Here is a 115,343-nt window from a genome sequence, read left to right on the forward strand (position 1 = left end):
GTTCGCTTGTCGTGATGGAGTACGGCGATCTCGTCGGGATGCTGACGTTCCGCGAGATCATCCTGCGCCTGCACGTCAACGGCGGTGCGATCGGCGACGTGCAGGTGCGCAAGGTGATGGACGAGCCGCTCACGTGCACGCCGGAAACGGACGTCAACGAAGTGCGCCGGATGATGCTCGAGCGCCACGCGCGCTACATGCCCGTGCTCGACAAGAAGGTGCTGATGGGCGTCATTTCGTTCTACGACGTCGCGAAGACGGTCGTCGAGGCGCAGAGCTTCGAGAACCGGATGCTGAAGGCGTACATCCGCGACTGGCCGGAATCGGAAGCCGAAGCGCACAAGCCGTGAACCACGCCGCGCCCGGCGCCTTGATGCGTGGGCGCAGCCATCCGTCACGCGGCGGCGCAGGTTTGTCCTGCGCCGCCGTTTTTTCAACGACAACACAACAACAAGGCCCGCGCAGCTTCGCCAAGACGATGCGCGCGTATTCCGCATGAGCGATCAAACGCAAGCCACTTCCGGGCGGCACGGCGAACGGGACGCCCACGCGTCGCAGTTCGACCTGCTGCGCGAGCGCCGTTTCGCGCCGTTCTTCACGACCCAGTTCCTCGGCGCGCTGAACGACAACGTCTTCAAGATCGGCTTCACGTCGCTCGTCACCTATCACACCGCGCGATTCGCCGGCGTCGATGCGAAGACGGCTGCGTTCCTGATTTCCGCGATCTTCATCCTGCCGTTCGTGCTGTTCTCGGCGACGTCCGGCCAGATCGCGGACAAATACGACAAGGCGACCCTCACGCGCTTCGTGAAGACCTTCGAGATCGCGCTGATGCTGGTCGGCGCGGCCGGCTTCGTCACGCACAGCGCGCCCCTGCTGTATCTGTGCACGTTCATGATGGGGATGCACTCGACGCTGTTCGGGCCCGTCAAGTATTCGTACCTGCCGCAGCATCTCGGCGAGCATGAGCTGGTCGGCGGCAACGGCCTCGTCGAAATGGGCACGTTCATCGCGATCCTGATCGGCACGATCATCGGTGGCGCGGCCGCGGGCATCGAAGGCAGCGGCGAGCGCGTGCTTGCCGTGAGCGTCGTCGTCATCGCGCTTGCGGGGCGGCTCGTCGCGCAGCGCGTGCCGTCCACGCCGGCGCCGCAGCCCGATCTCGTGATCAACTGGAATCCGGTCAGCGAAACCTGGCGCAACCTCGGGCTCGCGCGGCAGAACCGCACCGTGTTCCTGAGCCTGCTCGGCATCTCGTGGCTGTGGTTCGTCGGCGCGACGTTCCTCACGTCGTTCTTCAATTTCGCGAAGGACGTGCTGTCCGCGAGCCCCGACGTCGTCACGATCCTGCTCGGGACGTTCTCGGTCGGCATCGGCCTCGGCTCGCTGCTGTGCGAACGGCTGTCGCAGCGGCGCGTCGAGATCGGCCTCGTGCCGCTCGGCTCGATCGGCATCAGCGTGTTCGCGATCGAGCTGTATTTCGCGAGCCACGCGCTGCCGTCGCCCGGCCACCTGCTGTCGGTCGGTGAATTCCTGGCCAGCGCGCGCCACTGGCGCATCCTTGCGGACCTGTTCCTGCTCGCGATGTTCGGCGGTTTCTACAGCGTGCCGCTGTACGCGCTGATCCAGAGCCGCAGCGCGCCGACGCACCGCGCGCGGATCATCGCCGCGAACAATATCCTGAACGCGCTGTTCATGATCCTGTCGGCCGTGATGGCGATGGGGCTGACCAAGGCCGGCGTCGACATCCCGGGCCTGTTCCTCGTCACCGCGCTGCTGAACGTCGTCGTCGCGGCATATATCTACCTGCTCGTGCCCGAGTTCCTGCTGCGCTTCGTCGCGTGGGTGCTGGTGCACACCTTCTACCGGATTCGCCTCGTGCACGCGGAGCGGATCCCGGCGGAGGGAGGAGCCGTGCTCGTGTGCAACCACGTCAGCTACGTCGATGCGCTCGTGCTGGCCGCCGCGAGCCCGCGCCCGATCCGTTTCGTGATGGATCACCGGATCTTCAAGACGCGCTTCGCGAGCTGGGTGTTCCGGCATGCGAAGGCGATCCCGATCGCGCCGCGCCACGAGGATCCCGCGATGCTCGCGCGCGCGTACGACCTGTGCGAGGCCGCGCTGAAGGACGGCGAACTCGTGTGCATCTTCCCCGAGGGCAAGCTGACGAAGACGGGCGATATCAACACGTTCCACCACGGCATCACCGAGATCCTGGGCCGTACGCCGGCGCCCGTGATTCCGATGGCGCTGCGCGGGCTTTGGGGCAGCTATTTTTCACGGCATTCCGATGCGCGGATGCCGCGGCCCATCAAGCGCGGCGTGATGAGCCGGCTGACGCTGGCGGTCGGCGAGCCGGTCTCGGCGTCGGTCGCGACGCCCGAGTCGCTGCAGGCCGCGGTGACCGAGCTGCGCGGCGCGCGGAAGTAGGCGGGCGCCCGCCGGCATCGCGCGGGCAGGCATCCGGCCGCAACCCGGCCGGGACGGGCTCCCGGCCGCACCACCCGGGGCGCGCGTGCACGCACCGGGCGCCCGGTCGGCGTTTCATGCGGCCCGCGCGTCCGGGACGGCTGGCATAATAGCGGCTTACCTCTTTTTCTCGACCGGCAAACGATCGACCTGCCTGCGGCCCGGGCAGCGCATCGGTTTGCTCATTTCTCTTTGGGCGGTTCCATCATGTCCGGCAATACCCTCGGCACGCTTTTCACTGTCACGACCTTTGGCGAATCGCACGGTCCCGCGATCGGCTGCGTGATCGACGGCTGCCCGCCGGGGATGGGGCTGACCGAAGCGGACATCCAGATCGAGCTCGATCGCCGCAAGCCCGGCACGTCGCGGCACGTGACGCAACGGCAGGAGGCCGACGAGGTCGAGATCCTGTCGGGCGTGTTCGAAGGCCTGACGACCGGCACGCCGATCGCGCTGCTGATCCGCAACACCGACCAGCGCAGCAAGGACTACGGCAACATCGTCGAGACGTTCCGACCCGGCCACGCCGATTACACCTACTGGCAGAAATACGGCATCCGCGACTACCGCGGCGGCGGCCGCTCGTCCGCGCGCCTGACCGCGCCGATCGTCGGCGCGGGTGCGGTCGCGAAGAAGTGGCTGCGCGAGCGCTTCGGTGTCGAGGTGCGCGGCTACATGAGCGGCCTCGGCGAGATCGACGTGCCGTTCGTCGACTGGTCGCACGTGCACGAGAATCCGTTCTTCTCGCCGAACGCGGCGGTCGTTCCGGAGCTCGAAGCCTACATGGATGCGCTGCGCAAGGAGGGCGATTCGATCGGCGCGCGCATCGACGTCGTCGCGTCGGGCGTGCCGGTCGGATGGGGCGAGCCCGTGTTCGACCGCCTCGATGCGGACATCGCGAAGGCGATGATGAGCATCAACGCGGTGAAGGGTGTCGAGATCGGCGCGGGCTTCGACAGCGTCGCGCAGCGCGGCTCGGTGCATGGCGACGAGCTGACGCCGGGCGGTTTCGTCGGCAACCATGCGGGTGGCGTGCTGGGCGGGATTTCGACGGGGCAGGACATCACCGTGTCGATCGCGATCAAGCCGACGTCGAGCATCCGCACGCCGCGTCGTTCGATCACGAAGGCCGGCGAACAGGCGACGGTGGAAACGTTCGGCCGCCACGATCCCTGCGTCGGCATTCGTGCGACGCCGATCGCCGAGTCGATGCTCGCGCTGGTGCTGATCGACCATGCGCTGCGCCATCGCGCGCAGTGCGGCGACGTCGAGACGCCGACGCCGAAGATTGCCGGCAGCGCGACCTGACGCAAGCGGGCGGGGCGCAGCGCGTCTCGCTCGGCAAGTCGTGCGGAGCATGCAAAACGGGGCGCTGCTTGATGCAGCGCCCCGTTTCGTTTGCGGCGGCCAAAAAACGCGCCGCTCGTGGCGGCGCGTTCCGGCAGGTTACATATTCGGGTAATTCGGCCCGCCGCCGCCTTCCGGCGTAACCCACACGATGTTCTGCGTCGGGTCCTTGATGTCGCAGGTCTTGCAGTGCACGCAGTTCTGCGCGTTGATCACCAGCCGATCGCTGCCGTCGTCGTTCTTCACGAACTCGTACACCGCCGCCGGGCAGAACCGCGCCTCCGGCCCCGCGTACGTGCGCAGGTTCACGTTCACCGGCACGCTCGCATCCTTCAGCGTCAGGTGCGCCGGCTGGTTTTCCTCGTGGTTCGTGTTCGAGACGAACACCGACGACAGCCGGTCGAACGTCAGCTTGCCGTCCGGCTTCGGGTACGCGATCGGCTCGCACTGCGATGCCGGCTTCAGCATTTCGTGGTCCGCATGCTGGTGATGCAGCGTCCACGGCACGTTGCCGCCCATCACCTTCTGCTCGAGCCCGACCATCAGCGTGCCGAGGTACAGCCCCTTGGCCATCCACTGCTTGAAGTTGCGCGCGCGGTACAGCTCCGTGTACAGCCACGACTGCTTGAAGGCGTCCGGATACGCGTGGAGCTCGTCCGACTGGCGGCCGGCCTGCACCGCGTCGAACGCGGCGTCGGCGGCCAGCATGCCGGTCTTGATCGCCGCGTGGCTGCCCTTGATCCGCGACGCGTTCAGGAAGCCCGCGTCGTCGCCGATCAGCGCGCCGCCCGGGAACACCGTCTTCGGCAGCGACAGCAGCCCGCCCGCGGTGATCGCGCGCGCGCCGTACGACACGCGCTTGCCGCCTTCCAGGAACGCGCGGATCGACGGGTGCGTCTTGTAGCGCTGGAACTCCTCGAACGGCGACAGGTACGGGTTCGTGTAGCCCAGGCCCACCACGAAGCCGACCACGACCTGGTTGTTGTCCATGTGATACAGGAACGAGCCGCCGTACGTGTCGGACTTCAGCGGCCAGCCGGCCGTGTGGATCACGAGGCCCGGCTTGTGCTTGGCGGGATCGATTTCCCACAGTTCCTTGATGCCGATCCCGTACGCCTGCGGATCCGCGTTCGCGTCGAGCTTGAACTTCGAGATCAGCTGGCGGCCCAGATGACCGCGGCAGCCTTCGGCGAACAGCGTGTACTTCGCGTGCAACTCCATGCCGAGCTGGAAGTTCTCGGTCGGCTCGCCGTCCTTGCCCACGCCCATGTTGCCGGTCGCGACGCCCTTCACGGAACCATCGTCGTGGTACAGGATCTCGGCGGCCGGGAAGCCCGGGAAGATCTCGACGCCCAGCGCCTCGGCCTGCGTGCCGAGCCAGCGCGTGACGTTGCCCAGCGAAATCACGTAGTTGCCGTGGTTCTTGAAGTTCTCGGGCAGCGCCCAGTTCGGCGTCGTTACCGCGCTCTTCTCGGACAGGAACAGGAAGCGGTCTTCGCTCACCTCGACGGTGAGCGGCGCGCCCTGTTCCTTCCAGTCGGGGAACAGCTCGGTGATCGCGCGCGGGTCCATCACCGCACCCGACAGGATGTGCGCGCCGATCTCGGAACCCTTCTCGAGCACGCACACGCCGATCTCGGCGCCTTTCTCGGCGGCCAGCTGCTTGAGCCGGATCGCCGCCGACAGCCCGGCGGGGCCGCCGCCGACGATCACGACGTCGTATTCCATCGATTCGCGCGGGCCGTATTGCTCGATGAGGCTTGCGGGGGTCATTGGCGTTCCTCTAACCGTTAGAATGCTTTTATTCGGGAGCGTATTGTCTGCGAAACGAAACGCTTGCCGCAACAGCATGCGTCTAGATTAGCACGACCGTTCTATTTTTTGTGCTAGGGTAATGCTGCTCGGCCGTGCTGCCCGAGCTGGCGAAATGACATCGAAAGGGGATGTGCAAATGGGTCGATCGATCAATCTGGAAGGCAAGGTTGCGCTGGTCACGGGCGCGTCGAGCGGCCTCGGCCAGCGCTTTGCGCAGGTGCTGTCGCAGGCCGGCGCGAAGGTCGTGCTCGCAAGCCGCCGCGTCGAGCGCCTGAAGGAATTGCGTGCGGAGATCGAGGCGGCGGGCGGTGCCGCGCACGTCGTGTCGCTCGACGTCACCGACGTCCAGAGTATCAAGGCGGCGGTCGCGCATGCCGAGACGGAAGCCGGCACGATCGACATCCTCGTGAACAATTCGGGCGTTTCGACGATGCAGAAGCTCGTCGACGTGACGCCCGCCGATTTCGAGTTCGTATTCGATACCAATACGCGCGGCGCATTTTTCGTTGCGCAGGAAGTCGCGAAACGGATGATGATGCGCGCCAACGGCAACGGCAAGCCGCCGTACCGGATCATCAACATCGCGTCGGTGGCCGGGCTGCGCGCGTTCCCGCAGATCGGGCTGTACGCGATGAGCAAGTCCGCGGTCGTGCAGATGACGCGCGCGATGGCGCTCGAATGGGGGCGCCACGGGATCAACGTCAACGCGATCTGTCCGGGCTATATCGATACCGAAATCAATCATTACCTGTGGGAAACCGAGCAGGGCCAGAAGCTGCAGTCGATGCTGCCGCGCCGGCGCGTCGGCAAGCCGCAGGATCTCGACGGGCTGTTGTTGCTGCTCGCGGCCGACGAGTCGCAGTTCATCAATGGCTCGATTATCTCCGCCGACGACGGCTTCGGCGTCGCCTGAGCGGATGACATTCAGCAACAAAGAAGACTGCAATGAGCGATTATTCCCCCGTTTTTGAGATGTCGATGCCGATCCGCTGGGGCGACATGGACGCGTTCGGCCATGTGAACAACACGGTCTATTTCCGCTACATGGAGCAGGCGCGGATCTCGTGGTTCGAGGAGCTCGGCATTGCCGGCGGCAACGGCGAGGGGCAGGGGCCCGTCATCGTCACGGCGTCGATGGAGTTCCTCAAGCAACTGCACTATCCGGGCGACGTGATCGCGAAGATGTCGGCTGCGAAGCCCGGCCGAAGCAGCTTCGACACCGGTTTCGAGCTCACGCGCGCGGACGATCCGCAGCATGTCTATGCGCGCGGCAACGCGCGTTGCGTATGGGTCGACTACGCGCTGGGCAAGTCGGCACCGCTGCCGCCGTTACTGCGCGACACGATCGAGCGCGCGCTCGCGACGAAGGTCGGCTGAGCGTCGCTACGGCGAGGCCGGCGCCGGGTCGCCTGTGGCTCGCCATGCCCGTTGTTTCCCGAATCGGCCGCCACATGCGGCCGATCGTCATCCGGGAGCCGCCATTCACTGCCCGAGCAGGCGCTGCAGCAGCTCCGGCGTATTGTTCGTCCCGTATTTGCGCATCAGCCGCGCGCGGTAGATGTCGACCGTGCGCGAACTGATGTCGAGCACGCGCCCGATCTGCTTGCTGGTCTTGCCGGTCGCGAGCTGCGCGGCGATCTCGCGCTCTCGCGGGGTCAGCTGGACGGCGACCCGACGCGTCGCGCTCAAATCCTCGAAAGTCCAGACGCCGGCCGAGAGCGGCGCGGTGCGGTCGAGCGCGCGGCCCGTCACGTGGCACCAGAACAGCTCGCCGTCCGCCCGTTTCATGATTCTGTCATCCGAGTAAATGCCGTTCGCGGCCATCACGCGGGAGATGCGCTCGCCGATTCGCTGGAATTCATCCGTCGACGGGTAGAGCACTTCGTACGATTGCCCGATCAGGTCGGCCCGCACGCAACGGAAGATCGACGCGAGCGCGTCGTTGCAGTCCTCGATTACGCGATCGCGCGACATGACGAGGCCGAGCGGCGCGAGGTGGAAGGCAGTCTGGTAATCGAGAGCGGGCATGGCGCAGGCAAGCGGAGGCAAACGCTTATGTATTTTTGCGTATTGTGCCGCATCCGCGCCGCATCGTACCCTTTCGGGCATCTCGCGGTGGTTTGCCGCGACATAAAAACAGCGCGCCTCGACGCAGGCATCGCCGTGCATGCATAGAATGATGCGGCGGGCTTGCGAGCCACGTGGGCGCGTGAACCGGTTTCGCTGGTTTCCATAAAGGAAGGGACAACAGATGAACAAAGTCTATCCAAGCGCGGCTGCCGCGCTGGAAGGGATCGTCCGTGACGGACAGACCTTCGCGGTGGGCGGCTTCGGCCTGTGCGGGATTCCCGAGGCGCTGATCGCGGCGTTGCGCGATTCGGCCGTCAAGGGCATCACCTGCATCAGCAACAATGCGGGCGTCGACGGTTTCGGCCTCGGCCTGCTGCTGGAAACGCGCCAGATCAAGAAGATGATCTCGTCGTACGTCGGCGAGAACAAGGAGTTCGAGCGCCAGTACCTGGCAGGCGAACTCGAGCTCGAATTCACGCCGCAAGGCACGCTCGCCGAAAAGTTGCGTGCGGGCGGCGCGGGCATCCCCGCGTTCTTCACGAACACGGGCTACGGCACCGTGATCGCGGAAGGCAAGGAAACACGCCAGTTCGGCGATCGCCACTACGTGCTCGAGCCGTCGCTGACGGCCGACGTCGCGCTCGTGAAGGCCTGGAAGGCTGACAAGTCCGGCAACCTGATCTATCGCCGCACCGCGCGCAACTTCAACCCGATGTGCGCGATGGCCGGCAAGATCACCGTGGTGGAGGTCGAGGAGATCGTCGAGAACGGCACATTCGATCCGGACCAGGTCCATACGCCGGGGATTTTCGTGCAGCGCATCGTGCTGAACGCGACGCCTGAAAAACGCATCGAACAACGCGTCATCCGCGCGAAAGGAGACTGACATGGCCTGGAATCGTGACCAGATGGCCGCGCGCGCGGCGAAGGAACTGCAGGACGGCTTCTACGTGAACCTCGGCATCGGCTTGCCGACGCTCGTCGCGAACCACGTGCCGGAAGGCGTCGAGGTGTGGCTGCAGTCGGAGAACGGCCTGCTCGGCATCGGCCCGTCGCCGACCGAAGACGAAGTCGACGCCGATCTCATCAACGCCGGCAAGCAGACCGTCACGACGCTGCCGGGCTCGTCGATCTTCTCGTCGGCCGATTCGTTCGCGATGATCCGCGGCGGCCATATCAACCTCGCGATCCTCGGCGCGATGCAGGTCAGCAAGCAGGGCGACCTCGCGAACTGGATGATCCCCGGCAAGATGATCAAGGGGATGGGCGGTGCGATGGATCTCGTCGCCGGCGTGAAGCGCGTCGTCGTGCTGATGGAGCATGTCGCGAAGGGCGATCAGCACAAGATCCTCGAAGAGTGCAACTTGCCGTTGACGGGTGTCGGCGTGGTCGATCTGATCATCACCGATCTCGGCGTGATCGAAGTGACGCCGGCCGGCCTGAAGGTCCTCGAGCTCGCCGACGGCGTGAGCGCCGACGAGATCCAGGCGAAGACGGGCGCGCCGCTCGACGTCAGCGCGGTCGCATAAAGTTCGCCGCGCGCAAGCGCGGTTTCGACGCCCCGCATGCCGGACGACGGCATGCGGGGCGTTTGTCATCGTGCGCGGCCGGGCCGCCTATTCGGGGTGCCCGACGAGCCGACCCGCGCGACGGAAGCGGTTTACAATCGCTTGCATCGGGCGTCGCAAGGGTTGCCCCGCGCGGCGCCCCCCGTTCGACAGGATGCCAACGATGCCAACGACCCCAGCGAATCCCCAGGTTCCTCGCCAGCGGCGCGTGCAGTGCGCGAGCGCTGCCGGCCTTCACCACATCGCCTATACCGAGTGGGGCGATCCCGCCAACCCGCGCGTGCTCGTCTGCGTGCATGGCCTGACCCGTTCCGGGCGCGATTTCGACCGGCTCGCCGCCGCGCTGTCCGATACGTATCGCGTCGTTTGCCCCGATGTCGTCGGGCGCGGCCGGTCGGACCGGCTTGCCGATCCGCGGCTCTATGCGATTCCGCAATACGTGGCCGACATGGTGACGCTGATCGCACGGCTCGACGTCGAATCGGTCGATTGGTTCGGCACGTCGATGGGCGGGCTGATCGGCATGGCGCTCGCCGGGCTGCCCGGCTCGCCGCTGCGCCGGATGATCGTCAACGACGTCGGCCCGCGCATCGAGCCCGATTCGCTGACGCGCATCGGCGAATATCTCGGCGTGCAGCCGCGTTTTGCGACCGAGCAGGAGGCCATCGACTATCTGACGTCGCTGTCGCTGCCGTTCGGCGCGCTGACCGGCGACGAGTGGCGCGAGATCAACGGGCCGCTGCTGCGCCAGCTGCCCGAGGGCGACTGGACGATGCGCTACGATCCGCGCATCGCCGAACCGTTCAAGGCGACGACGCCCGAACTGGCCGCGCTCGGCGAGGCCGCGCTGTGGCGCGCGATCGAGACGACGGATGCGTCGCTGCTCGTCGTGCGCGGCGAGACGTCCGACCTGCTGTCGCGCGAGACGGTAGCCGAAATGATGCATCGCGGCCGGCATGTGACGCAGGCCGAGATTCCGGGTGCGGGCCACGCGCCGGCGTTCATCAGCGCCGACCAGATTGCGCTCGCGCGGCGGTTTTTCGTCGAAGGCGCCGCATAAACGCGTCATAATATGCGGTTCGGCGGCACGCGGGCCGTGTCGTCGTCCGATTCTTCACCACTCACGACCGGAACATTCCATGGCAGTCATTCGTCACCACGTCGGGGCCCGTCTCTCCGAAACCGCGATCCACAACGGTACCGTGTATCTGGCCGGCCAGATCGCCGAAGACACCACGCAGGACATCAAGGGCCAGACGCGCGAAGTGTTCGGCCACATCGATCGCCTGCTCGCCGAAGCGAACAGCGACAAGGCGCATCTGCTGTCGGTGCAGATCTACATCTCGGATCTGGCGAACTTCGACGGCATGAATGCGGAGTGGGACGCGTGGGTCGCGCAGGGCAACACGCCGCCGCGCGCCACCGTCGAGGTGAAGCTCGCGGATCCCGCGCTGCTCGTCGAGATCGTGGTCGTCGCCGCGCAGCGGAGCTGAGCGGAGCGTCACCCGACGATGACCGCATTTCGCCAGGCCGTGCGATGACCGAGTCCGTTTCCGCTTCCCCCGTCGCGTCGCCGTCGTTCGACGACGTGCTCGCATTCGTGCGCGAGCGGGCCGGCGACGCGCGCCTGTCGTCGGGCGAACTGCTCGCCGATCACTCGGCGGGTACGGCGTCGATCATGCGCACGCTGAACGTCGATCCGTCCGCGATGCAGGCCGCCGCGCTGTTCGTATTGACGCCGCACCTGAGCAACCCCGAGCGCGAGCTTGCCGAGCGTTTCGGCGACGAAGTGGCGCGGCTCGTGTCCGACGTGCGCAAGCTGTTGCGGCTCGGCACCGTCAGCCTGCGCGCCGCGCAGAACGCGGTGCTCGACGCCGGGCGCGACGCGGCGGAAGAGCGGCGCACGCAGATCGAGGCGCTGCGCAAGATGCTGCTCGCGTTCGCGCAGGACATCCGCGTGGTGCTGATCCGGCTCGCGTCGCGGTTGCAGTCGCTGCGCTACTACGCAGCCGCGAAGATCGACCCGCCGCCCGACGTCGCGCGCGAGACGCTCGAGATCTATGCGCCGCTCGCGAACCGTCTCGGTATCTGGCAACTGAAGTGGGAGCTCGAGGATCTCGCGTTCCGCTTCGAGGATCCCGTTACCTACAAGCGGATCGCGAAGCTGCTCGACGAGAAGCGCATCGAACGCGAGGCGTACGTCACGCAGGCGATCGAGCGGTTGCAGTCCGAGCTGGCGGACGCGAACATCCAGGCCGACGTGAGCGGCCGACCGAAGCATATCTACAGCATCTGGCGCAAGATGCGCGGCAAGGAGCTCGATTTCGCCGAGCTGTACGACGTGCGCGCGTTTCGCGTGATCGTGCCCGACATCAAGGATTGCTACGCGGTGCTCGGCATCGTGCATCACCTGTGGCAGCCGGTGCCGAAGGAGTTCGACGACTACATCTCGCGGCCGAAGCCGAACGGCTACAAGTCGCTGCATACGGTCGTGATCGGCGACGACGGCCGGGCGTTCGAGGTGCAGATACGCACGCAGGAGATGCACCGCTTCGCCGAGTACGGCGTTGCCGCCCACTGGCGCTACAAGGAGGCCGGCGCGCGCGGCTATGGCGGCCAGTTCTCGGCGAGCGACAAGTACGACGAGAAGATCGCGTGGCTGCGCCAGTTGCTTGCGTGGAAGGACGACGTCGAGGACGGCACCGAGGTATCGGGCAACCAGGCGTGGGCGCAATTGCGCGAGACGTCGCTCGACGACGACCACATCTACGTGCTGACGCCGCAGGCGCGCGTGATCGCGTTGCCGCAGGGCGCGACGCCGGTCGATTTCGCGTACCACCTGCACAGCGAGCTCGGCCATCGCTGCCGCGGCGCGCGTGTCGACGGTGTGATGGTGCCGCTGAACACGCCGCTCGCGAACGGCCAGACGGTCGAAATCGTCGCGGTGAAGGACGGCGGGCCGTCGCGCGACTGGCTGAACGTGCAGCTCGGTTACCTGAAGAGCCCGCGCGCGCGTCAGAAGGTGCGTGCGTGGTTCAACTCGATCGAGCAGGAAGAAAACATCTCGCATGGCCGGGCGCTCGTCGAAAAGACGCTGCAACGCGAGGGCAAGACGTCGGTCAACCTGGATAACCTCGCCGCGAAGCTCGGCTTCAAGTCGCCCGAGGAGTTGTTCTCGGTCGTCGGCAAGGAAGAGTTCAGCCTGCGCAACGTCGAGCACGCGCTGTCCGATGCGCCGCCGCCCGAGCTCGCGCCTGAGGCGCCTGCCGATTTCGAGAAGCGCAGCAGCGGCGCGAGCGTTGCGCACGGCGCGTCGACCGGCGTGCTGGTGGTGGGCGTCGATGCGCTGCTGACCCAGCTCGCGCGCTGCTGCCGTCCGGCGCCGCCCGATCCGATCAGCGGTTTCGTCACGCGCGGCAAGGGGATGTCGATCCACCGCAGCGACTGCCCGACGTTTCGCCGGATGGTCGAGCGCGCGCCGGAGCGCGTGCTGCAGACGACCTGGTCGGCCGATGTGCTGGGCGGGCGCGGTGCGTCCGTGTATCCGGTCGACCTGATGATCGAAGCCAGCGACCGGCAAGGGTTGCTGCGCGACATCTCCGAAGTGTTCGCGCGCGAAAAGATAAACGTGGTGGGCGTGAAGACGCAGAGCCGCCGCAATGCGGCATTCATGCAGTTCACGGTCGAGGTGTCGAACTCGGCGCAGGTGCAGCGCGCCTGCACGCTGCTCGGCGAGGTGCAGGGCGTCGTGCGGGCGGGGCGGAAGGCATGATGGGGTTGGAACGCCGTTATTTTGCTGCGACCGCATAAAAACGCTTGCCAAACGGATGGCCGCTCCATATAATTTCAGCTTCTCTAGGCTCGTAGCTCAGCTGGTTAGAGCACCACCTTGACATGGTGGGGGTCGTTGGTTCGAGTCCAATCGAGCCTACCAACGAATTGAGAATGCCTGGTCTCCGGGTATTCGATGCAGTAAATAACTCAACGCAAACAAGGCGAATACGGTTATGACACCGCGAACGTTGACCGAAACCTTTTCGGGCCGACGCTAGTCGAGGAACGTTTTCGCCCTTTCAGTTTGAGTGAAGTATCGAATGCGGCCCCTCGAAAGCGGGGCCGCATTTTTTTTGTCACGAAATTTTCACGCGTGACTTTTATATCGCGTGCTTGGTCTGCCGCCCACTGTCGGCATCACGGAGATTGCTATGGTTTCGATACGCTTGCCTGACGGCTCAGTTCGACAATACGAGCATCCGGTGACAGTTGCCGAGGTTGCAGCCTCGATCGGTCCCGGCCTTGCGAAGGCTGCGCTTGGTGGCAAGCTCGATGGCGAGCTCGTCGATACGTCCGCGGTGATCGACCGCGACGCGTCGCTCGCAATCGTCACGGACAAGGACGCCGACGGCCTCGACATCATCCGCCACTCGACGGCGCACTTGCTCGCGTACGCGGTGAAGGATCTGTATCCGGATGCGCAGGTGACGATCGGCCCCGTGATCGACAACGGCTTCTACTACGACTTCGCGTACCAGCGTCCGTTTACGCCGGAAGATCTCGAGAAGATCGAAAAGCGCATGCAGGAGCTCGCCAAGAAGGACGAGCCCGTGACGCGCCGCGTCGTGTCCCGCGACGAGGCGGCGGGCTACTTCCGCAGCCTCGGCGAGAAGTACAAGGCCGAGATCATCGAATCGATTCCGCAAAGCGACGACATCAAGCTGTATTCGCACGGCGGCTTTACCGATCTGTGCCGCGGCCCGCACGTGCCGTCGACGGGCAAGCTGAAGGTCTTCAAGCTGATGAAGGTCGCGGGCGCATACTGGCGCGGCGATTCGAAGAACGAGCAGCTGCAGCGCATCTACGGCACGGCCTGGACGAAGAAGGAAGACCAGGACCAGTACCTGCACATGCTCGAGGAAGCGGAAAAGCGCGACCACCGCAAGCTCGGCAAGCAGCTCGACCTGTTCCATATGCAGGAAGAGTCGCCGGGCATGGTGTTCTGGCATCCGAAGGGCTGGGCACTGTGGCAGCAGGTCGAGCAGTACATGCGCCGCCGCGTGAACGACGCCGGCTACCTCGAGATCAAGACGCCGATGATCATGGACCGCTCGCTGTGGGAAGCGTCGGGCCACTGGCAGAACTACCGCGAGAACATGTTCACGACGGAGTCGGAGAAGCGTGACTACGCGATCAAGCCGATGAACTGCCCGGGGCACGTCCAGGTGTTCAAGCACGGCCTGCGCTCGTACCGCGACCTGCCGCTGCGTTACGCGGAATTCGGTTCGTGCCATCGCAACGAGGCGTCGGGCGCGCTGCACGGCCTGATGCGCGTGCGCGGCTTCGTGCAGGACGATGCGCACATCTTCTGTACGGAAGACCAGATCATTGCCGAGTCGATCGCGTTCAACAGGCTCGCGATGAGCGTGTACCAGGATTTCGGCTTCGACCACATCGACATCAAGCTGTCGCTGCGTCCGGAGCAGCGCATGGGTTCCGACGAAACGTGGGACCGTGCCGAGCAAGGGTTGCGTGAAGCGCTGACGGCGTGCGGCCTCCAGTGGGAAGAGCTGCCGGGTGAGGGTGCGTTCTACGGCCCGAAGGTCGAGTACCACATCAAGGATGCGCTCGGCCGTTCGTGGCAGTGCGGTACGCTGCAGCTCGACATGATGCTGCCGGAGCGCCTTGGCGCCGAGTATGTCGCGGAAGACAACAGCCGCCGCCGGCCGGTGATGCTGCACCGTGCGATCGTCGGTTCGATGGAGCGATTCCTCGGCATTTTGATCGAGCACCACGCTGGTGCGATGCCGGCCTGGCTCGCGCCGATCCAGGCAGTTGTGCTCAATATTGCCGAAAGCCAGGCCGAATATGCGCAGTCTGTGGCCCAAACGTTGCAAAAACAAGGGGTTAGAGTGACGGCCGATTTGCGCAACGAGAAGATTAGCTATAAAATACGCGAGCACACGCTGGAAAAGGTGCCTTATCTCCTCGTCGTGGGCGATAAGGAGCGTGATGCGCAAACGGTAGCCGTGCGTGCCCGTGGCGGCGTCGATCTAGGCGTAATGCCGGTCGAAGCCTTCGTTGAGCGTCTGCAGGAAGACCTGCGCTCGTTCAAGTAGCCACCCTGGCAGCGCGGCTCGTTTTTTTAATTTTTAGAGGAAACGTAACATCGCTACTGATAAGTCGTCGCATCGCATCAACGGTGAAATCTCTGCGCCGGAAGTGCGTCTGGTCGGAATCGAGAACGAACCGCTCGGTATCGTAAAACTCGCTGATGCTTTCCGTAAATCGGAAGAGCTGGATGTTGACCTGGTGGAAATCGCGCCGCAAGCGGTGCCGCCGGTTTGCCGTCTGATGGATTACGGCAAGTTCAAGTACCAGGAATCCAAGAAGCAGCACGAAGCGAAGCTGAAGCAGAAGGTCATCCAGGTCAAGGAAGTCAAATTCCGTCCGGGTACCGATGATGGCGATTACAACGTCAAGCTTCGCAATCTGACGCGCTTCCTGGAAGAAGGCGACAAGACGAAGATCACGTTGCGTTTCCGCGGTCGCGAAATGGCTCACCAGGAAATCGGCATGCGGATGCTTGAGCGTCTGCGCACCGATCTCGAGGAAGTCGGCCAGGTCGAGCAGATGCCGAAGATGGAAGGGCGCCAGATGATCATGGTGCTCTCGCCGAAGAAAAAGAAGTAACGGGTCCGCGCGCTTCGCGCGCGGGTTCGGAAGTGGTTCGGCGCGTTGCCCGGTCAGGGCGGCGCGCCAACAATGACGGCGGCTGCGCAAGCGGTTCGCCGTACACAAGTGGACTGGGTTTCGAAGGGCGGGTTCAGGGCGCAAGCCAACCGCACACCCATCGCCATCTAATAAACTGGAGTTGTCGTCATGCCGAAGATGAAGACCAAGAAGAGTGCTGCAAAGCGCTTCGTGGTGCGTCCGGGCGGTACCGTCAAGCGCGGTCAGGCCTTCAAGCGCCACATCCTGACCAAGAAAACCACGAAGAACAAGCGTCACCTGCGCGGCGCAACGGCAGTTCATGATTCCGATCTGAACTCCGTCCGCGCAATGCTGCCGTTCGCGTAACCCCTCAACAGATACTCACAGGAGAGAAACATGCCTCGAGTCAAACGTGGGGTAACCGCACGGGCCCGCCACAAGAAGATCATCAACCTGGCCAAGGGTTATCGCGGCCGCCGCAATAACGTCTACCGCATCGCCAAGCAGGCGGTGATGCGTGCTGGTCAGTACGCGTACCGCGATCGCCGCAACAAGAAGCGTGTGTTCCGCGCACTGTGGATCACGCGTATCAACGCGGCAGTTCGCCAGCACGACATGACCTACAGCGTGTTCATCAACGGCCTGAAGAAGGCGTCGATCGAACTCGACCGTAAGGTCCTGGCCGACATGGCGGTGTTCGACAAGGCTGCTTTTGCTGCGATCGTCAAGCAGGTGAAAGCCGCCGTTGCAGCCTAATTGCGAAATTAGCACTGCGTGGTTAGTTGCAGCGAGGTTCCGGTAGTCTCGGCCGCTGCAGCGAAAACGGGGCTCTTCCGAGCCCCTTTTTTATCGGCCCTCGCCGGGCCGCCCCAAGAGGGCCGACCGCCCCCTCGGGGGGCAGCGACCGTGTCGATCCGGAGTTAGCGCCTTTGGCGCTTACTCCGGTCCCATGCAAAGCCAGAGAGCGTGGGGGCTGTTTTTTGTTTGGCCGGGCGATTTCGCTCGCCAAGACCGAATGACGTTGGAAATGATGGGATCTATGGATCTGGACCAGATTGTCGCCGACGCGCAGCAGTCCTTTGAACAGGCTGCCGACATCACCACGCTCGAAAACGAGAAGGCACGATTTCTCGGCAAGTCGGGTGCGCTGACCGAGTTGCTGAAGGGCCTCGGCAAGCTCGATCCCGAAGCACGCAAGACTGAAGGCGCACGCATCAACGTCGTGAAGCAGCAGGTTGAAGCCGCGCTGACCGCACGTCGCCAGGCACTGGCCGACGCGTTGTTGAATCAGCGCCTCGCCACCGAGGCGATCGACGTGACGTTGCCGGGCCGCGGCGCCGGTGCAGGCAGCCTGCACCCCGTGATGCGCACTTGGGAGCGCGTCGAACAGATTTTCGGCTCGATCGGCTTCGACGTGGCCGACGGCCCCGAAATCGAGACCGACTGGTACAACTTCACGTCGCTGAACAGCCCGGAGAACCATCCGGCGCGTTCGATGCAGGACACCTTCTACGTCGAAGGCAAGGACGCCGACGGCCGCCAGCTGCTGCTGCGCACGCACACGAGCCCGATGCAGGTGCGTTACGCGCGCATGAACCGTCCGCCGATCAAGGTGATCGCGCCGGGCCGCACGTATCGCGTGGACAGCGATGCGACCCACTCGCCGATGTTCAATCAGGTCGAGGGGCTGTGGATCGACGAAAACATCAGCTTCGCCGACCTCAAGGGCGTCTATACCGATTTCCTGAAGAAGTTCTTCGAGCGCGACGACATCCTCGTGCGCTTCCGTCCGTCGTATTTCCCGTTCACGGAACCGTCGGCCGAGATCGACATGATGTTCGAGCAAGGCAAGAACGCCGGCAAATGGCTCGAGATCTCCGGCTCGGGGCAGGTGCATCCGACCGTGATTCGCAACATGGGCCTCGATCCCGAGCGCTATATCGGCTTCGCGTTCGGCAGCGGCCTCGAGCGCCTGACGATGCTGCGCTACGGCGTCCAGGATCTCCGGCTGTTCTTCGAGAACGACCTGCGTTTCCTGCGCCAGTTCGCGTAACGCCGCTCGCCGCGCCGACCTGTGCCCGCGCACGCCCCGACGGACGATCCGACGGGGCCCGGGCGTCGATCTAACCTGTTTCGAACGTAGACATCCATGCAATTCCCTGAATCCTGGTTGAGAACCTTTGTCGACCCGCAGCTGACGACCGACGAACTGTCGCACGCGCTGACGATGGCGGGGCTCGAAGTCGAATCGCTGAGCAAGGCTGCGCCGCCGACGTCGAAGATCGTCGTCGGCCGCGTGCTCGAAGTCGTCAAGCATCCGGATGCGGACAAGCTCAATGTCTGCCAGGTCGACGCCGGCACCGGCGCGACGCTGAATATCGTCTGCGGCGCGCCGAACGTGGCGCCCGGCATCAAGGTGCCGGTCGCGCTGGTCGGTGCGGAACTGCCGCCGGCAGAAGAGGGCGGCAAGCCGTTCGCGATCAAGCTGTCGAAGCTGCGCGGCGTGGAGAGCCAGGGGATGCTGTGCTCGGCGCGCGAGTTGAAGCTGTCCGAGGATCACAGCGGCCTGCTGGTCCTGCCGGAAGACACGCCGGTTGGCCAGGACATCCGCGAAACGCTCAATCTCGACGACACGATCTTCGAAATCAAGCTGACACCGAACAAGGCCGACTGCCTGTCCGTATTCGGCATCGCGCGCGAGACGGCAGCGATCACCGGTGCACCGTTGACGCCGGTCGACATCCGCCCGGTGCGCGTCGAGCTCGACGAGACGCTGCCGGTGCGCATTGCCGCCCCCGATCTGTGCGGCCGCTTCTCGGGTCGCGTGATCCGCGGCGTGAACGCGCATGCGAAGACCCCGCAGTGGATGGTCGAGCGCCTCGAGCGTTCGGGCCAGCGCAGCGTGTCGGCGCTCGTCGACATCTCGAACTACGTGATGTTCGAGCTTGGCCGCCCGTCGCACGTGTTCGATCTCGACAAGATCCACGGCGGTATCGACGTGCGCTGGGGCAAGCGCGGCGAAACGCTGAAGCTGCTCAATGGCAACACGGTCGAACTCGACGAGACGGTCGGCGTGATTTCGGACGACCGCCAGGTCGAAAGCCTGGCCGGCATCATGGGCGGCGACAGCACGGCCGTCACGCTCGACACGACCAACATCTATCTGGAAGCCGCGTTCTGGTGGCCGGACAGCATCCGCGGCCGCGCGCGCCAATACAACTTCTCGACCGATGCAGCCCATCGTTTCGAGCGCGGCGTCGATTACGCGACGACCGTCGAGCACGTCGAGCGCATTACGCAACTGATTCTCGAGATCTGCGGCGGCAAGGCCGGCCCGGTCGACGATCAATCCGTGAACCTGCCGCAGCGCGCGCCGGTGAAGATGCGCGTGTCGCGCGCGAACCGCATCATCGGCGTGAAGATCGGCGCCGACGAGATCGCGAGCATCTTCACGCGCCTCGGCCTGCCGTTCGAGCGTGAAGACGACGCGTTCCTCGTCACGCCGCCGTCGCACCGCTTCGACATCGAGATCGAGGAAGACCTGATCGAGGAAGTGGCGCGCATCTACGGCTTCGAGAAGATCCCGGCGCGTCCGCCGGTCGCGACGAGCGAAATGCGTGCGACCAACGAGACACGGCGCTCGATCCACGACATTCGTCACGCGCTCGCCGCGCGCGACTATGCGGAAACCGTCAACTTCAGCTTCGTCGATGCGGAGTGGGAGCACGATTTCGCCGGCAACGACAACCCGATCCGGCTGCTGAACCCGATCGCCAGCCAGCTTTCGGTGATGCGCACGTCGCTGTTCGGCAGCCTGATCGCCGTGCTGCGCCACAACCTGAACCGCCGCGCCGATCGCGTGCGCGTGTTCGAGTCGGGCCGCGTGTTCCTCGCCGATCCATCGGTGAAGGCCGGCGAGCTGGCGGTCGAAGGTCATGCGCAGCCGAAGCGCGTCGGCGCGCTCGCCTACGGTCCGGCACTCGACGAGCAGTGGGGCGCGGCGACCCGCGCGGTCGATTTCTTCGACGTGAAGGGCGATCTCGAGGCGCTGCTCGCGCCCGCGGCCGCGCGCTTCGTGAAGGCAGAGCATCCGGCCCTCCATCCGGGCCGCAGCGCGCGCATCGAGGTCGATGGCCGTGCGGTCGGCTGGATCGGCGAGCTGCACCCGCGCCTGATGCAGAAGTACGAGCTGCCGCACGCGCCGGTGATGTTCGAGATCGATGCGGACGCGCTGATTGCGCGTGCGCTGCCCGCGCCGACCGACGTGTCGAAATTCCCGCCGGTACGTCGTGATATCGCCGTTGTCGTCGATCAGGCGGTCGAGGTTCAGGCACTTTTTGACGAAATGAAGAAGGCGCTTGCCGAAGAGGCCTGCCGATTCGTTCAGAAGGTTGTACTCTTCGACGAATTTCGTGCAAAATCAAATACTTCCGGTGGTCTTGCCGCGCACGAGAAGAGCCTTGCCTTCCGCGTGACGCTGCAGGACGCGGCTGGCACGCTACAGGACGAGGTCGTCGATCAGGCGATCCAGACGCTGGTCGAGCGGATGGCTCGTGCTGGTGCGCGTCTGCGCGGCTAAGGAGAGGGTCCGCCCGTTCGCGGGCGGCTTTTTCCCCATCGTAAGTTTTGATTCAACGCGCTGTATGGCAGATATGAACGACATGACCTCGAGTGAATTCGAAGCCCTCCTGACGGCGCAACGCAGCGCCATGAACCGCGACGCTTCCGCGCCGGCGTCCACCGAGACGCCCACGCTGACGAAGGCGGAACTGGCGGAGCTGCTGTTCGACAGCGTCGGGCTGAACAAGCGTGAAGCGAAGGACATGGTCGAGGCGTTTTTCGAAGTGATCCGCGACGCGCTCGAAAACGGCGAAAGCGTCAAGCTGTCGGGGTTCGGCAATTTTCAGCTGCGCGACAAGCCGCAACGTCCGGGTCGCAATCCGAAGACGGGCGAGGCGATTCCGATCGCGGCCCGCCGGGTGGTAACCTTCCACGCGAGCCAGAAGCTGAAGGCGCTGGTCGAAAACGGCACGGAGTAACGCCCCCGCGCGCCGACCTCCCTGCGCGGCTGCCACGCACCCCTTAACGACGGTTAACCGACGATGACCACTACGGTTGAGAAAGTCGTCTTGCCTCCGATTCCCGCGAAGCGCTACTTCACGATCGGCGAAGTCAGCGAACTGTGCGGGGTCAAGCCGCATGTGCTGCGTTATTGGGAACAGGAATTCACTCAGTTGCGGCCGGTGAAGCGGCGCGGCAATCGTCGGTATTACCAGCATCACGAAGTGCTGCTGATCCGGCGGATTCGCGAGTTGCTGTACGAGCAGGGGTTCACGATCAACGGCGCCCGCAACCGGCTCGATTCGCCGGGCGGCGAGCGGGCCGCGGCGGCACCCGTCGAGCAGGAGGTGCAGGGCGCCGACGCGCGCGTGCCGGGCAAGCCGGGCGCTACCGTCGACGTCATTGCGTTACGGCAGGCGTTGGTCGACGTGATCGACGGACTGAAGCACGACTGAGCGCGGAGCGCGAACGATGAAATGAAAAGCCCGGTTGGCACAGCGCCACCGGGCTTTTTCACGCGTGTCGTGCACGCGTATCAACGCAACGCGAGCGGATTCTTCTGCCCCATGTCGACGACCAGCGTACCGTCCGGCAGCATCCGCACCGAGCCCTGCGCGACCTGGCTGCGGTAGCCGTACAGGTCGAAACGCATCGGGCCGGCCTCGGCCGAATTCCGGATCAGCGCGCGCACGTTCAGTTCGAGCACGTTGAACATTTTCATGTCGCCGCTTTCCATCCACATGTAGCTCGGCGCATCGATCTGCGGCCGTTTCGGCGCGGGCGCGCCTGCCGCGCGCCGGAACGTGAGGCGCAGCCCGTCGCGCTCGACCGTTGCCTGCCCGAGCTTGCCGTTCAGCACGGGCGGCGGGAACACGGTGTACTGGTCGAGCACGAGCGTGTCGCCGCGCAGTTCCGCGCCGCGACGCTGCAGCGGCGTCAACGAAGCGAGTTCGATGCCGAGCGAGCGCAGCAGCTTTGCCTGCGGAATGCCCAGCACCGACACCTGGGACGGCTTGAACGCGAGGTGCCGGTCGTCGAGCACGGACAGCGAACCCTTCATGTCGGTCGGCAGCCAGACGCCCGGCACGTGATTCCACAGCTTGATGCCGCCCTGGACGCGCAGGTTCTGGCCGTCCGCGCTCAGTTGCAGGTCGTTCAGCGAGCGCGGCGAGTAGTCGAGCAGGTAGTTGTTGAAGAGCGCGGACATCGCCTTCCACGACTCGACGACCGTGCCGCCAAGAATGCGGATGTCGTACTGGTTCGGATTGTCGAGATCGACAGGCTCGCCGGGTCGCTTCGACACGAGTTCCACGTCGAGATCCTCGACATGAAAGCCGATATCGCCGGACAGGTTGAAGTCGACGTTGTGCAGATGGATCGTCGGGTTGCGGTTCGATACGTGCCGTTCGTTGAACGGCGTGGTCGACGAGCGTCGCATCGCGACCTTCTGCATGCCGGGTCGCGCGGTGTCCGCCGCGAGCGCGTAGGCTTCCCAGTGCTGGCGCACGTCGCGCAGCGCATTCTGCTGCGCGGCGAGGAAGCTGTCGTTCAGGCGCGCGGCCGCGTTGCCGAGCGGCGCACCGCTGGCCGGGCCCGTGTACGAAGGCATCCGGATTGCCATCGCACCGCTTTCGTCGAAATTGAAATAGCCGGCCGACACCTGGTCGCGATAGTGATACAGATCGAACACGAAATTCTGGTCGCGCTTCGCCGGATCTACCGGGCCGATCAGGATGTCCGCGTTCATTGGCATCGAGCGCATGAACTTCACGTCGCCGCCGCGAATGAACATCGCCTGCTGCGGTGCGTTCGCAGGCATCGCGAAGCCCGCATGCGTGCCGTCGTCGAGCGTCAGGTCGAGGCCAGCCGGCGTCACGCGCAGTGCGGTAATCGTGAGCTTCAGGCGCGGCGGCGGCATCAGCTTGTCGACCGACATCACGAGATCGTCGCCGGCGAGCCGCGCGATCGGCGTCTGGACCTTCAGCAGGTCGGCCATCTTCACGTTGGCTGCGCGCATCACGGGCTGCGCGTTGATGCCCGATACGCGCACGCCGGTCGGGTGGAACACGAGCTGGCTGCCGTCGCGGATCGCGAGCGTGCCGGTCAGCGAGAACGGTACCCAGCCGTCGCGCTGCATTTCGCCTTGCAGGTGAATCACGCCGTCGCCTGCCGACACGGCGAGCTTGCGCAGCGGCGCGTTACGGTAGCCGAAGATGTAGGTGTCGAAGAGGGCGGTCAGCTTCGCGTTGTCGAGCGTGACCGTGCCTCCATGCACGTCGATCTCGAAGCTCGTCGGATCGTCGAACACGATCGGCGCGCCGGCCTGCGTCGGCACGAGCGTGGCCGACAACTGATGGATGAAGAAGCCGAGGTTGTTGACGATGCGGAAATCGACGTCGCGCAGAAACGTCATCGCACCGTTCTGGCCCGAGTCGCGCAGCGTGAACGGGCGCGGCTGCGTGAGGTTGATCGATGCGAGCGAAGGCACGGTGCGCGCGATCTGCTGCTCGCGGGCGAGGCGTTCGGCTTTTGTGCGTTCGATCTTCGTCGACGCGGACGACGGGTTGCCGTCGCGCTGCGCGGCCGGTTCCGCACAGCCGGCGCAGAGCAGCGCGAGCGCAAGCGCGCCGCAGCCGAACACGCGGGATGTCGTATGCGAGACCGGGGCGGCCGCGCGTCGCAGGCTGGAAATCCAGTCGAAAATTGCCAAAGGCGAGCGATGGCCGCGCCGGACCGCATTCCGCATCGTCTGTCTCCATGTCTTGTCGTGATCGACGGCGGTGCGCGCCAACGCACGGCGCAAGCGTCGATGCCGTGCAGTGTGTCATAGCGTGCTAGAGCGGCGTTACCAAACAACGGGCGCTCGGGCGCGGCGAGCCGGCGGGCGGCGGGACAATGGATTCGGGGTAGCCGGGCGACCGGATCAAACGGTCGTTTGGTTTGTGCGGGCCGTCGTGCCGGCGTCCTTTGCGGCGACGGGGCAAACCTGCCGCCAGCCTTGGTTGGCGCGGGTTTCACCGGATTCACGATGCGGCGGCCGGTGCGATCGAAGCCGGCGTACGATCCGGCCCCGTCGTGGCCGCCGGCGGGGCCGATCAGGCCAGCATGCGCTGCCGGATTGCGTTCAGCGTTGCCTGGTCGAGTTGCAGGCCGTTGTCGATGTACGACGTCATCGAGCCGTACGACGCCGTGACCTGATCGAATGCCGCCTGCAGATAGTCGACGTGCGCTCCTTGCAGCGCAGTCATCATGTCTGCCGCATTTTGCCCGCCGGCTTTTTGAGCCTGGGCGACAGAGGCGGCGATTTCGGATGCGCTATAGACGTTGGTCAGCAAGTAGTCGGCGAGCATCGTTTGCTGAGAGATGCCGAGGATCGTGTGCAGAATGGCGGTCGCCCAGCCGGTGCGATCCTTGCCGGCCGTGCAGTGGAAAACCAGGTTTTCGCCAGTGTCGGCGAAGCCGGTGAATAGCGCGTGATAGCTTGCATGCGCTGTGTCCGACGTTACGAACGCCCGGTACATGCTCAGCATGAAGGCCGTCGCGGTTGCGCCGGTAGTCGGAATCGGGTCGATACTGGCGGCCCCGAGCACGTTGAGGTTTTGCCAGGTGGCGCCGGCCAGCGGCACGTCCGGTTGCGTCTTGATCTCGGCGGGCGTGCGCAGGTCGCAGACCTGCTTGATGCCGAGCGTGCCGACGGTGGCGACGTCGACGGCGGACAACGCGAGTGCGGATGACCGATAGATCAGGCCTTTCCTCATCGTCGCGCCGCTGGTCGTCACGTAGCCGGTTCCGGCCGGCCCGGCCGTGTCGCGAAAGTTCGACGCCGAACCCAGCCGCGGTGTCGTGACCGGTGCGACTGAAATCGAGTCGCCTCCGCATGCCGACAGAAGCGACGTGCTCCCCAGTGCCACACCTATCGTTCCGGCGCTCAGCCGGAGAAAATGTCGACGGGAAATTTCGTTTTTCTGATGCATTCAATGCCCTTTGTCGGAGACGGTTGCAAGAAGTCGCGACCGCGGTGGTGACCAAAGCCGCCTGCTGTCTCTCGCGCGACGCGGCAAAGCCGGGGCGGCCCGGATCGATCGGCATGCAGTCGGACGGTTCGCCGTGCGCGTCAATCTCGCGCCGGGTAACCGCACGGTATCGATTTGCGACGAAGCGGCCATCGTCCTTTTCGATTAGGGATGAATGCGGGTTGCCGGTGCGGGTCGTGCATCGTTGAGGGTGCGATCGGCGGCGGCGGCGAGGTAAGATCGGCATCAGTGGCTGTATCGATCGAAACACGGTAGCCATCACGGGGAAGCGTCATGGATCTGAAGGAAGTCGACGTATTGGGTGCGGGTGTGGGCGATCACTGGTACTACGCGTCGAAGGCGAGCGCGATCCGTCGGTTCCTGGGCGCGTCGGGCGCGAACCGGATACTCGACGTCGGTGCGGGCTCCGGCTTCTTCTCGAAGCATTTGCTCGAGCGCACGCAGGCGACGGAAGCATGGTGTGTCGATACGAGCTACGACGACGATACCGACGGCGAGGCGGCCGGCAAGCCCATCCATTTTCGGCGGTCGGTTGAACGATTCGACGCCGATCTCGTTTTGCTGATGGACGTGCTTGAGCATGTCGACGACGATGTCGGGCTGCTGGCGCAGTATGTGGCGGGAGCGCCTCCGGGCAGCCGGTTCCTGATCACGGTCCCCGCGTTCCAGTTCCTGTGGAGCGGCCATGACGATTTTCTCGAGCACAAGCGCAGATACACGCTCGGCGGTCTCGAGGAGGTGGTTCGTCGTGCGGGGCTCGATGTCGAGCACGGCGCCTATTACTTCGGCCTCACGTTTCCGCTCGCGGCGGCGTTGCGACTGGGCGAGCGGGCGCGTCGGCATCCGCCCGAGCCGGCGTCGCAATTGCGCCGGCACCATCCGCTCGTCAACGGCTTGCTCAAGATGATCTGTCGCGTCGAGTTGCCGATGTTCCGGTTCAACCGTGTCGCCGGCCTTACGGTCATCTGCGTTGCGCGCAAGCGGTGAACGCGATGCGCAGGCCGTGTGGTTGGAGCGCGGGTCGCGCCGGCATGTGCGCCGCCACCTGTATCGGTGCCGTCACGCCAAAAAATTTCACAAGAACATTCACAAAATGCATGCGACCCGTTCTAAACCGACAAACTGTCTGTTATAATTTTTTTCTTTCGGGGCGTAGCGCAGCCTGGTAGCGTACCTGCATGGGGTGCAGGTGGTCGGAGGTTCAAATCCTCTCGCCCCGACCAGGAAAATCAAGGACTTACGGTGAAAGCCGTAAGTCCTTTTCCATTTTGGGCGGATTTTGCCCCCACATTTGCCCCCACACGTTGAGTGGCTCTCGCAGGAACGGCACGGAACTTCCACCGAGCGTGGCGGCGTCCGATCGGTATTCCGGTTGTAGCGACTTCGCCCCGACCCCGCACAACTTGCACAGCACGGCTGACGTCGCCGCGCCGCTGGCGTAAAGCTGGTCACAAGTCACTCCTGCCTTTCTGTCTCAATTGAAAGACGACCGATCGGGTTGCCACGTTTATTGTGATCGCCGTCGGCTGTCGCATCTAAATGGACCCAGAAAATGAAATCGAAGCCCCGTTCCTCAAGGCGCTCGAACTGCTCCTCAGCTGCGGCAAGCTTCAGCAGGCATTGAGCTTGCCAATCCAACCCGACCACGAACCATTTCCACGCATTGTTCCATCCGCGCCACAGGATGGCGCCGGCGCTGCAATGGTCGTGTGCAAACTTCTGGATCCGTCGGTCGATCACTTTCGCATCGTCACGCGAAACGGATCCAGATAGGCGGATCGCGACTGTGTTCGCCGCATCGTCACGCGCGAGATAAACATCCGCAATGCCGCTCAAGTGCCGACGAACGCTTTCGAGATGCTCGAGCTCCATATCTGCATCCACTGGCATCGCGCCGCACAATACATATTCGCCCTTGTCTAGGGTGTCTTCGATCTCCATGATCGTCACTCCGCTGATGTTTCGCCGGACAGGTCAAGCGACTGACTGGATGCTCCGGCGTGGGACAGGCGGCCAGCGACCATGCGACGGCGTGCTGCCGTGCTTGGCGTTCAGGGCAAAAGTCAGGAGTCGCGATGCATCATCGGCGCGTAACGTGCCGGTCTGCGGGTCCAGATGATTGAATCTCGGGACAGATCGATATGGCGTTCAAGGCCGAGCGGCAAGAATGAAACGTCGCCAGCCCAGTTCCTTGTGAAAATTGCAGCGGCGCTCGCTCGTTTCTGCGCAAAGTCTGCAAGTACCTTCTCGACCGCAAGCCATTCGTTGGGCAACAGGGCGCCAGTGATGCAGACGACTAGACAGTGCGCCACGGCGTCGGTGGCAAAATAAACGTCAACATCGACGTGTTCAGTCAACCTGTTGGCTAGGTTTTCGGCGTGTGCATGGCGAAAGTGGGCATGCACCGGTAGCGCACCACGGAGTATGTAGTTGGCCATGGTTTCCTCCGGACCGATTTGCCGCTCGCGTGAGTAGGCACAGTGGTGCCCCGCTCGACAGCGTGCGGTAACATCGAGAAGTCAAATGGTATGACCAGATTAGTACCCGTTTGTACCATTGTCAACGAACAAAACATGACAAATGGACGATTTTCCGACACGCCTTAAGCAGGAGCGCAAGCGCATGCGTTTGACCCAGCCCGAATTTGCAGAACTGGGTGGGGTTCATAAGCAGGCGCAGTTTCATTACGAGAGAGGGACGCGCCGACCGAATTCCGACTACCTCGTCGGACTGGCATCTGCCGGCGTGGACGTGTACTACCTGCTTACCGGGCAGGTAGCGACGCTTGCATCGACTGTTGAGGAACAGCAGGTATTGATTCGATACAGGGCCCTTGACGCAGATCAGCGCAGTGCGATGCTGGCGCTTATGGACACCATGGGTAGCCCCAACGCCCCGCGCGAAACAGAACGGTGATTGGTAGGGCGGCGAAGAAGTAGGCACGTTCGCGGACCCTACGATTTGACGATCGCGACCGATAGAAGAAGTCGAGACGTCGCGTAAGACCAAAGCCGCTTCGGCTAGAGGAAGTCCCCTCAACGGCCCCGACGGGAACGACCACCCGCGTTCCTCGATGCAGTCAGTCTCCCCGGCCGCGCAGTCCTACGATTGTGTCGGCCTCGCTGAGGTATAGACGCCGTCGGTGGTGGCATTTCCCGCGATGGCCCGGAACCGATGTACTTCCTCGTGTATGCCGCTCACCATTGACGCATGTTGTCCGGAGAGTGATGCCCGTCTTTGTCGAGTCGAGGCGGCGCCGGGCAGCAAGCCAACTTCAACAGGTCGCGAAGTGGTTTCCGAATGCTCCAACTCTTAATGTGGGAAGTCGGAGATGTGCAGGGCGCCCAAAACCGGCGCAAGCCTATCCTGCAGTTCCTTGTCTTCGTGTCTTTATTCTTGCTGTTCGTCAATTGCGGAGCGTAGCGAGCGGTAGTCGTGCAGAAAGATGGAACCATAGCCGCAAAAAGACGAGTTCATACGCGCAGAAAAAACGAATCTCTCGCACAACAAGGCGAACTGAAGGCAGCGGAAAAACAGTGAGCGACGCGAGTAGCGTCATGACAATCCGTCGACCACATGACGTAGGAAAAATCACCGCAGAGAAAGACGTCAGCGATCGAGGTTAGTCTCACGTGGCGCAAGAAAAGCATCTGGTCGAGTACGTCAGCTTGTCGGTGCGAGCGCAAACAGAACAAGTCGGCATCCAAGCGGAAGTGCAGAAGAGGGTGCCGGTCGCGTACATCGCCGAGGACCGGTGACGCATCGCGATCACGATCGTGAGCGTCTGTCGTCAAAGGCAATTCGTTAGCAATGCTGAATCCGTGTTGCATGTGCGCGACGACGTAAAAATAATTTCCGATGCCGCGCCATTCCGACCTGTTCTCGTGCATGCCGATGCCCACGATTAGGCTTGTTTTTGGGCATTGACGGTCCTCATTCCCATCAGCAAGATGGCATGAAGGCAGTGCGTTGAGGCGGATCATGCCGGTCGTGAAGCGCTTTACTCAGGCTCAATGGGACGCCGCAGCGCGCCGTCTCGACGCGCTGCCGGACAAGCCCGCACACAAGCATCACGTCACGGTGCGCGATGCGGTGCAGTCGATGCAGCCGCAGATCAGTGGCGCGCAACAAAAGGGCTACACGCTCGACGAGATCGTTCATCAACTGGCGGAAGAGGGTGTCGACATCAGCGCCAGTACCTTGCGTTACGCGATGCAACGCACTGCGAAAGACCGCAGGGGTGAACCTGTAGCAAAGACCAGCCCGACGACTCGGGCGACTGCATTACCTCGCACCAGGAAGTCCAAGAAAACGAGACCGTCGCGCGCGGATCACACAGAAAATCGAGGTGGGCAGGATGGGGGAAGAGTGGCGACCAAACCGGGGACCATGGTGATTCAGGACGCGTTCTCGTTCGAGATCGCGCCGGACACCGAGAACCTGTAGAGGACGCATATGGCGACGACTTACCCGATCTATCTGGTCGGTGGCAGCAAGGGCGGCGTGGGCAAGAGCTTGGTCTCGCTCGCGCTGGCCGACCACTTGCAGCGTCGTGATTGCCCCGTCGCGTTGGTGGAAACCGATACGTCCAATCCCGATGTGATGAAAGCGGTGCAGGACGAGATGCCGTGCATTGCCTACAGCCTGGACGAGGCCGAGGGCTGGATCGGCCTGGTCAATTTTTGCGACGAGCGTCGGGATGCTGCCGTCGTTGTGAATACGGCGGCGCGCAGCCAAATGGGCGTCGCCCGCTTTGGCGCGACACTGGCCAGTACGCTCGGCGAACTGCGGCGTGAGCTCGTCGTGCTGTGGGTGATCAACCGGCAGCGCGACAGTCTGGAACTGTTGCGTGCGTTCAGTCCGACATTTCCCGACGCGATGATCCATGTGGTGAGAAACGGCTATTTCGGTGCACCGGACAAGTTCACGCTGTATCAGGCGTCGCAGCTTCGCAAAACGATCGAAGCCCGAGGACACACACTCGACTTCCCGGATCTGGCGGATCGCGTCGCCGACGAACTGCGTAGCCAGCGGATGTCGATCCGCGTGGCGTCGGAAACCATGCACATCGGCGAACGGGCGGAGCTGCTGCGCTGGCGATCGCTGTGCGACGCGATGTTCTCGACGATGGTCGGCCTCGCTGGGACCGATGATGAGCCGTAGGCGGCCAGTCGATCCGCTCGTCGGCCTGTTTCAAGAGGTGTCCGGCGAGGTGCCGGATGAGACGAGTTTGGCCCGTATGCGCCGGGTATCAAGTGTGTTGAACCTGCAAGACAACGACGCGCTCTGGTCGATCATCGCGGTACTGGAATACTACGCGCGCCTGTATGAGGCGATGCCGGAGCGTATCCGGTGGGCGAGCGAGGGCAGTCTGGAAGCGGCGCGGCGAGAGGTCGGTGGCGCCACCGACGCGCTGTTGCAGCAACATCGCGACGCGCTCGAGCGGTGCAAGGCGACGATCACGTTGGCGGAAAACCTGATACAGGAACATGAGGCGCGGTACCGGGAAGCGTTGGCCACGCTTAATGGGACAGCACTGACGGCCCTCAGCGCACGATTGGCCAGTGAGGTCACGCGCTCGGCGGGCAATCGGCTGATCGGCGCGGCGGCGATTTCGGGGCGTGAGCAACGCGCGCGGCTGGATGAGGCGATTGACTCGTTCGAACAATCGATCGACACGGCAGCGGCGCGGGTGGACGCGATGGCAGCGGCGACGGAGCGACGTCTTGCACGCTCGATGCGGCGTCTATGGCTGGCGGGCGTAGCCATCCTCTGCCTGATGCTGCTGGTGGCAGGCGGTTGGGTGGACGGGTGGCTGGGGCGCCACCCGTCGGACACGAACTGTCAGGCGGTGCAGTCGGGTTACGCGACGTCCGGGTCAGTTCGCGCTGCCGTTACCGACTCAGTGGTCGGAAAGGGCCACGGCGGTCGTTCGGCTGTTTCGGTGGACGGCTCGATATCGTGAGCCGCGTGATTGATGCGCTTGTCGTCATTTTCCGCATCCTCATCGTCATCAACTTCCTCGGTGCCGTCGCTATCCTCGTCTCCGTCCTCGCGGAGCGCCCATGAAGGGGTTGCGGGAAGCTCGCGATCGGTGAGGATATTCGGGAGCCACGCCACTTTCGCGAGGCGCAGTTCTGCGGCGGCCGCAGCGTCACCTTTTTTCATCTTGGCGATGTCGGCAGCCACCTTGGGAGACCCCGCGTCGGACACGACTTCCATGATGCGTGCCTTGCTGACATGATCGAAGTACGCGGCGCGGGTCGGTGTCCAATATCGCGTCATGTCGAGGTTCAGCGCGTCGGCGAGCGCGTTGATTGCATGCGGCGTGTCTGACGTCGCGATACCGTCGAGCAGGGTACCCGTACAGAATGCGAGTAGGTCGAGCAGGGTCGTATGCGCATCCTGTCTGAGCAACCACGGTAGCAGCTCGGCCGGGTTCGCCGGCAACTCGCCGATCCAGCGCGTGCGCTGTGTCTCAATGGCGTTCCACGCCGGGCTGACAGGCAAGTCGTCTGCCGAGTTCAGCAGGCGGTCGTGATTGTTATCGCCCGACAGTGCCAGATAGCGCGGCGCGGAGACGTGGCCATAGTGCTCGGGCAGCGCCTGCGGAATCAGGTGGCGCAATAGCGCCGCGAGCGCGACGGCAGGCTGCGCGACCAATTCAGCTTGGACGGCGGCGGTGCGGTGCGCGGTCAGCCGCTGGCAGAGCGTTGCGCTATGGATAGGCTTGACCTTGGCCTGAGCGTCCGCCGTGTCCGGTGCATCCGCTTCAGGTGTGCCGATCACAGTCGCACCTGCTGCGTCGAGTGCCGCGCAGTTCTCGCGACGGACGAGGCCCCGCTCGATGACTAGTTGGCCCTGCGGGCCGACAATCACGAACGCACCTGCCTCGGCCATCTGTGATGCGTCCCACACGATGGCGCGGCTTTCGAGCGCACGGATCGCGCTTTCCACGTTTCCGATTTCAGCATCGAGGCGTTCGGCTTCGTCGTAGGCGCTCTCGTCGTTCTCCGGCAGCGCTTCGAGCTGGTCGATCAGTTCGTTGCGCTGCGCAGTGAGGGCGTTGATTTCATGCTGCTCGTCGTGGGTATACGGACGCTGACCGGGGCGCAGCCTGCCGTAACGGTTCAGCTCCAGCACGTCGCGATCCACGCGCGTTTCAGTCCAGCCCCAACCTTCGGCGCGCACCGTTTCGGCGGCAGCATCGAATTTCTGCGCGGCCAGACGCTGCAGCAGGTCGGCATCGGCAATATAGCCCGCGTGCTCGTCGTCGGAGAAGAGATCGCGACGCACGTAGTAGCCACCTGCTGCCTCGTAGGCGGCGAGGCCGGCGAAGCGCACGAGGCGGTTGCGGCTCGCATCGATCTCGGCGTGAGTGATCGCCTGCCGCAGATAGTGCGGCTGACGTTGCCACTCGTTGTCGACCGTGATGGATGCGGATAAGCCTCGCATCTCCTTGAGCCGCTCGAGCACTTGCTGCCCCCGTAGGACCGGCAGCGAAGTATCGACCTCGATGGCCAAGCGCTCGCGCGTGTAGTCGTCGACCAGGTGTCAGCGTCGGATAGATGCTCCCCACTTGGGGATACCCGACGAAGAATTCTCTCAAGGCGCAGTGTAACGAATTCGAGAAGAGTGGCGATCTGCGGAGGGAGTATGTTCGCGTAAAGCCGAAGTACTCAGAAGAACAGAAGAACGTAGCACTCGAGCATTACGTCAACCACGAGCGCTGCTTCGCCTTCACCCTCAGGACATTGAGCTATACCTGTCGCCAGATACTGTCGGAGTGGGTTCGCGATCGCTATCAGGAAACCAGGAAATGCGAGGTTGGCAAGGCCGGCCGACCAGCTGCTTCATTGGTGTCCAAGCAGCCTGCGGTGTACGAACTGTGCACACGGGAAGCAAGCCCACAGGCGGTGGCGCGAAAGCTGGACATCGACAGGGTGACGCTGTACAACTGGAAGTGTCAACCTCGGACGTAATTTCCCCAGAGAAGTGTCGAAATAAAATTTCCCCACCCTGTTTAGACGGTGATCAGCCGGCGATGTGATCGGGCTGGCTCCTTCGCGGGCGGCCCGGACGCCGGCGAACTGGTTCGGCTGGCACGGGATTCAGGGCGGGCGGACGGACGGTTACGCAGATGATCCGGCAGTAGATCGACGTGCTCACGCAGTCGGTTGGACGTGCCCTCGATGTGCACGACGATCGCATGGTGCAGCAGCCGTTCGAGCAGTGCCGCGGCGACTACCCTGTCGCTGAACACTTCAAGCCCCGACGCCGAGTTCGTGAATACCCATGTTAGATGCGGCTATCGAGACCGTGACCGAGGACGATGAGAAGCCGATCGTACATTCCGATCGGGGTGGCCACCACCGTTGGCCTGGCTACGCCTTCGGCGTGGGCGACGGCTATAGGAGGCGCATCGATCGTCGAGAGCTGATCGACGACGAACCGCAATCGACCGTGTGTCTTGCGTTCGGCGAGGGGGAATCCCAACTTGACCTCGCCGTTGGGCAGTACCTTGTTGTACAGATGCTTGCCGTTCCGATCGAGCGCAGCGGCGTTATGCCGTCCATGATCGACGTCGACGCCAATGAAGACATCGACGGCGTCGTGTTGTTGGAATTCTTGCGTCGCGGTTTATGCAGAGTGACCGCATCGCAATATGTAAGTGTGCGGCGCTCGAATCGGAAACTGTCAGAGCCGCGCTCGCGGTGTTTATTTGCTGGCGAAGCGCGTCCCATTAACACCCTGCCGTTAAAACATGTGCATCATCCCGAGATACCCGCCTTGCTGATTGTGTCCAACCAGCGGTAGCGAATCCGCTGTTTCAACAGGGAAGTTCGAGTTGGCGCCGTTGAACATTGTGCCGAATGTCGCATACAAGAACGTGCGTTTGGAGAGGTTGTATGTTGCGCCCACAACCCCGAGGTTCCCGCTGCCTCCTCCATGGTTGGCGTGACCGTGATACCACCCTGCCATGAGTGCTAGTGCGGGGTTGACCTGATACGATGCGCCAAACCATTCTTGCTCGTTCCTGGTTGACGCGGTGGGGTTGTCAGCGCGCGCAACCGTATCGCTGCCCGAAGATACCAGTGCCTGATATCCCGCGTAGAACTTTAGAGCGTCAAACTGATACGTTCCGCCGATCATGTACTCGCGCGACGAAACATAGGGATCTGAAAACTTGCCATTAGCGTCACGAATTTCCTCATAGAGACCATAAGCGTTAAATCCGCCCAAGGAGTACGTTGCGCTGCCACTCAGTTGGCGACCGCCACGGAAGTTCCCGGCCGTGTTCCCGAACCCATTTTGTAGCCGGAAAGAAAAGCCGGCCCACTTCGGCGAGTTATAGGTAATGGTGTTGGATCGGGAGCCCCACGCTCGGCCTTTCGCGAAATTTGCGATACCTGTTACCTGCTGTCCCAAAGGATCGAGGTAAAATGCAGTCTCGTCAGTCAGGCTCATGACCTGACCCGCCCAAACGCTTCCCCAGTCGTCTTTGCTAAGACCGACATATGCGAAGCGATTGAACAAGCTTTGGCCAACCTGCCCAGTGCCCGCGGTAAATGCGCTTTCCAGCCTGAATTGTGCATGTAGGCCGCCACCGAGATCTTCGGTGCCCATCAGCCCCCACCAACTAATGCCGAACTGGTTGCTGCCGAAACGATAGGCGTTTGATGACTGACCGTTAGACCCAGCGACGTTGTTGACAAAGTCAAACCCCGACGCAATTCGCCCATACATGGTGAGGGAGCTCTGAGCATGTGCGGCGCCGACGCCGGCCGCCAGAAACGCCGTAATGATAATTGCCTTTTTCATTGTGTCTCCAAAGAATGACTTCTATTATTTATTCTGAGTTAGCAGGGTATATTGCTGGCATTGGTAATTCGTGTTAAATGTGATCCTCCAGGTTCGCGTTATAGGAATTGGTGGCTTAACTGCCAATGTTTCGTCAGACTTTAGGATTGTGGAACCTTGGTAGCACCACGAACCGGACGAGATGTCCGCTACTATTACGTGGATGTTGTCACTAATAAATATGGAAAAAGTCGACGCTGAGTAGACTTAAAATCTACAATATTGACTTGCGCGCTGTTTGAGAAAGGAGGCGCCGGTTCTGTCTCGCTATGAATCCTCGTCGGAAGGCGTACAGGCTAAATTGTTCCGGTAGGCGGAAATAAGTTTTCGTTCTGTTGCATTTTTCTTTTTCGCGCCCCCTCTTATCTTGCTTTCTCAAGAACACGGAGCCCGTTCGTCAATCGTGGGCTTAGGAGACAGCAGCGTGAATTCCCACCAAATTAGTGATCGTTGCCTCGCTCTCGTGCGCGCTGCCGTCGGCGCCTGTCGAGGCGTCGGCTGTTCGGATCGTGTATCGAGATACTCGATGGCGTCCCCGTGACGAGCGGTTGGCGTAAGGCTCGTAGCGCTCGGAAAGCCGAAGTTGCTAGGGGTTACTGGCGCTTCGATGCGAATCGTCAATGCGTCACTCAGACTGGGACAGAGTGCCTACTACAGTGCGCATGACGGCCACCGATTCTTGCGCTCGCCTCGGACAGAGCGTGATTTGGAGCGAGCGTTACCGGTGGTGGAGGCAGCGGACCCATTAGGGGCAGATCTGCTTTCTTCTTGCTCGACGCGAAGGCCTCGGCAGGTGCCGGTGTTACTTCGCGGGTCCTCGTAATTCAAGAATGGCGAGGCAGTCACTACCTTAGTGTTACTAGTGTCTTCGAACGCTCATGGCGTTTTAAGACTCTCATCATCGAAATAAGGAGGTTTGCAAATGTCCACCCAGGTCAACTTCGTCGCCAGCTATTGGACGGTCTCCGGGACGGTCTATCCGCTGGCGACCACTGAAGTCAGCCCCTTCACCTTCGAGGAGCGTGTTGAAACGGCCGCACGGGCAGGATTCAAAGGAATGGGCTTTGTCCACCAAGATCTTGTTGCGGTGCGTGATCGACTCGGCTACGCAAGCATGAAGCGGATCCTTGATGCGAACGGTATTGAAGACATTGAAGTTGAAATTCTGACGGACTGGTTTGCCGACGGTGATCGCAAGGCGCAATCGGACCTTGAGCGAGCTGACCTTCTTGAGGCTGGTGAAGCGTTGGGTGCCCGTGCGTTGAAAGTCTCCGGGGACCACCAAGGAAAACAATGGCCGCACGAGGTTTTGGTGAAAACATTCAGCGATCTCTGCGCAGATGCGGGACACGCTGGGATGAGGGTTGGCATCGAAATCATGCCGTGGTCGAATTTCAACAGCGTGAATGGGACGATGGAAGTTGTTCGGGACGCCGGTGCCAAGAATGGTGGTTTGTTCGTCGACATTTGGCATATCGAACGAGGTCCGTCGACAATGGCGGATATCGCCCGTCTTACGGCTAACGACATTGTTTCCGTGGAAATCAATGACGCTGCGACAGAAATGGTAGGCGACGTATGGAATGACACGCTCCATCATCGCCTCTTGCCTGGCGAAGGTTCGTTCGCGGTCCGCGAATTCATTGATGCGGTTCGGTCGACCGGTTACGTTGGACCGTGGGGGGTGGAGATTCTCTCGACTTCGTGGCGTGAGAAGCCGTTGGCGGAGGCCGCGGAAGCCGCAATTGCTGCCGGCCGGAAGTTCCTGGCGTAATTTTCACGCGCAGCGGGCCACCTGCTCATCTGATCGGCCGCGTCACTCTCATTGCGGAAAATACACGTGAAAGAGTCGACGCGGCGTGCTCTGCAGCAATTTCTGCGCGTCGGGTCAGGATTCTTCCGCCCATCGGAAAGGTGATTTTGCACACAAGCATTTTTTTCGCGATGGTGGTGCGCTACTTTTGGTATTGACGCGAGACATCCTTAAATCGGACGTTGGTTTGAGGATTTAAAAATTCTTGGGCCTCGCGAAATAGAATTAATTAACAAATTAATGGAGACACGAGCATGAGCACAAAATTTTTGAAGTTTGTTGGTGTGATCTTCGCTTCCGGCGCTGCACTTGCCAACCCTCCCGCTTCCGCAGCCGAAACTCCCAAGGTCGGCTACTCCGCTGGATTTTTGACTGATCCGTTCCAATCGGTTCTCGTCCAAGGAATCCTCGAGCAGTCAAAAGGCACTGGTCTCGGCGTCCTTCCTGCAGCAAATGCAAACGGGGACGCCGCCAAACAGATCACCGATGTGCGCAATCTCGTGACGGCCGGAGCGAATCTTCTCATCGTCAACCCGACCGACAGTCGCGCCATTGTTCCTGCTCTCAACTTTGCGCAAGAAAAGAACGTTCCGGTGATCGCGGTGGATGCCGCGCCGGCCGGCGGGAAGGTCTACATGATCGTCCGCGCAGACAACATCAAGATGGGACAGCAAGCATGCGAGGCCATGGGGCAGGCGCTCAATGGTAAAGGCAAGGTGCTCTCGCTGATGGGCGATCAGGCAACGACGAACGGACGCGATAGAACGGTAGGCTTCGATGACTGTATGAAAAAGAACTACCCAAATGTGAAAGTTATCGAGCAGCCTACCAACTGGAAGCCCGAGAAAGCTGCGTCCATCGCGCAAACGGTTCTGACATCGAACCCGGATCTCAACGGCATCTATCTGCAAAGCGACTCCGTTATGCTTGAGGGTGTCCTGAGTGTCTTGAAGAGCGCGGGCAAGCTGGTTCCGAAGGGCGTCCCGAAGCATATTGCATTGGTGACTATCGACGGTACGCAAACCGCACTGAAAAATATTCGGCAGAAATATGTCGACGTCGCAATTTCCCAGCCGCTAAATCTTTATATCCGTCACGCAGTCTATTTTGCGCATCAAGCGCTCAATGCGCCCGATGGCGATCATGCTGAAATCAAGGCGAATGTGGTTGCCTTGGGCAGTAACAAAATGGACTTGATTCCAGCGACGGTCGTTGACGAAAAGAATGTCAACGATGCTTCCTTGTGGGGAAACTCGAAGAAATAGGTTAACGTAGTGGCACAGGAAGATCTATTTGAGAGAGATCCGCCAAGCAATAGGAGACACCGAAGTGAACGCAACTGCCGTTGCCGACAATCATCGTGAGGGCGCAGCCGATCGTCCTGCTCTCGCCGTATCCACGCACAGCCTTTGCAAGAGCTTTGGTTCTGTTCGTGTCCTTAAGGACGTCTCGCTGCAAGTCCCGACCGGTGACTCGCGCGCACTTGTAGGTCGAAATGGTGCGGGCAAATCAACGCTCGTCGCGATGTTGACCGGGTTGTTTGAGCCCACATCTGGAACCGTCGAGTTTGGCGGACGTCCGGCGCCGGCTCTTAACAACCGAAATGCGTGGCGTGAAACAATTGCATGTGTCTACCAGCGTTGGACGATAATTCCCACGCTCTCAGTAGGCGAGAATCTGCTGCTTAACCGGCAAAATCCCAATGGTGGCGCATGGATAAATTGGCGGCGATCGTTCGATTACGCTGCGGACGTGCTGCGTAGTTGGGGGCTCGACGTAAATCCCAACACGCCCGCCTGGCGTCTGAGTGTTGAGCAACGCCAGATCGTCGAGATTGGCCGCGCGCTGCTGCAGGGAAGTCGATTGCTTGTGCTGGACGAGCCGACCGCCGAACTTGAGCGGCGTGAGGTGTCCCGTTTGTTCGATCGAATCAAAGCCCTGCAGGAATCTGGCATCACATTTATGTATATCTCGCACCATCTCGAAGAGATCTACGAGATATGCCAGAGCGTGAGTGTCATGCGTGATGGCGAGCTCGTGGCGGACAGCCTGCTTGAGGATATGCCAAAAGCGAGTCTCGTGGAGGCTATGGTTGGAGCATCTGGGACCGCCCTGAGAAGATCTTCGTCACCGCCGCCGAGCGACGCCGTTCCGGTCACCGCAACAATCGAAGCGCTGTCGCTGAAAGACAAGCTTGATGGTGTGTCCTTCACCATTCGGCAGGGAGAGTGTCTGGGAGTTGCTGGTCTCGCCGGTTCGGGGAAAGATGAACTTGGAGAGGTGATTGCCGGACTGCGAACGCCCGATGCTGGAGTGATCCGTCTTGACGGGAAACAAGTTCCCATGGGGGACCCAGTGGGTGCCCGCAAGTGCGGAGTTGGCTTTGTCCCCCGAGATCGACACGAGGCGGGTCTACTACCTCAGCTGTCGATCGCGGAGAACATTACCGTTTCGATAAACGACACCTTTGGCTGGGGTGGGTTCATCAGTCCTCGCAGGCAAGCAGAGTCCGCTCGTCAGCTGATGGATTCGCTCGGTGTCGTTGCGTCGTCACAAAGTCAACCAATTGGTGAACTGAGTGGTGGGAACCAACAGAAAGGCATGGTTGGGCGCGCTCTTGCGCCGAAACCTAAATTGCTGGTGCTGGCATCTCCTACCCAGGGCGTCGATATTGCATCGAAGGAGGCACTTTTCTCGATTGTGGAGAGAGCTAGAGCACAAGGAACATCAGTTCTGGTCATTTCTGACGATCTTGACGAGCTGGCTGTTTGCAGCCGCGTCCACGTCTTATTTCGAGGGCGCCTGACCCATACGTTTGATGCCGGGTACGACGAGCACAAGCTCGTGGCGGCGATCGAGGGACTGTAGTTCGAAATTTTGAGGGTACCACCATGGCACACACTTCTTTACGTACTATTCCGACCGGTATGACGGGCAAAGTCAACATCATCGGCTCTCTTCGTGAATTGGTTCTGGTCCCCGTGATCATCATATCGATGATCGTCGGAACATTCCTGAATCCGGCGTTTTTGACAACCGACAATCTGCTAAATATCTTGCAGCAGTCGTCGGAGCTGTCCATCCTGGTTCTGGCGCAGACGCTCATTCTTATTGCCGGAAAATTCGATCTGTCTCTCGAGTCGATCGTCGGGTTCGCGCCTATGGTGGCGGGCTGGTTGATGGCCACCGACGCCTCGAACGGCGGGCTTGGTCTCGGCCTGAGCGGGGGGCTGGGAATCGCGATTGCCTTCGCAATCGGTGCTGCAATTGGTTTCTTCAACAGCATGTTGATCGTGAAGCTCCGCCTGAATGCTTTCATCGCTACGCTCGCAATGCTGATCTTGCTTCGTGGCGCAACAGTTGGCATTACTAACGGAAGGACGCTCTTCGATCTTCCCTCCAGCTTCACCTATCTCGGGTCTGCAAAATGGCTCTCGGTTCCTGCATCAATCTGGGTGGCTGGACTGCTCTTTGCCGCGTTCGCAGTTCTGCTTCGTTATCACCGGCTGGGCCGATCGATCTACGCGATCGGAGGAAATGCAGAAGCAGCGCGTGTCGCCGGTATTCGTGTTGAGCAGATTACCATTTTGATCTATGTCGTCGCAGGGATCCTGGCCGCACTCTCGGGAATCATGCTGACGGGGCGAATCTCGTCGATCGTTGCGAGCCAAGGCCAGAACATGATTTTCTATGTTTTTGCAGCGGCTGTTATCGGGGGTATCAGCCTCAACGGTGGCCAGGGAAGCCTCGTCGGTGCGCTGACCGGAGTTCTGTTGCTGGGCATCTTGCAGAACATCCTGACGCTCTCGCAAGTTGCCGCGTTCTGGATCGACGCTGCTTACGGCGCAATCATTCTCGTGGCACTCGTCATCGCCCGCCTTAGCGGCGAGAAGCCGAGATCTTGACTTCTTGAGTGGTTAATCAAAAATTTATCGGAGAGTAAAGTGACACTGATTGAGAAGCTTTCACTAAAGGGAAAAGTTGCGCTTGTCACGGGCGGTGCAGGTGGAATCGGACAGGCTATCGCGAAGGAACTGCTGGCGCTTGGCGCAACGGTCGTTCTTTCCGACCGAGTTGCAGCCGCGGCCGAAGCAACTCGGGATCTTGAAGCCGAGCCCTCGAAGTTGGATTTCGTTTCATTTGACGTTGCCGACAGCCAGGCAGTTGCGAAGGGGGTTGGCGAAATTGTCGCGAAGCATGGTCGCTTGGACATCCTGGTTGCGAATGCAGGCGTCTCCTACGATGAAACCACACTGGAGCATACAGACGAGAGTTGGCGTAGGGTGATGGGGGTGAACCTGGACGGCGTGTTTTTCTGCATACGTGAAGCAGGGCGTGCAATGGCGAAGGCAGGCGGGGGTTCCATTGTTGCAATCTCGTCTATCTGCGGAGTGACAGCGGTTCGGCCGGAGGTTCACATCGGCTACGATGTGTCAAAGGCCGGTGTTGCCCATATGTGCAGAAATCTGGCGGTCGAGTGGGCGAAGCGAAATATCCGAGTCAACGCAGTCAGTCCAGCCTATGCCGAGACGGCAATGCTGCAAGCGGTTGGGGAAGAGAATCCTGCGGTTATGAAGCAATGGCTCGAGGATATGCCAATCGGACGCCTTATGAAGCCGGGCGAGGTTGCATCGGCTGTTGCATTCCTCGCTTCGGACGCGGCTAGCGGGATTTCCGGGCACAATCTCTTGGTCGACGGCGCCTATTCCGTTTCCTGACCGCAGACTGAGGCTGCAGACGTTTTCGGTGCACTGCGCGTCAGCGCCGTGCGCCGAACGTTCCCTTATCGAGCGGCCTGCTTCTTGTAGATGTGTGCGATTCGATGGAAGACCTCCTTTGGTTCCCATGGAGGCATTTGCTTGGATTTGAGATGATCGTCAGGATAGGTCTTGACCAATGAGAAACTCATCATGTCGAGGTCTCGTGCTCCCTCGCCATGCCGATATGTCGGGAACGAGAAAACATAGATGAACACTCCGTCGACACCGGCATCGTTCAGCAATTCGAGTTGCTCCTCGACGTAATCGGCCTGTTCTCGCTCGCTTCGCGTCGGCACGATACCATCCGTGAAAATCCCCGTCCCGTCGGGGTTCGTTCCCTGCAGACGCATGAAGCCGCCGGCTCCTAGCTTGCCCGCTCCGTCATAGGCGCAGGAGCCTACCTCCATGACAACCAGCGGCTTGCTGAAGCGATAGCGATCCAGGGCTTCGGTGTATTGTTCCGCCGCTTCGCCGTTGCGGTAATGATCAATGCCGACGATATCGAGCGGACTCCAGTCCACCGCCTCCCACATGCCAGCTGAGTAAGTGACCGGGCCTTTGAAAGTCTTGCGCACTCCGTCGACGATCTGCCCGAGCGCCTCGTTGAACATTGCTGCCTTGGCTCGCAGTAGCAGGTCATCACCCGATTTGACTGCCGCTTCGAGCCCTATCATGCCATGCACGCGTTCGATTACGGTCGACCCTTCAAGGATACCGTCATTGAATAAGGACATTTCGCAGCCGGCGACAAAAACGATGTTGGTGCCTTCACTCCTCAACTGTTCTGCGGCGCGCGCGGCGTGCGCGAAATAGGCGGGCAACTCAGCGATCGGCACGTTCATCTTCCACGGGTTGAAGAACACAGCAAGACCGGCCGCATGCGCGATACGCGATGCTGTTACTAGACGTTCGATTTCCTCCCCTTCGATGCGAATCGCGTTGGCATGCAGTCTGGTGGCGATGGTATTGATGTCATAGGCGACGAGTTTCGGATCGAAATGCTCGACGGAGTAGGGGTTGTCGGCCGTGAACCTCAAGCCCACGTCGTAGACGACGCCGCGATATTTCATATTGTCGATTCCTTTCATTGATGAAAATATGGGTAGGACTGGAAGCGAGGCTGACGCACCAGTGGCTACAGTCATTTTGAGTAGTGTTCTACGCTTCACAGGATCCTACTCATCACCGCTATTGCAATGGATCACCCAACGTTGTCATGGTTCCGCTGACTCCGAGCCGGTTGCCGCGAAGCAGATGTATTGCCGGTCAACGCACGACGTCAGGCTTGACCGGCTCTCTGTCAGCCGCGATTGATTGTTTGCCGGACGCCACGTAGGCTGTGGCGAGCCATGACGAATCAGTGTGAGGGCCTTCCGGCGGGTACACCTTGGCCATTCTTCGATTTGCTTCGCAGCATCTCGAAAAAGTGCGCACCGGTGCGCAATCGGAACGGGGCGCACTGACACTCTTCATCGCCACTGTGCTGATGGGTAGTCGGTGAGCGGATTGTTTTGGACGAGGGGAGGTCTGCGCTGAGAACAAGACGGAGCGGCCGCAGTCTGAGATGGCAGGTTCGATCCGATTAGGAGGTCTCTGGCGCCTTGAGTGTCGACAAACATCACTTCCGCCGCGTGTTGCGCGGAGTCGAAAAGGCTGCGCGATCAATGCCGCATAGCTAGTCAGATCCAGGATCACGGAATTTCCACTGCAGCAATTGTTTGTCCGCTTTGCAGTGATCGGGCTAGCTATATGTCCGGGACCAACGGACGCGGCCGACGGTCCCGGCGCGCCTGCATTACTTGAACTGTTGAATCGTCGCGTTGTAGGCACGTGCTGCCATCTCTTCCAGCGGAAGCTTCCGCTCGACTTCGGACAGAATTTCGACGCCCCACGGACCGTCGAAGCCAGTCGCCTGGACAGCCTTAATGAACCCCTTGACATCGAGTACACCCTCGCCAGGAAGACGACGCTTGTGGCAGGTGTCCATCCAGAGAGGTTCGATCGCATAGCGATCTGCATCGTCAAGTTCGATGCCTTTGATGAATTGCGGCTTGATGGTTGCGATTTCCTTGAAATCGATGTTGCCGCGCGAGAGATGCCAAATGTCGAGCAGAAGACCAGCGTTCGCCTTGTTGGCGCCCTCGACGATCGCTTTGCCAGTCTCGATTGTGCGGATGTTGCTGAACGGCATGATTTCGAGCATTACCTGGGTGCCACGCTTCTCGGCGTCTTCGGCGAGCTTGGCGAACTCCTCCACCATCAGGGGGATGTTTGCGATGTCCTCGCCGATCCCAGGTCCGACTTTGACGATGCGCGCCCGCAATTCTTCAGCGGCCTTCAGGTAGTAGTAGCGCATGCTGTCGGACGCGCGACGACGTTCGCCGGTCTGATACCAATCGACGAGGAACTCGAACTCTACGTGCTTGATGTCGTTCGCTTCGAGGATACGTCGCATTTCTGCGAAGCCAATCTTGTCGACAGTCGCATAGATGTCCGAGTGAATGAGCCCAATGCCCGACCATCCTGCTTGGGCAGCGGCCTCAACGCGGTCCTTGAAGCTGAACGGGCTGATCTCAGTTGGACCAAACGGATACACGTCGCCCGATAGCGTGAAATAGGCTGCTACGAGCTCAACATTCGACTTTGACATTTCGATTCTCTCGATAGGGAACAGGTTGGTGACGACATAGTATGGTCGCCGTGTACCTGACTATCGCGTAGAAATCTGGGATGATAAACACATCTGCGTTCCACTGAATGTAGAAATTTTCTCTACGAAGAATAGGGGACATAGTGAGTCGAAGGCATCGAGCGAAATTGTGCACTTTGCCGTGGTGATCTGCGCTCTCTCAGCGCATATTTCCGCTACCCGGAAATAACTTTTCGTGGGCCCGCATTTTTCTTTGAGCTCGCAGCCCGTACTGTTGCCTCGAAAACATCAAAACCAACACGCTCAATATCGGGTGTGATCTAGAAGGAGACACAGTATGATCAATATCAATCGATATGTCGCCAGCGTAGCCATCGCAACGCTGGCGGCGAGCACAGCGGCGAGCGCGACCAGTCAGCCGCCGCGCGTTACGCTTCTGATGCCAACACAGAGCGTCGAATACTGGGCGCTCTACATCAAGGGCTTCAAGAAAGAGGCACAAGCTCAGGGCATTAACCTCGATGTGAAGGTTACGAACTACGACGCCAACGAACAGGCTACGCAGGTCGAGCAAGCTCTCGCACAAAAGCCGGACGTCATCGTGCTCGTCCCGGTCGACTCAAGTGCGATGGTCCCGTCGATTCGCAAAATCGACCAGGCGAAGATTCCGCTTGTGATTTCCAATTCGATGCCGGATCAGAAGTACTCCCGATACTGGAAGGTGTTCACCGGGCCGAACGACATCAGCAACGGCCAGGCCGCAGCCAAGGCCATGGTCCAGGGCTTCAAGGATAAGGGCTACGGTGCGACCGGCAAGGTGATCGTCATCAACGGGCCGATGGGTACTCCGCCGCAGCTCCAGCGCTATCAGGGGTTCGTTGATGAACTGAAAAAAGAGGCACCGGGAATTCAGGTCGTGGGCGCTCTTCCGGGCGACTGGGACGCCGTCAAGGCGGGCGCCGCCGCTTCGGCACTGTTCACGCAGTACAAGGACGTGAAGGGCGTCTACACCGAAAACGATGCACAGCTGCGAGGCACTGTTACCGCAGCCGAACGTCTTGGCCTCGATCCTTCCAAGCTTGTGCTCGTCGGCCACGGCTGCGACCAGTCCGGCGTCGACCTGATCAACGCCGGCAAGGCATACGCCGATGTCGAGCAGTCTCCTTTCGACGACGGCGCATATGCGGCCAAGGCAGCAAAGATGCTGGCTACCGGCGGTACCCCGCAGGCGCTCCAGTATCTGCCGAACCCGATCGCGACGAAGGCCGACGTGAAAGTCTGCTATTCCCAGAAGAAGTGATCGGCAGTTGAGGCAGTAGTCAATTCTGCCTCGCGCGCTCCAGTCATTTCGACGATCGCGGCACGACGTGCTGCGATCGATATTTGGAGGCTTGGATGAGACGAGAGATTGGTGTCGGCGTGATCGGAACAGGATTCATGGGAAGGGCACATGCGCTCGCCTACCGTGCTGTGCCCAACGCCTTCCCGGAGTCGTTATGGCCGCGCCTCGTCGCGGTGGCAGACGTCAATGAGGCGGGTGCGCGGCAAGCCCAGGAGCAGTTCGGGTTCGAGCGGGCAACCACGGACTGGAAATCACTGCTCATAGACGAGGCAATCAAAGTGATCTCCATCACGACGCCGTGCAGCCTTCATCGCGAGATGGCGCTTGCGGCGATATCAGCTGGCAAGCACGTGCACTGTGAAAAACCTATCGCCCCTTCCGCCACCGACGCACTGGCGATGGTCGAAGCTGCCGCGGCGGCAGGAGTGGTGACGCAGGTCGGATACAACTACATCAAGAATCCGATGCTTGCTCTTGCGCGCCGCATGATCGCCGATGGCGAGCTTGGCGACATTACCAGCTTTCGTGGTGTGCACGCCGAAGATTATATGGCAGACCCCGAAATTCCATACGGCTGGCGAGTGGACCCGGAAAATGGCGCAGGCGCGCTTGCTGAGATCGGCAACCATATCATCGGGCTGTCCCGCTTCCTTCTTGGGTCGATCGTGGAAGTGACAGCGCAACTCGAGACAGTAAACAAGGCACGCCCGGTCGCTGCCGGCGCGCGCGAGCGACGCGAGGTGAAGGTCGACGATATCGCACGCTTGATTGTCACTTTCGCGCGAGGCTGCGCGGGCACTCTCGAAGCGAACTGGGCAGCAACAGGGCGCAAGATGCAGCTCGAGTTCGAAGTCTATGGGACCAAAGGAGCGCTCATATTCTCCCAGGAGCGCTTCAACGAGCTTAATTTTTATCGCAGTGGCGACGACCCGCGTACTTCCGGATTTACTCGTATCGAGGCGGGGCCCGCACACCCACCGTATGCGAACTTCACAATTGCCGGGGGGCACCAGATTGGGTTCAACGATCTCAAGACCATCGAGATGGCGGGATTTCTCGATGCAATCGAGGGCGGGCAGAGGGCGTTTCCGGACTTCCAGGAAGCGTGGGAGATTCAGCGCGTCGTCGACTGCGCCATCAGGTCGTCTGTCGAGAGATGTTCGATCGCACTCTGAACGGGAGAGGGATGTTCCAAGTTGGGCGGCTACCGGTGCGAGATATTGCCGGAGCCGCATTTTTTTGACCTGAATCTTCTTCTCGAGTTTGTCGCCGATATTTCCGCCGAGAGGAAAGATCATTTTTCCTCCCGGCATTTTTCTTTTCGGAGCGATGAAATAATATTTTCGTCAACAATCGCGAAATCGCCGCAGCGGTCCACGACACGGAGGCAACGCGTTGTCAAAAGCTTGGGCGTAGCGCACACCACCGTCCCTTCTCACGGTGGCTTCACCCTGCGATGACCGATCAGATGTGGTAGTCGGCACTGGCTTGTAGAAGTGCGATCGGCGACCTCTGTCGACCGTGGTGTGCCGTCCGATTATTGATGCGATGCGGATCCGAGATTGATTGACGGTGACAGAGGGGCGGTGCAACAAGGTGGATGCAGGACTATAGGCGAATTGGCGACTCGACCGATTCACCATTGGAGGAAGACAATGCTACTAGATCCGATCAACGGTGTTCCTACCGTTGAAACACCGAGCCTGATGAGCGCCAGAAACCTCACCAAGCAATACGGCGGCGTCAAGGCACTGACAGGAGTGAGCCTGGAGCTCGTCCCCGGCGAAATCCACGCGCTTTGTGGTGAAAATGGCGCAGGGAAAAGCACGTTCATCAAAATTCTTGGGGGGCTGGTTGAGCCAGACAATGGTTCGATCATTGTTGCTGGCCAGCAGTTGAAGCTCGGTCATCGCACGGATCCCAAACTAATCTCGATTGTTCACCAGGAGTTGGCGATTGTCCCCACCCTCTCGGTGCTCGACAACATCCTTCTGGGCGGCTCGGACCAGCACACGATCTATTTGCGTAGCCGCTATCGCGATACGGTTCGTGGACATCTCGATTCTGTTGGACTCTCGCACGTAAAGCTGGAAACGCAAGCGTCGCGACTGAGTCTCGCTGAGTGTCAATTGGTCGAGATTGCGCGAGGCATGTCTCGGCAGGCAAAAATTCTTTTACTCGACGAACCGACCGCCACACTGTCGGACGCCGAAATCGTGCGCGTGTTTGATGTTGCGCGACGTCTGCGGGATCAAGGGGCGGCGATGATCTTTGTCAGTCATCGACTTGACGAGGTCTTTGCATTAACCGACCGAATTACTGTCTTTCGAAACGGTCAGCACGTTATCACGAGCAAAACCTCCGATATGACTACCAGCGAGGTGGTGAAGGCGATGATTGGTCGTGAACTCGTGCGTCGTCCCGTCAAGGAAACGAAAGAACATACGTCGCTTCCGTCGCGTCTGTCGGTGAGGAATCTCAACGTCGGAGACAAACTGCAAGATCTCAGCATCGACGTCGCACCGGGGGAGATCGTAGCGGTCGTCGGACAGCTCGGATCTGGTGCCGAAATGGTCGTAGAAGCGCTCGCTGGGCTCCGCGGCGACGTCTCGAAGTCTGTGAAGTTGGATGGGGAGCCGGCAAAGATCGACAGCGTGGGAAGCGCTCTTCGTTGCGGTATCGGTTACGTCGCCGAGGATCGCGCAGACAAGGGCGTGTTTCTTGACGCTCCGATCGGTATCAACATCACCGCATCGGTAATGTCGAAGTTCAGCCGCGCTGGCGTCATGCAGCGAGCGGCTGAGGCGGCGGAAGCGAGGCGTCTCGCCGGCATGTTTGCGATAGATGCGAAGCGGCTGCCGCACGAGGTCTCCACCCTAAGCGGCGGTAACCAGCAGAAGGTCTCGCTCGCCAAGGCGGCGGCGCTCGCGCCGAAGCTCCTGCTGCTGAACGAGCCAACGCGCGGTGTGGATATCGGGGCGCGCAGCGAAATCTATTCGACCCTGCGGAAGATGGCGGACGATGGTTTGGCCGTGGTTTTCTACTCGACCGACCTTGAGGAAATCCTCGAACTCGCGGATACGGTGGTGACGATCTTCCGAGGTCAGATGGTTCGTCGCAAGCCGCGACACGAGATCGATGGCGATACGGTCCTGCATGACATCGTCGCAGGTGAGGGCGAGGCGGCGGGTGACCACGCTTCGCTCAGAACTCAACGCGTGGAGGCTGGCCATGCATAAAACCGCTCTTGAACCCTCTATGCGGGCTTCCCCTACATTCTATAGGCGCTGGGCTTCGGCCCTGTTCGGCAGCACGAGTATTCATGCGGGCTCCATCCGAGTTGCAACGCTATTGCTGATCATCGTTGCAGCGGTCGTCGTTCCTCATTTCACCGATTTCGGCAACGTCCAGTCGCTGATGTACTCGGTTTCCGCGGTCGGAGTCGGTGCAGTCGGGATGGCGCTCGTCACACTGAGCGGAAATCTGTTCATGCTCTCGATGGGCGCGACGGCTGCGGTGTCGACGGTAATGTTCGCTGCACTGATCCACCTCGGACTCGGCGTAACCGTTCTCGCCGTCGTTCTTGCTGGTCTTGCGATGGGCATTGCGCAGGGCGCCATCATCGCGCTGGGCAGGGCGAATCCGATCATCACGACGATCGCGACCTCTTCCATCATTCTCGGCGCAGGCGTGCTCTATACCGGCGGCCTTACCATCATCGGAGATGGCGATGCAACCTGGCTCGGTCAAGGCAAGTTCTTTGGCTGGTTGCCGACCCAGATCATCGTACTCGCCGTTTTCGTGATCATCGGGAGTTTCATACTGCAGAAGACGCGTATCGGACGGGAGATCAGGTTCATTGGCATGCGTTCGGAGGTTGCTCGCATCGCGGGTCTGCGCCTGATGGCGGCCACCCTGTTCTGCTACGGATTTGCAGGCGCGGCGGCGGCGCTCGCCGGATCTCTCATCGCATCGTCGTCCGCGCAAGGAAATCTCACCTACGGGGTCGATCTCGACTTCAACGCAATCGCCGCAGTGCTGGTCGGCGGTATCTCGATCCGTGGCGGACGCGGACAGATATCGGACGCGGTTACCGGCGCCATCTTCCTCGCTGTGATCAGTAATATCCTGCTCGTGAGCGGCGTTAGTTACGAGTATCAATTGGTCGTCAAAGGCATGGTGGTGCTGGGGGCGGTCGTGTTCGGTGCGTTGCTCGCCCGTCTCGGGCCCAGCAAGAAATAAGCGGAGAGCGAAATGAATCAATCTCAACGTCTTCTGAATTTTGTGATTCGTTCGGTCCTGCTAATCGGCATGCCCGTGTACTTCGGCCTGACCGTCGATCACTTCTTCTCAGCGGCCAACCTGTACGCGATTTTCCAGGCTTTCGCCTTCCTCGGCATCGTAGCGCTGGGCTTGTCGGTGACGATGGTTGCTGGTGAATTCGACCTCAGTGTGGCGGCGCTTGCGACTGTCGCGGGCCTGATCACCGTGAAGTTTGGCGGCGACAGTGCGGTACTTGGCCTGGTCTATGCCGTCTGCTTCGGCATCGTGGTGGGTATCGCGAACGCGGCGCTTTTGCCCTGGCTTGGTGTGTCGTCGCTCGTCACAACGGTCGGCTCGATGATGTTCCTCACGGGCGTCGGTTACTGGTTAGCTGGCGGGCGTGTCCTGAGCTGGGCGAATCTCGATGCGAGCGACTTCCTGGATCAGAACATCTTTGGCATCTTCTCCCCGCGTAGCCTGATTACCATCTTCTGCTATGTGGTCGTATCGCTGCTTTTGCGATATACCACGCTCGGTCGGGACATCTATGCAGCGGGTGGACACCGGAAGGCTGCCGTCCAGAGCGGCGCGCGAGTCGGCGCTGCATTGACAGTAGGTTTTGCAATCTCCGGCAGTCTTTCAGCGCTCGGTGGAGGACTGCTATCGCTAAGCCTTGCGACTGCGTCCGCGACGATGGGAAGTAATGTCCTACTTCAAGCTGCGTCGGCGGCCATTGTGGGTGGTGTGGCACTTGAGGGCGGGATCGGTACGCCGCTCGGCGTCGCAGTCGGCGTTCTGATCCTGACGGTGCTCAATAATGGACTCGGTTTGCTCAATGCGACATCGACCGAGATCCTGCTCGTAAACGGTCTGCTTCTTTTGATGGTGGTGCTGCTGGATGGTCGTTTGGGCGGCGTACTGGCCAACCCCTTGGCTCGTATGGTCCAGACTCGTTTCGTGAGAGGCACTCGGGCCTGAAAAATGGTGGTGGCTGCGACTTGGCTTGCATAGCGCAGCGGCGTTGGAATAGACGACGGAGTATTCTTCCGGCGCCCGGAAATGTCATTTCACCGGAGCGCATTTTATTTCCCGCGGCGAAGCTTTAACTTTGTCGGACGACGCTTGCGAGATCGCACAACGGAGACATTTGAAATGCGCAATATCAACGAAGACACCATCACGCTTGCTGTGATCGAATCGTTTGCAAAGTGCGAGGACCCTCGTCTGCGAACGATCATGACGCATCTCGTGCAACACCTGCACGCCTTTGCTAGAGAGGTGAAGCTAACCGAGGCCGAGTGGTTCAAGGCCATTTCATTTCTCACTGAGGTCGGTCACATCACAGACGACAAGCGTCAGGAATTCATTCTGCTTTCGGATACGCTCGGCCTGTCCATGCTGGTGACGGCTCAGAATAACAGCAAGCCTGCAAATTGCACTGAGGCGACGGTATTCGGACCGTTTTTTCTGGAGGGGGCTCCCATCTACACCAACGGAGACGACATCTCCAATGGTGCGCATGGTGCACCGTGCTACGTAAAAGGCCAAGTAAGAGGCACCGACGGTGAAGGTTTGCCGAATGCATGGCTTGACGTGTGGCAGTCAGACGAAGACGGCTTCTACGACGTTCAGACCCATACTGGCGATGGGCCTACGGAACATCGTGCTCGGGGGCGGATTCGAACTGATGCCGAGGGGTACTTCCACTTTCGGTCGATTCTCGCTGAAGCTTACCCCATCCCCCACGATGGGCCGGTAGGTCGGATGCTTAATGCGACGGGGCGTCACCCATGGCGGCCGGCCCACCTGCATTTCATGCTTCAGGCGCCTGGCTACGAGACACTGATCACGCACGTGTTCCGGAATGGCGATCAGTATCTCGACTCTGACGTGGTCTTCGGCGTCCGTTCTTCGCTGATAGCAGACTGGGTTCGCCACGAGCCGGGAATCGCACCAGACGGCAAGGTATTCGACGTACCGTGGTACTCGCTCGACTTCGATTTCGTACTCAATCCTTCGGAGACTACTGCATGATCCGGCATATCGTTATGTGGCGCGTGCGCGGGGATACGGACGCCGAGCGTGCGGCGGCATCGGAGCTTGTGAAGGCAAGGTTCGAAGCGTTGCGTGGCCGAATTCCCGGGATGCACCATCTTGAGGTAGGGATCGACTTAAGCGGCGTTGACTATGCATGCGACGTGGTACTGGTGACCGAATTCGAGTCCCGTGAGGCGTTGGAGGCCTACGCTTCCCATCCTGAGCATTTACGTGTTCGCACGGAGCTCGGTGATTTGCGGACGGCACGGTTTCAGGTCGACTATGAAATTGACCGTAACGTGATGCGTACGATCAACGCGGAGCACGTACATGAAAAAGCTTGAATTTTTATATCAGGCGCGCCAGGGCCGTGTTGTATTTGGTGCGGGTAGCTTGCAGCACCTTGAGCGCGAAGTTCTCGAACTGGGGGCAGAGCGGGCGCTGATTCTTTGTACGCCGGAACAGAGCGGGACTGCGGAGGCGGTAGCTGAGCGTCTGGGCGCCCGTGCCGCAGCCATTTTCGACAAGGCCGTGATGCACGTCCCTATTGAACTCGCTCGCGAAGCACGTGAGTTGGCACGGGAACTGAACGCAGACTGCGCTATCGCTGTGGGCGGGGGCTCCACGGTTGGTCTCGGGAAGGCAATCGCGATGGATTCCGGTCTTCCCATTCTGGCAATCCCAACGACCTACGCCGGCAGCGAGATGACGGCTATCTATGGCATCACCGAGGGTGGCCTGAAGAAGACGGGAACCGATGTCAGGGTGCTTCCGAAAACGGTAATTTACGATCCGGATCTGTCGATCACATTGCCGGTTGGATTGTCGGTGACGAGTGGTATAAACGCGATTGCACACGCAGCAGAAGCACTGTATTCCCGCGATGCGAATCCGGTGATCAGCCTGATGGCCGAAGAGGGAATCTCGGCGTTGGCCCGGGCGCTGCCGGGCATTGTTGCTAATTCAACTGATATCAATGCACGCTCGCAGGCGCTTTATGGAGCGTGGTTGTGCGGGACGGTGCTTGGTAGCGTTGGTATGGCGTTGCATCATAAGCTCTGCCATACCCTTGGAGGGAGCTTTAATCTCCCGCACGCCCAGACCCATACTGTCGTGCTCCCACATGCGCTCGCGTACAACAGGCAAGCAGCACCAGAAGCGATGACACGCATCGCACGCGCGATCGGCGCCGACGATGCGGCGATTGGCATCTACGAGTTAGCAAAGGCGAATGGCGCTCCGGTCGCGTTGAAGGAAATTGGTATGAAAGCCGAGGACGTGGCGAAAGCTGCCGAAATTGCCAGTTCGAATCCGTACTGGAATCCGCGGCCTATCGAGCGTGAAGCGATCCACGCTCTGCTGCAGGATGCGTTTGACGGGGTGCGCCCGAGCTAGGGCGACACAAGTCGGCACTCGCGAATGACGGTGACAACCGTCCGCGCGTGAGTGCACCAGCCATTTGAAGCTCTGGAGGTGCGATATGCATTTCACTGTCTATTGTCTTGACCATGATGCTGTCGTCGAGCGCCGGCTCGAACACTACGACGCCCACAAAGCCTATCTTCAAACTTCCCCGGTGAAAACACTGATCTCGGGCCCGCTGACCAAAGCGGATGGAACCACGATGATCGGAAGTTTCTTCCTCTATGAAGCCGAAAGTATCGGTGACGTCGAGGCGTTCGTCGGGAATGATCCTTTCAATAAGGCGGGGATATGGAAGTCGATCGATATCAGACCATTCATAAAGCGCGTCGATAACCGATAACATAGAGCCGTCGGGTAGTCGGCGTTAGCCGGCGCAAGATGAACAGGAATATTTCTGTTTTTCAAATTAAGAGGATTGCTGATAAATATTAAGGAGACAAACATGGAAACAGGTCTTGATGGAAAGATCGTCCTCGTGACTGGCGCAGCAAAGGGAATTGGTCGCTCAACGGCAGTCGCGTTTGCGAAGGAAGGAGCACGGCTGTGCCTCGTGGATATCGATGGCGGGGCACTCGAAGAGGTTCAGTCGGAACTTCGAGCGATGGGGACTAACGTAAGTATCGCGCAGGCCGACCTCTCGAAGGCCACTGGTGTCTCAGAAGGGATCGATTCAGTGCTGCACCGGTATAACGGGCAGGTCGATGTTCTCGTGAACAACGTAGGCGCAGGCAAGGTGCGGACCTTCGAGGACCTCTCGGACGAGGATTGGGAATTTACCCTGAACCTAAACTTTATGAGCTACGTGCGCGCATGCCGCCACCTGCTTCCTGCACTTCGTGCACGAGAGAAGGCTGTCATCATCAACAATGCATCCGATTTGGCACGGCAGCCAGAGCCGGTTCCCATCGACTATTCGGCGTCGAAAGCGGCCGTGCTGGCTCTGACCAAAGGGCTGGCTCGCGCCGAGGCACCGCGGATTCGCGTCAACGCTGTCGCCCCAGGGCCGGTATGGACGCCTTTCTGGACTAAAGAAGGCGGCTTCGCAGATACGATGGGGAAATTCCATGGAATGGCGCCACGCGAAGCCGTCGAACACGAACTCTCGCTGCGTCAACTACCGTTAAACCGGTTAGGTCAGCCGGAGGAAGTCGCGAATGTGATCGTGTTCTTGGCGTCAGATCTCGCTTCGTTTGTAACTTCTGCCGTTTGGGGCGTAGATGGCGGCAGCATTCGAAGCCTTATCTGATAACGAGCGTGTGTGTGGCGTCAGTGTTGGCTCACCATTCGCGTGTTCCCTGCGGCGTGTCGATGCCGTCGAGACGTAGAAGGGGCTAGGCTTTCTTGATCGTCGATGTCGACCCAGCACGGATGCGCTGGCCATCTGCCTTGGCGGGGGCGACGGTAGGACCGAATAGCGGTCGAAATTGCGGTCGCACGAAGGGAGCGGACGTGGATGTCTCAGAGTATAGATCCGATGGTTCATAACGCGCCAAAGGGCTCTGGCTCCCCGTGATTATTGACCTTTAATAGATAGCGTGCCGGATGGGCGCGTAGATGTAATCGGGAGACTTGTATGTTGCGAATTGCTGTCCTTGGTGCGGGACGTATTGGAAAAATCCATGCGGCAAATGTGGCCGCGGACCCCCGTCTCGAACTGGTTGTTGTTGCCGATCCGAACGAGGCGGCAGTCGCCGAATTGGCGAGTCAACTCAACTGCGACTTCAGCCTCGATTGTGCGACGGTCGTCGATCGCGAAGATGTGGACGCGGTAATCGTCGGTACCCCGACGGACACCCACATAGACCTTATGTTGCGCGCTGTACGAATTGGAAAGCCGGTTCTCTGCGAGAAGCCGATCGACCTCGACATCGACCGGGCACTCGTTGCCGTCGAGGAAATTGAGCGATTGCAAGGCAAGGTAATGCTTGCTTTCAACAGACGATTCGATCCGGACGCGATTGCGCTGAAGAAGGCAATTCTCGATGGCGAGGTGGGGGATGTTCGCCAAATCATCATCACGAGCAGGGATCCGGGCCTTGCGCCGCGAGAATACCTTCGCCATTCAGGGGGCATTTTCCGCGATATGACCATCCATGACTTCGACACCGCTCGCTGGCTGCTGGGCGAGGACCCGGTCGAGGTGATGGCGATGGGCAATCGCCTGGTTGATCCGGGCCTGGAAGAGATCCCGGATTTCGATAGCGTGATGGTGCTGATACGAACTGCATCGGGGAAGCAGTGCCATATCAACGGCTCAAGACAAGCTGTCTACGGCTTTGATCAGCGCGTGGAGGTTTTCGGCTCGAAGGGGATGCTCCTCAACGAGAACCATCGTCCGTCTAGCCTACGTCGATGGACGAGCAGTGCAACAGAAGTGCGCGATCCGCTGCTCCACTTTTTCCTCGAGCGGCATGCGGACTCGTATCGTGTTGAGCTCAACGCATTTGTCGACGCGCTACAGAGGAGCACTGGAATGCCCGCGACCCCTCGTGATGGCATTAAAGCGCTGCGAATCGCGAATTGCGCACTTGAGGCAGCTTGGACGGGACGCGCCGTCCGGATCTGAGGGCGGCAGATTTCGAGGGACGCCGATAAGGCGAATACTCCTGCGAGCCGTTGAGTGGAAGTTGACAACCACCCGATCCATGTCATATATGGAGAGAGTGATTCTCCGATAGGGCATTTTTCATGGCTCAGCCCGAATCCTTCAGCGGCGTTGCGATCTTCGTCGCCGCCGCCAAATCTCGCAGCTTTACGGACGCGGCGGACCAACTCGGGCTTACAAAGTCTGCAGTTGGCAAGTCGATTGCCAAGCTCGAGGAGCGCCTTGGCGCGAAGCTCTTTCACCGGACCACGCGAAGCATCGCCCTCACTGCCGACGGTGAGGCCTACTTTGCTGCGTGCTCGGCTGCACTAGATGAAATTTCGGCGGCCGAAGCCGCACTGGGTCCAGGTCAGCAACGACCGGTGGGGCGGTTGCGCATTGATATGCCGGCTGCATTCGGGCGCCGCGTGCTGGTTCCGATCCTTCTCAAAATTGGCCGAGAACACCTCGACCTCCAGTTCACGATGACGTTCTCCGATCACATCATTGATCCGATTGAGGAGGGCGTGGATCTCGTAGTGCGATTTGGCGAGCTCCAAAGTTCTAGCGGGCTTGTGGCACGCCGCTTAACGAGCCAGAGGATGGTGATAGCGGCCGCTCCGGAATATCTCAAGCGAAACGGAACTCCCAAGACGGTTGATGATCTCCAGCATCACTCGTGTATCGTGGGCTATCGCAGAGGACAACCTCTGTCATGGCGTATCAATACAGATGGTGAGTCAAAGCGAATCTCACCACCGCCCACTCATCAGATCAGCGATGGTGACACCATTGTCGACGCAGCGTTATCTGGATTAGGTATTTGTCAGATGCCAATGTCGCTTGTCCGGCGAGGCTTACAGGAGGGCACCTTGGTATCGGTGCTCGACGAAGTGTCGAAGGAGTTGATCGACGTGCATGTAGTTTGGCCGAAAGTCGCACATCTCCGACCAAAAGTCCGCCATGTTGTTGATACGTTGGTTGGTCTGGCTGGAGAGGGGGCACTCGACTGACGTTTTCGACCCATCTATGCTTGCTGCCGAAATTGAAATAGGCCGATAAGTTATCGAACTTCTTGCTGCATCCGGAAGCGGGGAAGCGGGGGGTGTCAGAATTTCCGTGTTCAAGGCGGGTGGAGTAATTACACGGAAGGCCGAGCGAATCGATCTGCGTAAAGGATAGCGAATTGGTTCATGGCCGTCTTCCAGTCATGAGCGGCACTTCCCCAATTCGCGGTGATGTTGCGCAAGGCCAGCCAGATGAGTTTGGTGGCTGCCTCGTCGGTCGGGAAGTGACCCCGGGTCTTGATGATCTTGCGCAGCTGCGAGTTGATATTTTCAATCGCGTTCGTCGTGTAGATGATCTTGCGCACACCCGGCGGAAACGCAAAGAACGGGATCACGCGATCCCAGGCGTTGCGCCACGCGCTACTGACGGTCGGGAATTTCTGACCCCACGGCCCATCCGCAAACGCATCGAGTTCGGCCTGAGCTGCTTCCGCGCTGGGAGCGGCGTAGATCGGCTTGATCGCGGCGGCCAGTCCTCGGCGATCTTTCCAACTGGCGTAATCGAGGCTGTTGCGGATCAGATGGACGATACAGGTTTGCAGCGTAGTCGCCGGAAACACCACCGCCAGAGCTTCGGGCATGCCCTTAAGACCGTCGGTGACGGCGATCAGGATGTCGTGAACGCCGCGCGTCTTCAGATCGTTGAACACCTTCATCCAGAACTTGGCACCCTCGGTATTCTCGATCCACAGGCCCAGGATCTCCCGGGTGCCGTCGGGCAGCACGCCCAGCGCCAGGTACACCGCCTTGTTGCGCACGACGGCGTCTTCGCGAATCTTGACCCGCAGTGCGTCGAAAAACACGACCGGATACATCGGTTCAAGCGGTCGGGCCTGCCAGGCAGTCACTTCGGCCATGACTTCGTCGGTGACCGAGCTGATGAAGTCGGGCGAGACCTCCGTACCGTACTGTTCCAGCAGGAAGCCCTGGATCTCGCGTACGGTCATGCCTCGGGCATACATGGCGACGATCTTGTCGTCGAAGCCGGTGAAGCGCCTTTCGTGCTTGGGAATCAGGACGGGTTCGAAGCTGCCGTCGCGGTCACGCGGCACCTCGATGCGGATCGGACCGTCTTCGGTCAGAACCGTCTTGGCGCCTTTGCCGTTGCGCTGATTCGTGGCGTTGGCCGGCTTGGCAGCACCGAGAGGGTAGCCGAGATGATGGTTCATCTCGCCGCCCAGCGCACGCTCGATCAGCGCCTTCTTGAGCGCCAGCGTCGCGGCATTGATGGCTTCAGCCGTCATCGGGCCGTTGCCGAACTGCTCAAGCAGCTCGGCCGGAATCGCCGGCAGCGCCGCCGGCTGGGCTTTCGGTTTGCGAGGCATAAACTCTCCTTGAGAGCATGTTATGCCTTAAACACAAAATTCCTGACAGGCCCGGGAAGCGCGATCAAGTTTGTTTCGCTACGCTAACTCGCTCTCATCGTCGACGCGGAGCACCCGAGATAGTTCGCTAGCGAATGGCTTATCCTGGCGTCCGACGGGTGTCGCACGAAATCAGCGAACTCGAAGTCAACACGTTCTCACGTTCTCCAAGACATGATAGCACTGGCATCGACTCGCGGCGATCCGCTCTCTACAGGATGGCCAAGGCGTTGCACGTCGGGCTCATATGTGCGAAAGGACTCCGTTCAACTCATACAAGCAAATACCAACGGTCCCCTTACGGCACGTAGGCCCGCAAACGGGTGTGCCGTCGCCCGACGTCGGAACCCTTCGATCGATTTGCGATGGCACTTTGTCCGGAGTCGATGGAGATTTCAGTTGAACACATGTTCAATATCAACGAGAATGTGGGTAGGAGTAGCCGTTTACGTCGACCCTTGTCGGGTTGAACATCCACTCAGGTAAATTGTAATCGACCGGTAGGAGGAAGCTGCATCATGCGCCCTCAGATGTTCAAGACGCGAATCACCGATCTGCTCGGCATTCGCCACCCGCTTCTTTGCGGCGGTCTCGGGCCTCGTGTGTCCGACGCACGGTATGTCGCGGCGGTCGTCAATGCGGGCGGTATGGGTTTCATTGTCGGTGCCGGCTTTCCGGATCCCGACGAATTTCGCAACGAATTGCGCACCTGCCGCGAACTGGCCGGTGCGAAGAACTTCGGCGTCAATCTCTACATCTCGCGGCAAGCGGGCGGAGTGGAGCGAGTCGAGCAACAGATCCGCATTCTGATCGAAGAGAAGATTGCCTGCGTCGAGACGTCCGGTGCGATACCGGAAGGAGTCATACCGCCGCTAAAGGAGGCGGGCATCAAGGTTTTGCACAAGGTGGCCGCTGTGCGCTATGCGCATACGGCGGTGCGGATGGGTGTCGACGGCGTAATTGTCGTTGGCAATGAATGTGGCGGCCATCCCGGTATTTATCAGATCGGCAGCATCGTGCAGGCCGCGCAGGCACCGCGGGAAATCGCGTTACCTGTTGTGATTGGTGGCGGCATCGGTACCGGTCGGCAGCTTGCCGGCGTGCTTGCGATGGGCGCCGACGCGGTCACCATGGGTACGCGCATGATGGTTGCCGAAGAGTTGTGGATCCATCCTGAGGTCAAGGCGAAGGTGGTGGCGGGCAACGGCAGCGAAAGCGTCGTTGTCAAGTCTGCGATTCGCGATCACCATCGCGTTCTGCGCAATGAGAGTGCCGAGGCGGTCATGGAACTCGATCGCGCGCAGGTGACCGATTTCGAGCAGTTCCGTCCCCACGTCATGGGCGCACTCGCGCACAATGCTTACGTGACAGGCGACACGCGCAAGGGCATGATCGACTATGGCCATGCCGCGGTCTTTGCCGACGAGGTCAGGAAGGTCGAGGCCATATTCGATGAGATCATCGACGACGCGGTAGCTGCGTCGAGCCGACTGGGTAGGCTGACTACGTAGACGGCTTGCATGGCGGCGATAGTGCGGGGCGCGGACCGGACGATTCAGCATTCATGAGCCTTGGGCTATAGTCTGCCGCGTACGGGGTGAGGGATACAGTAAGTTCAATTCCAACACCGTGGACGTTGCGTGATGCCCGGCTTCGACGCGCTTACGAGCCGTCTCTAAGCCTCCGAACAAAGAGGTAAGATCGCTACTCGGAACGTTCAAAGGCGTTTCCACAGGCGGCTTGAGACGCGTTTTTCTTGCCGCGTGTTGTGCGTTCTGACGGAGCCCGGCGGACACGGGAATTGGACTCCCTTTGTCAGTTCATGGGAATCGACTCTACCTGTTCCGAGTGAAAACGGGCTAGAAAACCGTACCTCCTTCTCGGCATTGAGGTCCTAGTCGTACTGTCGTAGACGGCTTGATACGGCTCCTGTGGCTGCTGAATAAGCCACTCCACATTTCGAAGAGAACCAGTTCGTCCGCCGCGTCGCGGTCTTCGCTGAGCACTGCACTCACGAACGATGGTTCTTCGGCCATCGCTCGCATCAGTTCGTTGAGATGCGGCACGAACAGGGGTTTGGTCGTGGGAGTGAGCTTGAATCGGACGTAGAGAGATGGCACGGTGCGTATTCCTCAGCGTTCGCTTTGCTGGCGATGAACTCCACGCGAGGCTGACGATGGGAGCTCTGTCGAGCCGTCGACGGCTCGGTGCTCGGCCTCGCGGGAGGAAATTTCATCCACCGAAGCTGCGTTGGGACAGGGGTAGCAACGACCAGTAGATAGACCGCGTGCGCATGGATATGGCCGCGGCGTTCGGTCGACGTGTACTGTGTTTCGATCTTTCTTAAGATCGGCCGGGAGCATCCTGATTTCCGGTTCACGATGACCTTCTCCGATTACATCATTGACCCGATTGAGGAGGGCGTCGGCCCCGGAGTGCGTTCGCATCGTCACATTTCCACAATAGATCCGCCTCCTGAGCAACTTCCGACACGGCAATTGTCGCGTTAGTGGATGCTTCGTAAGAGGGCGTATTGCGAGTCATACCACTTGTACAGGATCATAGGCGCCACATTGATGCCCCGCAGTGGTGATGCGTCGGACAGTGTTCGCATATTCCATAGCTCATCCTGCCCGTATCACGCGGCAAACGTCAGCCAGCGCTGTTCGAGCTTGAGTCTTTTGACGCGTTCGATGAGAAAGTCAGCAAATACCCGGATTTTTGCAGGGTGATGCAGTCGGCTCTGATAGGCGAGATTGATTGCCAGACGCGGTAGCTGCCAGTCCTCGAGAACAGGAATGAGTCGTCCAGACACGATGTCGTCGTGAATGATGTAGAGCGGCTGGACGACAATGCCTAAGCCGGCATGGCCCGCAGCAACGATTACCTGACCTTCATTCGAGTCCAGAGTGCTTGTTATCGAGACGTTGCACTCTTCCGTGCCTCGACGCAGATGAAGGGAATACGGATCTGCTGCCAGACTGTATACGAGCATGTTGTGCCGCTCCAGATCGTGGGGCGTTTCCGGCCGTCCATGTGCGGCAAGGTACGACGGCGATGCTGCGAGTACCCGCCTAGTTTCCGCGAGACGACGAATCGTAATTCCCGAGTCACCTTCGTGTTCTTTTGTCCGGATAGCGATGTCGATCCCTGCTTCTATGAAGTTCCGATATTGGTTCGCCGCGACAATCTGAACGGACATGTTGGGGTAACGTTGCAGGAATTCCGGCAGGGCAGGCGCGATATGCATCATCGCAAAGGAAACGGAGCTTGTGACGCGCAATACGCCTCGAGGATTAAGCGCTTCCTCTGATGCGATTGAATCCGCTTCCGTCAATTCGGCAAGGACGACAGTACACCGTCGATGGTACTCGCGCCCCGCATCTGTCAGCCACATACGGCGAGTAGTACGTTCGATCAAGCGAGTACCAAGGCGCTCCTCGAGCGCGCTCAGTGTGCGACTCGCCGCAGCGTTGGACATATCCAACTGTTCCGCGGCCTTCGACAGACTACCAAGGTCGGCTGTTAGAACGAACAACTGCAGTTGAGTCCAGCGGTCCATCATTTTCCTCGTCTTGGCATTGCGGAAGAATCAGGAAAGATTGTTTCATCCGCTTGACGTCAATATGCCGCAGACGTGAGATTCAATAAACACACTTAGGCTCGCCAGTTTGTAGAGTTTTTTTCTCCAGTGGTTTGGAAGGGGCCTGATGTTGTTGGAACGAAGTGGCCGGTCTAACGCAGTGCAGCCGAGATGACAGGCGCAGTTGCGCGCGGTTGCGTCACGGTGCATCGAATCTTCAAGGCGTGCCCTCTAGTTGGAGGTTTCTTCGAGGTGGACTTGCCCATCCATTGGCCACAAAGTGTAGAGCGTGACGCTACCGTCGCCCATCAGGTCACCTCCAATGCCATCACCGGGTCTACTGGGTATCATTCCCATAGCGTCAGTGGTGTTGTGCCGATGACTAAACGTCCGTATCTAGCAGTAGAGCGCGAAGTGGCCGGTGATTTCTTTCGACGCACCAATGGGCGCATTGCGATCGATGAGGCAGCCATCTTTCACGGGCCGTCACGTGTTCCGCACGAACCAGGTCCGCTTCGCGGTGCCGAGCAGCGAGCCGCGACTCGACGAAGGTGGCCGGCGCCGACAGCGTTTCGGCGAACCGGGTCGCCTAGTTCGGCGTGAGTTCCGCGAACGCGCCTGCGAACCACGTGGTCAGGGCGCCCGGATTGAACACTTGCACATGCGCGTCGCGGCATTACAGGGTCAACTCCATCGACATCGCCGCCGACGAGTTGCCCGTAGCGCGCAAACAGGAATGTCCGCGAGCGCGAGCCACGGGACAACGAAGATCCCTAATACTTGACATAATTAACACTGGCGCCAGAAAGCCTATAGTAACTATAGGGATTTAAGAGCCGAGTACGCCAGTTCCCGTCGGACGGTATACCGTCCGATTGTGCGGGGCGCGGGCTGGAGTACGGAACGCCCAGCCTAATGCGGTCAACAGTCGCCCAAGCTGCCGCTTCAGCGCGCACGACAATGCCCTACGGGATGACCACGGCAAGTTTCGATGCTGCGTTTCGCGTGATAGCGGCGGCTCGTGGTATTAGCATTGTGCTCGTTGTGCCTGCCGGGATCTGCCGGCCGGAGCTCGATAGATAGGCGAACCCTCTCGAACCGACGCGTGGTAGCAGTTCCGATTCGGCGTGAGCCTCATCGCTTTCTAGTGCGTGCAGAGCCGTTCATCGCGGAGATGGAAATCTGCGAAAAGAGGCCGCCGCATGATTGCGAACGCGATGTCCGAGGACGAATATTCCAGCGTAATATATTCGTCTAATTGGACTGCCTGACCGGCCGGCGGCAAGCGGCGGCGGAGTTCGAAGAAGCGAGAGACCAAATCTATGAGCCGCAAGGCAAAAAAATCGGGTGCCGGGCTGGGTGTGCTCATCGTGGCACTATTGATTGCTATCGTTGTGGCCCCGAAAGGGAGCTGGACGGTTGCATTCGTGTTCTCCCTTATCTGTGTGAGCATTTCCGCCCTTACGAAGAAAAAGGAATTGCCAACGACAACGAACTCCGTGAGCACAAGCTCGACGGAGTCGCAATCTGTTAGGCCGGCGGACGTTATGCCAAAAGCTACATTAGAGTCCCGGTCAGAGCAGAGCGAGGATTTTTTGACAGTAACTCTGTCGTCTGATTCAACTAGCTCATCCTATCGCATCGCGCCTCCGAGCGTCGAGACTTCTCCAGAAGTTCGCTGGATCAACCGAGGTGAGGCGGTAGACATCGCCGGAACGACGATTACCGGAGGTATGTTCTTTCTTGGTACGCCGCGACGGGGCGAGGGGTACCAGGGCCTCGATGCTTGCGCCGTTGTTCCGAATTCGAACGTGGCAGCGAAAGGGAGTGAAAGCTCGGTTGGGCCGGAAGATTACTGGTTGAGTTACAACTCGTTTTCGGCTGCACATCGACGAACATATATCCAGTGGCTGGCATCCGACCGGTCAGATCCGAAGTTGCATCGAGGTTTCGTACAGTTCTATCTCTCCGGGCTCGAACGTCGCGTTCTCGTGGATGGGATGCAGGGGCGCGTCGAAAAGGGGGAGTTCGACGCTATCGCGACTGAGTTGCAGCGTCTGAAAACTTTATATTCAAACACGCTTTCCACGGGCGCTGTCGACAATCTGCTCGAGTTCATCTCCGTACATTCGGTGCATCCCAGGCGGCAGTATGAGCAGAAGCCAGGCCCAATCAGCAACACATTCGAAGTGCCACTTAGCATACGCGTAGCGTTTGGCCAGGCGTCGGTGGACAAAGCTCCCGTTCCTGTCGAGTGGGCACTCGCGTGGGTATTGGGTGACGGTGCTGTCAACAAGCGTACGCCGGTGACCCGTTGTGCCCGCGAATTCCGTCAGTTGTTCGAGCAGAAGTATGCCGAGAAGTATCGCGAGGGGATGAGACTACCCCTAAACAAGACGAAGCTTCGTTCACCTGCGTACACATCGTTCTACGCGCTCCGCGAAATTGAATATCCGGACTACATTACCTCGTTGCCCGATCTCACGGCCGTGACCGGGCCGAGAAACAAGCTTCAGGAGTTGGTGTACGAGTGCACTGATGCACTGGATGCTTACAGCAGATTTTTGGGGCGGAACCCAGACGCAGAGGGTACGCTGGAAAGCACCCTTCTACTCCCCGTTGAGCTTTGGCAGGAGAGCGCGCGACTCGAACTCGAAACGCTCGTCACGTCAGTCGCTAGTAGTACCCTCGTGACAACTTTCGGAAATCTGTTTGAGCGGTTCAAGGCAGCAGGGAACCTCACGCGTGACAAGCTGGCGACCCTCGCTCGCGTGCTTGGAGAAGCCGGCGTAGCAATGGAGCCGGATGTGCGAATTTCGGGGCGAACACCCAAGAACACGGATTTTGTGGCGTTGTATACGACGCCACCTAGCAATTCCACAAACCTGGCGGACGAGACATATCTCACGCTAGCGCTGATGGTGGACATGGCTGCTTCGATCGCGATGGCTGATGGGGCGGCGACGGAGCCCGAAATTGCGCTCATCTACCGACAGATTGAATCGTGGTCGCAGATGGCCCCACGTCAGCAGGATCGGCTCAAAGCACGTGTGCAGGTGCAAATCGCACAACCGCCGACTTTGACAAGCCTCAAAAAGCGGCTTGAGCCACTGTCGGTGGACGCGAAGCATTCCCTTGCAACGCTGCTGATCCAGACCGCAAACGCGGACGGCGTCGTGTCGCCGGCAGAAGTCAAACTGCTTGAAAAAGTGTACCAGACGCTTGGACTCGATCCGCAGCGGCTATATTGTGATCTCCACGGTAATGCTGTCGTTGGTTCTCCAAGTCAATCACAAGCGCACACCAACGCTCCTATGTTGAAGGTTGTGTCGTCGCAGCCGGCCTTCACACTTGATTCGGCTCGAATCGAAGCGCTCCAAAAGGAGACTGCAAAGGTTTCTGCAATGTTGGCCGACGTGTTTGCCGACGAGGGTTCAGGCGCTCAGCCAGTTTCGGAGCATGCTGCCGCCCAGGTAACGAAACCAGAATCCTTTAGCTTGCTCGGGATGGACGACGCTCACTCAACGTTCCTTCGGCTGCTGCTGACGAGGCCGAAATGGGTGCGCGCGGAGTTGGTCGATGCCGCTTCTGACCTCGACATGATGCTAGATGGAGCCATTGAACAGGTCAATGAGGCTGCGCTCGATCACTGGGACGAACCTCTCATTGACGGGGACGACCCAATCGAAATTAATCAGGAACTTGCACAACGGTTAGCAGCATGACAACAATTCGTCCCAAGGACCGCGATGCGGTTCTTCAGTCACTCCGCGCGGGCGTCGTTCCGCGAATCGGACAACACCTGATTCAGGTGGGGCGTCAGAAAGAACTCGATGGAATTGACCCTGTAATCCCGGACACAGCTTCACACTAAGGTTGCTGAATCCATCGAGCGCCGGAACTCGCGAGGCGAGCGGTATTTCAGCGCGCTATGGGGATGCTTCTCGTTGTAATGCTCGAACGCGATAGCCAGATTGTGTGCAGCGGTCGCCGCGTCCGGCTTCGGCATGAAGGCGACGTAATCGCGCTTCATGGTTTTCACGAAGCTCTCTGCCATGCCGTTACTTTGCGGGCTGCACACCGGCGTGGTCAACGGCTTCAGGCCTATGTCCATCGCAAACCGGCGCGTGTCGTCGGCCGTGTAGCCCGAACCGTTGTCGCTCAACCACTCGATTTCGGATGGCGTATGCAACGCATTGCCGAAGCGATTTTCCACCGCAGCCAGCATCACGTCGCGCACGATGTCGCCGCTATGGCCTGCCGTCGTGGCCGCCCAGCTCATCGCCTCGCGGTCACAGCAGTCCAGCGCGAACGTTACGCGCAGCGGCTCGCCGTTGTCGCAGCGAAACTCGAAGCCGTCGGAGCACCATCGCTGATTGCTGCGACCGACAGCCACCTTGCCGTCATGGCGACGTTGCGGCCGAGGTGGAATCGGTCGGCGCTGCATCAGCAGCCCGTGCGTACGCATGACGCGATAGATGCGCTTGGCATTGAACGGCACCAGCCCAACGGCAACACGCTCGTTGCGCAACGTGCCCCAAACCCGGCGATAGCCATAGCTGGGCAATTCGCCGACGACACGGCGGATTTCTTCGACTACGCTCGCATCGTCGGTCTGCCTCGATTGACGGCCATCGCGCCACGTCGCCGGACGCGACAGTCGTGCCGATACGTTCGAGCGCGACACGCCGAGAACTTCACAAACCAGTTTCACTGGTCGTCCTCCGGCAGCGAGGGCGAGTGCGCTATCCATTTTTTTGCTCGGCCATACTCGACTGCTTCGCGGAGAATCTCGTTCTCCATGGTCTTCTTGCCGAGCATCCGTTGCAGCTCGCGAATCTGCTTGAGCGCGTCGGCCAGTTCCGATGCCGGAACCACTTCCTCGCCAGCCTTGACCGCTGACAGGCTCCCGTCCTGGTACAGCTTGCGCCAGTGGAACAGTTGGTTCGGGTTCACGCCGTGCTGGCGCGCGACCATCGAAACCGACTTCCCCGGCTCGAAACTCTCGCGAACCATCGCCAGCTTTTGCTCCGCCGTCCAGCGCCGCCGACGCTCCGGGCCCGTCAACACATCCATCACTTCCTGCCTGGTGTTAGTCAAAAACACAGTCCTATGCCTACCCGTTAGTTTAAGCGGGAGACTGTGTCCGGAGATTCAGGGGGCCGTTCCACTCGATGCCTTGATTCAGGACATCGCCCGCGTCGCCGACGGTGGATCGAGCTTCCGCGTGGTGATCGGTGAGTACGGTGCCGGCAAGACGTTTTTCCTGAATCTGGTACGGGCTATTGCCCTAGAGAAAAAACTTGTCACGGTTCACGCAGATCTGAATCCCGACCGCCGGTTGCATGCATCGGGCGGACAGGCGCGCTCGTTGTACGCCGAACTAGCCAAGAACATTTCGACACGTACGAAAGCTGATGGCGGTGCCATGGCGGCCATCGTCGAGAAATTCATCGGTCAAGCGAAAACGGAAGCGAAGGCGGCCGGTCGAACGAGCGAAGAAGTTATTCGAGCCCAACTCAACCAGTTGACAGAGATGGTCAACGGATATGATTTCGCTGACGTCATCGCCGCATATTGCCGTGGGTTCGAAGAGGGGAATGAGCAGCTCAAGGGTGATGCCGTTCGTTGGTTGAGAGGTGAGTTCACTACGAAGACGGATGCTCGTGCCGCGCTCGGCGTACGCACTATCATCGACGACGCGTCGGTCTACGACCAACTTAAGCTAATGGCACGCTTCGTAAGACTTGCAGGGTACAGCGGGCTTCTAGTGTGCCTCGATGAACTGGTGAATCTTTACAAGCTCGCGAACGTTCAGGCTCGTAACGCGAACTACGAACAAATCCTGCGGATTCTGAACGACTCGCTTCAGGGATCTGCTGAAGGGCTGGGATTCGTCCTCGGCGGCACGCCTGAATTTCTGTTGGACTCGAAACGAGGGCTCTATAGCTATACGGCACTCCAGTCGCGACTCGCTGAAAACACGTTCGCAACGAGCGGGTTCGTCGATTACACAGGTCCGGTCATTCGGCTTGCCAGTCTCACGCCTGAAGACTTCTATGTTCTGCTGGACAAAATTCGCCTCGTACATGCTTTCGGCGACGAGGCAAAGGCGCAACTGCCGGCAGAAGCGATTCCCGCTTTCATGGCGCATTGCGCGATGCGTCTCGGCGACCAATATTTTCGCACCCCACGAACAACGATTACCGCCTTCATCAATCTCCTGGCCGTACTCGAACAGAATCCAGCTGCTGAATGGCAGCAACTGATCGGAGCGCTCGAAGTCGAGAAAGACACGGGCGGCATGAGCGATGTAGCGACCGAGGGTGACGATGAATTCGCAACCTTCCGCCTCGGCTGACTCGAGGAGCTTTGACCTTCTCGACGAAAGGATTCGCCGGTGGATCTGGAGAGAAGGGTGGACCGAGTTGCGCGACGCGCAGGAGCGTGCGGTGCCTGCGCTAATCAATGCCGACCGAGACATCATCATTGCGGCTCAAACCGCGGCTGGGAAGACTGAAGCGGCATTTTTGCCGATCTTGTCAAACCTGCTGCGCGAGTCTCCGTGCAGTGGATCAGTTCTTTACGTCAGTCCCCTTAAGGCTCTCATCAACGACCAGTGGTCTCGGCTGGATAGCCTTTGCGAGGAGCTAGAGATCTCCGTTGTCGGATGGCACGGTGATGTTTCCAGCAGTAAGAAGCAGCGATTTTTCAAGAATCCGACGGGCGTTCTTCTGATAACACCCGAATCCCTAGAAGCGATGTTCGTCAACCGCGGGTCGTCCATGGAGGCGACATTCGCTTCTCTGCGCTACATCGTTGTCGACGAATTGCACGCTTTTATCGGCTCCGAGCGAGGAAAGCAGCTTCAGTCCTTGATGTATCGCGTTGAACGTGCATGTGGCCATACAGTGCCACGTGTCGGCCTATCGGCGACCCTCGGGGACATGCAGCTCGCCGCGCGGTTCTTGCGTCCGAGTGGAGAGTCGGCGATTAGCATCATTGAGTCAAAAAGTACTACTCAGGAGCTGAAGGTCTTAATCAAGGGCTTCGTGCACCGACCGCCACGCGTAGAGCGCGAACCTGATCTCGAAAGTCCGGAGCTTGAGGATGCGCTCCCAGGAAGTACCGTTGACGTTGCGAATCAGCTTTATGCGTCGTTGCGCGGTTCTAACAATCTCATATTTCCGAACAGCCGCAGACAGGTGGAAACGTACGCGGATCTTTTGCGCCGCGCGTGCGAGCGCGACGGGTATCCCAACGAATTCTGGCCTCACCACGGAAGCCTTTCGAAGGAACTACGAGAGGATACCGAGCGAGCTCTGAAGGAAGGTGCAAGACCGGCTAGCGCCATTTGCACGACTACACTCGAACTCGGAATCGATATTGGCTCAGTGAAGAGCATTGTGCAGATTGGAGCGCCGCCCTCGGTGGCGAGCCTGCGTCAGCGTCTAGGTCGATCCGGCCGCCGCAAAGGAGAACCGTCCATCCTGCGTGGCTACTGTATCGAGTCCGATCTAACACGACAGTCCGACTTTTCGGACAGGATACGCGAAGGTCTGATTCAGTCGGTCGCTATGGTGCATCTGCTGATGCGGAAATGGTTTGAGCCACCACGAATCGGCGGCCTCCATGCATCGACTCTCGTACAACAGATTCTTTCAATCATCGCTGAACGCGGTGGGTGCACTGCAGGATATCTATGGAGCAGCCTGATTGCGAGCGGCACGTTCGACGCGATCGATAAGCAGACATTCACGGAGATTCTGCTTCATCTTGGCAAGCTCGACCTCATTGTGCAGTCGTCGAACGGCCTGCTGCTGCACGGAGAGGCAGGCGAGAAGTTGGTCAACCACTATGAATTCTATACCGCGTTTGCGACTGACGAGGAGTTCCGACTGATTGCCAAAGGGCGCCAGCTCGGGAGCCTGCCAGTTGCACATCCACTGACAATCGGACAGGGGCTGATTTTTGCTGGGAGGCGCTGGCGCGTCCAGGAAGTAGATCAGGAAAACAAGTCCATCTATGTGCTGCCTGACCACGGTGGTGCTCCGCCGCAATTTGACGGCAACGGTGCAATGGTTCACGACGAAGTTCGGCGCGAAATGCGGCGCGTTCTTGCAAGTGACCAGGCGGAACTCACTCTGGACGCACGAGGTCGTGAACTGCTGCAAGAGGCACGTCGGTACTATGCCGATGCCTCGTTGGCTTCTGCTAGGTTCGTACAGGAAGGAGCAGCAGTGCACATCGCTACTTGGCGCGGTGACTGGATTAACGACACACTCGTCTTGCTGCTCAAGGCCCACAAAATCGATGCCTTCAACGGTGGTGTGGTGGTCAGCGTTATCAACGCAAACGCGAACCGCCTAGTCGACGTCTTTAGGCGGATCAGTGAATGGGATGAACCGACGGCCCTGGATTCGCTCGGGAAAATCGAAAATCTCGAGCAAGAGAAATGGGATTGGGCGCTACCTGAAAAAGTGAGGCGGCGTGCGTTCGCGTCGACACATCTCGATATTGGTGGCGCGTTGGCTTTCGCCAGTGAGCTCGGAAGTGCTTGTCGCGCTGCCGAGTAAGCGAAGACAGGCACGAATCGGCAGAAATGCCAAGGGGCGGAGATTTCGTGACTGCCCACTCGATCATTTCTTCCTTCGGAGCCTGCCGGTGCACGGCTCCGATTTTTTTGCCACGAACCACGGGCGCAAGAGGAAAACAACGAGGACACGAAAGCGGTCGATGCCGCCGTTTCTCGAAGGGGTAAGCGACTGTTCTATCGAGTTCGTGCAACATCAATCATTTTCACCGGGTGCATTCATCATTCCCTGGCTTTCTACGACTGTCGTCAGCCACTGCCGCTGATTTGCATACCATTGACCTAGGCAAAGCCGGTCGTGACAGTTGCGCTCACGATAGTTCCATTGCTGCCTCGCGCGCTCCCTGAATGCGGCTCGGTCCCGAACCACTGCCTTGGCATCGGCAAAGAGGCTTGCGAGTTCGACATCTTCCGCCGCTAGCTGAGCGTCGCTGCAAATTAGATGCTCCGCATCCGAACGGGCTTTCGCGCAGTCAAAGCTAGTTTTGACTGCCGGTGCATTTTGCATATTGGAAAAGTATTGATTTGCCGCGGCGGCCTTGGAAAAGCCCTGCTGTGTCAGGGCCGGGCGGTTTGCCTCGACTTCGGCGCGGACACGCTCGAACTCGCTGACGTAATAGCGAAAATTTGAACATCGGGAATTGTAGTCCGCTATTGCCACGTTGAACGCGTTCACGGAGATCTCCGAAGTTTGGATTACTTGCCCGTCCCACGCTTCCAACCGTATCTTATGTGAAAGGCAATAGCGAATCTGTGAGCGGTCGAGTATTAATCCCTTCCCGGCAGGCGGAACGTTTTCTTCGTTAGAAGCGATTTTTTGCTCTGGCGTATCGGAAGGAGATGAATTCGGAGTTTCGAAACCACTTGATGATGTTTGGTTGGCCTCGATGCCCTGCATTGGAGGCGACTGAGGTGAAGTATGAGAATTCAGAAGCAATGCGAACAGCACTAGCAAACCAATTCCGATGGCCCACCATTTCGCAGAACCATTGGGTCCGGAAGTACGCTGCCGTGCTCCTGCGTAGATGGGTGCTGACTCGCCGGCTTGTTGAGTACCGCTTCGTTCCGGTGAGGGCGGACTAGTAGGGGAGATTGGGGGAGTCGTGATATCGGATGCCATCGATTCGAGTCCTGCGAATCCCTTCTTACTTTTTTCATTCGCCATGGCCGATCATCCCTTAACGTAGTCACTTAATTTATGAATGCCTTTTTCGAATCCCCCACGAATGATGTGCTCGATGATGTGCGTGTTACAGATGTGGATGTAAGACGCCGATCCATAGACCTCTTTCCGGGTGGGGGTGCCAATATAAAATCGACCATCCGCGCTCCAAACACGGACCTCGTGCCAGTTAAGTCGCACCCGTTCACTCGATCCAAAGAATTTATGGCGAAATAAAGTCACAGCGTCGTCTTCGACTACGAAATCCCCAAAGGCAAATGATTGGCCCTTTTCGAGAGCGGCGATCATCTCTAGGACAAGGCGGACACAGACGGCACGCCAAAGCGCGGCGACAAACCCCGAGTAGGTTGTTTCCTTGCGTAGTTTGATGACTTGCTCGGAATCGTTGTTGCCGATGGCAATTGTGTAGTCTGTTCCAGTAGGAATTCCGTTCACTGATCGACGCACTCCCCCCCAGCGAACTCGCGTAATCGAGTTGAGTGGAATAGAGCGCCCGTTGTAGCGTATGCCTTGCGGCGAGATCGCCAACTCGTCTTTGAAAATTAGACCAACCTCTGCGCAGAAGGTAATGTCGCGCGCCCACTGCTCGTTATCTCGGTCGCGCTCCTCCGCCTGCAACCGCAGCCTACGAATCACTTCGGAGTCTTCCTGAGCTCTCTCTGCAACCTCGGGCAGCTCTGCAAATAGCTCGCGTAGTAGTCGAGTTATCCGGTCGGCTTGGTCAAGCATACTGTGTTCGTTATTTAGCATGACCCCAACGCCTCTCAGCGCATACGCGAGATCCTGGCTCGGTTGATGAACGATGCCGCGGGATTTCGCGCTAGTCTGGATCGGCTTCGTGAATCGATACCAGTTGCGTGCAATCTTCTCAAGCCGATCGAGAGCCGCGTCGACCGCATGTGCACCGCGCGGCGCAGCTTGACGTGCATTTTCGATGACGATAAGCAGGGTTTCTGCCTCTTTTTGCAAGAGTCCCTGCGCCTCAACCTCGTAGCTGTCAACTAAGTCGTCGAGTAGAGTGGGGCCGTGCGAGTTTCCCTTGGCTGTCGCGAGGTTCACTGCAGTCGACAAGGTTTCGATCAGTTTGGTCGGCTCCATCGTGTCCAGTAAGTTCCTGAGAGCCAAACGGTAGGTTTTGCGACGTTCAGATAATTCTTCCTCGACCAATTCGGCTGTTTGCACCTCAGGAAACCCGGAGATGCTGCGGTCCTCGTTGACATCACGCAGGACCTCTTCAAGATCGATCGTTTCAACCACCGCGGCGAAATCGCGAATGAATCTGGCCAAGGGCAAAACCGATTCGTCGTCGGCGAAGAGTTCGCAGGCAGTTGCCATCAGGTTCGCTCTCGCCAGGCTAGGCAGCCCTTGCTCGGACCGAATGGCTTGCGGATTGTCGGAGAGGCTTTGCATCAAGCTCTCGACGATTCGCGGCGCGACTCCTGGCATCCACGCCATCTCGGCCGAAAGCCTCATCCTAGGATTGGTGAGTGTGGAGCGCGCTATTTGGCAGACGTCACTGTCGAGATGTAGAGACCGTTCTTCAGCCATTGCGACTATTTTTCGGCGGTCGTCACGTGTGGTGACGCCGAGGACGTAAAAGGGATTTCGATGCAGGGCCGTGTCGGTCGTGTTCTTACTCATTTCGATCTCGCCTTGTTGCACCACGGTTCGAATTAGGATTCACCACGGCGCGTATTGCAGATGCTGGCCATTGCACTGAACTTATCGATCATTGGCTCGAGTTCTGAACTAGGTCGCTTACGACTTGCGTCTCCCGAGGTCTAGTTTGGACAGACGTTGGTCGAGGAGGACGTTTTGGCCTTTGCGATATTTCTCCGCAGCGTTCGAGAAGGCACCTTCCCGTCAGACAAACCCGATGCGTCGACCGGAGCCTTGTTCAGTCCGGGACGGTGCGGACTCAAGTGCTGCGAGAAGGGACTCTTGCCCGAGACGACTGGCGCCGGCGCGGGCGGAAAGCCGTGCAGCTTCGCGAACCACGAACGCAACGTCTGAGAGTGGCCGCCCGGCGAGCTTTTGGGCCAATGGCACCGGATCAACTGTTCGGTCCTTCGGTAGAGTGGCCAGCAACTTGGTGAGTAATGCCGCTACTTCGGTCTCGTCTGGATAGCTAACCGCGATGACATGGTCGAAACGGCCACGACGCATAATTGCGGGGTCGATCATCTCTACGCGATTGGTCATCGCAATGATGAGGACCTCGTTGTTGGCAGCCTCTGGGATTCGCCGCAGGAATTCGGCAACTTCCTCGACTCGGTGGTGGCTTCCCGCACCAGTCTCCCGATCGGCCAAGAATGCCTCCATCTCGTCGATCACCAGCACCGACGGTGCGCTCCGCATCGCTTTCTCAAACATCTCGGAAACCTTGCGGCTGGTTTCGTGGATGAAAGGGCTCGCGACTGTGGAAGCGTCGATCTGGAAGCACGGCCACCCGAGAAACTCGACTAGCTGTTCGACCGCGAAGGTCTTCCCGCATCCGGGCGGCCCGTATAGGACGGTCGCCGAAGGAAATCCGATGCCAAGCGCCTGATAGCGCTCCTTGTGTCGGACGATGTCGACTATGTGTTCGCTGAAAAATGCCTCCAACTCCACGCGCCCAGGCAGCGCGAACGGCTTGCCCGAGTCGATCGTCGGCCGTCGCTTCGAGTCGCCCCCGTGGGCGTCCGTCTGGTGCAGAAACGTCGTGCCGCGCTCGTCCGAATCCAGAGCGCGAGAATCATCGGCCGCTTCGGCGCTAGGGTCGTCGGTGGCATCGAGCCCCGCCGTCAGGATAATTTCGTACAGATGCGTGGTACCCAACCACGTGAGCATCTGCTGTAAGCGTCGAAACGATTTGGTGGAGACGCGGGCACCGCCCGTCAGCCAGTAGCCGAGCACCATGTCGTCATCCGTGTGCGAAGTGATCCCGTAAGTGGGCAGTAGTCGGCTGAATTTTTCGACGTAGATCGCGTCCTGAAGCGGACTGTCCGGATCGATCATGCGCGTTTCTCTCAGGGCCGTCGCGAACGCTAGGGCCTCGCTCGTATTCGCAGGCGAGCGGCAGTCGGACAGCGGAGCGAGCATTTGGCTCGGGCCGCAAGAAACCTCGCGGTAGATTTCGGATCCGAACCTGAAACGGTGGAAGTCGCCGACATCAGCCAGCCCCGAGGCTGCCCACTTGGCAAATAGGTTTTCTCTCACGATCAGGGCATATCCGGCACCCTGAGTCTCTACGATTTGCCAGTTGAAATCTGTGTGCCGCGGCCTCCCGCAGCGAGCCCCGTCCGGCAGTTCATATCCAATTGGCAGCCAGCTTTCGAGCGCCACGATCAGCCCACTAGGATGTTCGATCCAGCGACCATGTCGTCCTCTCTAGACGTGCCGACGCGTATCGAGTCGAGGTGGCCTACCACCTGACGCAACTTGTCGATGTCACTAGCTTGCAGGGCTTGTCGTCCGACCCGGCAGAGTTCCTCGTGCTCGGTGGCGTCAGGAAACAGAAATGCGTCTTCCGAGAGCCATTTGAAGCGGTCGATGATGAACCAGTCCTGGCGCCAGAGGATCGAAAAGAACCTTCCGTGCATTTCATCAAGGTGCGACTCGAAATCGGCGCTATTATTGTCAATCGCACGCTGCGCCGTCTTGGCGAGGTTGTCAAAAGATCCAGATTCTGCAGGCCGTGCAAACTGCCGGATACGCGAGTCGAAGAATTCGACTGCCTTGTCGAGCTCCATCCGCCGGATGACTTTGAGGTGATCCTTTCGCGCCTTGGCCAGTAGCTTCTTTGCCTCCTGGATGTCGTCCATCGCTTGTTTTGCGGTTTCTGGATCGTGTTCGCCATCCTCTATTGTCGCCGCCCGTTCCAGCCGCTCGCGTGCCAAGTTGAGGCGTGAATCGTCAACTTGTTGAGCGATCTCGTGGAGCCGGCTTCCGACGCGCTCAGACTCTTCGCCGATGCGCTTGGCCGCCTTGGTGTAGTCGATTTGCCCTTCTTGTCGCGAATAGAAATTCCGGCCGCTGTGGAATGAGCTGCCGATAGAGGGCACCGTGACCTCGAGAACGATGTTGCCCGAGTCGAGCATCTCGTATTCACATTGTAGTTCTGCGCCCTTGGCGATTACGCCAGTGGCGAAGTCCGATCCCTTGATCTCGAACATGCCGATGAACCGATTGTCCGATACAGGATCCTCAATTGAACCTTCCCATAATTTGAATTTGATTGAGCTTGCGGCACCGGCGCGCAGGGACTCGTCAGCTTTGAAGGTCTTCTTGCCGCTTATCGGCAGTTGGTCGCCTTCCTGGACCAAATAGTCGAGGACGAGACGCCCGCCGATCTTCTCTCGCGCCTCCATGCCAATTGAATGAGAGGCCGGGATTGCGTCGATCTGCGCTGCAGTGCGCGAGATGGTGATCTTGTCCTCGCTCATCCGCACAGGTCCGCCGGCGGCGTCAAATACGAACACCTTGAACAGATTCTCACCAGGTTTGGCCAATGGAATCTCGACCGTTGCCCCGTCTTTGAGGGCGATGCGGCCGGAAGACCATCCGGTATCGAGGCTATCAATTTGGAATGCGGTGCTGTCCGCGGCCTTGCCGCTGAGCTTGGCAATCACCTTGGCCTTTGAGTCCGGTGTGCGTGCCTGATAGTTAAAGGCCAGATCTAGCTCACCTCCAGCTGCCAGAGCGCCTCGCCCGCTTTTGCGGCCTCGGTTTTGGCTAACCCAGTCGATGGATTCCGCGAACACAGATGCACCCTCGGCCACGGCTGTCATCGGGTTGACGTCGGTGGACGCCGCGATGCCAAGTTCGACGGCCACCTTATCTCGAAGCGGCTTGTATTGAGTCGGGCCCCCTACGAACACCACGCGCCCAATGTCGTGGGGGCTCAATCCTGCTTTGTCCATTGCTTCACGTGCCGCGTCGACAGATTCGTTAACCTTTCCTGCAATTAATTCTTCGAACCGATGCCGGGTCACGGCTATGTCAAGGTAGATGTCGTTCCCGGATGCGTCGCGCACTCGCAGCTCGCTGTCGTCGAGTGTTACCACCGCCTCATCGCTCGAGGACAATTCGATCTTTGCCTTCTCAGCCGCCCAGGTGGCCATGTAGCGCAGGGTCGTGTAGCGCTTGTCGGTCGAGAAGTCTTCTGGTAAATCGAAGTGCTCCAGAAGCCAAGGCTTCACGACGTTGTCGAGAAGAAGGCGGTCGAAGTCTCTGCCGCCACACATGGCAATACCACTGTGGGAAAGCAGACTGACTCGCCCACTGATGCTCTCAGCAATGGCAATGTCCAGTGTCCCGCCGCCTAGGTCGTAGACCAAGAACATTCCATCACCTGTGCGGTGACGCATAACGCTCATGACCGCGGCGACCGGCTCTTGCATTAGGGCGACCTTTCCCAGTCCGGCCATTTCCGCCGCGGCCATTGTCGCTTCCTTTTGCATCTGGTTGAATGCAGCGGGAACGGTGATTACGGTTCCGGTGTCAGGTTTGTTGCGAGTTTCTTCAGGCAGGTAACCGAAGAGCACACGCAGAATTTCGGCAGAGCACTCCTCCGGTGTCATAGTCACGTCGACCGCAGGCAAGCGAATCGGTGTGCTGGTGCCCATCAACCGTTTGAACAAGGTGGCCGCATTCTCTGGATTGCGCGCTGCGTTGTCGTACGCGCGCTTGCCTACATATTTGTTGTTGCGCTTGTCGATGAAGATGGCCGACGGCGTGACGTCATTCTGGTCAGGGCTCTTGAATAGGCGCAGGCTCTCGCCATCATAGGCGCAGATCGCGCTGTTGGTCGTTCCGAGGTCGATCCCGATGTAGTTCTTCATGGACGTCCCGCCTTCACAAGCATTACAGTTCCGCTGCGCACTAGGCCATCGGGACCCATGACAACGGGTTCGACCATCTGGTCGACGACCAAGAAATCGTTGGGGCCGAAGTCGGCAATGTTCAAGGCAGAGACTGCCATGCCAGGATCGTAGGGTTGCCCCTCAAGGGTGACAATGCGCAGGCCACACGCGTTGAGACCATCATCGATCTTTTTGAGGAAATAGCGGGATTGGTTGGCGTAGCGTGGGGTCTCGCTTACTTCGAGCTTTCCAAGCAACCGACCGAATACGCGGGCAAAGCGCCACGCCTCTATGGAAACGTCTATCAACGCCTCTTTCGCGGGATGGTCGCCCGCAACACCGCGCGCTTCTTCCATGCTTCCCCCGACCGCCGTTGACAGCGGAATGAACAGGATTTGGCTTGGCCATTCGCTTTTTTCCTTGCTCTGTAAGCGAGTTCGACCAGCTTCTGTTCTTCGTCTTTGACTTTAGCAGATCATTTTGAAGAATCGTATGCGACAAGGGTAAATACGAAAGAAGAGATCGAATGCCTCGTCTGCGGCTTCACTATTTCCAACAGCTGAGATGAAAAGAGGAGGAAGTTGTTGTGAGGTCGAGCCGCAGTGGTCAGCCGGCGCATCGAAGTCTAGTGTCTTGTGCGGCCACTCACTGCCGATGGGCGGCCAGGCGAACTGCCCTTGATTTAGGCGTCGCGCGGCCAGCCAGATACCGATCCCGTCGTGAATCAGGACCTTCATGCGGTTGGCGCGCCGATTGGCGAACAGATAGGCTTGATGTGGGTGTGCGGCGCCGAACACCTTGACCACACGCGCCAAGGCCGTGTCGAAACCAGCACGCATGTCCAGTGGGTCGACCGCCAGCCAGATCTCGTCGACACGGATCCGCGTTGAGCCTATGTTCAAGCGCGACCGCCACAACCGATACGCCGATTCCATGGCAGGCCGCAACCGCCTGCGCTTTGAACTCCTCGCTGTAGCGTTGCCGATGACGCTCGGGGAGTACTTCGGATTCGATAGTGTTCACGTGTCCGCTTATTCGTTCGGTGGACACGATACTCCCAAGCGCCTCGGCCAAACTCAAGACGGGTTGGCTGGCCGCTTACGTATGGATTCCGCACCGGCGCCAAAGAGTGCGAGCCCTATTGCCCCGGCTCTGATGTCGAGACGTCGATCGCGGTAGCCTGCATGGCGTGTTCCCTCATTTCAGTGGCCCTGTCATGCTCAGCTCGCTCTGCAGATCGATCCAGGCCCGTCAGTTGTTCCAGTCGTGCCCCCAGCAGGTGCCATGCGGCGCGCTTCTCGACCGTATATGGGTACCGCTGATAGATGCGTTTCATGCGGTTCTGCTCGCGGTGGTTCATACACTTGTCGATCACGGTGGGCAATACTCCCGTCGCCTGCATCAAGGTGGCGGCTGTTCGCCGTAAGTCGTGCGGAGTCCATTTCTCGTCGCCGAGAACGAGGGAGTTCGTTTTAGCGGTTCGGTTCGTATGTGCACCACGCTCGTAAAAGACTAACTGACGGTCGGCTACCTGCTTGGTAATACTTTTGAGGTCAATGTGCGTTTCCGGTTTGTCGTTGTGCTGGCGGGCGGGTAGCAGCCATTCCTTGCCGTTGGACAGTTGAAGGAGGGCGCTCATGTGCGTTGTGGCGTAGTCAGACAGAAATACAACGTGAGCATCCCCGTTCTTCGCGTTTTCAACTGGTACGCGCCAAGTCCGAAGTTCAAGGTTGATGTCGCGCTTGCGTGCCTTAATGACCTCGCCCACGCGTGCGTTGGTCGCCAAGATCAACATCAATACGTGCTTTGTCGGCTCCGGCAAGTTCGCAGACTCCAGTGCTTTCGGAAAGGCGCCGATCTCGTGATCGGAAAGGGTTCGTTCTCGTTCGGCGTCTGTCCCGCCGACATCCTTCTTTGAGACCATCATCAGAGGATTGGCGGAAACGTACTCCCGCGCCTGGCACCATTTGATGAACTGTTTGAGATCGGTGAGAGTCCGGTTGGCGAGCCGGTTCGCGCCTCGCGCGATAATCGCGTCCAGTGAGGACATGATGTCAGAGCGGCGTACGTCTTCCATCGCGATGTCGCCGATCACTGGAAGGACATCCTTTTTGAATGCGCGACGGACTTCTTGTCCGTTGTCTGCCCGCTTCTGCAGGGCGGACTCGGCCCACTCATTGAATCGCTCTTTGACCGTCTTACGGGCGAGCTTGTCCTCGAGGGTACGGACCTCTTCACTCGTGTCGACTAGCTTTTTCAGCCTTTCGATGAGTCTCTGTTCCAGCGGATCTTCCCCGGAACTAATGCACGCACGCGCACGGTCGCGGGCATCTCTAATCTGGCGCAGGCTCGCCTTCGGAAACGTACCGAGACGGATCTCACGGACCCCGCCGCTTGCTCGATAGCGCAATGAAAATTGAACCGATATGCCCTTCACCCCGGCACGGACCACACCAAAAACACCGCGTCCATCGGACAGACGACGGCCGTTGTCAGCCGGAATTAGCCCTTGCAATTCCCTCGTGGTGAGCGTACTCATTGCAGCCTCCGGGGCAAATTGCCCCCACATTTGCCCCCACAGATCCGGAAGCTTGGGTTGTATTGTAATGGAATTGCTAGGGCAAGTTGTTCTTAAATAATCATTAAAATCAATGGATTGCGTTGTTTTCTCGGATGCCAGGGGAACTCGGCGGAAGCGACAAAAAAGTGCATGGGGTGCAGGTGGTCGGAGGTTCAAATCCTCTCGCCCCGACCAGATAAGAACCCGCGTCGGCTTAAGCTGACGCGGGTTTTTTCTTGCCCGTCGCTTTTTTGCACATCGCGGCGCGGCCCCGGTAAAATGCAAGGTTGATCCACGGAAAGCGCCGTGATTTAGCGGAAGAGGATTCCCCGAACATGACTGATCTTCGTCTTACCATGCGGTTCGCTGCAGTGCTCGCCACCGGCGCGCTCGTTGCCGGTTGCGGTACGTCGTCGCCCACGAAAGTGGACTACAAGAGCGATTCGAAATCGAAGGAAGCGTCGCTCGCAGTGCCGCCCAACATGCTCGACGAGACGGCCGATCAGCGTTCGCTGCCGCCCCAGGGCGGCGCGACCTCCCTGTCCGCGCTTCAGCAGGTCCAGAAGGCGGCGCCTGCGCTGGACACCGTCGCTCCGGCCGTGACCGGCATGCATATCCAGCGCGACGGCACCGAGAGCTGGCTCGTGATCGACGGCAAGCAGCCGGCCGACATCTGGCCGCAGGTTCGCCGTTTCTGGCAGGAGCAGGGCTTCCTGCTCGTCGTCGACCAGCGGGACAAGGGCGTGATGGAAACCGACTGGAACGAAACCCATCCACAGATCAACGACGGCCTGATCCGCAGCGTGATCTCGAAGGCGATGGGCAACTCGTACGTGACGGCCGAGCGCAACAAGTACCGCACGCGTCTCGATTCGGCGCCGAATGGCGGCACCTACGTGTTCATCAGCCAGAAGGGGATGCGCGAGGCGATCACGGGCGCGAGCAACGATTCGAGCAAGTGGGAATCGAAGCCGAACGATCCGGCGCTCGAGACCGAATACCTGAAGCGGCTGATGGCCGTGCTCGCGCAGAACGAGCAGCGCGCGAAGAACGGCGAGCCGCCGATCGCGAACATCAAGGACAATGCGGCGCCGAAGGACAAGAAGGCCGACGCCGACGCATCGTCGAAGGCCGCCGCCGCGATTGCCGCGCAGAACGTCACGCGCACGTCGGCGCAAGGTAACGATGCGGCCGACGCGGCTGCAGTGCCGTCCGAAGTCACGCTCGGCGAGCCGTACGACCGGTCGTGGCTGCACGTCGGTCTTGCGCTCGATCGCGCGAACTTCACGGTCGACGATCGCGATCGCACGAAGGGCGTGTATTTCGTGCGTTATGTCGATCCGAAGGATCTGACTTCGGCCGAGCAGGGCTTCTGGAGCCAGTTGTTCCACGGCAAAAAGGAAAAGCAGGCGAAGCAGTACCGTGTCAACGTGAAGGCGCTCACGGCCGACCAGACGCGCGTCGCGGTCGTCGACGATGCGGGTGCGATCGACACGTCGTCGGCAGCTCGCCAGATCATGGGGCTGCTCGTGAATCAGCTCCGCTGATCTCGACGTTTCTCCGCACCAGTGAAAAGCCCGCCATTCGGCGGGCTTTTTCATGGCCGCTCGTCGGCGCGCACGTGTGCGAAAGGTTCGATCCCTCCTCGTGACGTTACGTAACATCCGCGCGTTACGGCGGCAGAACACGTGTCACATCGTCGTCGACGAAAAAATTGTCCTTATAAATCAATGGAATGACTGCTTTGTAACGGCTGGCACGCAACCTGCTCTATATATTGGAATCGTTAGAACAGGGAGGACGACGTCAGATGCCGGATGTGCGCCGCGAGCGCCGGATCAACGGTATCGATGTCTTCAAATGCCGGCGCGGCAAGCGCCGGTGCAACGGATGACGATCCGCGCGCCAGCGTGCGGATCTCGATGGCCCCGTCGCCTATCCTCGTAGGGCGACGGTTTCGCCCGCGCTTCTCTGAAGCGCGGGCTATTTTTTTTGGGGGCCGTCGTGCAATGTCGCATCGGCGCGGCCGATGCGCGATTCGCGTATTCTCGGACTTTTCTGATTGAAGGGGGCGGGAATGGCGGAAATTGCAGTTGTGGCGCTGATCGTGGCGAAGGCGGGCGCCGAGGACAAACTGCGTACCGTGCTCGAGGGGATCGTCGAGCCGACCCGCAGCGAAGCGGGTGCATTGCAGTACGACCTGCACCGGGACCTGAAGGAGCCCGCGCGGTTCGTATTCGTCGAGCGCTGGGAGAGCGAGGCGGCGCTTGCCGCCCATGCGCGTTCCGCGCACATTCTCGCTTATCGCGAAGCAGCGGCGGACTGGATCGAGCGTTCCGAAATCCGCGTGCTGTCGAAGCTCGTCTGAGCGGGATGGGGCGACCGGACGTGTCCGGTCGCAGTGGCGCGTCAGTGCGACGTGCTGGGGACGTCGAGGATCAGGATGATCGTCCAGTCGGCGTCGCCGTCGTGATGATACTGGCGCTCGGCAACAATGAACGGTTGCTGCTTGCCTTGCGGGCCGAGGAACAGCACGTCGCCCTCCATCGGCAGGCACTCGATCGGCGGCAGCGCGAGGAACGCGTCTGCCGAGCCGCGGGGCATCAGTTGCTTGATCTGGCGAGTGGCGGCTTCGGTCCACTCGATGTCGAGTTGAATGTTGCTCATGCTGTCCTCCGCACCGGGGTGCGCACGGGTGGAAAATTTCGGTGCGCGACTTTAGCACAGCGCACGGGCGCCGCAACCAAAAAAGCCGAACCCGGTTGCCCGGATTCGGCTTTTCGCTTGTGCGGTGCCGCCGAACTTACTGGCTGGCAGCGTCTGCCGGCGCGGCCTTGGCGGCCTTCTTGCCGGCCTTCTTCGCCGCTGCCTTGTGGTGAGCAGCCTTCTTTGCGTGGTGATGCTCTTCCTGCATCGCCGGCTGTGCGGCCTCGGCCGCTTGCTGCTGCTGCAGCGCCTGTGCGCGCTGCTCGATCTCGGAGATCTTGGCCGGATCGGTAATGGTCTTGATTTCCGTGCTCTCTTGCGCATACGCTGCGCCAGTCAGCGCCGACATCGCTACCAGGATAGCCAGGGACGTCTTCTTCATTGCTTTACCTCCGCTAAGTGGTGATGAACCCGAGTGTTGCCGTTTTGTCTGGCGACTGCAATCGAGTGCGTGTCGAGTGTAACAAAAGTGACGGATCAATGTGCATCGGATCGCGGCGCGACGCAAGCCCGCGTTGAAGTCGCGCAACACTTCGCGCATTTCGTCACGCGCCTGCCATCCTGGGCGGTACCGCCATTTCCGCTCCCGCTTTCGCGCAGCCGTCAGAACCACCCGAGCCATCGGTAGACGTGGAATTGCGCGATGCCGACCAGTTCGTGCAGCGCCTGCTCGGCGTTGGCCACATTGCGCCAGCGCGGCAACCAGCCCGTTTGCGCGCGCCGGCAATTCGCGTAAACGGGCTGCGGATCGATGCCGAAACGGCGAAAATCGAGCAATGCGCGGCGCATCTGGTACGACGAGGTGACGAGAATGCGCGTGTCGTCATACTGTGAGCGTAGTATAGGCGCAGTGAATTTCGCATTTTCGTAGGTTGTACGGCTGTTCGGTTCGAGAACGAGGTCGGCGGGGGCGACGCCTTCGGCGACGAGTTGGCGCCCGTATACGGCCGCCTCGGTTTCGCCGTGACGCTGCGGGTCGCCGCCCGACATCACCACGGTGCAGTGCTCGGCCTGCTGCCGGCACATGCGATAGAGCGCCGCAACCTTGTGGATGCGCGCGATGCCGTCGGGTGGCGACTGCAGCCCGGTGCCGGTGCGATGTGTTCCGGCGCCGATGAGAATCAGTGTGGTCCGCCCGTGCATGTCCGGGTGCTCGACCGGCAGGACGCCTGCCTCGGTCCAGGCGATCAGCGGCGCGGCGAGCCAGCCTGTCGCGAGCAACCAGAGCAGCGCAACGGCGGCGATCGAGATGATTCGCCGCCGCTTGCGGCAGAGCATGAAACAGATGAAGAGAAGTACAAATGAATCGAACAGAATCAATTTGATTGGGGTAAGGTGTCTTTTTATGGACGGCTGATGATCCGGCCCTGAAGCGACGCCGAACGTCGGCCCCAGAATCGGTGGCGGTATCGGCGGGCGGAGACCTCGCCCGGCGCGCCGCTTCGCATTGTCGCTGCACTTTAAGAAAGAATCGAGATGGCCACGTATTCCAACGAAGCGGTGCTCGACGCATTGAGACGAGTGCAGTACCGCCAGGTACCGTGGGCACGCCGCCCGGGTGTGTTCGAGTATCTCCGTTCGCTCGGGCTGATGGACACGGTCAGGCAGAAGACCGTTGCCCCCGCGCCGGGCTTCCACGCACCGGTCGACATCGCCGTGCTGACCGACAGCGGTCGAGCCGAATTTTCGCGCCTCGAACGCGACGAAAAATTACTTTCCTGGACCGATCGCCGCATGGACGACTACGCATTGAGCGAAGCGAGCGCCGTGGCGATTCTCGAAAGTCGGCTGTAGCGGCGGACCATCCGGTCTCCCGTCTCGTGCGTCGGCGCGGGCCCGCGGAGCAAAAAAAAAGCCCGTATCGCGAGGATACGGGCGTACCGGATACTTTTGCTGTTGCCACGCTGTGCTCATGGCAACGATGTGACTCGTCGCATGCAGCGCAGTTCCCGAAAGCCGGCATTTTCTTTGGTGAAATCCTGAAATTCGCAGGACTACGGATGACGCGGTACGTCGGACGGCTGCGAGCCGATGCGCGCACGCGCGTTGCTGGCGATGTCGCCGCGCAGGTCGCCGCGCGGCACGGTCTGCCGGCTGGACGAGTTGGCGGACGGCGGCTGGCGGAGGGTGTTCCGGTGATCCTGCTGGCGATGAGGCGGCTTCGAGCGATCGTCGGCGTGGGCTGGAGCGGTCAGCGCCAGGGAAATGACAATGCCGCATGCAACGAGCAGTGACATTGGTTTCATGGCGGGGCTCCCTTCAAGCCGTCGACGCGGCCTGTTGATATGACGCTAAGGTAAGCGCGGGAGTGCAGGCTTGCTGTAAATATTGGTAAATAGATGTATCGCGGCACGACAACGCGGTAATCGACGGCAATGCAGGCGTCGCGAAAAAGCCGCGTCGCAGAAAGAAACCGGGCGGCCGAAGCCGCCCGATCGAGCATTCGTTACGCCATCTTGACGGGGGCGCGCCAGGATTCCGGATTGGTCCAGAAGGCGCCGCGCAGCCGGTCGCGGCTCGGCGGTGCGGGCGGCTTCGCAGCGCTTGCGCCGATGCGCCCGCGCAGCGAGATCTGCCGGCCGCTCGTGCCGAGTCGCTTCACGATTTCGGCGAGCGTGCCGTCCGCCTGCCATTCGTCGAAGCGACGGCGGCAAGTCGGCGGCGACGGATAGCGGCCCGGCAGCTTCGACCAGCCTTCACCCGTCGACAGCACCCACAGCACGGCGTTTACCACCGAGCGGGCTTCCACGCGGGGACGGCCGCGCCGCTCACTCCGTGCGGGTTCCGAGCAAAACAGACCCTCGACCAGCACCCACTCGTTATCTCTCAAATCGTCGAACAGCATCATGTCCTCACCTCAGCGAAGCTAACTCCGGTGCGCTGCCTTGCGCCGCGCACTCTTCAAGCACTCGATCGTCGAGTGCCGGGTGGGGGCGTCCGGTTGGCCGGCAGCGGCGTTTCTGCCTTTCCGTCCGACGAAACCTGCGCCCTGTGCGTCAGGTTATGCACGAAGCGTGCCACGTCGGAGGCGAATTCCGCGAGAGCCGCTTGGCAGCGCGCTAACGGCTAAGTCAGCTAGGGGCGTATGAGACGCCAAAATAACCCGCCAGCAAATCGGGACAATCACCAATCTTGTGCAGTTCGCCCGGGCCACGTGCGTTTGCGGATGTATTGCACCGCAGCGAAACATGTGCGGCAGGTGCCGGATTCGCACATCGAAGCCGGATTCGCGCATTAAAATCGCGCATCGATATCGACGATTGATGAGGTCAAGAGATGAACGTCACGCTGCGCCAGCTTCGCGTATTCATCGAGGTAGCGCGGCTCAAGAGCTTCAGTCGCGCGGGCGACGAGATCGGGCTGACGCAGTCCGCGGTCAGCCGCTGCGTGCGCGAACTCGAGGCCGAGCTCGGGCTGAAGCTCATCGACCGTACGACGCGCGACGTGCAACTGACCGACGTCGGCGCGAACCTGATCGCGAGCGTGTCGCGCCTGATCGACGATCTCGACGACACGCTGCGCGAGATTCGCGAGATCGGCGAGCAGCGCCGCGGGCGCGTGATCGTCGCGGCGAGCCCGACGATCGCATGCAGGCTGATGCCGCGCGTGGTTGCATCGTGCGAGCGCCAGTTCCCGTTCGTGACGCTGGGCCTGCGCGACGACGTGCAGAGCGACGTGTTGCGCAAGGTGAAGTCGAGCGAGGTCGATTTCGGCGTCGTGATCGGGCCGCTCACGGTCGCCGATCTCGTCTGCGAATCGCTGATGACCGATTCGTTCTGCCTCGTCGCGCGTGCCGACCATCCGCTCGCGGCGCGTGCCGAGGTGCCGTGGACGGCGCTGGACGGCGAGCGCCTCGTGCTCCTCGATCATGCGTCGGGAAGCCGGCCGCTGATCGATGCCGCGCTGGCCGCTCATCACGTCAATGCGACGGTCATGCAGGAGCTCGGGCATTCGGCGACCGTGTTCGGGCTCGTCGAGGCCGGCGTTGGCGTGAGCGTGCAACCGTGGCTGTCGTTGCCGCTGCCGGCCGGCTCGACACTCGTCGCACGGCCGCTCACGCCGCGTACCGAACGCACCGTCGAACTGGTGCGACGCCGCGACCGGTCGTTGTCGCCCGCTGCGCAGGCGATCTGGGAACTCGTGCGGCAGATGCCGGCGAGGGCGGAGGATCTCGACTGACGCGCCGACGTGCGCCGGTCCCGCTTGCGGGCCGGTACACTACGCGGATCGTGTCCCTCGGCGGTGGTTCTCGATGACGCATTCCGCAGATCTTTTTCCGGTGACCGGCGAGCCGGCGGCACGCGCCGCGGTGCACGCACTGCGGCCGTCGCTGATCCGGGAGGTGGCAAACGCCGGCTTCGGCGTGCCGGACATGCTGCCGTTCTGGTTCGGCGAATCCGATCGCGTGACGCCGGACTTCATCCGCGACGCCGCAGCGGCGGCGCTACGCGACGGAGCGACCTTCTACACGCACAACCTCGGCACGGCGCCGCTGCGCGACGCGATCGCAGCCTACGTCGGCGCGCGCCACGGTGCGACGGCGGCTGACTCGGTGGCCGTCACGAGTTCGGGCGTGAGCGCGCTGATGCTGGCCGCGCAGATGCTGGTCGGTCCGGGCGAGCGCGTCGTCGCGGTCACGCCGCTCTGGCCGAATCTCGTCGAGATTCCGAAGATCCTCGGTGCGCAGGTCGAGTGCGTGCCGCTCGGCTATGGCGACGCGGGCTGGCAGCTCGATGTCGGGCGGCTGCTCGAGGCGCTGACGCCCGATACGCGGATGCTGCTGATCAACTCGCCGAACAATCCGACCGGCTGGACGATGTCGCGCGACGATCAGCAGGCCGTGCTCGCCCATTGCCGTCGTCACGGCATCTGGCTGGTTGCCGATGAAGTGTACGAACGGCTCGCGTTCGGCGCAGGCGGCGCGCCGTCGTTCCTCGATATCGCATCGCGCGACGAACGGGTCGTCGTCGTGAATTCGTTCTCGAAGGCGTGGGCGATGACGGGCTGGCGGCTGGGATGGCTCATTGCGCCGGCATCCGTGATGGGCGACCTGTCGAAGCTCGTCGAATACAACACGTCGTGTGCGCCCGGCTTCGTGCAGGCTGCGGGCGAGGTCGCGCTGCGCGACGGCGAGCCGTTCGTGCGGTCGTTCGTCGCGGCGCTGCGCGAAGCGCGCGATCATCTGGTCGCTGCGCTGCGGACGCTGCCGGGCGTCGAGGTGCCGCCTCCGCCGGGCGCGATGTATCTGTTCCTGCGCCTGCCAGGCGCGGCCGACAGTCTCGCGTTCTGCAAGACGCTGGTGCGCGACGCGGGGCTCGGTCTTGCGCCCGGGCGTGCATTTGGCCCCGAGGGGGAAGGATTCGTGCGCTGGTGCTACGCATGCGATCCGGCACGACTCGACGCGGGCGTCGAGCGACTGCGCCGGTTTCTCGCGCGCGGCGCGGCCGCCTGTTGAAGCAGGGCCGGAACGGACGCGGCGCACTGGCGGTGGCCTGCTCGGCTCATCTTTACGCACCGGGCAATTTTGCGTAATATGGCGCTCAGTCACGCGGTTCCGTCGTTGAGCCGTGCTGTTCCGTCCGGTTTGGGCCTGGCCTGAAGTTGGTTCGCCGCCCCCGGTTCGTGCTCCCATCAATATGACCGATCAGAATCGGGCGAGCGCGTCTTCCGTTCCTTTCGTCTGTTTGTTGATCCGGTTCGTTTGACCACAGGGTCTGGCCTAGCTGCATGAATACCCAAGAGGCGAAGATCGTCCTCGAGACTGCTTTGATCTGCGCGCAGGAACCGCTGAAGCTCGGCGATTTGCGCAAGCTCTTTGCCGACGGCGTGTCGGCTGACACGGTCCGCACGTTGCTCGAAGATCTGAAACAGGATTGGTCCGGCCGCGGCGTCGAACTGGTGGCGCTGGCGACCGGATGGCGCTTTCAGAGCAAGCCGGCGATGCGTCATTATCTGGATCGCCTGCATCCCGAGAAGCCGCCGAAATATTCGCGTGCGGTACTCGAAACGCTCGCGATCATCGCGTACCGGCAGCCCGTCACGCGCGGCGACATCGAAGAGATTCGCGGCGTCACGGTCAATACGCAGGTGGTCAAGCAGCTCGAGGATCGCAGCTGGATCGAGGTGATCGGTCATCGTGACGTGCCGGGGCGCCCGGCGCTGTATGCGACGACCAAGCAGTTCCTCGACGATCTCGGCCTGAAGGCGCTCGACGACCTGCCTGCGCTCGAAGAGCCGGCTGCGAACATCGAGGCCGCGCTGCTTGCGCAGCAGGCAATGGACTTCGACGGTGACGTGCCGGTTGCCGACGACACAGCGGGCGACGTGCCGCAGGCGCAGGCGGATGAAGTGTCCGTCGGCCAGTTGGTCGAATTGCCGGGCGATGCCGCGGCCGATGTCGCGTCGACGCAGGAAATCCCGAGCCGCGATACGCTCGATGCTGATCGCGGGCAAATGGAACAAACGGAACAGGTTGGCGCCGAAGCAGCGCCGACCGGTGTGCAGCCCGAGCCGCCGCGCGCGGATTGGAGCGAGGAAGATCGCAAGCCGGCCGCCGAAGCGGCTGCCGGAGACGGAGCGGAAGCGGCCGGGGACATGCCCGGCGAGGCTGGCCAGGCCGACGCCTCCCGCTCCCGTCCTGCGGACGGCGAGATGCTGGACGACACGTCCGACAGTCTCGCGGATGCCGTACGAAGCGCCAGTGCGCCCATCGGTGCCGACGCGCTGCCGGACGACGAAGCAGAACCCGAACAGCGTCGCGCCTGAGCGCGGCCAACTTCTTGCCGCGCCCGCGCCGGGCGCGAGACCTGACATTTTGAGGTTGTTTTGACAGATATCCACGATATTGAATCGTCCGCGCCTGCCGTGCAGGCAGCGCGTGCCGACGATGCACCGGAGCAGGACGCTTCGGCCGCGGGTGGCGACGAGCGTCCCCGTCGCGGTCTGCGGCGAGGCCCGCGCAGCCTGATCGCGCGCCGTCGCGCGGCGGCCAAGTCGAAGGGCGCCGAAGGCGAGCAGCAGGGCGGCGAAGGCGCGGACGCGCAGCCGGCCGAGGCCGCCGAAGCGCAGCCGGCGCGTGCGCCGCGCAAGGAAGGTGCGGCCAAGGGCGGTCGCAAGCCGGCCGTCAAGCGCGAAGGCGCGGCCAAGGACGGCCAGGGTGCCCAGGGCGGCCAAGGCCGACGCGGTAGCGCACCGAAGGCTGACGGCGGCTCGGCGAAGGCGGAAGGCGATGCGTCCCAGGACGAACTGTTCGCGTACGTGACGTCGCCGGCATTCGACGCGGACAACTCCGCGGGCGGTAGCGGCGTGCGTGCGCCGATGCTGCGTCGTGGTCGAAGCCAGCCGGCGAACAAGCGCGTGCTGTCGCCGGACGACGACGCGCCCAAGCTTCACAAGGTGCTGGCGGAAGCGGGCATGGGCTCGCGCCGCGAAATGGAAGAGCTGATCGTCGCCGGCCGCGTGTCGGTGAACGGCGAGCCCGCGCACATCGGCCAGCGCATCATGCCGACCGACCAGGTGCGGATCAACGGCAAGCCGGTCAAGCGCAAGCTGCAGAACAAGCCGCCGCGCGTGCTGCTGTACCACAAGCCGACGGGCGAGATCGTCAGTCATGCGGATCCGGAAGGCCGTCCGTCGGTATTCGACCGTCTGCCGCCGATGAAGACGGCGAAATGGCTTGCGGTGGGCCGCCTCGACTTCAATACCGAAGGTCTGCTGATGCTGACGACCTCGGGTGACCTCGCGAACCGCTTCATGCATCCGCGCTACAGCGTCGAGCGCGAGTACGCGGTACGCGTCGTCGGCGAGCTGGCCGAAGGCGCGCGGCAGAAGCTGCTGCACGGTGTCGAGCTGGATGACGGTCCGGCGAACTTCCTGCGCATTCGGGACGGCGGCGGCGAAGGCACGAACCATTGGTATCACGTCGCGCTGGCCGAAGGCCGCAACCGAGAAGTGCGCCGGATGTTCGAGTCGGTCGGCTTGATGGTGAGCCGGCTGATCCGTACGCGTCACGGCCCGATCCCGTTGCCGCGCGGCCTGAAGCGCGGCCGCTGGGAGGAACTCGACGACGCGCAGGTGCGCAAGCTGATGGCGACCGTCGGCCTGAAGGCGCCGTCCGAGGAGAAGGGCAAGCGCGGCGGTGCCGGCGAGGCCGAGCGTCGCCAGCCGGATCCGATGCAGACGTCGATGGGCTTCATCGGCCGCGAGCCGGTGCTGACGACGCACGGGCAGCTCGACCAGCCGCGTCGTGGCGGCGGCCGGCGCGGCGGGCCGGGCCTGCCGGGCCTGAGCGGCTACGGCAGCCTGCCGGTTGCGCCGTCGGGCTACGGCAACCGCACCGGTGGTGTCCGCGATGGCAACCGCACTGGCGGCGGCCGCGATGGCAATCGTTCGGGCGGCGGCGGCCGTGAGGTTGACGGCAATCGCGCGTCGTATGGCGCAGGCCCCAAGCGAGATGGCGCGGGCCCCAAGCGCGGCGGCGGCAAGGGTGGCAATCGTAATCCGAACGGCAATCGTACCGAAGGCGCCGGCAATGGCGGCGGCCCGCGCGGCGGCCAGCGTCCGCAGCGCAGTCGCACGCGCAGCCGCTGAGCGTTCAGGCGTGCGGCGGCGCAAAGCCGCCCGCGTGCCGGCGGGATCGGCATCCGTCCGGTTTTGTCGGCACGGCGCATTGCGTTTATTGCTTTCGACTGTATATATGTCACGTGCCGCTGCATGGCCGCCGGCATAGCCGATCTCCGGCGCGGCAGGATTGCGCCGCTTGATCGGGCAGCCCGATTTCGCATTTTCGGTCCGTAAAGGCAGGCGACGCGCCGCTTTTACCGGCTGGCTTGGCGTTTGCGCCAAAAATCGCTATAATCGCGGAGTCGCTGGGCGTACGGATTCAATGTGCGGCTCAGGTGCGACCACCAGTAAGAGAAGATGGGCGTTCCGCCCATTTTTTTTTGCTGAAACGGTTAGGCACTTCGGGTAGCGCTTCCTGCGCCGGCTAAGGCGCGCGCCCGCGGGTGAATCGCGAGCGGCGGGCGCGAACACCTGAGAGGACACAGTGCAACTGACGGAACTGATAGAAACCACGGTCACCGGGCTCGGCTACGAGCTGGTGGATCTCGAGCGCACCGGGCGCGGCATGCTTTGCATCTATATCGATCAGCCTGCCGGCATCTCGCTCGAAGATTGCGAAAAGGTCACGCGTCAGCTCCAGCACGTCTTGACGGTCGAAAACATCGATTACGAACGGCTCGAAGTCTCGTCCCCGGGGCTCGACCGCCCGTTGAAGAAGCTGGCCGACTTCGAGCGCTTCGTCGGCAGCGAAGTTTCCGTGACCTTGAAAAAGCCGCTGGACGGGCGCAAGACGTACCGGGGCATTCTGCACGCGCCGAATGGCGAAACGATCGGTTTGGAATTTGAGGGGAAGAAGGGCGAGGCGGCCATGCTGGATTTCACGCTGGCAGATATCGACAAAGCCCGCCTGATTCCGCAAGTTGACTTTAGGAGCCGCAAATAATGAGTCGCGAAGTGTTGATGCTGGTGGATGCGCTGGCGCGCGAGAAAAACGTCGACAAGGATGTGGTGCTGGGCGCCCTCGAGGCCGCGCTCGCTTCCGCTTCCAAGAAGCTGTTCGACGAAGGCGCCGAAATCCGCGTCCATATCGATCGCGAAAGCGGCGAGCACGAAACCTTCCGTCGCTGGCTTGTCGTACCCGACGAGGCAGGCTTGCAGGAGCCGGATCGCGAGATCCTGCTGTTCGAAGCACGTGAGCAGAAGTCCGACGTTGAAGTCGGCGAATATGTCGAGGAACCCGTCCCGTCGATCGAGTTCGGTCGCATCGGCGCGCAGGCCGCGAAGCAGGTGATCCTGCAGAAGGTGCGCGACGCCGAGCGCGAGCAGATCCTGAACGATTACCTCGAGCGTGGCGAAAAGATCATGACGGGTACGGTGAAGCGCCTCGACAAGGGCAATTTCATCGTCGAATCGGGCCGTGTCGAGGCGCTGCTGCGCCGCGATCAGCTGATCCCGAAGGAAAACCTGCGCGTGGGCGACCGCGTGCGTGCGTACATCGCGAAGGTCGACCGCACCGCGCGCGGCCCGCAGATCGAGCTGTCGCGCACGGCGCCCGAGTTCCTGATGAAGCTGTTCGAGATGGAAGTGCCGGAAATCGAGCAGGGCCTGCTCGAGATCAAGGCGGCAGCCCGCGACCCGGGCGTGCGCGCAAAGATCGGCGTCATCGCATACGACAAGCGGATCGATCCGATCGGCACCTGCGTCGGCATCCGCGGTTCCCGCGTGCAGGCCGTGCGCAACGAGCTCGGTGGCGAAAACATCGACATCGTGCTATGGTCCGAGGATCCCGCCCAGTTCGTGATCGGCGCGCTCGCGCCGGCAGCTGTCCAGTCGATCGTCGTCGATGAAGAAAAGCACTCGATGGACGTCGTCGTCGACGAGAACGAGCTGGCTGTCGCGATCGGCCGCAGCGGTCAGAACGTTCGCCTTGCCGGCGAACTGACCGGCTGGCAGATCAACATCATGACGCCGGACGAATCCGCCCTGAAGCAGGGTGAAGAGCGCGACCGGCTGCGTGCGCTGTTCATGGCGCGTCTCGACGTCGACGAAGAAGTTGCCGACATCCTGATCGACGAAGGCTTCACGAGCCTCGAAGAGATCGCCTACGTGCCGCTCAACGAAATGCTTGAAATCGAGGCGTTCGACGAGGACACCGTGCACGAACTGCGCAACCGCGCACGCGACGCGCTGCTGACGATGGCCATCGCGAACGAAGAAAAGGTCGAGAACGCAGCGCTGGATCTCAAGAGCCTCGACGGCGTCACGTCGGAGTTGCTCGCGAAGCTGGCCGAACACGGCATGCAGACGCGCGACGATCTCGCCGAGCTGGCTGTGGATGAACTGGTCGACATGACCGGGATGGAAGAGGATGCCGCTAAGGCGTTGATCATGAAAGCACGTGAACACTGGTTCCAGTGAGAAATGACCATGGCGCACTGATTTGATGGCGGCCGTATGGCCTGACCCGATGCTAACAGCAAGGAATCGGTCCTTGCACTAAGAGGAATGAATGGCGAGTAACAACGTAGCCCAATTTGCCGCGGAACTGAAAATGCCTGCTGGTGTGCTGCTCGAACAGCTGCAGGCAGCGGGCGTCCAGAAAGCGAGTGAAGACGACGCGCTGTCCGAAACGGACAAGGCGCGTCTGCTCGATCATTTGCGCAAGTCGCACGGCGCAACCGACGGCGACAAGCGCAAGATCACGCTGACCCGCAAGCATACGTCGGAGATCAAGCAATCTGACGCGACGGGCAAGGCTCGCACCATTCAGGTCGAGGTCCGCAAGAAGCGCACGTTCGTCAAGCGCGACGAAGTGAGCGACGGTGCGGAACAGGGTCAGGCGCAGGTCGCCGAAGCGGACGACGATGCGGAACTGAAGCGTCGCGAGGAAGAGGCGCGCCGCGAGGCCGAGCTGCTCGAGAAGCAGGCGCAGGAACTGCGCGAGCGCCAGGAACGCCTCGAGCGCGAGGAAGCCGAACGTCGCGCCCGCGAGGAAGCGGCCGAAGCCGAGCGCCGTCGCGCCGAGGAAGAAGCGGCGGCGAAGCGTGCCGCGGTCGAAGCCTCTACGGCACAGCAGCAGGCGGCAGCGCAGCAAGCCGCCGCGGCCGAGCAGGCAGCGACGAGTGCGAAGCCTGCGCAGGACGAAGCGACTGCGCAGTCCGCGCAGGACGAAGCACGCGCAGCCGCCGAACGTGCGGCGCAGCGCGAAGCGGCGAAGAAGGCTGAAGACGCTGCCCGCGAGGCGGCGGACAAGGCGCGTGCCGAGCAGGAAGAAATTCGCAAGCGTCGCGAGGCGGCAGAAGCCGAAGCGCGCGCGATCCGCGAAATGATGAACACGCCGCGCAAGGCCATGGTCAAGGCAGTTGAGCCGCCGAAGCCGGTCGAGCCGCCGAAGCCGGCCGAAGCGAAGGGCACGCTGCACAAGCCAGCGAAGCCCGAAGGCGCGCAGGCGCGTCCGGCTGTGAAGAAGCCGGCCGGTGCTGCACCGGCAACGACGCAGGCGCCGGCAGGCGCGGGCGACCGCAACAAGAAGCCGGGCGCAGGCAAGGGCGGCTGGCAGGACGACGCGTCGAAGCGTCGCGGCATCAAGACGCGCGGCGACTCGAGCGGCGGCGTCGACCGCGGCTGGCGCGGCGGCCCGAAGGGTCGTGGCCGTCATCAGGACAGCGCATCGTCGTTCCAGGCGCCGACCGAACCGATCATCCGTGAAGTGCACGTGCCGGAAACCGTTTCGGTTGCCGATCTCGCGCACAAGATGTCGATCAAGGCCTCCGAAGTCATCAAGGTGATGATGAAGATGGGCCAGATGGTCACGATCAACCAGGTGCTGGACCAGGAAACGGCGATGATCGTCGTCGAGGAACTGGGCCACCGTGCGGTTGCCGCGAAGCTGGACGATCCGGAAGCGCTGCTCGTCGAAGGCGAAACCGGTACCGATGCGGAGCAACTGCCGCGTCCGCCGGTCGTCACGGTGATGGGTCACGTCGACCACGGCAAGACCTCGCTGCTCGACCACATCCGCCGCGCGAAGGTTGCCGCAGGCGAAGCGGGCGGCATTACGCAGCACATCGGCGCCTATCACGTCGACACGCCGCGCGGCGTCATCACGTTCCTCGATACGCCGGGTCACGAAGCGTTCACGGCAATGCGTGCACGCGGCGCGAAGGCGACCGACATCGTGGTGCTGGTGGTGGCGGCCGACGACGGCGTGATGCCGCAGACGAAGGAAGCCATCGCCCACGCGAAGGCGGGTGGCGTGCCGATCGTCGTCGCGATCAACAAGATCGACAAGCCGGATGCGAACCTCGATCGCGTCAAGCAGGAACTGGTCGCGGAAGGTGTCGTGCCGGAAGAATACGGTGGCGATTCGCCGTTCGTGCCGGTGTCGGCGAAGACGGGCGCGGGTATCGACGATCTGCTCGAGAACTTGCTGCTGCAGGCCGAAGTGCTGGAACTGAAGGCACCGGTCGAAGCGCCGGCCAAGGGCCTCGTGATCGAAGCGAAGCTCGACAAGGGCAAGGGCCCGGTCGCGACGATCCTCGTGCAGTCCGGTACGCTGAACCGCGGCGATATCGTGCTCGCGGGCTCGGCCTACGGCCGCGTGCGCGCGATGCTCGACGAGAACGGCAAGCCGACGAAGGAAGCCGGCCCGTCGATCCCGGTCGAAATCCAGGGTCTGTCGGAAGTGCCGGGCGCGGGCGAGGAAGTGATCGTGCTGCCGGACGAGCGCAAGGCGCGTGAAATCGCACTGTTCCGTCAGGGCAAGTTCCGTGACGTGAAGCTCGCGAAGCAGCAGGCCGCGAAGCTGGAAAGCATGCTCGAGCAGATGGGCGAAGGCGAAGTGCAGAACCTGCCGCTTATCGTCAAGGCCGACGTGCAGGGCTCGCAGGAAGCGCTCGTGCAGTCGCTGCTCAAGCTGTCGACCGACGAAGTGCGCGTGCAGATCGTGCACGGCGCGGTGGGCGGCATCAGCGAAAACGACGTCAACCTTGCAACGGCGTCGAAGGCCGTCATCATCGGCTTCAACACGCGTGCGGATGCGCAGGCGCGCAAGCTCGCGGAAGCCAATGGCGTCGACATCCGCTACTACAACATCATCTATGATGCAGTGGATGAGGTGAAGGCAGCGATGTCGGGCATGCTGGCGCCGGAGAAGCGCGAAGTCATCACCGGTACGGTCGAGGTGCGCCAGGTCTTCAAGGTGCCGAAGATCGGCACGGTCGCTGGCTGTATGGTGACGGACGGTATCGTCAAGCGCTCGTCGTCGGTTCGCGTGCTGCGCAACAACGTCGTGATCTTCACGGGCGAACTCGAATCGCTGAAGCGCTTCAAGGACGACGTGAAGGAAGTGAAGCAAGGCTTCGAGTGCGGTATGTCGGTGAAGAACTTCAACGACGTCATCGAAGGCGACCAGTTCGAAGTCTTCGAAGTGACCGAAGTCGCGCGTACGTTGTAATCGTCGCGCATCGGCTCATGGGCGGGGCAGGCTTGAGCCTGTCCCGCCCATTTTCATGGTGGCGTGCCAACAACGGCCGCCGCTTTATCCTCGGATCACGGATCGATCATGTCCAGGAAACGTACTTCCCCCAATCGCAACGTTCAGATCGCCGACCAGATACAGCGCGATCTGTCCGAACTCATCATGCGCGAGGTCAAAGACCCGCGCATCGGCATCGTGACCATCCAGAGCGTGGAGCTCACGCCGGACTACGCGCACGCGAAGATCTACTTCACGGCGCTTACCGGCGATCCGGCCAAGACGCAGGAGGCGCTGAACCACGCGTCGGGTCACTTGCACAACCTGCTGTTCAAGCGCCTGCACATTCATACGGTGCCGACGCTGCATTTCCACTACGACCAGACGATCGAGAAGGCCGTGGAGATGTCGCGTCTGATCAAGGAAGCGAACTCGACGCGCGCGAAGGACGACGACGAGGCCGACGCGCCCACCAAGGACGACTGAACTCGACCGGCCTATGACGACTGCAGCATCCCAACGTCCGCGCGTGCCCCGGCGCCCGCTGGACGGCGTCCTCCTGCTCGACAAGCCGGTCGGCCTGTCGAGCAACGATGCGCTGATTCGCGCGAAGCGCCTGCTGCTCGCAAAGAAAGCCGGTCACACCGGTACGCTCGATCCACTGGCCTCGGGCCTGCTGCCGCTGTGCTTCGGCGAGGCGACGAAGTTCTCGCAGGATCTGCTCGAGGCCGACAAGACCTACGAAGCGACGATGCGTCTCGGCCTGCGCACGGCCACCGGCGATGCGGAAGGCGAAGTGATCGACACGCGGCCCGTCGAATGCGACCGGGCAGCGGTGGAGGCCGCGCTAGTGCGCTTCACCGGCGAGATCGTGCAGGTGCCGCCGATGTATTCGGCGCTCAAGCGCGACGGCAAGCCGCTGTACGAATATGCGCGCGCGGGCCAGACCGTCGAGCGCGAGGGCCGCAACGTGACGATCCATGTGCTCGACCTGCTCGCCTGCGCGCTGCCCGACGTGACGTTTCGCGTGACCTGCAGCAAGGGCACTTATGTGCGCACGCTGGCGGAAGATATCGGCGAGGCGCTGGGTTGCGGTGCGCATCTGACGATGCTGCGCCGCACGGGCGTCGGCGCGCTGACGCTCGAGCATGCGGTGACGCTCGATGCACTGTCGGACGCCGACGAATCGGCGCGCGATGCATGGCTCCAGCCGGTCGATGCATTGTTGTCGACGTTTCCGGCCGTTCGGCTCGACGACGCGAGCGCGAAGCGGTTCCTGCACGGCCAGCGTCTGCCGCTGTCGGAGCTCGGGCCGATCGACGCGGCCGACGGCGAGCGCGTGCGTGTCTACGACGCAACGCGGCTGCTCGGCGTGGCGCGCAAGGCGAATGGCGTGCTCGCACCGGAGCGGCTCGTCGTGACGGCTGCATGATGCTGCGGCGCGAGCGCGCCGTCGGAGCAACAAAAAGCCCGGTCGATTTCGACCGGGCTTTTGTTTGGCGCGCCGTAGCGCGGTGCCGGGTGGCGCTTAGTGCGCCGCCGACGCCGCCGCACCGGCATCGCCGCCGCCCGCGCGTTCAGGCTTGGTAATCCAGATCAGCCCGATCAGCAGCACGAAGATCATCGCCGAGATGTAGAACAGGTCGTTCACGCCGAGCTGCGCGGCCTGTTGCGTGGCCAGGTTGTTGATGAGGCCATGCGCCTGGTTCTGCGTCAGCCCGAGGTTGCCCATCTGCGTGACGGCCTGGTTGAACGTCGGGTTGTACACGTTCGTCTGCTCGACCAGTTGCGCGTGATGGAAGTTGTTGCGGTGATCCCACGCGGTCTGGAAGATCGACGTGCCGATGCCGCCGCACATGATCCGCACGAAGTTCGACAGGCCGGAAGCCGCGGGAATGCGGTGGCCGGGCAGGCCGGACAACGTGATCGACACGAGCGGGATGAAGAAGCCGGCCATCGCGATACCCTGCACGAGCGTCGGCAACGTCAGCGACCATTCGTCCACACCCGTCGTGTAGCGCGATCGCATCCAGAAGCACAGCGCGAATATGAGGAACGCGGCGGTCGCGATGTAGCGCGGATCGGTGCGCGGCAGGAACTTGCCGGTCAGCGGCGACAGCAGGATCGCGAACAGCCCGACCGGCGCCATCACGAGGCCGGCGTCGGTCGCCGTGTAGCCGATCTGGGTCTGCAGCCACAGCGGCAGCAGCACGAGGTTGCCGAAGTAGAGCCCGTAACCGACCGCCAGCGCGATCGTGCCGCCCGTGAAGTTGCGCATGCGGAACAGCGACAGGTCGACGACGGGGTGCTCGGCGGTCAGTTCCCAGATCACGAAGAACGCGAACGAGATGATCGCGATCAGCGCGAGCGCGACGATCGTCGTCGATGCAAACCAGTCCAGATCCTTGCCCTTGTCGAGCATGATCTGCAGCGAGCCGACCCATAGCACGAGCAGCGCAAGGCCGACGCCGTCGATCGGCGCGCGGCGCACGGTCGATTCGCGCGTGCGATAGATCGACCACGTGGCGAGCGCGGCGGCGATGCCGACCGGGATGTTCACGTAGAAGATCCACGGCCACGAGTAGTTGTCCGAGATCCAGCCGCCGAGAATCGGGCCCGCGACCGGCGCGATCAGCGTGGTCATCGACCACAGCGCGAGCGCCATCGGCGCCTTCGCGCGTGGATAGCTCGACAGCAGCAGCGATTGCGACAGCGGGATCATCGGACCTGCGACCGCGCCCTGCAGCACGCGCGACGCGAGCAGGAACGGCAGCGTCGGCGCGAGCCCGCACATCCATGACGAAATGACGAACAGGATGATCGACGCGAGAAACAGGCGGACCTGCCCGAAGCGGTCGGTCAGCCAGCCCGTCAGCGGCACCGAGATCGCATTCGCGACCGCGAACGACGTGATGACCCACGTGCCCTGGTCGGACGACACGCCGAGGTCGCCCGAGATGGTGGGGATCGCGACGTTCGCGATGGACGTGTCGAGCACGTTCATGAACACCGCGAGCGATACCGCGATCGTCCCGAGGACGAGTTGCCCGCCCTGCAAGGGCGGGTAGGAGGCAGGAGCCTGTGCCATGTCGGTTGTCTTTCCGGAGTCGGAACGGTTACATCATTTTCGCGGCGCTGCTCTGCTTTGCCGCGGCCGGTGCCGACGCATTGCTGCCCGTGTTCTCGGCGATGATGCGCGCGATTTCGGCGTCGGCTTCGTCGCCGTACTTCGCGAACACGTTGGTCTCGTAGACGGTGTTCGGTGCGTTGACGAGCTGGTCGCCGCGTTCGTCCTTGATGTCCACGTCGACCTGCATCGACAGGCCGATGCGCAGCGGATGCTTGTCGAGATCCTTCGGGTCGAGCTCGATACGCACCGGCAGGCGCTGCACGACCTTGATCCAGTTGCCGGTTGCATTCTGCGCCGGCAGCAGCGAGAACGCCGAGCCCGTGCCGGCCGAGAAGCCGATGACCTTGCCGTGGTAGGCGACCGACGAGCCGTAGATGTCGGCCGTCAGCTCGACCGGCTGGCCGATGCGCATGTGCTTGAGCTGGACTTCCTTGAAGTTCGCGTCGACCCAGACGGCATTCAGCGGCACCACCGACATCAGCGGCGTGCCGGGCGACACGCGCTGGCCGACCTGCACCGAGCGCTTCGCGACGTAGCCCGTAACAGGCGCCGGCAGCACGTTGCGCGCGTTCGTGAGATACGCGTCGCGAACCTTCGCGGCGGCGGCCATCACGTTCGGGTGCGACGCGATCGTCGTGTTCGCGGTCAGCGCGCGATTCGACGCCAGCTGCTGCTGCGAGGCGTCGAGCGATGCCTGGGCGGCGCGCACGGCGTCACGTGCGTGCGAGATCTCTTCCTGTGACACGGCACCCGTCTGTGCGACGGCCACACGGCGACGCAGGTCGTCCTGGGCCTTCGACAGGTCGGACTGGCGCAGTGCGACCTGCGCGCGGTACTGGTCGTCGTTGACGAACAGGCCGCGTACCTGGCGCACCGTCTGCGCGAGGTTGGCTTCCGCCTGCTGCAGCGAGACCTGCGAATCGGCCGGGTCGAGCACGACCAGCGGGTCGCCGGCCTTGACCGTCTGCGTATCGTCGGCCTTCACGGCAATCACGGTGCCGGTGACCTGCGGCGTGATCTGCACGACGTTGCCGTTCACGTACGCATCGTCGGTCCCTTCATGGAAGCGGGCGACGAGGAAGTAGTACAGGCCGTACGCGATGGCCGCGATCACGATGACCGCGACGAGCAGCGTCATCATCCGTTTGCGCTTCCCGTTGTTCTGCGACTGTGCGCTGGCGGCGTTTTGTTGAGGGTCGCTCATGGCGATTTTCTCCGTCCGTTATTTCGAGTGTCTGCGTAGTGGTGGCGCCGGATCAGTTGGCGGCCTGTTTGGTCGGCTTGTCGGCGTCGGGCGCGGCGAGCGGCGTGCCGGTCGCGTCGAACCCGCCGCCCAGCGCCTTGATCAGCGCGAGCTGCATGTCGCGTCGGCGCATCTTCAGGTTGGTCACCGTCTGCTCCGATGCGAGGCGGTTGCTGTCCGCGGTCAGCACCTGCAGTTGCGGCGACAGGCCGGCCTTGTAGCGGATCACGGCGAGATCGTACGCGCGCGTCGACGCGTCGAGCGCGCGCTGCGCGTCGCCCATCTGGCGATCGACCGCGCGGATCGACGCGACCTGCGTCGCAACGTCGTTCAGCGCGCTGATCAGCGTCTGGTTGTAGTTCGCCACCGACAGGTCGAAGTCCGCGTAACGACCCTTGAGCTGGGCGCGCAGCGCGCCGGCGTCGAAGATCGGCAGGTGGATCGCCGGGCCGAACTGCGCCTGGCGGCTCGCGAAGTTCAGGAATTTGCCCCAGCCGAACGCATCGAAGCCGAAGCCGGCCGCGAGGTTCACGTCGGGGTAGAACTCGGCCTTCGCTTCCTTCACGTCGTGCATCGCGGCCTCGACCTGCCAGCGCGCGGCGACGATGTCGGGGCGGCGCGAGACGAGATCGGCCGGCAGGTTGCCGGGCAGCGCGACGTCGCCGCTCGGGCTCACCACGGGCGCCGCGATCTGCAGCCCGCGATCCGGACCCTTGCCGAGCAGTGCGGCGAGCTGGTAGCGCACCGTCGTGATCTGGCCGTCCAGATCCGACAGCGAAGCCTGGGTCGTCGCGATATTGCCGCGGGCCGTCTGGCGTTCGACGTTGGTGTCGAGGCCGGCCGACACGCGGCCGTCGGTGATCTTGCCGACCGTCTCGCGGTTGGCGATCTCGCGTTGCGCGATATCGCGCAGCGCATAGAGCTGCGCGAGCGAGTTATAGGTGCGCGCGACCGACGACGCGAGCGTGATGCGCGCCTGCTGCATGTCGGCTTCGGCCGCCTTTTCCTGCGACACGGCGGTGTGCAGGCGTTCGCGGTTCTTGCCCCACAGGTCGAGCTCCCACGATGCACTCGCGAGCGCGTTGTTCTCGCTGTACCACTGGCCACCGTACGGGGGCGGGAACAGCGCGTTCGACGAATACAGCTCGCGCGTCCACGAGTAGCTGGCCTCGGCCTTCGGCAGCAGGTTCGAACGCGACGATTCGATGTACGACGACGCTTTCGCGATGCGCGCCTGCGCCTGCGCGATCGACGGATTGCCCTGAAGGGCTTCGTCGATCAGTTTCGGCAGTTGCGGATCGCCGAACTGGCTTGCCCAGTCGAGCGCCGGCCACTGGCCGCCCTGGGCCGGCAGGCTCTGGGCGGATTCGAATTGCGACGCGGGGGCGATCTGCTTGTCGCTCTTGATGCCGATGTAGTTCGCGCAGCCCGTCAGCGCCAGTGCGGCGACCGCGGCGGCGACGGCGGCGCGGCACGACCCGGTGCGCACGGACAACGGGGAGGATTTCATCGCGCTGACCCCTGACTCGGAATGAATGATGGACACTGCAAGGATTTCCTTACATTAATCTGTCAAAAGTAATTGTTATGGCAACTATTACGCGATGCTACCGCCGGCCGTCTCGCAATAGTTGCTGAGAATGCGGCGCAGCATGCTCTTCAGGAACCCGACTTCTTCCGGCGTAAACCCGTCCAGCACCTGGTCGAGCACGCTGCGGAAAATGGGTGGCAGCCGCTCGGCAAGCGCGCGGCCTTCGTCGGTCAGTTCGAGGCGCACGACGCGCCGATCCTCGATGCTGCGGACACGGGACAGCAGGCCGCGTTTTTCGACCCGGTCGAGCAGGCGCGTGACCGCGCTCGCGTCGATCCCGTATTCGCGCGCGAGCTCGGCGGCCGTCGAGCACTTGCCGACCGCGATCATGAACAGCATGCTCGCCTGCGTACCCGTGATGCCGAGCTCTTCCTGCGTGCGTTGCGTGACGAGGTTGGTCATCACCGACTTCACGCGCGACATCAGATAACCGACGCTGTCGTTCATCTGGTACGAAGACAGCGGCGAAACGGGCGGTTGGGTAGAAGAATCCGACATAAAACCCTGAAGCTGCAATAGTTGACTAGGCAGCAGTATAGGCACAATTGTTTGCCGCGGCAAATGTTAATCGAACGGCAAAGGGTGCGCTTCGCATGGCGAAAATCCCTTGTCTTCATAAGGTTTTTCATGCCTGCCGGCAGCAGTCCTTCGGTCGGTTTGCCCGTTCGAGGGGAGGGCGGGCAGGCCCGGTTTGTTGCGTTGCAACGTGCCGTCAGCTCTCGCCATTCGCACGTGCTATAATTTGTGGCTTCCAAGCTGCTAACGCGCACGCACGTGTCGAACGAGCGTGCGCGTTTGCGCGTTAAAACGATTTCCAGGTTTCTATGACCCGCGCCCTTCGCAACATCGCCATCATCGCCCACGTCGACCACGGCAAGACTACGCTCGTCGACCAACTGCTCCGCCAGTCCGGCACCTTCCGCGAGAACCAGCAGATTGCGGAGCGGGTGATGGATTCGAACGACATCGAAAAGGAGCGCGGGATCACGATTCTCGCGAAGAACTGCGCGGTCGAGTACGAAGGTACGCACATCAACATCGTCGACACGCCGGGGCATGCGGACTTCGGCGGCGAGGTCGAGCGCGTGCTGTCGATGGTCGACTCGGTGCTGCTGCTCGTCGACGCGGTCGAGGGCCCGATGCCGCAGACGCGCTTCGTCACGAAGAAGGCGCTTGCGCTCGGCCTGAAGCCGATCGTCGTCATCAACAAGATCGACCGTCCGGGCGCACGGATCGACTGGGTCATCAACCAGACCTTCGATCTGTTCGACAAGCTGGGCGCGACCGAAGAGCAACTCGACTTCCCGATCGTCTACGCATCCGGCCTGAACGGCTACGCGTCGCTTGATCCGGCCGCGCGCGAAGGCGACATGCGCCCGCTGTTCGAGGCGATCCTCGCGCACGTGCCGGTTCGCCCGGCCGATCCGGAAGCGCCGCTGCAGCTCCAGATCACGTCGCTCGACTATTCGACGTACGTCGGCCGGATCGGCGTCGGCCGCATCACGCGCGGCCGCATCAAGCCGGGCCAGTCGGTCGTGATGCGCTTCGGCCCGGACAGCGACGTGCTGAGCCGCAAGATCAACCAGGTGCTGTCGTTCAAGGGCCTCGAGCGTGTGCAGGTCGACTCGGCCGAAGCGGGCGACATCGTGCTGATCAACGGTATTGAAGATGTCGGCATCGGCGCGACGATCTGCGCGGTGGATACGCCGGAAGCGCTGCCGATGATCACGGTCGACGAGCCGACGCTGACGATGAACTTCCTCGTCAACTCGTCGCCGCTCGCGGGCCGCGAAGGCAAGTTCGTGACGAGCCGCCAGATCCGCGATCGCCTGATGAAGGAACTGAACCACAACGTCGCGCTGCGCGTGAAGGACACCGGCGACGAAACGGTGTTCGAGGTGTCGGGCCGCGGCGAACTGCACCTGACGATTCTCGTCGAGAACATGCGCCGCGAAGGCTACGAGATGGCCGTGTCGCGTCCGCGCGTCGTGATGCAGGAAATCGACGGCGTGAGGCACGAGCCGTACGAGCTGCTGACGGTCGACCTCGAAGACGAACACCAGGGCGGCGTGATGGAAGAGCTGGGTCGTCGCAAGGGCGAAATGCTCGACATGGCGTCGGACGGCCGTGGCCGCACGCGTCTGGAATACAAGATCTCGGCGCGTGGCCTGATTGGCTTCCAGAGCGAATTCCTGACGCTCACGCGCGGCACGGGCCTGATGAGTCACATTTTCGACTCGTACGCACCGGTCAAGGACGGGTCGGTCTTCGAGCGCCGCAACGGCGTGCTGATCTCGCAGGACGACGGCGCTGCCGTGGCCTACGCACTGTGGAAGCTGCAGGATCGCGGCCGCATGTTCGTGAAGCCGGGCGACGCGCTGTATGAGGGCATGATCATCGGCATCCACAGCCGCGACAACGACCTGGTCGTGAACCCGATCAAGGGCAAGCAGCTGACCAACGTGCGCGCGTCGGGTACCGACGAAGCCGTGCGTCTCGTGCCGCCGGTCCAGATGTCGCTGGAATACGCGGTCGAGTTCATCGACGACGACGAGCTCGTCGAAGTCACGCCGCAGTCGATCCGCCTGCGCAAGCGCTTCCTGAAGGAGCATGAGCGTCGTCGCGCGAGCCGCGAAGGCGCGGTCGACTGAGCGTTTCGACCGGTCTCCCTGCATGACGGAAAAGGCTGCCTCGGGGCGGCCTTTTTTGCATCTGCGCGACGTGCAATCGGGTTGTCTGCAAAACACTGTTCCCGCGAGGCGTGGCAATCCGGCAAAACCCCGCCGTGCGGTGCTTTCAGGCACATTTCGCCGTGAACTCCGGTATCGGTTCTGTGATATGCTGCGCGCACGCAAGTTTTAGGTCCTTCCAAGCAAGACTTGATTCGCAATCCGCTAAACGGTCAGGCCGTGTCGCGGAAGGTTGAGTAACCCGCTATTTCTCGAGAAGCTCGAAGAAAGGTGAGCGTAAAATGTCAGATGTAATGAAGCAGTTTCAGCTGAACTCCTATCTGTTCGGCGGCAATGCTTCGTACGTTGAAGAACTGTACGATGCATACCTCAATAATCCGGCGTCAGTGCCCGAGAACTGGCGAGAGTATTTCGACGCGCTGCAGAATGTGCCTGCAACGGACGGTTCGAATGCCAATGACGTCGCGCATTTCCCGATCGTCGAATCGTTCGCCGAGCGGGCGAAGGCCAATGCCTTCATCCCGCGCGAAAGCACCACCAATCTTGCTGCGGCACGCAAGCAAGTTCACGTGCAGTCCCTCATCAGCGCCTATCGCTTCCTTGGCTCGCAATGGGCCAATCTCGATCCCCTGAAGCGTCGCGAACGTCCCGCCATTCCCGAACTCGAACCCGCGTTCTACGACTTCTCCGAAGGCGACCTCGACCAGACGTACAGCGCGAGCAACCTGTATTTCGGTTTCGACCAGGCTTCTCTGCGCGATATCGTCAAGGGGCTGCGCGACACGTATTGCGGCACGATCGGCGCTGAATACATGTACATCAGCGACCCGGAGCAGAAGCGCTGGTGGCAGGAGCGCCTGGAGTCGACCCGCGCGACGCCGAACTTCTCGGCCGACGAGAAGAAGCACATCCTGAATCGCCTGACGGCCGCTGAAGGCCTCGAGCGTTACCTGCACACCAAGTACGTCGGCCAGAAGCGTTTCTCGCTCGAAGGCGGCGAAAGCTTCATCGCGGCGATGGACGAAGTCGTCCAGCACGCGGGCAAGAGCGGCGTGCAGGAAATCATCATCGGCATGGCACACCGTGGCCGTCTGAACGTGCTGGTCAACACGCTGGGCAAGATGCCGGCCGACCTGTTCGCCGAATTCGAAGGCAAGCACGTCGACGACCTGCCGGCAGGCGACGTGAAGTACCACAAGGGCTTCTCGTCGGACGTGTCGACGGAAGGCGGCCCGGTCCACCTGTCGCTCGCGTTCAACCCGTCGCACCTCGAGATCGTGAACCCGGTGGTCGAAGGTTCCGCGAAGGCGCGGATGGATCGCCGCGGCGACGAAGACGGCCTGCAGGTGCTGCCGGTGCAGATCCACGGCGACGCGGCCTTCGCAGGCCAGGGCGTCGTGATGGAAACGCTGAACCTCGCGCAGACGCGCGGCTACGGCACGCACGGCACGCTGCACATCGTCATCAACAACCAGATCGGCTTCACGACGTCCGACCCGCGCGACGCGCGCTCGACGCTGTACTGTACCGACGTCGTCAAGATGATCGAGGCGCCGGTGCTGCACGTGAACGGCGACGATCCGGAAGCGGTGATCCTCGCGACGCAAATCGCGATCGACTACCGGATGCAGTTCCACAAGGATGTCGTGATCGACATCGTCTGTTTCCGCAAGCTGGGTCACAACGAGCAGGACACGCCGGCCGTCACGCAGCCGCTGATGTACAAGAAGATCGCGCAGCACCCGGGTACCCGTGCGCTGTACGCCGAGCGGCTCGTGCAGCAGGGCGTGATCACCGCGGAAGACGCCGACGCGTACGTGAAGGCGTACCGCAAGGCAATGGACGACGGTCACCACACGGTCGACCCGGTCCTGTCGAACTACAAGAGCAAGTACGCGGTCGACTGGGTTCCGTTCCTGAACCGCAAGTGGACGGATGCAGCCGACACGGCCGTGCCGCTCGCAGAACTGAAGCGCCTCGGCGAACGCATCACGACGGTCCCGGAAAACTTCAAGGTCCACCCGCTCGTCGAGCGCGTGATCAACGACCGCCGCAACATGGCGCGTGGCGACCAGCCGCTCGACTGGGGCATGGGCGAGCACCTCGCGTTCGCGTCGCTCGTCGCATCGGGCTACTCGGTACGCCTGACGGGCCAGGATTCGGGCCGCGGCACGTTCACGCACCGTCACGCGGTGCTGCACGACCAGAACCGCGAGCGCTGGAACGACGGCACGTACGTGCCGCTGCAGAACATCGCTGAAGGCCAGGCGAAGTTCACGGTGATCGACTCGGTGCTGTCGGAAGAAGCGGTGCTGGGCTTCGAATACGGCTACTCGACCGCCGAGCCGAACACGCTCGTGCTGTGGGAAGCGCAGTTCGGCGATTTCGTCAACGGCGCGCAGGTCGTGATCGACCAGTTCATCTCGTCGGGCGAAGTGAAGTGGGGCCGCGTGTCGGGTCTCACGATGCTGCTGCCGCACGGCTATGAAGGCCAGGGTCCGGAACACTCGTCCACGCGTATCGAGCGTTTCCTGCAACTGTGCGCGGATCACAACATGCAGGTCGTTCAGCCGACGACGCCGGCGCAGATTTTCCACCTGCTGCGTCGCCAGATGATCCGCCTGTTCCGCAAGCCGCTGATCATCGCGACGCCGAAGTCGCTGCTGCGTCACAAGGAAGCGGTGTCGGACCTGTCGGAACTGGCGAAGGGTTCGTTCCAGCCGGTGCTGAGCGAAACCGACGGCGGCATCGACGCGAAGAAGGTCAAGCGCGTGCTGGCATGCTCGGGCCGCGTGTATTACGACCTCGTCGCACATCGCCGCGAAGCGAAGGCGAACGACGTCGCGATCATTCGTATCGAGCAGCTGTATCCGTTCGCGCACAAGCAGTTCGAAGCCGAAATGAAGAAGTACGAGAACGCGACTGAAGTGGTCTGGGTGCAGGACGAGCCGCAGAATCAGGGCCCCTGGTTCTACGTCGAGCACCATCTGAAGGAAGGCATGAAGGACGGGCAGAAGCTGGCATACAGCGGCCGTCCGGCTTCGGCCTCGCCGGCGGTTGGCTACTACGCGAAGCACTACGAGCAGCAGAAGGCCCTGATCGAAGGTGCTTTCGGCCGCCTGAAGAGCGCATCGATCGCGAAATAACCGACGGAAGCGAAACGGGAAGGCGCGATGCGCTTTCCCGTCTCTTTTGGCCCGCCGGGCGCGTCGCGCGCCGCACCGGCCGAAGGAATCGCACGAACCTCGTCATTACCCAGATTAAGCATCCAGGAAAATCACATGGCTATCGTAGAAGTCAAAGTCCCCCAGCTTTCGGAGTCGGTTTCGGAAGCCACCATGCTGCAGTGGAAGAAGAAGCCGGGCGAGGCAGTCGCGCAGGACGAAATCCTGATCGAACTCGAGACCGACAAGGTCGTGCTCGAAGTGCCGGCACCGGCCGCGGGCGTGCTCGCGCAAGTGCTGCAGAACGATGGTGACACGGTGGTTGCCGATCAGCTGATCGCGACGATCGACACCGAAGCGAAGGCCGGCGCAGCCGAAGCAGCGGCGGGCGCCGCCGAAGTCCAGCCGGCAGCTGCACCTGCTGCAGCCGCACCGGCAGCACAGCCGGTCGCCGCAGCGGCATCGTCGGCCACCGCATCGCCGGCCGCATCGAAGCTGCTGGCCGAAAAGGGCCTGTCGGCGGGCGACGTCGCAGGTTCGGGCCGCGACGGCCGCGTCACGAAGGGCGACGCGCTGGCCGCAGGCAGCGCACCGAAGGCCGCTCCGGCTGCCGCACCGGCAAAGACCGCTGCGAAGCCGTCGCTGCCGGACGTGAAGGTGCCGGCGTCGGCGACGACCTGGCTGAACGACCGTCCTGAGCAGCGCGTGCCGATGTCGCGCCTGCGTGCGCGTATCGCCGAGCGTCTGCTCGAATCGCAGCAGACCAACGCGATCCTGACGACGTTCAACGAAGTGAACATGGCTCCGGTCATGGAACTGCGTAACAAGTACAAGGACAAGTTCGAGAAGGAACATGGCGTGAAGCTCGGCTTCATGTCGTTCTTCGTGAAGGCGGCTGTCCACGCGCTGAAGAAGTTCCCGCTCGTGAACGCGTCGATCGACGGTAACGACATCGTCTATCACGGCTACTTCGACATCGGTATCGCCGTCGGCTCGCCGCGCGGTCTCGTGGTGCCGATCCTGCGCAATGCCGACCAGATGAGCCTCGCCGACATCGAAAAGAAGATCGCCGAATTCGGCCAGAAGGCGAAGGACGGCAAGCTGTCGATCGAGGAAATGACGGGCGGTACGTTCTCGATCTCGAACGGCGGCGTGTTCGGCTCGATGCTGTCGACCCCGATCATCAACCCGCCGCAGTCGGCAATCCTCGGCGTGCACGCGACGAAGGAGCGTCCGGTCGTCGAAAACGGCCAGATCGTGATCCGTCCGATCAACTACCTCGCGCTGTCGTACGACCACCGGATCATCGACGGCCGCGAAGCCGTGCTGTCGCTCGTCGCGATGAAGGATGCGCTCGAGGATCCGGCACGCCTGCTGCTCGACCTGTAAGCCACGCCTCTGCATTGACCCGCTCCTCACGGGCGCGCGATCGCGCGCCCGTGAGGACGCACAAGAAGAAAGGATTTCCATGTCCAAGGAATTTGACGTCGTCGTGATCGGCGCCGGCCCCGGCGGCTACATCGCCGCGATCCGCGCCGCGCAGCTGGGCAAGACCGTTGCCTGTATCGAGAAGTGGAAGAACCCGGCCGGTGCGCTGAAGCTCGGCGGCACCTGCCTGAACGTCGGCTGCATCCCGTCGAAGGCGCTGCTCGCATCGTCGGAAGAGTTCGAGAACACGTCGCATCATCTGGCCGATCACGGCATCAGCGTCGACGGCGTGAAGATCGACGTCGCGAAGATGCTCGGCCGCAAGGACGGCATCGTCGAGAAGATGACGAGCGGGATCGAGTTCCTGTTCAAGAAGAACAAGATCACCTGGCTGAAGGGCCATGGCAAGTTCGCCGGCAAGACCGACGCGGGCGTGCAGATCGAAGTGAGCGGCGAGGGTGAAACCGAAGTCGTCACCGCGAAGAACGTGATCATCGCGACGGGCTCGAAGGCGCGTCACCTGCCGGGCGTTCCGGTCGACAACAAGATCGTTTCGGACAACGAAGGCGCGCTGACGTTCGACGCGGTGCCGAAGAAGCTCGCCGTGATCGGCGCAGGCGTGATCGGCCTCGAGCTCGGCTCGGTGTGGCGCCGCCTGGGCGCCGAAGTGACGGTGCTCGAAGCGCTGCCGGCATTCCTCGGCGCAGCCGACGAAGCGCTCGCGAAGGAAGCGGCCAAGCTGTTCAAGAAGCAGGGCCTCGACATCCATCTCGGCGTGAAGATCGGTGACGTGAAGACGACCGCGAACGGCGTGTCGATCGCTTACACCGACAAGGACGGCAACGCGCAGACGCTCGACGCCGACCGCCTGATCGTGTCGGTCGGCCGCGTGCCGAACACCGACAACCTCGGCCTCGAGGCGATCGGCCTGAAGGCGAACGAGCGCGGCTTCATCGACGTCGACGACCACTGCCGCACGGCGGTGCCGAACGTGTACGCGATCGGCGACGTGGTGCGCGGCCCGATGCTCGCGCACAAGGCGGAAGACGAAGGCGTGCTGGTCGCGGAAGTGATCGACGGCCAGAAGCCGCACATCGACTACAACTGCATTCCGTGGGTGATCTACACGTACCCGGAAATCGCGTGGGTCGGCAAGACGGAGCAGCAGCTGAAGGCGGAAGGCCGCGAGATCAAGTCGGGCAAGTTCCCGTTCTCGATCAACGGCCGCGCGCTCGGCATGAACGCGCCGGACGGCTTCGTGAAGATGATCGCGGATGCGAAGACCGACGAACTGCTCGGCGTGCACGTGATCGGCGCGAACGCGTCGGATCTGATCGCGGAAGCCGTGGTGGCGATGGAATTCAAGGCGGCGTCGGAAGACATCGCCCGCATCTGCCATCCGCACCCGTCGATGTCGGAAGTGATGCGCGAAGCGGCACTCGCCGTCGACAAGCGCTCGCTGAACAGCTGAGCACGGTTTAGCGCCTGCCGGCCGTCGGCCGGCGCTGCCGTCTCATGACGAAGGCGGGCGGGGTTTCCCGCCCGCCTTCGTTCTTTCCGGTTTGCCATGAACGTCATCGAATACTACACGCGCGAATTGACCACGCGCGGCTATCAGTCCGATCCCGCGCAGCGCGCGGCCGTCGATCGCCTGCAGTACTGTTTCGACGAGTGGGTCGAGTACAAGGCGCGCCGCTCGAACGCATTCAAGAAGCTCATCAATCATCCGGACCTGCCGCGCGGCATCTACATGTGGGGCGGCGTCGGTCGCGGCAAGAGCTTCCTGATGGACAGCTTCTACGCGGTCGTGCCCGTGCAGCGCAAGACGCGCCTGCATTTCCACGAATTCATGCGTGAAGTGCACCGCGAGCTCGAGGAGCTGAAAGGGCAGGCCGATCCGCTCGACGAACTCGCGCGGCGCATCGCGAAGCGCTATCGGCTGATCTGCTTCGACGAGTTCCACGTGTCGGACATCGCCGATGCGATGATCCTGTACCGTCTGCTCGATCGCCTGTTCAACAACGGCGTGCAGTTCGTGATGACGTCCAACTACGATCCCGATGACCTGTACCCGGACGGTCTGCATCGCGACCGCATGCTGCCGGCGATCGCGCTGATCAAGGACAGGCTCGACGTGCTCAACGTCGATGCGGGTGTCGACTATCGCCAGCGCACGCTCGCGCAGGTGAAGATGTATCACACGCCGCTCGGTGCGGATGCCGATCGCGAACTGCGCCATGCATTCGCGAAGCTTGCCGCGGTACCCGACGAGAGCCCGATCCTGCATATCGAGAAGCGCGAGCTGAAGGCGCTGCGCAAGGCGGACGGCGTCGTATGGTTCGACTTCGCGACGCTGTGCGGTGGCCCGCGTTCGCAGAACGACTATCTCGAACTCGCGAGCCGTTTCCATGCGATCGTGCTGTCGGAGGTGCCGCAGATGTCGCCACGGATGGCGTCCGAGGCGCGCCGCTTTACCTGGCTCATCGACGTGCTGTACGACCACAAGGTCAAGCTGCTGATGTCGGCAGCCGTGCCGGCGGAGGAGCTGTACGTCGAAGGCCCGATGGCCAACGAATTTGCGCGCACGGTATCGCGGATCGTCGAGATGCAGTCGAAGGAATATATTGAAACGCCGCGGCGTATTGTCGATACTTCGCTGACCTGATTGCGATTTCCGTCATTGGCGGGATTCAAACGTCAATTCCGGTCAAATTCATCGAATCTCGGGGTATTTTCGGATTTGTCTTATATTCATTGTTGAGGTGAGCCGATATCGTTGTGTCATGGTTACCAAGGCTGGAGATGTCCATGACACCGTATCGCGATCTGACCGAACACGAGTGGCGCTGCGTCGCGCCGCTTCTGCCCGAAATGCAACCGCGCACCGAGTTGCGCGGCCGGCCATTAGCCAATACGCGTGCCGTCCTGAACGGCGTGCTCTGGGTGATCTACAGCGGCGCAACGTGGTCAGCCATGCCGCGCCGTTACCCTTCGTATCAGACGTGCCATCGCCGCTTCAAGGTCTGGCATGAGACGGGCACGTTGATGAATATCATGCGTGAACTCTATGGCGACGCAGGCATGAATCTGTGCAACGAATTGTCCGCGCGGATGCGCAAGCACACGCAGTCGAAGGCGGCGGAGGCGCGTAGCAATGCAGCACCCGCGTATCGCGCACCGGGCGGCTATGCGCCGGATACGCTGAAGCACGCGGCGTGATGCCCGTCAGTTTTCACTACGTCCACTACGTCCACTACGCACGCACCAAAAGAAAATCGGCCTGACGACTTCGTCGCAGGCCGATTTTTCATTGAGCGCGCGCGTTTCAGCGCGTGCTGCGTTATTGCTGGCGAACCCAGGTCTGCGACCGGCCGAGCAGCGACACGCCGATATAGCCGCGCACGACGAGTTTCTGGCCGCCATCTTCAAGCGTCATCTTGCACTTGTAGACCTTGCCGTTCTCCGGGTCGAGAATGTTGCCGCCGTCCCAGTGGTCGCCTTCCTTCTTCATCGCCTTGATGATCGTCATGCCCTTGATGAGCTGATCCTTGCGCTCGTCCGTGCAGGCGGTGCAGCGGCGATCGGGCGTATCGTTCGCGCCGAGGCCCTTGACGACCGTGCCCGACAGCGAACCGTCGCCGCCTGCGGCGATTTGCACGAGTGCTTTCGGCTGATGGGTGTTGTCGTCGATCGTCTGCCACATGCCGATGGGATTGTCGGCTTGTGCGAACGTGGGTGCTGCGCAGGCGAGCAGTGCGCCGGCGACGGCGATCGCACGCAACGGGCGGGTCAGTTGAATCATTGTCGTCCTCCTTGTTTTGCATGTCGTGTTCGATTCGCCCGCACGACCGTCTGCATGGGGCGGGCATGTTGCGAGCTTCGCCAGAATACGTGAAACCGCACGCCACGTTTGATAGAGGGGGCTCTAATCCAAACAGCCCGCATGATGACGCGGGCTGTTTGGTGACCGATCAGTTGAGCTGATACGAGAATGCGGCGTTGATGCGCGGGCTGCGCGATGCGCTTTCGACGGGCGCATCGCCGACCGGCTTCGCGACGTTCAGGTCGAGACTGTAGAAACGGCTGTCCGTGAACCGCACGCCGATGCCGACCGACGACAGGCGGCTCGGCGACGGCGTGCCCGTGTGCAGGTACACGCGCGCCATGTCATACGCGATGTACGGCGTGACGGATTTCATATACGTCCAGCCCGGCGAGAAGCCGCGGTTGACCTCCAGCGACATCCCCCAGCCCGAGTCGCCCGACGTTTCGCCAGGCTGATAGCCGAGCGCGTAGCGGGTCGAGCCGAACGAGATCTGTTCGGACGTCGGCAGCGAGTCGGGACTGTATTGCCCGGTCAACGAAACCGACGTACCGATCCGGAACGGCCATTCGTTGGTTTGCGTGAAGGTCGCGCCGGTGCGGACGAAGGTCAGCGAAATCGGGTCGGCATAGGTCGTCGTGGTGCCGCCATTCGTGCCGATCTGCGATTTTGACGCACCGAGGATGTCGAATGCCTTGGCGACGTTGATGCTCAGTTTTCGCACCTGCTTCGGTTGGACACTCGTGTAGTCGAGTTGCAGTTGCATCACGCGAACTTGCGATCGATTATCGAGAGTCGCGCCGTTGATCTGGTTCTGGTAGCGGTCCTCGTTGTGCGACGCATAGCCCGACACGGTGCCGAGCAGGCTGCGCTGGTTGTTCAGCAACAACGGATAGGATGCCGAAAGACCGAGCTTCTCGTTTTTCACGGTGCGCTCGACGTATGACGGCAGGCCTGGGTTGTTGGTCGGCTTCCCGCGATAGGTGCTCGCGTCGAGGCGTGTAATCAGGCCGCTGCTGCCGACGGGCACCGCGCCGCTGAATGCGAAGTAGGTCTGCTTGTCACGTCCCGGCGGCGCCAGCGCGGAGATGCTCAGTTGCTCGCCGAACGACGTGAGGCCGTTCTCGGTTGCGGTGATGAGGCCCTGGACGCCCGGGTGGTTGAAGTCGATGCCGGTGCTGACGTTGAACGGCTTCCGGTCGACCGCGAGTTCGAGCGTCGTTGCGCCGTCGGTAGTTTGCGGCGGCGGTACATTCGCCTTCACCGTGAGGCCGGGCAGCAGGCCGAACGTGTTCACGTAGCGCTCGAACGTCGCGCGGCGCAGCGGGCGATCGGCCGTGATATGCGCGGCGATTGCGCGAATCTTCGATTCCATCGCACCGGGCTTGCCGGTGACCTTGACGTCCGACACATAGCCTTCGACAACCGTGACGCGCACGACGCCGTTCTCGAACGTCTGCGCGGGAACGAACGCGAACGACAGCGCGTAGCCGCGATCCTGGTACAGCTTCGTTACGCCGTTAGCGGTTT

94 protein-coding genes, 2 tRNA genes and 6 pseudogenes (2 of these 102 only partly in view) are annotated in these 115,343 nt (G+C 61.3%); 66 read left to right on the forward strand and 36 right to left on the reverse strand.

Annotated elements, in window-relative coordinates:
- The 3 genes from CUJ89_RS07605 to aroC all read left to right on the forward strand — a co-directional run.
- Positions 1-350, forward strand: the 3' portion of a protein-coding gene (locus CUJ89_RS07605) for a CBS domain-containing protein (RefSeq protein WP_027784244.1). It extends 106 nt beyond the left edge of the window; only the last 350 of its 456 coding nucleotides appear in the window; its start codon lies beyond the left edge, outside the window; its stop codon occupies positions 348-350.
- Between the two features lie 145 nt (positions 351-495).
- Entirely contained in the window at positions 496-2,430 is a 1,935-nt protein-coding gene (locus CUJ89_RS07610) for an MFS transporter (RefSeq protein ID WP_114176803.1), read from the forward strand.
- 246 nt (positions 2,431-2,676) lie between these two features.
- Entirely contained in the window at positions 2,677-3,777 is a 1,101-nt protein-coding gene (gene aroC / locus CUJ89_RS07615) for a chorismate synthase (protein WP_114176804.1), read from the forward strand.
- A 138-nt stretch (positions 3,778-3,915) separates the two neighbouring features.
- Here aroC and CUJ89_RS07620 read toward each other — a convergent pair whose 3' ends face one another.
- Positions 3,916-5,589: an electron transfer flavoprotein-ubiquinone oxidoreductase gene (locus tag CUJ89_RS07620; protein WP_114176805.1), complete on the reverse strand. Its 1,674-nt coding sequence runs from the start codon at positions 5,587-5,589 to the stop codon at positions 3,916-3,918.
- Between the two features lie 178 nt (positions 5,590-5,767).
- Here CUJ89_RS07620 and CUJ89_RS07625 point away from each other — a divergent pair, with 178 nt between their 5' ends.
- Entirely contained in the window at positions 5,768-6,544 is a 777-nt protein-coding gene (locus tag CUJ89_RS07625) for an SDR family oxidoreductase (protein ID WP_114176806.1), read from the forward strand.
- A gap of 32 nt (positions 6,545-6,576) precedes the next feature.
- Positions 6,577-7,008: an acyl-CoA thioesterase gene (locus tag CUJ89_RS07630; protein ID WP_114176807.1), complete on the forward strand. Its 432-nt coding sequence runs from the start codon at positions 6,577-6,579 to the stop codon at positions 7,006-7,008.
- A gap of 105 nt (positions 7,009-7,113) precedes the next feature.
- Here the strand turns inward: CUJ89_RS07630 and CUJ89_RS07635 are convergent, their stop codons facing one another.
- A complete protein-coding gene (locus CUJ89_RS07635) occupies positions 7,114-7,659 on the reverse strand; it encodes a LuxR C-terminal-related transcriptional regulator (RefSeq protein ID WP_114176808.1) in 546 nt (181 codons plus the stop codon).
- Positions 7,660-7,882: 223 nt separating this feature from the next.
- Between CUJ89_RS07635 and CUJ89_RS07640 the strand changes: the two genes are divergently transcribed.
- The 14 genes from CUJ89_RS07640 to CUJ89_RS07710 all read left to right on the forward strand — a co-directional run bounded on the left by CUJ89_RS07640 (position 7,883) and on the right by CUJ89_RS07710 (position 21,493).
- Positions 7,883-8,587, forward strand: coding sequence for a CoA transferase subunit A (locus tag CUJ89_RS07640; RefSeq protein WP_114176809.1), 705 nt, complete (start codon positions 7,883-7,885; stop codon positions 8,585-8,587).
- Between the two features lies 1 nt (position 8,588).
- Positions 8,589-9,230 carry a CoA transferase subunit B gene (locus tag CUJ89_RS07645; protein ID WP_065500190.1) on the forward strand — a complete coding sequence of 214 codons (642 nt, stop codon included), beginning with the start codon at positions 8,589-8,591 and terminating at the stop codon, positions 9,228-9,230.
- A gap of 202 nt (positions 9,231-9,432) precedes the next feature.
- On the forward strand, positions 9,433-10,329 hold the full coding sequence (locus CUJ89_RS07650; protein WP_114176810.1) for an alpha/beta fold hydrolase: 897 nt from the start codon (positions 9,433-9,435) through the stop codon (positions 10,327-10,329).
- Between the two features lie 79 nt (positions 10,330-10,408).
- The gene (locus tag CUJ89_RS07655; protein WP_114176811.1) at positions 10,409-10,762 is read left to right on the forward strand and encodes a RidA family protein; all 354 of its coding nucleotides are present in this window, start codon (positions 10,409-10,411) and stop codon (positions 10,760-10,762) included.
- Positions 10,763-10,806: 44 nt separating this feature from the next.
- Positions 10,807-13,041, forward strand: coding sequence for a RelA/SpoT family protein (locus tag CUJ89_RS07660; protein WP_114176812.1), 2,235 nt, complete (start codon positions 10,807-10,809; stop codon positions 13,039-13,041).
- 85 nt (positions 13,042-13,126) lie between these two features.
- Positions 13,127-13,203, forward strand: a tRNA-Val gene (locus CUJ89_RS07665).
- A gap of 271 nt (positions 13,204-13,474) precedes the next feature.
- The gene (gene thrS, locus CUJ89_RS07675) at positions 13,475-15,382 is read left to right on the forward strand and encodes a threonine--tRNA ligase (RefSeq protein ID WP_114176813.1); all 1,908 of its coding nucleotides are present in this window, start codon (positions 13,475-13,477) and stop codon (positions 15,380-15,382) included.
- Positions 15,383-15,431: 49 nt separating this feature from the next.
- Entirely contained in the window at positions 15,432-15,956 is a 525-nt protein-coding gene (infC, locus tag CUJ89_RS07680; protein WP_114176814.1) for a translation initiation factor IF-3, read from the forward strand.
- 189 nt (positions 15,957-16,145) lie between these two features.
- The gene (rpmI, locus tag CUJ89_RS07685; protein WP_004191477.1) at positions 16,146-16,343 is read left to right on the forward strand and encodes a 50S ribosomal protein L35; all 198 of its coding nucleotides are present in this window, start codon (positions 16,146-16,148) and stop codon (positions 16,341-16,343) included.
- A gap of 30 nt (positions 16,344-16,373) precedes the next feature.
- Complete coding sequence (gene rplT / locus CUJ89_RS07690; protein WP_004192938.1) at positions 16,374-16,733, forward strand: 50S ribosomal protein L20; 360 nt, start codon at positions 16,374-16,376, stop codon at positions 16,731-16,733.
- Between the two features lie 283 nt (positions 16,734-17,016).
- On the forward strand, positions 17,017-18,030 hold the full coding sequence (gene pheS / locus CUJ89_RS07695; protein WP_047900506.1) for a phenylalanine--tRNA ligase subunit alpha: 1,014 nt from the start codon (positions 17,017-17,019) through the stop codon (positions 18,028-18,030).
- Between the two features lie 96 nt (positions 18,031-18,126).
- On the forward strand, positions 18,127-20,556 hold the full coding sequence (gene pheT / locus CUJ89_RS07700; protein WP_114176815.1) for a phenylalanine--tRNA ligase subunit beta: 2,430 nt from the start codon (positions 18,127-18,129) through the stop codon (positions 20,554-20,556).
- A 73-nt stretch (positions 20,557-20,629) separates the two neighbouring features.
- On the forward strand, positions 20,630-21,016 hold the full coding sequence (locus CUJ89_RS07705; RefSeq protein WP_046545481.1) for an integration host factor subunit alpha: 387 nt from the start codon (positions 20,630-20,632) through the stop codon (positions 21,014-21,016).
- Positions 21,017-21,079: 63 nt separating this feature from the next.
- The gene (locus tag CUJ89_RS07710) at positions 21,080-21,493 is read left to right on the forward strand and encodes a MerR family transcriptional regulator (RefSeq protein WP_114176816.1); all 414 of its coding nucleotides are present in this window, start codon (positions 21,080-21,082) and stop codon (positions 21,491-21,493) included.
- Between the two features lie 80 nt (positions 21,494-21,573).
- Here CUJ89_RS07710 and CUJ89_RS07715 read toward each other — a convergent pair whose 3' ends face one another.
- Positions 21,574-23,784, reverse strand: coding sequence for a hypothetical protein (locus CUJ89_RS07715; protein WP_114178531.1), 2,211 nt, complete (start codon positions 23,782-23,784; stop codon positions 21,574-21,576).
- A gap of 349 nt (positions 23,785-24,133) precedes the next feature.
- The gene (locus tag CUJ89_RS07725; RefSeq protein ID WP_114176817.1) at positions 24,134-25,012 is read right to left on the reverse strand and encodes a tyrosine-protein phosphatase; all 879 of its coding nucleotides are present in this window, start codon (positions 25,010-25,012) and stop codon (positions 24,134-24,136) included.
- 333 nt (positions 25,013-25,345) lie between these two features.
- On the opposite strand from CUJ89_RS07725, the gene CUJ89_RS07730 reads away from it, so the two are divergent.
- Both CUJ89_RS07730 and CUJ89_RS07735 read left to right on the forward strand, forming a co-directional pair.
- Entirely contained in the window at positions 25,346-26,059 is a 714-nt protein-coding gene (locus tag CUJ89_RS07730; RefSeq protein ID WP_114176818.1) for a class I SAM-dependent methyltransferase, read from the forward strand.
- A 159-nt stretch (positions 26,060-26,218) separates the two neighbouring features.
- Positions 26,219-26,295: transfer RNA gene (locus CUJ89_RS07735), tRNA-Pro, on the forward strand.
- Between the two features lie 232 nt (positions 26,296-26,527).
- Here the strand turns inward: CUJ89_RS07735 and CUJ89_RS07740 are convergent.
- Positions 26,528-27,013 carry a hypothetical protein gene (locus CUJ89_RS07740; RefSeq protein ID WP_114176819.1) on the reverse strand — a complete coding sequence of 162 codons (486 nt, stop codon included), beginning with the start codon at positions 27,011-27,013 and terminating at the stop codon, positions 26,528-26,530.
- A gap of 122 nt (positions 27,014-27,135) precedes the next feature.
- Positions 27,136-27,510, reverse strand: coding sequence for a hypothetical protein (locus CUJ89_RS07745; RefSeq protein ID WP_114176820.1), 375 nt, complete (start codon positions 27,508-27,510; stop codon positions 27,136-27,138).
- Between the two features lie 142 nt (positions 27,511-27,652).
- Here CUJ89_RS07745 and CUJ89_RS07750 point away from each other — a divergent pair, with 142 nt between their 5' ends.
- The 4 genes from CUJ89_RS07750 (at position 27,653) to CUJ89_RS07765 (ending at position 31,037) form a co-directional block, all read left to right on the forward strand.
- On the forward strand, positions 27,653-27,988 hold the full coding sequence (locus CUJ89_RS07750) for a helix-turn-helix domain-containing protein (RefSeq protein ID WP_114176821.1): 336 nt from the start codon (positions 27,653-27,655) through the stop codon (positions 27,986-27,988).
- Between the two features lie 1,065 nt (positions 27,989-29,053).
- Positions 29,054-29,518, forward strand: a complete 465-nt coding sequence (locus tag CUJ89_RS07755) for a hypothetical protein (protein ID WP_114178532.1) — start codon at positions 29,054-29,056, stop codon at positions 29,516-29,518.
- 9 nt (positions 29,519-29,527) lie between these two features.
- The gene (locus CUJ89_RS07760) at positions 29,528-30,235 is read left to right on the forward strand and encodes a P-loop NTPase (RefSeq protein ID WP_114176822.1); all 708 of its coding nucleotides are present in this window, start codon (positions 29,528-29,530) and stop codon (positions 30,233-30,235) included.
- A 94-nt stretch (positions 30,236-30,329) separates the two neighbouring features.
- Entirely contained in the window at positions 30,330-31,037 is a 708-nt protein-coding gene (locus tag CUJ89_RS07765) for a hypothetical protein (protein ID WP_236654930.1), read from the forward strand.
- On the opposite strand, the pseudogene CUJ89_RS07770 reads toward CUJ89_RS07765, so the two are convergent.
- Both CUJ89_RS07770 and CUJ89_RS38490 read right to left on the reverse strand, forming a co-directional pair.
- Positions 30,935-32,494 (reverse strand): annotated as a pseudogene (locus CUJ89_RS07770) (chromosome partitioning protein ParB); the annotation flags it as partial. The gene CUJ89_RS07765 and the pseudogene CUJ89_RS07770 sit on opposite strands and share 103 nt — an antisense overlap.
- Positions 32,492-32,623, reverse strand: a pseudogene (locus CUJ89_RS38490) (IS3 family transposase); the annotation flags it as partial. The pseudogenes CUJ89_RS07770 and CUJ89_RS38490, both read right to left, overlap by 3 nt.
- Before the next feature lie 32 nt (positions 32,624-32,655).
- Between CUJ89_RS38490 and CUJ89_RS07775 the strand changes: the two are divergent.
- A pseudogene (locus CUJ89_RS07775) lies at positions 32,656-33,042 on the forward strand (IS3 family transposase); the annotation flags it as partial.
- A 53-nt stretch (positions 33,043-33,095) separates the two neighbouring features.
- Here the strand turns inward: CUJ89_RS07775 and CUJ89_RS39045 are convergent.
- The 3 genes and pseudogenes from CUJ89_RS39045 to CUJ89_RS07790 form a co-directional block, all read right to left on the reverse strand.
- Positions 33,096-33,335, reverse strand: a complete 240-nt coding sequence (locus tag CUJ89_RS39045) for an ATP-binding protein (RefSeq protein WP_415859038.1) — start codon at positions 33,333-33,335, stop codon at positions 33,096-33,098.
- 122 nt (positions 33,336-33,457) lie between these two features.
- Positions 33,458-33,712 (reverse strand): annotated as a pseudogene (locus CUJ89_RS38220) (IS110 family transposase); the annotation flags it as partial.
- Positions 33,713-33,829: 117 nt separating this feature from the next.
- Positions 33,830-34,894 (reverse strand): porin, encoded by a 1,065-nt coding sequence (locus tag CUJ89_RS07790; RefSeq protein WP_114176823.1) that lies wholly within the window; start codon positions 34,892-34,894, stop codon positions 33,830-33,832.
- 961 nt (positions 34,895-35,855) lie between these two features.
- Here CUJ89_RS07790 and CUJ89_RS07795 point away from each other — a divergent pair.
- From CUJ89_RS07795 to CUJ89_RS07815, 5 genes are all read left to right on the forward strand, one after another.
- Positions 35,856-36,707, forward strand: a complete 852-nt coding sequence (locus CUJ89_RS07795; RefSeq protein WP_114176824.1) for a sugar phosphate isomerase/epimerase family protein — start codon at positions 35,856-35,858, stop codon at positions 36,705-36,707.
- Positions 36,708-37,000: 293 nt separating this feature from the next.
- Positions 37,001-38,011: a sugar ABC transporter substrate-binding protein gene (locus CUJ89_RS07800; RefSeq protein ID WP_114176825.1), complete on the forward strand. Its 1,011-nt coding sequence runs from the start codon at positions 37,001-37,003 to the stop codon at positions 38,009-38,011.
- A gap of 64 nt (positions 38,012-38,075) precedes the next feature.
- Positions 38,076-39,614 (forward strand): sugar ABC transporter ATP-binding protein, encoded by a 1,539-nt coding sequence (locus tag CUJ89_RS07805; protein WP_114176826.1) that lies wholly within the window; start codon positions 38,076-38,078, stop codon positions 39,612-39,614.
- Between the two features lie 23 nt (positions 39,615-39,637).
- On the forward strand, positions 39,638-40,651 hold the full coding sequence (locus CUJ89_RS07810; protein ID WP_114176827.1) for an ABC transporter permease: 1,014 nt from the start codon (positions 39,638-39,640) through the stop codon (positions 40,649-40,651).
- Positions 40,652-40,690: 39 nt separating this feature from the next.
- Entirely contained in the window at positions 40,691-41,464 is a 774-nt protein-coding gene (locus CUJ89_RS07815) for an SDR family NAD(P)-dependent oxidoreductase (RefSeq protein ID WP_161556527.1), read from the forward strand.
- A gap of 65 nt (positions 41,465-41,529) precedes the next feature.
- Here the strand turns inward: CUJ89_RS07815 and CUJ89_RS07820 are convergent, their stop codons facing one another.
- Together CUJ89_RS07820 and CUJ89_RS07825 are read right to left on the reverse strand one after the other, a co-directional pair.
- Positions 41,530-42,576, reverse strand: coding sequence for a hypothetical protein (locus tag CUJ89_RS07820; protein ID WP_114178533.1), 1,047 nt, complete (start codon positions 42,574-42,576; stop codon positions 41,530-41,532).
- A 725-nt stretch (positions 42,577-43,301) separates the two neighbouring features.
- On the reverse strand, positions 43,302-44,156 hold the full coding sequence (locus CUJ89_RS07825; protein ID WP_114176829.1) for a sugar phosphate isomerase/epimerase family protein: 855 nt from the start codon (positions 44,154-44,156) through the stop codon (positions 43,302-43,304).
- A 337-nt stretch (positions 44,157-44,493) separates the two neighbouring features.
- Here CUJ89_RS07825 and CUJ89_RS07830 point away from each other — a divergent pair, with 337 nt between their 5' ends.
- The 12 genes from CUJ89_RS07830 (at position 44,494) to CUJ89_RS07885 (ending at position 56,820) form a co-directional block, all read left to right on the forward strand.
- Positions 44,494-45,456, forward strand: a complete 963-nt coding sequence (locus CUJ89_RS07830; protein ID WP_236654931.1) for a sugar ABC transporter substrate-binding protein — start codon at positions 44,494-44,496, stop codon at positions 45,454-45,456.
- A gap of 95 nt (positions 45,457-45,551) precedes the next feature.
- Entirely contained in the window at positions 45,552-46,673 is a 1,122-nt protein-coding gene (locus CUJ89_RS07835; RefSeq protein ID WP_114178535.1) for a Gfo/Idh/MocA family protein, read from the forward strand.
- Positions 46,674-47,153: 480 nt separating this feature from the next.
- Positions 47,154-48,737: a sugar ABC transporter ATP-binding protein gene (locus tag CUJ89_RS07840; protein WP_114176830.1), complete on the forward strand. Its 1,584-nt coding sequence runs from the start codon at positions 47,154-47,156 to the stop codon at positions 48,735-48,737.
- Complete coding sequence (locus tag CUJ89_RS07845; RefSeq protein ID WP_114176831.1) at positions 48,730-49,740, forward strand: ABC transporter permease; 1,011 nt, start codon at positions 48,730-48,732, stop codon at positions 49,738-49,740. The genes CUJ89_RS07840 and CUJ89_RS07845 overlap by 8 nt, the downstream gene beginning before the upstream one ends.
- A 12-nt stretch (positions 49,741-49,752) precedes the next feature.
- Positions 49,753-50,739 (forward strand): ABC transporter permease, encoded by a 987-nt coding sequence (locus CUJ89_RS07850; protein WP_114176832.1) that lies wholly within the window; start codon positions 49,753-49,755, stop codon positions 50,737-50,739.
- 174 nt (positions 50,740-50,913) lie between these two features.
- On the forward strand, positions 50,914-51,795 hold the full coding sequence (locus tag CUJ89_RS07855) for an intradiol ring-cleavage dioxygenase (protein ID WP_114176833.1): 882 nt from the start codon (positions 50,914-50,916) through the stop codon (positions 51,793-51,795).
- Entirely contained in the window at positions 51,792-52,142 is a 351-nt protein-coding gene (locus tag CUJ89_RS07860) for a Dabb family protein (protein WP_114176834.1), read from the forward strand. Before CUJ89_RS07855 ends, CUJ89_RS07860 begins: the two co-directional genes overlap by 4 nt.
- Positions 52,129-53,193 (forward strand): maleylacetate reductase, encoded by a 1,065-nt coding sequence (locus CUJ89_RS07865; protein WP_114176835.1) that lies wholly within the window; start codon positions 52,129-52,131, stop codon positions 53,191-53,193. Before CUJ89_RS07860 ends, CUJ89_RS07865 begins: the two co-directional genes overlap by 14 nt.
- A gap of 85 nt (positions 53,194-53,278) precedes the next feature.
- The gene (locus CUJ89_RS07870; protein WP_114176836.1) at positions 53,279-53,563 is read left to right on the forward strand and encodes a YciI family protein; all 285 of its coding nucleotides are present in this window, start codon (positions 53,279-53,281) and stop codon (positions 53,561-53,563) included.
- A 102-nt stretch (positions 53,564-53,665) separates the two neighbouring features.
- A complete protein-coding gene (locus tag CUJ89_RS07875) occupies positions 53,666-54,469 on the forward strand; it encodes an SDR family NAD(P)-dependent oxidoreductase (RefSeq protein ID WP_114178536.1) in 804 nt (267 codons plus the stop codon).
- A 327-nt stretch (positions 54,470-54,796) separates the two neighbouring features.
- Positions 54,797-55,789 carry an inositol 2-dehydrogenase gene (gene iolG, locus CUJ89_RS07880; RefSeq protein WP_114176837.1) on the forward strand — a complete coding sequence of 331 codons (993 nt, stop codon included), beginning with the start codon at positions 54,797-54,799 and terminating at the stop codon, positions 55,787-55,789.
- 122 nt (positions 55,790-55,911) lie between these two features.
- On the forward strand, positions 55,912-56,820 hold the full coding sequence (locus CUJ89_RS07885) for a LysR family transcriptional regulator (protein ID WP_114176838.1): 909 nt from the start codon (positions 55,912-55,914) through the stop codon (positions 56,818-56,820).
- Positions 56,821-56,948: 128 nt separating this feature from the next.
- Here the strand turns inward: CUJ89_RS07885 and CUJ89_RS07890 are convergent, their stop codons facing one another.
- On the reverse strand, positions 56,949-58,199 hold the full coding sequence (locus CUJ89_RS07890) for an IS256 family transposase (protein ID WP_114176554.1): 1,251 nt from the start codon (positions 58,197-58,199) through the stop codon (positions 56,949-56,951).
- 557 nt (positions 58,200-58,756) lie between these two features.
- Here CUJ89_RS07890 and CUJ89_RS07895 point away from each other — a divergent pair.
- Positions 58,757-59,749, forward strand: a complete 993-nt coding sequence (locus CUJ89_RS07895; protein WP_114176839.1) for an NAD(P)H-dependent flavin oxidoreductase — start codon at positions 58,757-58,759, stop codon at positions 59,747-59,749.
- Between the two features lie 348 nt (positions 59,750-60,097).
- Here CUJ89_RS07895 and CUJ89_RS39050 read toward each other — a convergent pair whose 3' ends face one another.
- On the reverse strand, positions 60,098-60,283 hold the full coding sequence (locus CUJ89_RS39050; protein ID WP_415859044.1) for a hypothetical protein: 186 nt from the start codon (positions 60,281-60,283) through the stop codon (positions 60,098-60,100).
- A gap of 593 nt (positions 60,284-60,876) precedes the next feature.
- Positions 60,877-61,800: a LysR family transcriptional regulator gene (locus CUJ89_RS07905; RefSeq protein ID WP_114178537.1), complete on the reverse strand. Its 924-nt coding sequence runs from the start codon at positions 61,798-61,800 to the stop codon at positions 60,877-60,879.
- A 1,343-nt stretch (positions 61,801-63,143) separates the two neighbouring features.
- On the opposite strand from CUJ89_RS07905, the gene CUJ89_RS07915 reads away from it, so the two are divergent.
- Together CUJ89_RS07915 and CUJ89_RS07920 are read left to right on the forward strand one after the other, a co-directional pair.
- Positions 63,144-65,546: a TerB N-terminal domain-containing protein gene (locus CUJ89_RS07915; protein WP_114176840.1), complete on the forward strand. Its 2,403-nt coding sequence runs from the start codon at positions 63,144-63,146 to the stop codon at positions 65,544-65,546.
- A pseudogene (locus tag CUJ89_RS07920) lies at positions 65,543-65,662 on the forward strand (BREX system ATP-binding domain-containing protein); the annotation flags it as partial. The gene CUJ89_RS07915 and the pseudogene CUJ89_RS07920, both read left to right, overlap by 4 nt.
- A gap of 24 nt (positions 65,663-65,686) precedes the next feature.
- Here CUJ89_RS07920 and CUJ89_RS07925 read toward each other — a convergent pair.
- Positions 65,687-66,897, reverse strand: a protein-coding gene (locus CUJ89_RS07925) for an IS3-like element ISButh2 family transposase (protein WP_114176841.1) whose coding sequence is annotated in 2 segments (ribosomal slippage) — positions 65,687-66,582 and positions 66,582-66,897 — 1,212 coding nt in all. Because the reading frame shifts where the segments join, the coding sequence is not laid out codon by codon here.
- Here CUJ89_RS07925 and CUJ89_RS07930 point away from each other — a divergent pair.
- Together CUJ89_RS07930 and CUJ89_RS07935 are read left to right on the forward strand one after the other, a co-directional pair.
- Positions 66,896-68,182, forward strand: a complete 1,287-nt coding sequence (locus tag CUJ89_RS07930; RefSeq protein WP_415859045.1) for an ATP-binding protein — start codon at positions 66,896-66,898, stop codon at positions 68,180-68,182. The genes CUJ89_RS07925 and CUJ89_RS07930 overlap by 2 nt on opposite strands.
- Positions 68,154-70,397 (forward strand): DEAD/DEAH box helicase, encoded by a 2,244-nt coding sequence (locus tag CUJ89_RS07935; RefSeq protein ID WP_114176842.1) that lies wholly within the window; start codon positions 68,154-68,156, stop codon positions 70,395-70,397. Before CUJ89_RS07930 ends, CUJ89_RS07935 begins: the two co-directional genes overlap by 29 nt.
- A gap of 213 nt (positions 70,398-70,610) precedes the next feature.
- On the opposite strand, the gene CUJ89_RS37645 is transcribed toward CUJ89_RS07935, so the two are convergent.
- The 7 genes from CUJ89_RS37645 to CUJ89_RS07965 form a co-directional block, all read right to left on the reverse strand.
- A complete protein-coding gene (locus CUJ89_RS37645; protein WP_152036599.1) occupies positions 70,611-71,579 on the reverse strand; it encodes a lysozyme inhibitor LprI family protein in 969 nt (322 codons plus the stop codon).
- Positions 71,580-71,585: 6 nt separating this feature from the next.
- Positions 71,586-73,238 carry a hypothetical protein gene (locus CUJ89_RS07940; RefSeq protein WP_114178538.1) on the reverse strand — a complete coding sequence of 551 codons (1,653 nt, stop codon included), beginning with the start codon at positions 73,236-73,238 and terminating at the stop codon, positions 71,586-71,588.
- A 222-nt stretch (positions 73,239-73,460) separates the two neighbouring features.
- The gene (locus CUJ89_RS07945) at positions 73,461-74,921 is read right to left on the reverse strand and encodes an ATP-binding protein (RefSeq protein WP_114176843.1); all 1,461 of its coding nucleotides are present in this window, start codon (positions 74,919-74,921) and stop codon (positions 73,461-73,463) included.
- 2 nt (positions 74,922-74,923) lie between these two features.
- Positions 74,924-77,419 (reverse strand): Hsp70 family protein, encoded by a 2,496-nt coding sequence (locus tag CUJ89_RS07950; protein ID WP_114176844.1) that lies wholly within the window; start codon positions 77,417-77,419, stop codon positions 74,924-74,926.
- Positions 77,416-77,796, reverse strand: a complete 381-nt coding sequence (locus CUJ89_RS07955; RefSeq protein WP_113047419.1) for a hypothetical protein — start codon at positions 77,794-77,796, stop codon at positions 77,416-77,418. Before CUJ89_RS07955 ends, CUJ89_RS07950 begins: the two co-directional genes overlap by 4 nt.
- Positions 77,797-77,907: 111 nt before the next feature.
- Positions 77,908-78,375 carry an IS66 family insertion sequence element accessory protein TnpB gene (tnpB, locus tag CUJ89_RS37650; protein WP_152036600.1) on the reverse strand — a complete coding sequence of 156 codons (468 nt, stop codon included), beginning with the start codon at positions 78,373-78,375 and terminating at the stop codon, positions 77,908-77,910.
- A 203-nt stretch (positions 78,376-78,578) separates the two neighbouring features.
- A complete protein-coding gene (locus tag CUJ89_RS07965; protein ID WP_161556528.1) occupies positions 78,579-79,979 on the reverse strand; it encodes a tyrosine-type recombinase/integrase in 1,401 nt (466 codons plus the stop codon).
- A 356-nt stretch (positions 79,980-80,335) separates the two neighbouring features.
- Here CUJ89_RS07965 and bamC point away from each other — a divergent pair, with 356 nt between their 5' ends.
- Together bamC and CUJ89_RS07975 are read left to right on the forward strand one after the other, a co-directional pair.
- The gene (gene bamC / locus CUJ89_RS07970) at positions 80,336-81,547 is read left to right on the forward strand and encodes an outer membrane protein assembly factor BamC (RefSeq protein ID WP_114176846.1); all 1,212 of its coding nucleotides are present in this window, start codon (positions 80,336-80,338) and stop codon (positions 81,545-81,547) included.
- A gap of 530 nt (positions 81,548-82,077) precedes the next feature.
- Entirely contained in the window at positions 82,078-82,368 is a 291-nt protein-coding gene (locus CUJ89_RS07975) for a putative quinol monooxygenase (RefSeq protein WP_114176847.1), read from the forward strand.
- Between the two features lie 41 nt (positions 82,369-82,409).
- Here the strand turns inward: CUJ89_RS07975 and CUJ89_RS07980 are convergent, their stop codons facing one another.
- From CUJ89_RS07980 to CUJ89_RS07990, 3 genes are all read right to left on the reverse strand, one after another.
- On the reverse strand, positions 82,410-82,667 hold the full coding sequence (locus tag CUJ89_RS07980) for a hypothetical protein (protein ID WP_011351788.1): 258 nt from the start codon (positions 82,665-82,667) through the stop codon (positions 82,410-82,412).
- Between the two features lie 136 nt (positions 82,668-82,803).
- Complete coding sequence (locus CUJ89_RS07985; protein WP_114176848.1) at positions 82,804-83,088, reverse strand: hypothetical protein; 285 nt, start codon at positions 83,086-83,088, stop codon at positions 82,804-82,806.
- A gap of 221 nt (positions 83,089-83,309) precedes the next feature.
- Positions 83,310-84,026, reverse strand: a complete 717-nt coding sequence (locus CUJ89_RS07990; protein WP_114176849.1) for a YdcF family protein — start codon at positions 84,024-84,026, stop codon at positions 83,310-83,312.
- Between the two features lie 156 nt (positions 84,027-84,182).
- On the opposite strand from CUJ89_RS07990, the gene CUJ89_RS07995 reads away from it, so the two are divergent.
- Complete coding sequence (locus tag CUJ89_RS07995) at positions 84,183-84,500, forward strand: hypothetical protein (protein ID WP_006495354.1); 318 nt, start codon at positions 84,183-84,185, stop codon at positions 84,498-84,500.
- 200 nt (positions 84,501-84,700) lie between these two features.
- Here CUJ89_RS07995 and CUJ89_RS08000 read toward each other — a convergent pair whose 3' ends face one another.
- Both CUJ89_RS08000 and CUJ89_RS08005 read right to left on the reverse strand, forming a co-directional pair.
- The gene (locus CUJ89_RS08000; protein ID WP_114176850.1) at positions 84,701-84,952 is read right to left on the reverse strand and encodes a hypothetical protein; all 252 of its coding nucleotides are present in this window, start codon (positions 84,950-84,952) and stop codon (positions 84,701-84,703) included.
- A 200-nt stretch (positions 84,953-85,152) separates the two neighbouring features.
- Positions 85,153-85,554: a transposase gene (locus CUJ89_RS08005; RefSeq protein ID WP_114176851.1), complete on the reverse strand. Its 402-nt coding sequence runs from the start codon at positions 85,552-85,554 to the stop codon at positions 85,153-85,155.
- Between the two features lie 428 nt (positions 85,555-85,982).
- On the opposite strand from CUJ89_RS08005, the gene CUJ89_RS08010 reads away from it, so the two are divergent.
- The 9 genes from CUJ89_RS08010 to truB all read left to right on the forward strand — a co-directional run bounded on the left by CUJ89_RS08010 (position 85,983) and on the right by truB (position 98,176).
- A complete protein-coding gene (locus CUJ89_RS08010) occupies positions 85,983-86,885 on the forward strand; it encodes a LysR family transcriptional regulator (protein WP_114176852.1) in 903 nt (300 codons plus the stop codon).
- A 73-nt stretch (positions 86,886-86,958) separates the two neighbouring features.
- Positions 86,959-88,161, forward strand: a complete 1,203-nt coding sequence (locus CUJ89_RS08015) for a pyridoxal phosphate-dependent aminotransferase (RefSeq protein ID WP_114176853.1) — start codon at positions 86,959-86,961, stop codon at positions 88,159-88,161.
- Between the two features lie 272 nt (positions 88,162-88,433).
- A complete protein-coding gene (gene scpB, locus CUJ89_RS08020; RefSeq protein ID WP_114176854.1) occupies positions 88,434-89,471 on the forward strand; it encodes an SMC-Scp complex subunit ScpB in 1,038 nt (345 codons plus the stop codon).
- Positions 89,472-89,531: 60 nt separating this feature from the next.
- Positions 89,532-91,295: a 23S rRNA pseudouridine(2605) synthase RluB gene (rluB, locus tag CUJ89_RS08025; protein WP_114176855.1), complete on the forward strand. Its 1,764-nt coding sequence runs from the start codon at positions 89,532-89,534 to the stop codon at positions 91,293-91,295.
- A 457-nt stretch (positions 91,296-91,752) separates the two neighbouring features.
- Positions 91,753-92,211: a ribosome maturation factor RimP gene (rimP, locus tag CUJ89_RS08030; protein WP_089434939.1), complete on the forward strand. Its 459-nt coding sequence runs from the start codon at positions 91,753-91,755 to the stop codon at positions 92,209-92,211.
- Entirely contained in the window at positions 92,211-93,686 is a 1,476-nt protein-coding gene (nusA, locus tag CUJ89_RS08035; RefSeq protein ID WP_114176856.1) for a transcription termination factor NusA, read from the forward strand. The genes rimP and nusA overlap by 1 nt, the downstream gene beginning before the upstream one ends.
- Before the next feature lie 91 nt (positions 93,687-93,777).
- Positions 93,778-96,723 carry a translation initiation factor IF-2 gene (gene infB / locus CUJ89_RS08040; protein ID WP_114176857.1) on the forward strand — a complete coding sequence of 982 codons (2,946 nt, stop codon included), beginning with the start codon at positions 93,778-93,780 and terminating at the stop codon, positions 96,721-96,723.
- A gap of 108 nt (positions 96,724-96,831) precedes the next feature.
- Positions 96,832-97,230 carry a 30S ribosome-binding factor RbfA gene (rbfA, locus tag CUJ89_RS08045; RefSeq protein ID WP_048244035.1) on the forward strand — a complete coding sequence of 133 codons (399 nt, stop codon included), beginning with the start codon at positions 96,832-96,834 and terminating at the stop codon, positions 97,228-97,230.
- A 13-nt stretch (positions 97,231-97,243) separates the two neighbouring features.
- A complete protein-coding gene (gene truB / locus CUJ89_RS08050; RefSeq protein WP_114176858.1) occupies positions 97,244-98,176 on the forward strand; it encodes a tRNA pseudouridine(55) synthase TruB in 933 nt (310 codons plus the stop codon).
- 96 nt (positions 98,177-98,272) lie between these two features.
- On the opposite strand, the gene CUJ89_RS08055 is transcribed toward truB, so the two are convergent.
- From CUJ89_RS08055 to CUJ89_RS39055, 5 genes and pseudogenes are all read right to left on the reverse strand, one after another.
- A complete protein-coding gene (locus tag CUJ89_RS08055) occupies positions 98,273-99,832 on the reverse strand; it encodes a DHA2 family efflux MFS transporter permease subunit (protein ID WP_114176859.1) in 1,560 nt (519 codons plus the stop codon).
- A gap of 28 nt (positions 99,833-99,860) precedes the next feature.
- Complete coding sequence (locus CUJ89_RS08060; protein ID WP_114176860.1) at positions 99,861-101,078, reverse strand: EmrA/EmrK family multidrug efflux transporter periplasmic adaptor subunit; 1,218 nt, start codon at positions 101,076-101,078, stop codon at positions 99,861-99,863.
- Between the two features lie 52 nt (positions 101,079-101,130).
- A complete protein-coding gene (locus tag CUJ89_RS08065; RefSeq protein WP_114176861.1) occupies positions 101,131-102,627 on the reverse strand; it encodes an efflux transporter outer membrane subunit in 1,497 nt (498 codons plus the stop codon).
- A gap of 87 nt (positions 102,628-102,714) precedes the next feature.
- A complete protein-coding gene (locus CUJ89_RS08070; RefSeq protein ID WP_114176862.1) occupies positions 102,715-103,206 on the reverse strand; it encodes a MarR family winged helix-turn-helix transcriptional regulator in 492 nt (163 codons plus the stop codon).
- Between the two features lie 284 nt (positions 103,207-103,490).
- Positions 103,491-103,571 (reverse strand): annotated as a pseudogene (locus CUJ89_RS39055) (pyridoxal-dependent decarboxylase); the annotation flags it as partial.
- Between CUJ89_RS39055 and typA the strand changes: the two are divergent.
- The 6 genes from typA (at position 103,533) to CUJ89_RS08105 (ending at position 113,209) form a co-directional block, all read left to right on the forward strand.
- Positions 103,533-105,359, forward strand: a complete 1,827-nt coding sequence (typA, locus tag CUJ89_RS08075) for a translational GTPase TypA (protein ID WP_114176863.1) — start codon at positions 103,533-103,535, stop codon at positions 105,357-105,359. The pseudogene CUJ89_RS39055 and the gene typA sit on opposite strands and share 39 nt — an antisense overlap.
- A 320-nt stretch (positions 105,360-105,679) precedes the next feature.
- Positions 105,680-108,544, forward strand: coding sequence for a 2-oxoglutarate dehydrogenase E1 component (locus CUJ89_RS08085; RefSeq protein WP_114176865.1), 2,865 nt, complete (start codon positions 105,680-105,682; stop codon positions 108,542-108,544).
- A gap of 135 nt (positions 108,545-108,679) precedes the next feature.
- Positions 108,680-109,951: a 2-oxoglutarate dehydrogenase complex dihydrolipoyllysine-residue succinyltransferase gene (gene odhB / locus CUJ89_RS08090; protein ID WP_114176866.1), complete on the forward strand. Its 1,272-nt coding sequence runs from the start codon at positions 108,680-108,682 to the stop codon at positions 109,949-109,951.
- 79 nt (positions 109,952-110,030) lie between these two features.
- Positions 110,031-111,461, forward strand: a complete 1,431-nt coding sequence (gene lpdA / locus CUJ89_RS08095) for a dihydrolipoyl dehydrogenase (protein ID WP_114176867.1) — start codon at positions 110,031-110,033, stop codon at positions 111,459-111,461.
- Between the two features lie 96 nt (positions 111,462-111,557).
- Positions 111,558-112,655 carry a cell division protein ZapE gene (zapE, locus tag CUJ89_RS08100; protein ID WP_114176868.1) on the forward strand — a complete coding sequence of 366 codons (1,098 nt, stop codon included), beginning with the start codon at positions 111,558-111,560 and terminating at the stop codon, positions 112,653-112,655.
- Positions 112,656-112,798: 143 nt separating this feature from the next.
- Positions 112,799-113,209, forward strand: coding sequence for a transposase (locus CUJ89_RS08105; RefSeq protein ID WP_161556529.1), 411 nt, complete (start codon positions 112,799-112,801; stop codon positions 113,207-113,209).
- A gap of 121 nt (positions 113,210-113,330) precedes the next feature.
- Here the strand turns inward: CUJ89_RS08105 and CUJ89_RS08110 are convergent, their stop codons facing one another.
- On the reverse strand, positions 113,331-113,792 hold the full coding sequence (locus tag CUJ89_RS08110) for a DUF2147 domain-containing protein (RefSeq protein WP_114176870.1): 462 nt from the start codon (positions 113,790-113,792) through the stop codon (positions 113,331-113,333).
- Positions 113,793-113,961: 169 nt separating this feature from the next.
- Positions 113,962-115,343, reverse strand: the 3' portion of a protein-coding gene (locus CUJ89_RS08115; RefSeq protein ID WP_114176871.1) for a ShlB/FhaC/HecB family hemolysin secretion/activation protein. Its footprint extends 304 nt past the window's final position; 1,382 of the gene's 1,686 nt are visible here — the last part of the coding sequence; its start codon lies off the right edge, out of view; it ends in the stop codon at positions 113,962-113,964.

The organism is Burkholderia pyrrocinia (assembly GCF_003330765.1).
In the GTDB taxonomy this organism is placed as follows: Bacteria; Pseudomonadota; Gammaproteobacteria; order Burkholderiales; family Burkholderiaceae; genus Burkholderia; species Burkholderia pyrrocinia_B.

What these genes read in the sequence shown, in the direction of transcription:
- CUJ89_RS07835 (WP_114178535.1), top strand. Translation starts at nt 45,552, where the DNA reads ATGAGACGAGAGATTGGTGTCGGCGTGATCGGAACAGGATTCATGGGA.
- truB (WP_114176858.1), top strand. Translation starts at nt 97,244, where the DNA reads ATGACGACTGCAGCATCCCAACGTCCGCGCGTGCCCCGGCGCCCGCTG.
- iolG (WP_114176837.1), top strand. Translation starts at nt 54,797, where the DNA reads ATGTTGCGAATTGCTGTCCTTGGTGCGGGACGTATTGGAAAAATCCAT.
- CUJ89_RS07790 (WP_114176823.1), bottom strand. Translation starts at nt 34,894, where the DNA reads ATGAAAAAGGCAATTATCATTACGGCGTTTCTGGCGGCCGGCGTCGGC.
- CUJ89_RS39050 (WP_415859044.1), bottom strand. Translation starts at nt 60,283, where the DNA reads ATGCGAGCGATGGCCGAAGAACCATCGTTCGTGAGTGCAGTGCTCAGC.
- CUJ89_RS07840 (WP_114176830.1), top strand. Translation starts at nt 47,154, where the DNA reads ATGCTACTAGATCCGATCAACGGTGTTCCTACCGTTGAAACACCGAGC.
- CUJ89_RS07860 (WP_114176834.1), top strand. Translation starts at nt 51,792, where the DNA reads ATGATCCGGCATATCGTTATGTGGCGCGTGCGCGGGGATACGGACGCC.
- CUJ89_RS07795 (WP_114176824.1), top strand. Translation starts at nt 35,856, where the DNA reads ATGTCCACCCAGGTCAACTTCGTCGCCAGCTATTGGACGGTCTCCGGG.
- CUJ89_RS08070 (WP_114176862.1), bottom strand. Translation starts at nt 103,206, where the DNA reads ATGTCGGATTCTTCTACCCAACCGCCCGTTTCGCCGCTGTCTTCGTAC.
- CUJ89_RS07620 (WP_114176805.1), bottom strand. Translation starts at nt 5,589, where the DNA reads ATGACCCCCGCAAGCCTCATCGAGCAATACGGCCCGCGCGAATCGATG.
- CUJ89_RS07810 (WP_114176827.1), top strand. Translation starts at nt 39,638, where the DNA reads ATGGCACACACTTCTTTACGTACTATTCCGACCGGTATGACGGGCAAA.
- CUJ89_RS07980 (WP_011351788.1), bottom strand. Translation starts at nt 82,667, where the DNA reads ATGAGCAACATTCAACTCGACATCGAGTGGACCGAAGCCGCCACTCGC.
- CUJ89_RS08005 (WP_114176851.1), bottom strand. Translation starts at nt 85,554, where the DNA reads ATGATGCTGTTCGACGATTTGAGAGATAACGAGTGGGTGCTGGTCGAG.
- CUJ89_RS07650 (WP_114176810.1), top strand. Translation starts at nt 9,433, where the DNA reads ATGCCAACGACCCCAGCGAATCCCCAGGTTCCTCGCCAGCGGCGCGTG.
- CUJ89_RS07710 (WP_114176816.1), top strand. Translation starts at nt 21,080, where the DNA reads ATGACCACTACGGTTGAGAAAGTCGTCTTGCCTCCGATTCCCGCGAAG.
- CUJ89_RS07975 (WP_114176847.1), top strand. Translation starts at nt 82,078, where the DNA reads ATGGCGGAAATTGCAGTTGTGGCGCTGATCGTGGCGAAGGCGGGCGCC.
- CUJ89_RS08000 (WP_114176850.1), bottom strand. Translation starts at nt 84,952, where the DNA reads ATGAAACCAATGTCACTGCTCGTTGCATGCGGCATTGTCATTTCCCTG.
- CUJ89_RS07865 (WP_114176835.1), top strand. Translation starts at nt 52,129, where the DNA reads ATGAAAAAGCTTGAATTTTTATATCAGGCGCGCCAGGGCCGTGTTGTA.
- aroC (WP_114176804.1), top strand. Translation starts at nt 2,677, where the DNA reads ATGTCCGGCAATACCCTCGGCACGCTTTTCACTGTCACGACCTTTGGC.
- CUJ89_RS07950 (WP_114176844.1), bottom strand. Translation starts at nt 77,419, where the DNA reads ATGAAGAACTACATCGGGATCGACCTCGGAACGACCAACAGCGCGATC.
- CUJ89_RS07730 (WP_114176818.1), top strand. Translation starts at nt 25,346, where the DNA reads ATGGATCTGAAGGAAGTCGACGTATTGGGTGCGGGTGTGGGCGATCAC.
- CUJ89_RS07640 (WP_114176809.1), top strand. Translation starts at nt 7,883, where the DNA reads ATGAACAAAGTCTATCCAAGCGCGGCTGCCGCGCTGGAAGGGATCGTC.
- CUJ89_RS07985 (WP_114176848.1), bottom strand. Translation starts at nt 83,088, where the DNA reads ATGAAGAAGACGTCCCTGGCTATCCTGGTAGCGATGTCGGCGCTGACT.
- CUJ89_RS07825 (WP_114176829.1), bottom strand. Translation starts at nt 44,156, where the DNA reads ATGTCAAAGTCGAATGTTGAGCTCGTAGCAGCCTATTTCACGCTATCG.
- rpmI (WP_004191477.1), top strand. Translation starts at nt 16,146, where the DNA reads ATGCCGAAGATGAAGACCAAGAAGAGTGCTGCAAAGCGCTTCGTGGTG.
- infB (WP_114176857.1), top strand. Translation starts at nt 93,778, where the DNA reads ATGGCGAGTAACAACGTAGCCCAATTTGCCGCGGAACTGAAAATGCCT.
- CUJ89_RS07955 (WP_113047419.1), bottom strand. Translation starts at nt 77,796, where the DNA reads ATGGAAGAAGCGCGCGGTGTTGCGGGCGACCATCCCGCGAAAGAGGCG.
- tnpB (WP_152036600.1), bottom strand. Translation starts at nt 78,375, where the DNA reads ATGGAATCGGCGTATCGGTTGTGGCGGTCGCGCTTGAACATAGGCTCA.
- CUJ89_RS07655 (WP_114176811.1), top strand. Translation starts at nt 10,409, where the DNA reads ATGGCAGTCATTCGTCACCACGTCGGGGCCCGTCTCTCCGAAACCGCG.
- CUJ89_RS07870 (WP_114176836.1), top strand. Translation starts at nt 53,279, where the DNA reads ATGCATTTCACTGTCTATTGTCTTGACCATGATGCTGTCGTCGAGCGC.
- CUJ89_RS07745 (WP_114176820.1), bottom strand. Translation starts at nt 27,510, where the DNA reads ATGGCCAACTACATACTCCGTGGTGCGCTACCGGTGCATGCCCACTTT.
- CUJ89_RS07965 (WP_161556528.1), bottom strand. Translation starts at nt 79,979, where the DNA reads ATGAGTACGCTCACCACGAGGGAATTGCAAGGGCTAATTCCGGCTGAC.
- CUJ89_RS08055 (WP_114176859.1), bottom strand. Translation starts at nt 99,832, where the DNA reads ATGGCACAGGCTCCTGCCTCCTACCCGCCCTTGCAGGGCGGGCAACTC.
- CUJ89_RS07635 (WP_114176808.1), bottom strand. Translation starts at nt 7,659, where the DNA reads ATGCCCGCTCTCGATTACCAGACTGCCTTCCACCTCGCGCCGCTCGGC.
- CUJ89_RS07885 (WP_114176838.1), top strand. Translation starts at nt 55,912, where the DNA reads ATGGCTCAGCCCGAATCCTTCAGCGGCGTTGCGATCTTCGTCGCCGCC.
- pheT (WP_114176815.1), top strand. Translation starts at nt 18,127, where the DNA reads ATGCAATTCCCTGAATCCTGGTTGAGAACCTTTGTCGACCCGCAGCTG.
- CUJ89_RS07940 (WP_114178538.1), bottom strand. Translation starts at nt 73,238, where the DNA reads ATGAGTAAGAACACGACCGACACGGCCCTGCATCGAAATCCCTTTTAC.
- CUJ89_RS07830 (WP_236654931.1), top strand. Translation starts at nt 44,494, where the DNA reads ATGATCAATATCAATCGATATGTCGCCAGCGTAGCCATCGCAACGCTG.
- typA (WP_114176863.1), top strand. Translation starts at nt 103,533, where the DNA reads ATGACCCGCGCCCTTCGCAACATCGCCATCATCGCCCACGTCGACCAC.
- thrS (WP_114176813.1), top strand. Translation starts at nt 13,475, where the DNA reads ATGGTTTCGATACGCTTGCCTGACGGCTCAGTTCGACAATACGAGCAT.
- CUJ89_RS07895 (WP_114176839.1), top strand. Translation starts at nt 58,757, where the DNA reads ATGCGCCCTCAGATGTTCAAGACGCGAATCACCGATCTGCTCGGCATT.
- CUJ89_RS07630 (WP_114176807.1), top strand. Translation starts at nt 6,577, where the DNA reads ATGAGCGATTATTCCCCCGTTTTTGAGATGTCGATGCCGATCCGCTGG.
- CUJ89_RS08110 (WP_114176870.1), bottom strand. Translation starts at nt 113,792, where the DNA reads ATGATTCAACTGACCCGCCCGTTGCGTGCGATCGCCGTCGCCGGCGCA.
- CUJ89_RS08015 (WP_114176853.1), top strand. Translation starts at nt 86,959, where the DNA reads ATGACGCATTCCGCAGATCTTTTTCCGGTGACCGGCGAGCCGGCGGCA.
- CUJ89_RS07905 (WP_114178537.1), bottom strand. Translation starts at nt 61,800, where the DNA reads ATGGACCGCTGGACTCAACTGCAGTTGTTCGTTCTAACAGCCGACCTT.
- CUJ89_RS07715 (WP_114178531.1), bottom strand. Translation starts at nt 23,784, where the DNA reads ATGCGGAATGCGGTCCGGCGCGGCCATCGCTCGCCTTTGGCAATTTTC.
- CUJ89_RS07725 (WP_114176817.1), bottom strand. Translation starts at nt 25,012, where the DNA reads ATGCATCAGAAAAACGAAATTTCCCGTCGACATTTTCTCCGGCTGAGC.
- CUJ89_RS08105 (WP_161556529.1), top strand. Translation starts at nt 112,799, where the DNA reads ATGACACCGTATCGCGATCTGACCGAACACGAGTGGCGCTGCGTCGCG.
- CUJ89_RS07610 (WP_114176803.1), top strand. Translation starts at nt 496, where the DNA reads ATGAGCGATCAAACGCAAGCCACTTCCGGGCGGCACGGCGAACGGGAC.
- CUJ89_RS07760 (WP_114176822.1), top strand. Translation starts at nt 29,528, where the DNA reads ATGGCGACGACTTACCCGATCTATCTGGTCGGTGGCAGCAAGGGCGGC.
- CUJ89_RS07645 (WP_065500190.1), top strand. Translation starts at nt 8,589, where the DNA reads ATGGCCTGGAATCGTGACCAGATGGCCGCGCGCGCGGCGAAGGAACTG.
- CUJ89_RS08010 (WP_114176852.1), top strand. Translation starts at nt 85,983, where the DNA reads ATGAACGTCACGCTGCGCCAGCTTCGCGTATTCATCGAGGTAGCGCGG.
- CUJ89_RS07855 (WP_114176833.1), top strand. Translation starts at nt 50,914, where the DNA reads ATGCGCAATATCAACGAAGACACCATCACGCTTGCTGTGATCGAATCG.
- CUJ89_RS07750 (WP_114176821.1), top strand. Translation starts at nt 27,653, where the DNA reads ATGGACGATTTTCCGACACGCCTTAAGCAGGAGCGCAAGCGCATGCGT.
- lpdA (WP_114176867.1), top strand. Translation starts at nt 110,031, where the DNA reads ATGTCCAAGGAATTTGACGTCGTCGTGATCGGCGCCGGCCCCGGCGGC.
- CUJ89_RS07845 (WP_114176831.1), top strand. Translation starts at nt 48,730, where the DNA reads ATGCATAAAACCGCTCTTGAACCCTCTATGCGGGCTTCCCCTACATTC.
- CUJ89_RS07820 (WP_114178533.1), bottom strand. Translation starts at nt 42,576, where the DNA reads ATGAAATATCGCGGCGTCGTCTACGACGTGGGCTTGAGGTTCACGGCC.
- CUJ89_RS07755 (WP_114178532.1), top strand. Translation starts at nt 29,054, where the DNA reads ATGCCGGTCGTGAAGCGCTTTACTCAGGCTCAATGGGACGCCGCAGCG.
- zapE (WP_114176868.1), top strand. Translation starts at nt 111,558, where the DNA reads ATGAACGTCATCGAATACTACACGCGCGAATTGACCACGCGCGGCTAT.
- CUJ89_RS08065 (WP_114176861.1), bottom strand. Translation starts at nt 102,627, where the DNA reads ATGAAATCCTCCCCGTTGTCCGTGCGCACCGGGTCGTGCCGCGCCGCC.
- rplT (WP_004192938.1), top strand. Translation starts at nt 16,374, where the DNA reads ATGCCTCGAGTCAAACGTGGGGTAACCGCACGGGCCCGCCACAAGAAG.
- CUJ89_RS07705 (WP_046545481.1), top strand. Translation starts at nt 20,630, where the DNA reads ATGAACGACATGACCTCGAGTGAATTCGAAGCCCTCCTGACGGCGCAA.
- CUJ89_RS07625 (WP_114176806.1), top strand. Translation starts at nt 5,768, where the DNA reads ATGGGTCGATCGATCAATCTGGAAGGCAAGGTTGCGCTGGTCACGGGC.
- CUJ89_RS07875 (WP_114178536.1), top strand. Translation starts at nt 53,666, where the DNA reads ATGGAAACAGGTCTTGATGGAAAGATCGTCCTCGTGACTGGCGCAGCA.
- bamC (WP_114176846.1), top strand. Translation starts at nt 80,336, where the DNA reads ATGACTGATCTTCGTCTTACCATGCGGTTCGCTGCAGTGCTCGCCACC.
- rbfA (WP_048244035.1), top strand. Translation starts at nt 96,832, where the DNA reads ATGTCCAGGAAACGTACTTCCCCCAATCGCAACGTTCAGATCGCCGAC.
- CUJ89_RS07850 (WP_114176832.1), top strand. Translation starts at nt 49,753, where the DNA reads ATGAATCAATCTCAACGTCTTCTGAATTTTGTGATTCGTTCGGTCCTG.
- CUJ89_RS07935 (WP_114176842.1), top strand. Translation starts at nt 68,154, where the DNA reads ATGAATTCGCAACCTTCCGCCTCGGCTGACTCGAGGAGCTTTGACCTT.
- scpB (WP_114176854.1), top strand. Translation starts at nt 88,434, where the DNA reads ATGAATACCCAAGAGGCGAAGATCGTCCTCGAGACTGCTTTGATCTGC.
- CUJ89_RS37645 (WP_152036599.1), bottom strand. Translation starts at nt 71,579, where the DNA reads ATGGCGAATGAAAAAAGTAAGAAGGGATTCGCAGGACTCGAATCGATG.
- CUJ89_RS08060 (WP_114176860.1), bottom strand. Translation starts at nt 101,078, where the DNA reads ATGAGCGACCCTCAACAAAACGCCGCCAGCGCACAGTCGCAGAACAAC.
- CUJ89_RS07890 (WP_114176554.1), bottom strand. Translation starts at nt 58,199, where the DNA reads ATGCCTCGCAAACCGAAAGCCCAGCCGGCGGCGCTGCCGGCGATTCCG.
- nusA (WP_114176856.1), top strand. Translation starts at nt 92,211, where the DNA reads ATGAGTCGCGAAGTGTTGATGCTGGTGGATGCGCTGGCGCGCGAGAAA.
- CUJ89_RS07995 (WP_006495354.1), top strand. Translation starts at nt 84,183, where the DNA reads ATGGCCACGTATTCCAACGAAGCGGTGCTCGACGCATTGAGACGAGTG.
- pheS (WP_047900506.1), top strand. Translation starts at nt 17,017, where the DNA reads ATGGATCTGGACCAGATTGTCGCCGACGCGCAGCAGTCCTTTGAACAG.
- odhB (WP_114176866.1), top strand. Translation starts at nt 108,680, where the DNA reads ATGGCTATCGTAGAAGTCAAAGTCCCCCAGCTTTCGGAGTCGGTTTCG.
- CUJ89_RS07915 (WP_114176840.1), top strand. Translation starts at nt 63,144, where the DNA reads ATGAGCCGCAAGGCAAAAAAATCGGGTGCCGGGCTGGGTGTGCTCATC.
- CUJ89_RS07800 (WP_114176825.1), top strand. Translation starts at nt 37,001, where the DNA reads ATGAGCACAAAATTTTTGAAGTTTGTTGGTGTGATCTTCGCTTCCGGC.
- CUJ89_RS07740 (WP_114176819.1), bottom strand. Translation starts at nt 27,013, where the DNA reads ATGGAGATCGAAGACACCCTAGACAAGGGCGAATATGTATTGTGCGGC.
- CUJ89_RS08085 (WP_114176865.1), top strand. Translation starts at nt 105,680, where the DNA reads ATGTCAGATGTAATGAAGCAGTTTCAGCTGAACTCCTATCTGTTCGGC.
- CUJ89_RS07660 (WP_114176812.1), top strand. Translation starts at nt 10,807, where the DNA reads ATGACCGAGTCCGTTTCCGCTTCCCCCGTCGCGTCGCCGTCGTTCGAC.